Source organism: Flavobacterium sp. K5-23, from assembly GCF_023278045.1.
Lineage (GTDB): Bacteria > Bacteroidota > Bacteroidia > Flavobacteriales > Flavobacteriaceae > Flavobacterium.
Genome location: NZ_CP056783.1, coordinates 2,954,627 through 3,069,969 on the forward strand (window position 1 = coordinate 2,954,627; position 115,343 = coordinate 3,069,969).

At 32.7% G+C, this 115,343-nt stretch carries 89 protein-coding genes, 3 tRNA genes and 1 other RNA gene (1 of these 93 cut by a window edge); 46 read left to right on the forward strand and 47 right to left on the reverse strand.

Features of this window, described 5'->3' with window-relative positions; genetic code table 11:
- The 13 genes from FLAK523_RS12830 to FLAK523_RS12890 all read left to right on the forward strand — a co-directional run.
- A protein-coding gene (locus tag FLAK523_RS12830) for a hypothetical protein (protein ID WP_248904083.1) crosses the window boundary here: on the forward strand, nt 1–95 show its final stretch. Its footprint begins 1,453 nt before the window's first position; the window shows 95 of its 1,548 coding nt (coding positions 1,454–1,548); its start codon lies off the left edge, out of view; the stop codon is at nt 93–95.
- 22 nt (nt 96–117) lie between these two features.
- Entirely contained in the window at nt 118–456 is a 339-nt protein-coding gene (locus tag FLAK523_RS12835; RefSeq protein ID WP_248904085.1) for a hypothetical protein, read from the forward strand.
- 20 nt (nt 457–476) lie between these two features.
- A complete protein-coding gene (locus FLAK523_RS12840; protein WP_248904087.1) occupies nt 477–2,132 on the forward strand; it encodes a hypothetical protein in 1,656 nt (551 codons plus the stop codon).
- 5 nt (nt 2,133–2,137) lie between these two features.
- Complete coding sequence (locus FLAK523_RS12845) at nt 2,138–6,022, forward strand: hypothetical protein (protein ID WP_248904089.1); 3,885 nt, start codon at nt 2,138–2,140, stop codon at nt 6,020–6,022.
- 5 nt (nt 6,023–6,027) lie between these two features.
- Nucleotides 6,028–7,446: a hypothetical protein gene (locus FLAK523_RS12850; RefSeq protein ID WP_248904091.1), complete on the forward strand. Its 1,419-nt coding sequence runs from the start codon at nt 6,028–6,030 to the stop codon at nt 7,444–7,446.
- 10 nt (nt 7,447–7,456) lie between these two features.
- Complete coding sequence (locus FLAK523_RS12855; RefSeq protein WP_248904093.1) at nt 7,457–8,023, forward strand: TerD family protein; 567 nt, start codon at nt 7,457–7,459, stop codon at nt 8,021–8,023.
- A 17-nt stretch (nt 8,024–8,040) separates the two neighbouring features.
- Entirely contained in the window at nt 8,041–8,718 is a 678-nt protein-coding gene (locus FLAK523_RS12860; protein ID WP_248904095.1) for a TerD family protein, read from the forward strand.
- A 25-nt stretch (nt 8,719–8,743) separates the two neighbouring features.
- The gene (locus FLAK523_RS12865) at nt 8,744–9,544 is read left to right on the forward strand and encodes an OmpA family protein (RefSeq protein ID WP_248904097.1); all 801 of its coding nucleotides are present in this window, start codon (nt 8,744–8,746) and stop codon (nt 9,542–9,544) included.
- Nucleotides 9,545–9,778: 234 nt separating this feature from the next.
- Complete coding sequence (locus FLAK523_RS12870; RefSeq protein ID WP_248904107.1) at nt 9,779–10,777, forward strand: TerC/Alx family metal homeostasis membrane protein; 999 nt, start codon at nt 9,779–9,781, stop codon at nt 10,775–10,777.
- Between the two features lie 112 nt (nt 10,778–10,889).
- A complete protein-coding gene (locus FLAK523_RS12875) occupies nt 10,890–11,123 on the forward strand; it encodes a DUF6804 family protein (protein WP_368670303.1) in 234 nt (77 codons plus the stop codon).
- A 597-nt stretch (nt 11,124–11,720) separates the two neighbouring features.
- Nucleotides 11,721–12,314 (forward strand): CHAP domain-containing protein, encoded by a 594-nt coding sequence (locus tag FLAK523_RS12880; RefSeq protein WP_248904111.1) that lies wholly within the window; start codon nt 11,721–11,723, stop codon nt 12,312–12,314.
- A gap of 157 nt (nt 12,315–12,471) precedes the next feature.
- A complete protein-coding gene (locus tag FLAK523_RS12885; protein ID WP_248904113.1) occupies nt 12,472–13,050 on the forward strand; it encodes a hypothetical protein in 579 nt (192 codons plus the stop codon).
- Nucleotides 13,051–13,204: 154 nt separating this feature from the next.
- The gene (locus tag FLAK523_RS12890) at nt 13,205–13,498 is read left to right on the forward strand and encodes a hypothetical protein (protein WP_248904115.1); all 294 of its coding nucleotides are present in this window, start codon (nt 13,205–13,207) and stop codon (nt 13,496–13,498) included.
- Nucleotides 13,499–13,723: 225 nt separating this feature from the next.
- Here FLAK523_RS12890 and FLAK523_RS12895 read toward each other — a convergent pair whose 3' ends face one another.
- Entirely contained in the window at nt 13,724–14,017 is a 294-nt protein-coding gene (locus tag FLAK523_RS12895; RefSeq protein ID WP_248904117.1) for a co-chaperone YbbN, read from the reverse strand.
- Nucleotides 14,018–14,262: 245 nt separating this feature from the next.
- Between FLAK523_RS12895 and FLAK523_RS12900 the strand changes: the two genes are divergently transcribed.
- Complete coding sequence (locus FLAK523_RS12900) at nt 14,263–14,832, forward strand: pentapeptide repeat-containing protein (protein ID WP_248904119.1); 570 nt, start codon at nt 14,263–14,265, stop codon at nt 14,830–14,832.
- A 1-nt stretch (nt 14,833) separates the two neighbouring features.
- On the opposite strand, the gene FLAK523_RS12905 is transcribed toward FLAK523_RS12900, so the two are convergent.
- The 3 genes from FLAK523_RS12905 to glyA form a co-directional block, all read right to left on the reverse strand.
- On the reverse strand, nt 14,834–15,331 hold the full coding sequence (locus FLAK523_RS12905; protein ID WP_248904120.1) for a GNAT family N-acetyltransferase: 498 nt from the start codon (nt 15,329–15,331) through the stop codon (nt 14,834–14,836).
- 170 nt (nt 15,332–15,501) lie between these two features.
- Nucleotides 15,502–16,095: a tRNA-(ms[2]io[6]A)-hydroxylase gene (locus FLAK523_RS12910; RefSeq protein WP_248904122.1), complete on the reverse strand. Its 594-nt coding sequence runs from the start codon at nt 16,093–16,095 to the stop codon at nt 15,502–15,504.
- A 138-nt stretch (nt 16,096–16,233) separates the two neighbouring features.
- Nucleotides 16,234–17,508 (reverse strand): serine hydroxymethyltransferase, encoded by a 1,275-nt coding sequence (gene glyA, locus FLAK523_RS12915; RefSeq protein WP_248904124.1) that lies wholly within the window; start codon nt 17,506–17,508, stop codon nt 16,234–16,236.
- Nucleotides 17,509–17,615: 107 nt separating this feature from the next.
- On the opposite strand from glyA, the gene fahA reads away from it, so the two are divergent.
- Nucleotides 17,616–18,899: a fumarylacetoacetase gene (fahA, locus tag FLAK523_RS12920; RefSeq protein WP_248904126.1), complete on the forward strand. Its 1,284-nt coding sequence runs from the start codon at nt 17,616–17,618 to the stop codon at nt 18,897–18,899.
- Nucleotides 18,900–19,004: 105 nt separating this feature from the next.
- On the opposite strand, the gene fsa is transcribed toward fahA, so the two are convergent.
- From fsa to ffs, 4 genes are all read right to left on the reverse strand, one after another.
- Entirely contained in the window at nt 19,005–19,661 is a 657-nt protein-coding gene (fsa, locus tag FLAK523_RS12925; protein WP_248904128.1) for a fructose-6-phosphate aldolase, read from the reverse strand.
- 174 nt (nt 19,662–19,835) lie between these two features.
- The gene (locus FLAK523_RS12930; RefSeq protein ID WP_248904129.1) at nt 19,836–20,036 is read right to left on the reverse strand and encodes a hypothetical protein; all 201 of its coding nucleotides are present in this window, start codon (nt 20,034–20,036) and stop codon (nt 19,836–19,838) included.
- 2 nt (nt 20,037–20,038) lie between these two features.
- Nucleotides 20,039–20,842, reverse strand: coding sequence for an SDR family oxidoreductase (locus FLAK523_RS12935; protein WP_248904130.1), 804 nt, complete (start codon nt 20,840–20,842; stop codon nt 20,039–20,041).
- A 113-nt stretch (nt 20,843–20,955) separates the two neighbouring features.
- An RNA gene (gene ffs / locus FLAK523_RS12940) (signal recognition particle sRNA small type) lies at nt 20,956–21,053 on the reverse strand.
- An 87-nt stretch (nt 21,054–21,140) separates the two neighbouring features.
- Here ffs and FLAK523_RS12945 point away from each other — a divergent pair.
- Nucleotides 21,141–22,214 (forward strand): glutaminyl-peptide cyclotransferase, encoded by a 1,074-nt coding sequence (locus FLAK523_RS12945; RefSeq protein ID WP_248904131.1) that lies wholly within the window; start codon nt 21,141–21,143, stop codon nt 22,212–22,214.
- Nucleotides 22,215–22,224: 10 nt separating this feature from the next.
- Nucleotides 22,225–23,463, forward strand: a complete 1,239-nt coding sequence (gene hutI / locus FLAK523_RS12950) for an imidazolonepropionase (protein WP_248904132.1) — start codon at nt 22,225–22,227, stop codon at nt 23,461–23,463.
- Nucleotides 23,464–23,514: 51 nt separating this feature from the next.
- Here the strand turns inward: hutI and FLAK523_RS12955 are convergent, their stop codons facing one another.
- Nucleotides 23,515–24,399, reverse strand: a complete 885-nt coding sequence (locus FLAK523_RS12955) for a hypothetical protein (RefSeq protein WP_248904133.1) — start codon at nt 24,397–24,399, stop codon at nt 23,515–23,517.
- Between the two features lie 111 nt (nt 24,400–24,510).
- On the opposite strand from FLAK523_RS12955, the gene FLAK523_RS12960 reads away from it, so the two are divergent.
- The 3 genes from FLAK523_RS12960 (at nt 24,511) to FLAK523_RS12970 (ending at nt 27,575) form a co-directional block, all read left to right on the forward strand.
- Nucleotides 24,511–25,548 (forward strand): formimidoylglutamase, encoded by a 1,038-nt coding sequence (locus FLAK523_RS12960; RefSeq protein ID WP_248904134.1) that lies wholly within the window; start codon nt 24,511–24,513, stop codon nt 25,546–25,548.
- Between the two features lie 122 nt (nt 25,549–25,670).
- Nucleotides 25,671–26,930, forward strand: coding sequence for a DEAD/DEAH box helicase (locus FLAK523_RS12965; RefSeq protein ID WP_248904135.1), 1,260 nt, complete (start codon nt 25,671–25,673; stop codon nt 26,928–26,930).
- A 192-nt stretch (nt 26,931–27,122) separates the two neighbouring features.
- Nucleotides 27,123–27,575: an Hsp20/alpha crystallin family protein gene (locus FLAK523_RS12970; protein WP_248904136.1), complete on the forward strand. Its 453-nt coding sequence runs from the start codon at nt 27,123–27,125 to the stop codon at nt 27,573–27,575.
- 60 nt (nt 27,576–27,635) lie between these two features.
- On the opposite strand, the gene FLAK523_RS12975 is transcribed toward FLAK523_RS12970, so the two are convergent.
- The 4 genes from FLAK523_RS12975 to aroC all read right to left on the reverse strand — a co-directional run bounded on the left by FLAK523_RS12975 (nt 27,636) and on the right by aroC (nt 33,841).
- The gene (locus FLAK523_RS12975) at nt 27,636–29,843 is read right to left on the reverse strand and encodes a response regulator (RefSeq protein ID WP_248904139.1); all 2,208 of its coding nucleotides are present in this window, start codon (nt 29,841–29,843) and stop codon (nt 27,636–27,638) included.
- A 188-nt stretch (nt 29,844–30,031) separates the two neighbouring features.
- A complete protein-coding gene (locus tag FLAK523_RS12980; RefSeq protein WP_248904141.1) occupies nt 30,032–31,312 on the reverse strand; it encodes a dicarboxylate/amino acid:cation symporter in 1,281 nt (426 codons plus the stop codon).
- A gap of 154 nt (nt 31,313–31,466) precedes the next feature.
- Complete coding sequence (locus FLAK523_RS12985; protein ID WP_248904143.1) at nt 31,467–32,753, reverse strand: dicarboxylate/amino acid:cation symporter; 1,287 nt, start codon at nt 32,751–32,753, stop codon at nt 31,467–31,469.
- Between the two features lie 23 nt (nt 32,754–32,776).
- Complete coding sequence (gene aroC / locus FLAK523_RS12990) at nt 32,777–33,841, reverse strand: chorismate synthase (RefSeq protein WP_248904145.1); 1,065 nt, start codon at nt 33,839–33,841, stop codon at nt 32,777–32,779.
- Between the two features lie 546 nt (nt 33,842–34,387).
- Here aroC and FLAK523_RS12995 point away from each other — a divergent pair.
- Entirely contained in the window at nt 34,388–34,900 is a 513-nt protein-coding gene (locus FLAK523_RS12995; protein ID WP_248904147.1) for a hypothetical protein, read from the forward strand.
- Between the two features lie 48 nt (nt 34,901–34,948).
- Here FLAK523_RS12995 and FLAK523_RS13000 read toward each other — a convergent pair whose 3' ends face one another.
- The 12 genes from FLAK523_RS13000 to FLAK523_RS13055 all read right to left on the reverse strand — a co-directional run bounded on the left by FLAK523_RS13000 (nt 34,949) and on the right by FLAK523_RS13055 (nt 51,038).
- Nucleotides 34,949–35,377 carry a protease complex subunit PrcB family protein gene (locus FLAK523_RS13000; protein WP_248904150.1) on the reverse strand — a complete coding sequence of 143 codons (429 nt, stop codon included), beginning with the start codon at nt 35,375–35,377 and terminating at the stop codon, nt 34,949–34,951.
- A 38-nt stretch (nt 35,378–35,415) separates the two neighbouring features.
- Nucleotides 35,416–36,564 (reverse strand): N-acetyl-alpha-D-glucosaminyl L-malate synthase BshA, encoded by a 1,149-nt coding sequence (gene bshA, locus FLAK523_RS13005; RefSeq protein WP_248904152.1) that lies wholly within the window; start codon nt 36,562–36,564, stop codon nt 35,416–35,418.
- Nucleotides 36,565–36,639: 75 nt separating this feature from the next.
- Complete coding sequence (locus FLAK523_RS13010) at nt 36,640–38,637, reverse strand: heavy metal translocating P-type ATPase (RefSeq protein WP_248904154.1); 1,998 nt, start codon at nt 38,635–38,637, stop codon at nt 36,640–36,642.
- Nucleotides 38,638–38,722: 85 nt separating this feature from the next.
- The gene (locus FLAK523_RS13015; protein WP_248904156.1) at nt 38,723–39,967 is read right to left on the reverse strand and encodes an efflux RND transporter periplasmic adaptor subunit; all 1,245 of its coding nucleotides are present in this window, start codon (nt 39,965–39,967) and stop codon (nt 38,723–38,725) included.
- 11 nt (nt 39,968–39,978) lie between these two features.
- The gene (locus tag FLAK523_RS13020; RefSeq protein ID WP_248904158.1) at nt 39,979–44,325 is read right to left on the reverse strand and encodes a CusA/CzcA family heavy metal efflux RND transporter; all 4,347 of its coding nucleotides are present in this window, start codon (nt 44,323–44,325) and stop codon (nt 39,979–39,981) included.
- 110 nt (nt 44,326–44,435) lie between these two features.
- Nucleotides 44,436–44,753 carry a DUF6660 family protein gene (locus FLAK523_RS13025; protein ID WP_248904160.1) on the reverse strand — a complete coding sequence of 106 codons (318 nt, stop codon included), beginning with the start codon at nt 44,751–44,753 and terminating at the stop codon, nt 44,436–44,438.
- A 156-nt stretch (nt 44,754–44,909) separates the two neighbouring features.
- Entirely contained in the window at nt 44,910–45,392 is a 483-nt protein-coding gene (locus tag FLAK523_RS13030) for an ABC transporter ATPase (protein WP_248904162.1), read from the reverse strand.
- Nucleotides 45,393–45,470: 78 nt separating this feature from the next.
- Nucleotides 45,471–46,262: a (Fe-S)-binding protein gene (locus FLAK523_RS13035; RefSeq protein ID WP_248904164.1), complete on the reverse strand. Its 792-nt coding sequence runs from the start codon at nt 46,260–46,262 to the stop codon at nt 45,471–45,473.
- Nucleotides 46,263–46,340: 78 nt separating this feature from the next.
- Nucleotides 46,341–47,675 carry a (Fe-S)-binding protein gene (locus tag FLAK523_RS13040; RefSeq protein ID WP_248904166.1) on the reverse strand — a complete coding sequence of 445 codons (1,335 nt, stop codon included), beginning with the start codon at nt 47,673–47,675 and terminating at the stop codon, nt 46,341–46,343.
- A 12-nt stretch (nt 47,676–47,687) separates the two neighbouring features.
- Complete coding sequence (locus FLAK523_RS13045; RefSeq protein WP_248904168.1) at nt 47,688–48,647, reverse strand: MlaD family protein; 960 nt, start codon at nt 48,645–48,647, stop codon at nt 47,688–47,690.
- 51 nt (nt 48,648–48,698) lie between these two features.
- Nucleotides 48,699–49,862 carry an N-acetylmuramoyl-L-alanine amidase gene (locus FLAK523_RS13050; RefSeq protein WP_248904171.1) on the reverse strand — a complete coding sequence of 388 codons (1,164 nt, stop codon included), beginning with the start codon at nt 49,860–49,862 and terminating at the stop codon, nt 48,699–48,701.
- Nucleotides 49,863–49,916: 54 nt separating this feature from the next.
- Nucleotides 49,917–51,038 (reverse strand): N-acetylmuramoyl-L-alanine amidase, encoded by a 1,122-nt coding sequence (locus FLAK523_RS13055; protein ID WP_248904173.1) that lies wholly within the window; start codon nt 51,036–51,038, stop codon nt 49,917–49,919.
- A gap of 80 nt (nt 51,039–51,118) precedes the next feature.
- On the opposite strand from FLAK523_RS13055, the gene FLAK523_RS13060 reads away from it, so the two are divergent.
- The 3 genes from FLAK523_RS13060 to FLAK523_RS13070 all read left to right on the forward strand — a co-directional run bounded on the left by FLAK523_RS13060 (nt 51,119) and on the right by FLAK523_RS13070 (nt 55,202).
- Entirely contained in the window at nt 51,119–53,866 is a 2,748-nt protein-coding gene (locus FLAK523_RS13060) for a putative LPS assembly protein LptD (protein WP_248904175.1), read from the forward strand.
- Between the two features lie 47 nt (nt 53,867–53,913).
- Nucleotides 53,914–54,294 carry a RidA family protein gene (locus FLAK523_RS13065; protein WP_248904177.1) on the forward strand — a complete coding sequence of 127 codons (381 nt, stop codon included), beginning with the start codon at nt 53,914–53,916 and terminating at the stop codon, nt 54,292–54,294.
- Nucleotides 54,295–54,578: 284 nt separating this feature from the next.
- Nucleotides 54,579–55,202 carry a hypothetical protein gene (locus tag FLAK523_RS13070; protein WP_248904180.1) on the forward strand — a complete coding sequence of 208 codons (624 nt, stop codon included), beginning with the start codon at nt 54,579–54,581 and terminating at the stop codon, nt 55,200–55,202.
- Between the two features lie 77 nt (nt 55,203–55,279).
- On the opposite strand, the gene FLAK523_RS13075 is transcribed toward FLAK523_RS13070, so the two are convergent.
- The 4 genes from FLAK523_RS13075 to FLAK523_RS13090 all read right to left on the reverse strand — a co-directional run bounded on the left by FLAK523_RS13075 (nt 55,280) and on the right by FLAK523_RS13090 (nt 63,139).
- A complete protein-coding gene (locus FLAK523_RS13075) occupies nt 55,280–56,131 on the reverse strand; it encodes an N-acetylglucosamine kinase (protein WP_248904182.1) in 852 nt (283 codons plus the stop codon).
- 132 nt (nt 56,132–56,263) lie between these two features.
- Nucleotides 56,264–57,268, reverse strand: a complete 1,005-nt coding sequence (gap, locus tag FLAK523_RS13080; protein WP_248904184.1) for a type I glyceraldehyde-3-phosphate dehydrogenase — start codon at nt 57,266–57,268, stop codon at nt 56,264–56,266.
- A gap of 84 nt (nt 57,269–57,352) precedes the next feature.
- Entirely contained in the window at nt 57,353–58,339 is a 987-nt protein-coding gene (gene pfkA, locus FLAK523_RS13085) for a 6-phosphofructokinase (RefSeq protein ID WP_248904186.1), read from the reverse strand.
- Between the two features lie 363 nt (nt 58,340–58,702).
- The gene (locus tag FLAK523_RS13090) at nt 58,703–63,139 is read right to left on the reverse strand and encodes a translocation/assembly module TamB domain-containing protein (RefSeq protein WP_248904188.1); all 4,437 of its coding nucleotides are present in this window, start codon (nt 63,137–63,139) and stop codon (nt 58,703–58,705) included.
- Between the two features lie 205 nt (nt 63,140–63,344).
- On the opposite strand from FLAK523_RS13090, the gene tsaD reads away from it, so the two are divergent.
- The 13 genes from tsaD to FLAK523_RS13155 all read left to right on the forward strand — a co-directional run bounded on the left by tsaD (nt 63,345) and on the right by FLAK523_RS13155 (nt 79,004).
- Complete coding sequence (tsaD, locus tag FLAK523_RS13095; protein WP_248904190.1) at nt 63,345–64,367, forward strand: tRNA (adenosine(37)-N6)-threonylcarbamoyltransferase complex transferase subunit TsaD; 1,023 nt, start codon at nt 63,345–63,347, stop codon at nt 64,365–64,367.
- Between the two features lie 3 nt (nt 64,368–64,370).
- On the forward strand, nt 64,371–65,078 hold the full coding sequence (locus FLAK523_RS13100; RefSeq protein ID WP_248904198.1) for a 16S rRNA (uracil(1498)-N(3))-methyltransferase: 708 nt from the start codon (nt 64,371–64,373) through the stop codon (nt 65,076–65,078).
- A gap of 68 nt (nt 65,079–65,146) precedes the next feature.
- A complete protein-coding gene (locus FLAK523_RS13105; RefSeq protein ID WP_248904200.1) occupies nt 65,147–65,785 on the forward strand; it encodes a DUF4159 domain-containing protein in 639 nt (212 codons plus the stop codon).
- Nucleotides 65,786–66,500: 715 nt separating this feature from the next.
- Entirely contained in the window at nt 66,501–67,448 is a 948-nt protein-coding gene (locus FLAK523_RS13110; RefSeq protein ID WP_248904202.1) for a zinc metalloprotease, read from the forward strand.
- A 157-nt stretch (nt 67,449–67,605) separates the two neighbouring features.
- On the forward strand, nt 67,606–68,562 hold the full coding sequence (locus tag FLAK523_RS13115) for a zinc metalloprotease (RefSeq protein WP_248904204.1): 957 nt from the start codon (nt 67,606–67,608) through the stop codon (nt 68,560–68,562).
- A gap of 564 nt (nt 68,563–69,126) precedes the next feature.
- Entirely contained in the window at nt 69,127–70,074 is a 948-nt protein-coding gene (locus tag FLAK523_RS13120; RefSeq protein ID WP_248904206.1) for a zinc metalloprotease, read from the forward strand.
- Between the two features lie 732 nt (nt 70,075–70,806).
- Nucleotides 70,807–71,754 carry a zinc metalloprotease gene (locus tag FLAK523_RS13125; RefSeq protein ID WP_248904208.1) on the forward strand — a complete coding sequence of 316 codons (948 nt, stop codon included), beginning with the start codon at nt 70,807–70,809 and terminating at the stop codon, nt 71,752–71,754.
- 739 nt (nt 71,755–72,493) lie between these two features.
- Nucleotides 72,494–73,441 carry a zinc metalloprotease gene (locus tag FLAK523_RS13130; RefSeq protein ID WP_248904210.1) on the forward strand — a complete coding sequence of 316 codons (948 nt, stop codon included), beginning with the start codon at nt 72,494–72,496 and terminating at the stop codon, nt 73,439–73,441.
- Between the two features lie 741 nt (nt 73,442–74,182).
- Nucleotides 74,183–74,344 (forward strand): hypothetical protein, encoded by a 162-nt coding sequence (locus tag FLAK523_RS13135; RefSeq protein WP_248904212.1) that lies wholly within the window; start codon nt 74,183–74,185, stop codon nt 74,342–74,344.
- 787 nt (nt 74,345–75,131) lie between these two features.
- The gene (locus FLAK523_RS13140; protein ID WP_248904213.1) at nt 75,132–76,082 is read left to right on the forward strand and encodes a zinc metalloprotease; all 951 of its coding nucleotides are present in this window, start codon (nt 75,132–75,134) and stop codon (nt 76,080–76,082) included.
- A 77-nt stretch (nt 76,083–76,159) separates the two neighbouring features.
- On the forward strand, nt 76,160–77,251 hold the full coding sequence (locus tag FLAK523_RS13145) for an AI-2E family transporter (protein WP_248904215.1): 1,092 nt from the start codon (nt 76,160–76,162) through the stop codon (nt 77,249–77,251).
- A 2-nt stretch (nt 77,252–77,253) separates the two neighbouring features.
- Nucleotides 77,254–78,435, forward strand: a complete 1,182-nt coding sequence (locus tag FLAK523_RS13150) for a class I SAM-dependent methyltransferase (protein WP_248904217.1) — start codon at nt 77,254–77,256, stop codon at nt 78,433–78,435.
- Nucleotides 78,436–78,437: 2 nt separating this feature from the next.
- Nucleotides 78,438–79,004, forward strand: a complete 567-nt coding sequence (locus FLAK523_RS13155) for a hypothetical protein (protein WP_248904219.1) — start codon at nt 78,438–78,440, stop codon at nt 79,002–79,004.
- Nucleotide 79,005: 1 nt separating this feature from the next.
- Here the strand turns inward: FLAK523_RS13155 and FLAK523_RS13160 are convergent, their stop codons facing one another.
- The 5 genes from FLAK523_RS13160 to FLAK523_RS13180 form a co-directional block, all read right to left on the reverse strand.
- Nucleotides 79,006–79,668, reverse strand: coding sequence for a M15 family metallopeptidase (locus tag FLAK523_RS13160; protein WP_248904221.1), 663 nt, complete (start codon nt 79,666–79,668; stop codon nt 79,006–79,008).
- A gap of 97 nt (nt 79,669–79,765) precedes the next feature.
- A complete protein-coding gene (locus tag FLAK523_RS13165) occupies nt 79,766–84,763 on the reverse strand; it encodes a LamG-like jellyroll fold domain-containing protein (RefSeq protein WP_248904223.1) in 4,998 nt (1,665 codons plus the stop codon).
- Between the two features lie 389 nt (nt 84,764–85,152).
- Nucleotides 85,153–85,226 (reverse strand) — tRNA-Arg (locus tag FLAK523_RS13170).
- Nucleotides 85,227–85,249: 23 nt separating this feature from the next.
- Nucleotides 85,250–85,324: transfer RNA gene (locus tag FLAK523_RS13175), tRNA-Pro, on the reverse strand.
- Between the two features lie 92 nt (nt 85,325–85,416).
- A tRNA-Ser gene (locus FLAK523_RS13180) sits at nt 85,417–85,500 on the reverse strand.
- Between the two features lie 242 nt (nt 85,501–85,742).
- Between FLAK523_RS13180 and FLAK523_RS13185 the strand changes: the two genes are divergently transcribed.
- Nucleotides 85,743–86,921: an acetyl-CoA C-acyltransferase gene (locus FLAK523_RS13185; protein ID WP_248904225.1), complete on the forward strand. Its 1,179-nt coding sequence runs from the start codon at nt 85,743–85,745 to the stop codon at nt 86,919–86,921.
- 84 nt (nt 86,922–87,005) lie between these two features.
- Nucleotides 87,006–87,767: a C40 family peptidase gene (locus FLAK523_RS13190; RefSeq protein WP_248904227.1), complete on the forward strand. Its 762-nt coding sequence runs from the start codon at nt 87,006–87,008 to the stop codon at nt 87,765–87,767.
- Between the two features lie 59 nt (nt 87,768–87,826).
- On the opposite strand, the gene FLAK523_RS13195 is transcribed toward FLAK523_RS13190, so the two are convergent.
- Together FLAK523_RS13195 and gyrA are read right to left on the reverse strand one after the other, a co-directional pair.
- On the reverse strand, nt 87,827–89,095 hold the full coding sequence (locus FLAK523_RS13195; RefSeq protein ID WP_248904229.1) for a hypothetical protein: 1,269 nt from the start codon (nt 89,093–89,095) through the stop codon (nt 87,827–87,829).
- Between the two features lie 44 nt (nt 89,096–89,139).
- Nucleotides 89,140–91,764: a DNA gyrase subunit A gene (gyrA, locus tag FLAK523_RS13200; RefSeq protein WP_248904230.1), complete on the reverse strand. Its 2,625-nt coding sequence runs from the start codon at nt 91,762–91,764 to the stop codon at nt 89,140–89,142.
- A 256-nt stretch (nt 91,765–92,020) separates the two neighbouring features.
- Here gyrA and FLAK523_RS13205 point away from each other — a divergent pair, with 256 nt between their 5' ends.
- Both FLAK523_RS13205 and rimK read left to right on the forward strand, forming a co-directional pair.
- Nucleotides 92,021–94,567, forward strand: a complete 2,547-nt coding sequence (locus tag FLAK523_RS13205; RefSeq protein WP_248904232.1) for an ATP-dependent Clp protease ATP-binding subunit — start codon at nt 92,021–92,023, stop codon at nt 94,565–94,567.
- Nucleotides 94,568–94,699: 132 nt separating this feature from the next.
- Nucleotides 94,700–96,070 carry a 30S ribosomal protein S6--L-glutamate ligase gene (rimK, locus tag FLAK523_RS13210; RefSeq protein ID WP_248904235.1) on the forward strand — a complete coding sequence of 457 codons (1,371 nt, stop codon included), beginning with the start codon at nt 94,700–94,702 and terminating at the stop codon, nt 96,068–96,070.
- A 101-nt stretch (nt 96,071–96,171) separates the two neighbouring features.
- Here the strand turns inward: rimK and FLAK523_RS13215 are convergent, their stop codons facing one another.
- From FLAK523_RS13215 to hutH, 3 genes are read right to left on the reverse strand one after another with little or no spacing between them, the layout of a single operon-like run.
- The gene (locus FLAK523_RS13215; RefSeq protein WP_248904237.1) at nt 96,172–97,455 is read right to left on the reverse strand and encodes an inorganic phosphate transporter; all 1,284 of its coding nucleotides are present in this window, start codon (nt 97,453–97,455) and stop codon (nt 96,172–96,174) included.
- Nucleotides 97,456–97,485: 30 nt separating this feature from the next.
- Nucleotides 97,486–98,130, reverse strand: coding sequence for a DUF47 domain-containing protein (locus FLAK523_RS13220; RefSeq protein WP_248904239.1), 645 nt, complete (start codon nt 98,128–98,130; stop codon nt 97,486–97,488).
- A gap of 48 nt (nt 98,131–98,178) precedes the next feature.
- Nucleotides 98,179–99,693, reverse strand: a complete 1,515-nt coding sequence (gene hutH / locus FLAK523_RS13225) for a histidine ammonia-lyase (protein WP_248904241.1) — start codon at nt 99,691–99,693, stop codon at nt 98,179–98,181.
- A gap of 657 nt (nt 99,694–100,350) precedes the next feature.
- Here hutH and thrA point away from each other — a divergent pair.
- The 3 genes from thrA (at nt 100,351) to thrC (ending at nt 105,161) form a co-directional block, all read left to right on the forward strand.
- Nucleotides 100,351–102,798 carry a bifunctional aspartate kinase/homoserine dehydrogenase I gene (gene thrA / locus FLAK523_RS13230; protein ID WP_248904243.1) on the forward strand — a complete coding sequence of 816 codons (2,448 nt, stop codon included), beginning with the start codon at nt 100,351–100,353 and terminating at the stop codon, nt 102,796–102,798.
- Between the two features lie 116 nt (nt 102,799–102,914).
- The gene (locus FLAK523_RS13235; protein ID WP_248904244.1) at nt 102,915–103,838 is read left to right on the forward strand and encodes a homoserine kinase; all 924 of its coding nucleotides are present in this window, start codon (nt 102,915–102,917) and stop codon (nt 103,836–103,838) included.
- Nucleotides 103,839–103,871: 33 nt separating this feature from the next.
- Nucleotides 103,872–105,161 (forward strand): threonine synthase, encoded by a 1,290-nt coding sequence (gene thrC / locus FLAK523_RS13240; protein ID WP_248904245.1) that lies wholly within the window; start codon nt 103,872–103,874, stop codon nt 105,159–105,161.
- A 177-nt stretch (nt 105,162–105,338) separates the two neighbouring features.
- Here the strand turns inward: thrC and FLAK523_RS13245 are convergent, their stop codons facing one another.
- From FLAK523_RS13245 to FLAK523_RS13260, 4 genes are all read right to left on the reverse strand, one after another.
- On the reverse strand, nt 105,339–108,272 hold the full coding sequence (locus tag FLAK523_RS13245; protein ID WP_248904250.1) for a PAS domain-containing protein: 2,934 nt from the start codon (nt 108,270–108,272) through the stop codon (nt 105,339–105,341).
- Between the two features lie 21 nt (nt 108,273–108,293).
- Nucleotides 108,294–109,151 (reverse strand): transporter substrate-binding domain-containing protein, encoded by an 858-nt coding sequence (locus FLAK523_RS13250; protein ID WP_248904252.1) that lies wholly within the window; start codon nt 109,149–109,151, stop codon nt 108,294–108,296.
- A gap of 228 nt (nt 109,152–109,379) precedes the next feature.
- The gene (locus FLAK523_RS13255) at nt 109,380–109,556 is read right to left on the reverse strand and encodes a hypothetical protein (RefSeq protein ID WP_248904254.1); all 177 of its coding nucleotides are present in this window, start codon (nt 109,554–109,556) and stop codon (nt 109,380–109,382) included.
- A 539-nt stretch (nt 109,557–110,095) separates the two neighbouring features.
- On the reverse strand, nt 110,096–110,635 hold the full coding sequence (locus FLAK523_RS13260) for a YSC84-related protein (protein WP_248904263.1): 540 nt from the start codon (nt 110,633–110,635) through the stop codon (nt 110,096–110,098).
- Between the two features lie 438 nt (nt 110,636–111,073).
- Between FLAK523_RS13260 and FLAK523_RS13265 the strand changes: the two genes are divergently transcribed.
- Nucleotides 111,074–111,868 (forward strand): hypothetical protein, encoded by a 795-nt coding sequence (locus tag FLAK523_RS13265; RefSeq protein ID WP_248904265.1) that lies wholly within the window; start codon nt 111,074–111,076, stop codon nt 111,866–111,868.
- 78 nt (nt 111,869–111,946) lie between these two features.
- The gene (locus FLAK523_RS13270) at nt 111,947–112,456 is read left to right on the forward strand and encodes a GNAT family N-acetyltransferase (RefSeq protein WP_248904268.1); all 510 of its coding nucleotides are present in this window, start codon (nt 111,947–111,949) and stop codon (nt 112,454–112,456) included.
- Nucleotides 112,457–112,502: 46 nt separating this feature from the next.
- Here FLAK523_RS13270 and FLAK523_RS13275 read toward each other — a convergent pair whose 3' ends face one another.
- The 4 genes from FLAK523_RS13275 to FLAK523_RS13290 form a co-directional block, all read right to left on the reverse strand.
- On the reverse strand, nt 112,503–112,886 hold the full coding sequence (locus FLAK523_RS13275; RefSeq protein ID WP_248904270.1) for a DUF3037 domain-containing protein: 384 nt from the start codon (nt 112,884–112,886) through the stop codon (nt 112,503–112,505).
- Entirely contained in the window at nt 112,864–113,658 is a 795-nt protein-coding gene (locus tag FLAK523_RS13280) for a HipA family kinase (protein ID WP_248904272.1), read from the reverse strand. The genes FLAK523_RS13275 and FLAK523_RS13280 overlap by 23 nt, the downstream gene beginning before the upstream one ends.
- 71 nt (nt 113,659–113,729) lie before the next feature.
- Entirely contained in the window at nt 113,730–114,197 is a 468-nt protein-coding gene (locus FLAK523_RS13285) for a hypothetical protein (RefSeq protein WP_248904279.1), read from the reverse strand.
- A complete protein-coding gene (locus tag FLAK523_RS13290; protein ID WP_248904281.1) occupies nt 114,194–115,063 on the reverse strand; it encodes an NAD(P)H-hydrate dehydratase in 870 nt (289 codons plus the stop codon). The genes FLAK523_RS13285 and FLAK523_RS13290 overlap by 4 nt, the downstream gene beginning before the upstream one ends.
- Nucleotides 115,064–115,343 lie beyond the last annotated feature (280 nt).

The following is a 115,343-nucleotide window of genomic DNA, read 5'->3' on the forward strand; positions in this document are numbered from 1 at the left end:
TAGCTCTTTATGAATCCATAAAGAACACTCTTTTAGACGAGAAAGTTAAACCATCTAATAAAGTCATTTACTCTTATTATATAAAAACACTTTAATAATTACTAACTAAAAAATAATATGGAATCAACATCAGCTTACATTATCTCACTTATTACATCGCTTGTATTCTTACTCCTTGCAGCATTCATTGCTAATACCATCAAATTTGAAGGTGGTAGTAATCCAAAAGACCCACAACAAAGAAAAATGTGGTTTTGGATTCTTGCAATTCTGTGTCCGGTCGTAATATTTTTCCTTGGATATTTCGTTTTCAAACCAGAAGCAAATATTATGATTGTCAATAAATACATGACCGCATTAAGCATAGGCACCGGGATCGGTTTTGCAGTTTACGTTATAATGGGCTTTGTATTAAGTAAAATGTTCAAAAATGGTAAAGTAGGAAACTGGTTTTAATTTTTAAAATATAAATTATAATGGATAAATTATTTGTAATTGCAATTGGTGGGACAGGAATGCGTTGTTTGGAATCATTCACACATTTAAGTGCGATTGGAATGTTCGATAATCAAGAGATTGAAGTGCTGACTTTAGATACTGATCAGACAAATGGTAATAAGGGAAAAGTTGAAGAGCAAATTCAGTTGTACAATCGAATTAAAACTTCAGGAAACACAAATGGAGGAACTCCAAATGCTAACACTTTTTTTTCGGCTAAATTAAATTTGCATAGATTCTATACTAACTACTCAGCAGTCGGCAGAGAGAATTATAAAAACATCTCCAAAATTTCTACAGGTTCTCCCGAACAACAAAAATCAAATAAACTTATCTCAGATTTGTTTTTAGACAATAGCTCCGTTCAGGAATTCGGTTTGGCACATGGCTATCGTGCACAGACGCATTTGGGATCGATGCTGATGTATCACGGTATAGTTGAGGCTGCACGTAATCTTGCCAAAGGTGTTCAGGTGCAGTCACAAGAAAAAGAGCTTGATAATTTTATTTCTCAATTAGAAAAAGCAGGGCCAAACGCACGTGTTTTTATTTTCGGCTCTATATTTGGAGGTACTGGCGCATCTTCAATACCGGTGATTCCTAAGGCTTTACAGGATTTTGTATTCATACGTTCTGGTGGTACTGCAACAATTGATTTATCAAAAGCAAAATTCGGGTCAACTTTATTGACAGAGTATTTTAATTTCAAAAAACCGGATGAAAAACAAAAATCTACTAAAGCTGATAGTGTTATTGCAGATTCTTCTTTTTTCCCATTAAACAGCCAAGCGGCACTTCAATTCTATCAAAGTGACCCGACTGTTCAAAAAAGTTATAAAATTTTATATCATATTGGTTGGCCAATTGAAAGTAAAAAAGTTGATGACAGTCACTCTGGACAAACTATTACAGGTGGTGCAAATCAAAAAAACCTGTGTCATATTACCGAACTTTTATGCGCATGTGCTGCTTATGATTTCTTCACTCGTGAAACTGGATTTGATGGAGAAAAAGCAGAATATTTGTTCAAAGCCGTAGAATTCAACAATAACTCATTCAATTTTTCTTTCAATGATTTCGTTGGTAACCTAAATAATTCTGGCGAAAAATTTGCGAACCGTTTAGGCGCCTTCTTTTCTTTAGCTCATATATGTTTGGCTAAAAATGGTGCTGCAGATGGAGATATTGGTTTGATGGGCTTCATAAAACAATTTGAAAATCAAGAGATTACCGAGTATAGTTCAATTACTAACGATGACTGTAAAGACATAAATAACTATTTTAAAGACTTTGCATATAAATTTGAAAATGAAACCTTTCATCCAGGTTGGATGTACCAAATAAGAAAAACTGTAGCACCAGGGACATTTATGTTTGATAATAAGTCATTTCCTGATTCAAAACAGGAACTTAAAAAAATTGATGTTGGTGCTATATTTCTGGACAAAAAATACCATTGGTCAGATGACAGGTCGATTAAAAATATCTCTGGAGACAGATATGACAATTTTGTCAGCAAACTTATTAAATCAAGTTCTGAGGACAAACAAAAAGTAACTACTACCAAGGAGAAATTTCTAGCTCATATTTTTAATGCAATTAGTAATTCTCAAAACTTCAATTTAAATAATTAACCATTATGGCTGATAATAAGATAAAAGCACTTGCAATAAAAGTCAATAGCAAAACAGAACCTCAGGGAATTGAATTTGTATGGGACAAAATACCTCAAATAGAAGTTTTTACTAAAAACATTACTATTCCTGAAATTGCAATTGATAGAGAGGGAAATACGTCAGTAGATATTGGTTCTATTGTTTCAGGAATGCCTACTGTTTTTGCAAGGGCTAATTTATTCCGAAATGCTTTGGACAACATTTCTGATAAGGATGCCGAAGTTGCAGGATTAATGTTGTTTTATAAATCTTTAATAAGCGAATGGAAAGGCCTTATAAGTTGTATAGCATTAAACTATAAAGACCTCCAGATTGACAGGGTCCATCTTGCATACACAGATGGTAAAAAACTTATAGACACTGCTAATATCTACGAGCCAATTGGTGCATTTGGAAATGTTCTTTTTGAAAGAAAACCATTGTGGTGTGACCAATCATTATCAAATAACGCTGAAAAAATACCTTTTATTGATGTAATTTCTTTTAACGGACATGTTATCGGTGCTACGTCGCCTGATAGTTTTCTTTTTACCTCAAATTCATATAAAATTAAAGAAAGATTACCGTTCGTCAATGTCAATAACTCAAAATTCATTGATCCTTTACAATCAGAATTAAAACCGGATGAACTGTTTAAAATATATGGCTATGCAAAGCATATGCTTAATAACATTGAAAAGTTCAGGAAAAACTACGATAAATTAGAAGATTTTCTTAAACCCGATTATAGCAACATTACTGGCTGCCTACAAAATTGGTTAATGGACATGGTCAATTACCAGCAAGCAAAGGGTTATCCTAAGCTTGATAATCAAACACCTCCAGAAGTAGGTTCCCTTTTCAATTATCCTTTCAGCACATTATTTAATTATTCTACTGAATTATATGGCGCAGAAGGAATCATATCGGATGCAAGCTCAGAAGGAAGTATCGCATTTGATCCTAAAGATCTATTATTGCCAGATTCAACTGAAATTGCCCAAATTGATTTTGGAAAAGACGGAGTAGAAACAAAAAATTTCTTAAAAACCAAACCAATTCTTTTACTAGCAGCAGAAACAAAGGGACACCCCAATAATTACGCCTATTTTTCATTGCCATTAACTCCTTTAGCTTTAAATGTATTTGGTGCAAACTTGACTGCTTTCGTTGGCTTAGATGAAACTTCAAATGTAAAATCACGAATTTCGGCCATTTATAATCCCAATGATAAAGACGGCGAGAAACTTATCGTTATGTTAAAATTGTTTACCCGAGCTGGAAACGAAATAACAAAACAAGTAGTATATGATGTAACACGCGATTCCATTATTGGCCAAGATATTTTAATGTGGCCGAATTTTATCTCAAAACAATGGAATAGATATTTTCTATATTCTGAAATTCCGCACAATGACGCGAAATTTCAAACGACTCCTTTTATTGGTGACGTTAATGATGATTTCTTTAGAATTGTATTGGACGATAAAGGGACGCCAATATATTTAGCCAATAAAGGCAAAGCTTCTGTTATTCCAGAGAAATACGGTGATGTCCAATTGCATATAGCTTCCAATAATGCAGTTGCTGACAATGCATATAAATATGAGATATATGAAAGTAAGCAGCCATTTAAAGGGATAAAGTTTGCTCATGCAGGGATTGACTGTGGCTTTGGAATAATTCGGTATGACAGTACTGGTAATAACAACGCACTGCCGTTAAATATGCTGCAAAATCCAAAAATGGACTTAGCTGCTGCTTATTTGGGTGTCGACTTTGGAAGTACAAATTCTTCAATCGCTTACTACTCAGATAGAGATAAAAAAGTTTGCGATAGCTTAACCTTAAAAAACAGAAGAATTTCCTTATTGTCGAATGATGAAAAAAATAATGATGAAAGACCAGCTGTAGAAGATGAAATATTCTTTTTTCAAAATGACGAAATAATTACAAATTCAATTAAGTCCGTTTTAACTGTTCACGATCCTAGAAGAATGGTGAATGACAATAATATTTCAAACGACTCATTGGCTTCCCAAGCTATAAAAGGAGGTTTCCCTTGTTTTGAAAAAAACTTACCTATTGAAAATGCGGTTAATAACAGATACATTTTAAGTTATAACAGAGTTGGAAAAGCGGAAATAGTTTACAATATGAAATGGTCTACCCAGAGCATTGACAAGAGTTACAAAACTGCCTATTTAAGTTCTTTGTTATTGCACGTATATGCTCAGTTATTTATTGAAGGTCATCAACCTCAAACACTTAAATGGTCTTATCCCTCCTCGATGGGAAAGGGATTATTAACTGAGTACCAGGGAATTTGGGATTCTCTTAAGGAAGTTAATCCAATTGTAAGCAATGGGAAAGTTTTAAAAATATTTCCTCCTTCAGATTTAGCAGATCTTGGGGATACATCAGGAAGCTCTTGGGATACTACAGAAAATTCTCAAGCAGAATACCCTACGAATAAATCTGGTTGGGACACAACGGATAGTGAAAGTGGCTGGGGAAATCCTGATTCTGAATCTGCTAATTCTGGTTGGGGTGATGAAGTTATTGGTAAAAGCAGGAAACAATTACCTGAAATTATAATCGAGACTGCCCCCATACGCTTTGATTTTAAGGAATTAGCCGATGAAGAATCGCTAACAGAGGCTTGTGCTGTCGCAAATTACTTGGTGAGACCTAATGGTGGATATTCTTTAGGTCCTGGGGAATTAGTTCTCTGTTTTGACATTGGTGGAAGTACTACTGATATTACTGCATTATGTCAAATGGATGGCGGCAAGGCAATGATAAAACAAAATTCCATTCGTTTTGCTGCGCAACGTGTTTCTGAAGCAACTAGATTTTCACCAAATTTCAAATCGGTTTTATTAAAGATGTGTGAAAGAAAGAAGATAAAAATCGAAGGATTAAATACACCGAACAATAAATTTAATGAAAATACGGCACCCTATTTTTTCGAACAAGTTGTTGATAGGTTAGATGCTACTGATTTTGATGATTTTTACCGTTTAATTGCTGCTGAGTGTAAAGAAATGATGAGCGTTAATTTATATGTTACTGGACTGATTATGTACTATGCTGGGCAATTAACACACAAGCTAAGAACTGAAATTGTTAGATCAGAAGATGCACCAGCTGCAGTTAAGGCTTTGGCACCAAAAATAAAAATAGCGTTCGCAGGAAAAGGCGCAAGAATATTTGATTGGTTTAGTGCAGTTAATCCAACAGCAGCCAATGATTACTACACACAGATGTTTGTTCGTGGTATAGGCGGCCAAAAAATTGCAATGAAAACTATAACTCCAATATCTATTACACCTTTAAAAATAATTGATATTAATAGCCTCAAAGCGGAGAATAATGCGGACGTAAAATATGAAGTATCAAAAGGTCTAGCAATTCCTACCAACCAAACAAAATTACTTGTCCCTAGAAACAAAAATGCTATTGAGGTTTTAGGAGAAGATAACTTTTGCGTGGTTACGCCTAGTGGAGAATTTAAATACGTAGAATCATCCAACTCTGTAACACCTGAAATGATGGAGTTTTTAGGTGATTCATTTATTTGTTTGCCTCCGCAGGGAAAAAACCATTGTCCTAGGTTCATGGATTTTGCAGATTTATTCTATAAAGTTTCTTCTTCGATGTTTGAGTTAAAAATGTCACCATTAGATTTCAAGGCAGGTTTTGAGGATATGAATATCGAAAACTATATTAAGGGAGACCCCGAGTATATTGAAGCGCAAAAAAATAAAAATGATCAGAAAAAATTTGATTATGTGGCTCCAATTATCATTTTAGAAGGTATGAAATTTTTTGAAAAACATTTATTAAAAGGTATTCAAAAGCAGTAACTAGTATGAATTATTGTGTATTAGTAAAAATATCAAAACGTATGGTCTCATTCTGGTATCAATCAGAAGGAAGTGCTTACGAACCATTGGTAATTAACCGCTCAAATGAAGTGCCACTATATTTTTATGTAAATGGAAATGATTTTATTTTCGGGAATCCTGCCAGAGACCTTTTTTATTCAAACGATCCTAACGCTTTTGGTAATTACTTTGAAATTGTTAAAAACCCTAGTAAACATTTCACTATTTATGGACATCAAAAGTTAGCTAAACAATTACTTTATTTCGGTATAGAACAATATTTATCTCACTTTATTAATACTGTTTTATACAAAAGTGATTCAATTGAATCATATAGACCAAATTTTCCTCTTCGATTTCTTTTTGAAACAGATATAGAAGATAAAGAGAAATTGTTAATTGAAAACCTATTTTCAGAGGCAGGTTATGATAATGTTGAACGGATTAATTATAATGAATCTCTATTTGAAGTGTTATGCGATAAGGGTATAATTAGAGCGAACAACCCTGTTTTGTTGCTTAATGGAATTGATAATACGTTATACCTTGAATTATACAAAGACATTTCCGAATCTCCAACAGCATTTTCAAAACTAGAAGGTCAAGGAGCTGATCCTAGAGTAAAGATTTTGGCAGATATGATTATCGAATATATTATAACTCAAAACTCCTATTTGTCTATTAATAAAGAGATTGAGACGGCGGCACTTTTACCTTATTCTGCTAATTTATTAGAAAGTATAACTCCGATTATTAAAGGAGATGCAATACTTACAGATGGAAAAGCTTACTGGTTTAGGATAAACGAGAGAAATTTAAACGATCGACTATTATATTATACTAATGATGGTATTATTTATACCGCCATTGAGGATATATTTAAGTCCAACAGTATGGAAGTTGAAAACGCTACTATATTATTAGGAAGTGAAGAAATAAATAGCTCCTATTTTTCAAATAAACTATTGAAAAAATACCCAATTGTAAAAGGAGTTGAAACGGTTTGTGGCATTGATACTATGAAATTAGTGTTTTTTAAAATTGAAAAATCTGGTTATTTGGCAAAGCGAAAAGTTTCTGTAACACCACACTTTGTGATAACCGCCAAAACCGATAGCAATGGAGAAAGGAGGCCCCAGTTACCGATTTTCATAGTTAATAAAAACAAAAGTACCGGTGAGGTTGGAAATCAAGGAGAAAAAGTAAAAATACCGAATAATCCTTTGCCTCATAAAATTGAATATGAAAAATATAACATTAAAACACCTCCAAAATTACCTCCAAAAAAAGAAAACATTATTGCAACCGTAACAAAACCCAAATTACCTGAGGTGACGAAGAAAAACACAGTGAATAAAAATCCAGTACAAATTCCTCCATTACCACCAAAAAATAAAAATTAAATAAATAATTATGGCAATTACACTAGAAAAAAAGAAACCAATTTCATTGGTAAAAGAAAAACCAGGACTTCAAAAAATTGTAGCGGGTCTTGGCTGGGATGAAGCTACAATTAATGGTCATAAAGTTGACTGTGATGTTTCTGTATTTATGTTAGGGTCTAATGGGAAAATTCCTCAAGACGAGTTTTTTATTTTTTACAATAATCTAAATAGCCCTGATAGTGCTGTTAAACACCTTGGAGACAATAGAGATGGCGAAGGTGACGGCGATGATGAATCTGTAAATATAGATCTATCTCGTTTAGACAGTAGAATCGAGTTCTTGTATTTTGCTGTTACAATAAATGAATCTGAGGAAAGAGGGCATCATTTTGGTAATGTTGAAAATTCCTATATTAATATCAGAAATGGTATTGATAATTCTATTTTATGTCAATATGAATTAAAAGAAAATTTTAGCGGTCAAGACTCACTTATAATTGCATCCATTTCTAGAAATGGTGGTTCATGGAATGTTGAAGCACTAGGGCAAGCCTTTTCAGGAGGGTTAGGAACACTTATAGAACTATATCAATAATTAAACACAAAGAAATTATGTCAGAAACATTAAACGCAAATCGCTCAAGTTTTAATTTAAATAAGGGTGAAAGGTTCTCTTTATCAAAAGCTGCACCCGGCCTAACAGTTGTCAAAATAGGAATGGGTTGGGATCCAAATGAGGAACCTAACGGACCAGATTTTGACCTCGATGTTTCGGCTTTTGCCATCGATAGTCAATTCAAAATACCATCAGACAGTTATTTTGTTTTTTATGGACAGGTTCGAATGGGAAATAAAATAGAAGACAAAGACGAAAAAGGTCTTTATCGACCAATCACCCAAGATTCTTCAATAATGGGCGCTATAGATGATCCTGATGGATCAAGAAGTGATGGTGATGATGATGAAGATATGTTTATTGACCTTACTAAAGTAAGTAGCAAAGTTGAGCAAATTATCTTATGCGCAACCATTTGCAAATTTCCACATGACAATAAAAAAGACCGTAGAACACTAAACCAAAATTTTGGCCAAGTAAGCAATTGCTATATTCGAATTGTAAATGAAAGTGGTGGTGAAGAAATGTTGAGATATGAAATGAACGATAAGTTTACTGACGAAGATGCCGTAGAGTTTGGACGACTATATCGAGTAGATAATACATGGGAATTTGAAGCGATGGGAAGAGCTCATACTGGTAGCTTGCAAACATTAGTAGATATGTACACTTAATTTTAATATAAAAAAACAGATAATTATGGCATTTAATTTAAATAAAAGTGATGAATCTATTTCTAAAATAGATTCATCACAAAAGTCAAATTCAGCATCAAAATTTGATTTGTCAAAAAACGATGATCCAATACTTAAGAATGAAAAAGAATATAAAAACTCAAAAACTTGGCCGTTTGCTATATTAGGGGTGTTATTACTCGGTGGCGGTGCTTGGTATTCTTTCTCAAATACTAGCGATGATATCATAAAGGATGCATCCTCAACTTCGGTAGTTGAATCAAATGATAGTTCAAAATCATCAAATGGCCAGAGCGAGGCTTCAGAAGTAAATACAAACGATATAGTTCCAGAATCAATATCTGAAAATAGTAATTCATTAGAAGTAAGTGAAAGTCAAAACAAAACTGTAGCAAATAGTACATCTAGCTCCTCTAATAATGAATCTACTGTAAAACGAGCAAATACAACTTCTAATGTTTCTGAGACAAACTTGAATAATAAAGTATCTGCTTCATTTGGCAAGGCATCAACTTCATTTAGTAGTATTGATAACTCATTAGTTAAAGATATTGTTACATTTTTGGAGAAAAACCCAAATGCTACGATTGCTGTAAATGGCTATGCGAGTAGTGAGGGTATATTAGCCGCTAACCAGCAAATATCGCAATCAAGAGCAAATACTTTTAAAAGACATTTAATATCACAAGGTATTTCAAAAAATAGAATTACTGCTAATGGTTACGGAATTGATAATCCGATTGCCTCAAATGACACCGAAGCGGGTCGTGAAAAAAATAGAAGAGTTGAGATATCAATTCATTAACTGTTAATTTTAATAAACCCTAATTGTGTACAAGAAAAAGAGCAAAAAAACAGCCTTCAAAACAATCATTATAAACCTCGGAATTTTATTTAGTATAATACTTTTTGTAGTAAAGCTCAGTTTTGGAAGTGTTGGTTGGATGAGTGTTTTTACTCCAGTTTTAATAGCGTTTCTAATTATTTTGCTTTTATCATCATTAAAAAATATATTCAATAAAATTTAATCATTAACCAAATGAATCAAAATTCAATTTTCACAGAACATCCATTTATAATCGGCACTTTTGCGGTAGTAATCATAGTGATGCTTTTATTAGATTTAGGTGTTTTTAATAAAAAAAGTCATGTCATAGGTAATAAAGAGGCAATAAGCTGGTCTGTAATTTGGATAAGTTTATCTATGCTATTTAGCGGTTTAGTATACTACTTAGCAGGTCCAACAAAATTTTATGAATTTCAATCTGCTTACTGGATTGAAAAAGCACTATCCGTTGACAATCTTTTTGTTTTTATATTAGTATTTAAGTTTTTTGATGTTGCTAATCAAAATAAACACAAAGTTTTATTTTGGGGAATTATTGGAGCATTATTTCTAAGGGCTATTTTTATCTTTTCTGGAGCTTTTTTAATTGAACTTACTTATTTAAATAAACTTTTAAGTTTAGTTGGTATTCAAGGATTTGCATATGATGTCAACATTATTATGACTGTTTTTGGTTTGTTTTTAGTATATGCAGGAATTAAATCTTGGACGGCTGGTGATGATGATAATGATGAAGATTATAATGACACTAGAGGTGCCAAATTAATACGAAGATTTTTTAATGTAAGCGATAAGTATGTTGGCGATAAATTCTTTACCATTGAAAACGGAAAAAAAATGGCTACGCCATTATTAATAGTCTTAGCTGTAATTGAGTTCACTGATTTACTTTTTGCAGTAGATTCAATTCCTGCTATTTTTGCCATTTCTAACGATCCATTTATACTATATACATCTAATATTTTTGCCATCTTGGGCTTAAGAGCCTTATTTTTCTTATTAGATAATTTTATTCATTTATTTGGCAAATTACAATATGGATTAGCATTAATACTCTCGTTTATAGGTATTAAAATGGTTATATCTCCTTTTTATCATATTGACTCCGTTTACTCTTTGATAGTTATTGGAAGTGTTTTATTGATATCGGTATTGGCATCAATTATTTTTCCAGAACCGGTTGAAGCTTAAACAGTAAAAATCTAATAAAGGCCTCTAAATTAGAGGCCTTTTTAATTCAATTACTATGGAAAAACGAATCAAAATCATCTTATCCATTCTCCTCCTACTCTGTCTTTTAGATATGCCTTACGGCTTCTACCAATTCGTGCGTTTTACAGCAATGGTTGGATTTTGCTATTTGGGGTATTCAGCCAAGGAAAAAAATAGAAAAAATGAGATGTTTATCTATTTCGCACTAGCAATTTTATTTCAACCCTTTATAAAAATAGCTTTGGGTAGAACAATATGGAACATAGTAGATTTCGTGGTTGGAATTTCATTGTTGGTTTCAACACGAACTAGTAAAATTAAATAAATTTAGAATTCTCTCAATTAAAAAAACATTTATTCAAACAGCCTTAGTTATTTTATTTCTATATAGATACAACCGAGGATAAACGATAAAACTAATAATTATACATGGAATTAAAACTTACAGTATATCAAAAATTAATACTTATATTCATTTGTTTCTCAATTGCAATAGTAGGTTTCATAATTAAACTTCCATTTGTATTTAGACATTATGATAAAGAATTACACTTGCTTTTTTATTTTAGTGCAGCTTTATTTTTAAATATTTTATTTGTAAAGAGACATCTTATTATATTTTTTTCACTTTTGTTATTTGGGGTCGCAATTGAATTTGGTCAGGAGTATTCTAATAAATTTTTTAGAAAAAGAATACACGCTAACTTTGACAAAGAGGATGTTTATTCCAATTTAAAGGGATTAATTTTATTTTCTATTATTTGGTTCTTTATAATTTCTACAAAATACTTGATTAAAAAAAACAGGAAATAAAAAGTATTAAATGGTTCTTAAAGAATTCAGAATAGGTCTTTGTGAAATTTTGATAATAAAGTTTTTTCACAAATTATATTAATTAATTTACTCTTAATTTTAAAAACTTATGAAAGGATTAAAAGAAATATTTCTGGTAATCGGAATTTGTATTGTACTTTCTGTTTTGACAGTTTTCCTTAAAAAAGAAAAAAAGCATACTAGTAGTAAAATAGGGAACGTTATAGATAATTTAAATGGAGTAAAAGTATATTACAATGGACCATACAGTAATATATTAGGAAGAAATTGGACAAAAGACCATTATAATTTGGGATTAAAATACCAATGTGTAGAATTTGTTAAACGCTATTATTACGAAAATCTAAATCATAAAATGCCCGAAAGTTATGGAAATGCTAAAGATTTTTTTGATAAAAACATTAAAGATGGTGCTTTCAATAAAAAGAGAGCGTTAAATCAATATAGTAATTCAAGTAAATCAAAACCCAAAGTAAATGATCTATTAATCTTTTCAGGAACTGTTTTTAATAAATATGGTCACGTAGCAATTATTTCAAAAGTAAAAGAAGATGAAATTGAAATTATACAACAAAATGCAGGATTATCATCAAATTCAAGACTAACCTACTCCCTTATAAGGAAAACATCAAAATGGTCGATAGATAATCATCGTGTTTTAGGTTGGCTGCGTAAAGAATAAAAACAATTAAACACTAATTCTTTCAATAATGAGTCGGGAAATTTTATGCAACTATATCGAATCATATGAAGGTTTATTACACAAAGCCTATCTGTGTCCTATGGAATGAAAAACAATTCCTTCCCGGTTACTATATAACTTTTTAAAAGACAACACTATGAAATGGATAGCTCCTATGTTTTACAAAATCAAATATATTTTGATACGTTTTTATAGAATTTTAAATGTAAAAAAACGATCTGAATTTGTTTGGAAAGACCTTATTGAATACAACTTAGATAAAGGTTGGCGTTTTGGGCAATTTGAAACCGAAAAACGGATTGAAAACAAATTCAACGTTGACGGCTCTATTTTAATAAAATTTGACTATATCGTTACTTACAATGATTTAGAATACAGCTCAATAATTTTGGAAAGTTTTGAAGAAGACAAAACCAGTGATATAATGATTTTAGCATCCCATATCAATAGTTTATTAAATTTTGGAGTGGTTAAAGTAAGTGTAAAACACAACTATGTTGAATATACTTTTTCTAGAGATTTGGTCACCTATATGCTCTACCCACTAGAAATTGAAAATGACCACTTTGACCATTATAATTTTACCAAAGATTGCGTTTGGTCATTTAATAGATTAATGGAGACAGGAGAAGATCCTGTATTTGTTTTTTCAGAATTGTTACAACGAAAGGAAGAGAAAGAAAAAGCAGATAATTCAAGCAATTTAATTGAATAATCTCAATAAATAATTAAACTATTTTTAAAAAAAAAGTGAAATACTAAGTTAATAATAAATCTTGTTTATACAAATCATTAATCGTTTCAGAATTTATTTTATTCTGTTTATTAACATATTTATTTAAAATATTCAGTATCATATATATAAAATTATGACTAAAGAAAAAATACAAAATTCCTATTTTAAAAAAGAGAGGACTACGTTCGGTAAAATGTGTAAATATTTATGGATTGGCTTTAATATCTTATTTTTATTATGGGTAATCTTTATTGTTTTAATGGTTTTATATGGTTTTGTAAACGGAAGCTATATTTCTGATGGTGAAGTAGATCCTACACTCGGAATAGGTCTCATTATTAGTGTTTTGTTTTTTGTTTTTATTTTTGTGGTAGGAAATGTTATTCTTGGACTTATGACTTTGTTTACTAAACCTAAAAAGAGTTGAAAAATTCAGTGTTTAATCAAGTACTAAGTATTTCGATAATGTTCAGGACGAAAAAATAATTCGATTATTGCGTGTGTTAAGCAACCAAATTTCAAATTAAAAACACTTAAACCATCCTATACTGCCTCCAAATAGTTAAACACTATTTGGAGGTTTTTTATTTTATTTTTGAAGCTCTCTCCAATTCATCAAAATAAGCAATCCCATATTCTCTTGAAACCTACATTAATTCATTGCTCGACTAATCTCCTCAAAAGCGTGCTCTAAAGAAAAAACTCCTGCTTTCCTAACTACTTCTTTGCCATTTTGAAAAAGCAACAGTACAGGAGCCGAAAAAACCATCAATTCTCCCCTAAGCATAGGAAAGTCTTCCAGTTTAATTTTAAGGTAGGTTAAGTCGGGATGGAAATCTTGAATCCACGGCTTAATGCGTTGATCTAATGCAACACAAACCGAACAACGTTCCGTACTAATTAGCAATAAAATGGACGAATAAGTATCAATTTCTCCCTTGGTCATTTTTTTTTAAATAAAGTTAACTTTTTATCCAAGCTAAGCAAACAATCAATAATTTTTTTCACTCTAAAATATTCCTTTTATTTATAATTATAGAACTAATGATAAACAACAAATTTTGGTTTCATTTGGCATTCGAAAAAATTAAATAAAAACTACAATCAAAAGATAGCAACTGTAATCAAATTAAACAATAATTTAGCCGAAATACAAAACCTTGCTTTTCTACAATAACATCAGCTATCACAATGTCAGAATACAATCTTGACTTACAATATAACAATGTCACCTATGGTGAACAAGAAATTAATCATAAGGAGTTTGAGGCTTGTGTTTTTAATAATTGTGATTTCTCACAATGTAATTTTATAGCGGTCACTTTTATCGATTGTACCTTTAATAATTGTAATTTCGATACTTCTAAGATAAACCACGTTGCCCTTAGAACCGTATATTTCAATGGTTGCAAGATGAAAGACGTCAATTTTTCCATGTGCGACAAATTGATTTTTGAGATTCATTTTAAAGAGTGTAATTTAGATTTCTCCAAGTTTTACACCTTAAAGTTAAAAGGAACCACCTTTATGGATTGCAGTCTAGTGGCTGTTGATTTTATGAGTACCGACTTGACCGAGGCTATTTTTGATAATTGTGATTTATACCGCGCTGAATTTGAAAAAGCGATTGCCAATAAAGCCGATTTTAGAACCAGTTACAACTATACCATAGATCCACAAAAAACAAAACTCAAAAAAGCACAGTTTTCTATTAGCGGAATAAAAGGATTACTGTCTAAACACGATATTATTGTGGAATAAACTACAATGGTTTTTCCATCACATAATCTTCCATTAAATAACCGTGACCAATCGATATGTTTTCTTCAGATATGATTTCGAATCCTATTTTTTGGTAGAAAGTAAGTGCTTTATTGAATCGGTTAACGTTTAAAGAAAGTGCCGCAGAATGGTTTTCTACAGCAATTTTTTCTATGTATTCAATAAGCGTTTTTCCAACTCCCTTGCCTTGAGTTTGTGGCAAGATGTATATTTTGTGGATTCGGGTTCTGTTATTATCCTGATAATTGTGCTCATAAGCTGCAAAACCCAAAACAACATCGTTTTCCTTGGCCAACAAAAAATGATGTCCTTTAGTTTCTACATTATCTCTTAAAGCGTCTTCAGAATAAAAGGCATTCAACATGAAGTCTAATTGAACCTTAGACAGGATAGCGCCATACGTTTCTGGCCATGTTTTATAGGCAATTTCCTGAATGGTTTTGTAATCGTTTGCTGTTGCTTGGGTAATTGTTATCATTTTTGATTGGAGATTAAAAATAGAAAATAGAGTAAAGAGAATAGAAAATAGAGTAAAGAATAAAGAAGTTAGATTTTGAAATTATTGTTACTACTCTATTCGTTCAAAGATTGGAATTCGTATATAACTGATCCCAATAAAACTGAATACTGAACACTGACCACTACAACCTACCCGTGTATCGTTTCGCTTTTACCGTAATTGGCAATAATGGAAGCTTCAAAATCAATCCATTCTCTCCAACGTTTTTCCACGTCGATTCCAGTTCCGTATTTTCTAGCATAGGTAATGAATGTCGTATAGTGTCCTGCTTCACTTTCCATTAAGTCCCTATAAAAAACAGATAATTCCTCATCTTGTATGTTTTCTGAAAGCACTTTAAAACGCTCACAACTTCTGGCTTCAATCATTGCCGAAAACAGCAATCGCTCAACCAAACTAGACACTCTGCCTCCGTTACCGTTTTTCTTCATATACAAATACAATTCGTTTACATAATCGTCTTTGCGTTCGCGACCCAGCTTTAATCCTCGTTTGATAATAATGTTGTGCACCATATCAAAGTGTTCGATTTCTTCTTTGGCCAATGCCAACAAATCCTTAACAAGATCTTGATGTTCTGAATTATGGGTAATGATTGTAATGGCGTTAGTAGCCGCTTTTTGTTCGCACCAAGCGTGATCCGTCAAGATTTCCTCAATGTTTTTCTCAACTATATTCACCCATCTTGGGTCGGTTGGTAATTTTAATCTTAGTACAGACATTATTTTTAGTCTAAAAGTTAGAAAGTCAAAAGTCACAAAGCTAAAAGTCGAAAGTCAAAACTAAGACAGAATTTTAAATTCTATTCCAAGACTTTCGACTTTCGACTTTAAAAACTTTAAGACCTAAATTTATTTTATTTAAAAAACAAAGATTGCTCTTTCGCTCATCATTTCGTTCACTTCATTAGCTACTTCTTCGATGATATCTTCGTCAGTATGGTTCATTAAAACCCTGTCAATTAAAGCAACGATAGTTTCCATGTCTTCTTCAACTAATCCACGTGTTGTAATCGCTGGTGTTCCAATACGGATTCCAGAAGTTACAAATGGTGATTTATCATCAAAAGGAACCATGTTTTTATTTACAGTAATCTCCGCTTTAACCAAAGCATTTTCAGCTTCTTTACCAGAAATATTTTTGTTTCTTAAGTCAATCAACATCATATGATTGTCTGTTCCTCCAGAGATGATGTTATATCCTCTTTTTACAAAAGCTTCTGCCATAGCATTAGCATTTTTTTGTAATTGTAAGGCATAAGTAAAGAATTCGTCTTTCAATGCTTCACCAAAAGCTACTGCTTTTGCTGCGATGATATGCATTAAAGGTCCTCCTTGATTTCCAGGGAAAACGGACATGTCTAAAACATGAGACATCATTCTAATATCCCCTTTTGGCGTTTTCAATCCCCATGGGTTTTCAAAATCTTTACCCATCATGATCATTCCACCTCTTGGTCCTCTTAAAGTCTTGTGAGTTGTTGTTGTTACAACGTGACAATGAGGCATTGGGTCATTCATTAATCCTTTAGCAATTAAACCTGCAGGATGTGCAATATCAGCCATTAGGATTGCTCCTACGCTGTCAGCAATTACTCTAAAACGAGCAAAATCCATATCACGAGAATAAGCCGAAGCTCCTGCAATAATTAATTTTGGTTGCTCTTTAGTAGCAATTTCTTGAATTTTATCATAGTTTAACATTCCTGTTTCTTGGTCAACACCATAAAAAACTGGATTGTATAATTTTCCTGAAAAGTTTACTGGTGAACCGTGAGTCAAGTGACCACCATGAGAAAGATCAAAACCTAAAATTTTATCACCTGGCTGTAAACAAGCTGATAAAACCGCAGTATTAGCTTGTGAACCTGAATGTGGTTGCACGTTAGCATAAGCAGCTCCAAACAACTCCTTTGCTCTATCTATAGCAATTTGTTCTACAATATCCACTACTTCACAACCTCCGTAATATCTTTTTCCAGGATATCCTTCAGCATATTTATTAGTTAATACTGAACCGGCAGCTTCTAATACATCATCACTTACAAAGTTCTCTGAGGCAATAAGTTCCAATCCGTGTATTTGTCTTTCTTGTTCTTCTAGAATAAGGTCAAAAATTTGTTCGTCGCGTTGCATTTCTTTGATTTTAGTTAATTTGAAGCAAAAATACAAAAAAACGTTTGCCAAACAGTTAGATTATGATATATTTGAAGTATAATTTTCAACAAAAAAATTAACATCATATGTCAATAACAGCCAACGATACAAATAGAAAATCCTGGTTACAAGTACCAGAAAATAGTGATTTCCCAATTCAGAATATTCCTTTCGGTGTTTTTTTAACTAAAGAAGACGTTGTAACAGTAGGAACACGAATTGGTGATTCAGCAATAGATCTTGGGGCTTTACAGCAATTAAACTACTTTAAAGGTATCGAATTGACTGACGATATGTTCATGCAAGATACATTGAATGATTTTATCTCTGATGGTCAAAAAACATGGAGATTAGTGAGAAACCGTATTGCAGATTTATTTGATGCTAAAAATCCAGAATTAAGAGATAATGCAAAACATCGTGATATTATTATCTTTAATATGGCGGATGTAGAAATGCAGTTGCCAGTATTAATTGGTGATTACACTGATTTTTATTCGAGTAAAGAACACGCAACAAATGTAGGTACAATGTTCCGTGACCCTGACAATGCATTATTACCTAACTGGTTACACATTCCAGTAGGTTATCACGGAAGAAGTTCATCAATTGTTCCTTCAGGTATTCCTATTCACAGACCTATGGGTCAAACTTTACCAAACGGTGAAACACAACCTGTTTTCGGACCTTCGAAATTAGTTGATTTCGAACTGGAAACTGCTTTTATCACCACGGATGTAAATATCATGGGAGAAAGTATTCCTGTAGGTGAAACAGAACAATATATCTTTGGAATGGTTTTATTAAACGACTGGAGCGCAAGAGACATCCAAAAGTGGGAATATGTGCCACTAGGACCGTTTTTAGCTAAAAACTTTGCGTCTTCAATTTCTCCATGGATTGTTACTATGGATGCCTTACAGCCTTTTAAAACTAGCGGACCTGAGCAAGTACCAACACCTCTGCCTTACTTACAACAAACAGGTGACCACTCATTCGATATTAATCTAGAAGTGGCTATCCAACCTGAAAATGCTGAAGCAACAGTAATTTCAAATTCGAACTTTAAATACATGTATTGGACAATGAGCCAGCAACTAGCACATCATACCTCTAACGGTTGTCGAGTTAATTCAGGTGATATGATGGGTTCAGGAACTATTTCAGGTCCTACTCCTAACAGTTACGGTTCGATGTTAGAATTGACTTGGGGAGGAAAAAATCCAATCAAATTAAGTGACGGTACGGAGCGTAAATTCATCAACGATGGAGATACAGTAATTATGAAAGGACATTGTAAAAATGACGAAGTGCGTATTGGTTTTGGTGAAGTTTCCTCAAAATTATTACCACCATTCGTAAGGAAATAATTTTTCATACAATTATAGATACAAAAAAGTCCCGTTTCAATTGAAACGGGACTTTTTTTATTTCAAAAAAATGATCACTGAAAAACGGATCACCGAATACTCTTCTTATTTGTTTCCTTTTTCGAAATCAGCTACAAACTGAGCCAAACCGATATCAGTCAATGGGTGTTTCAACAAACCATAAATTGCCGAAAGTGGTCCTGTCATTACATCAGCACCTATTTTAGCACAGTTTACAATATGCATCGTGTGACGTACTGAAGCTGCAAGAATTTGAGTCTCATAACCGTAATTATCATAAATCAATCTGATTTCCTCAATTAGAGCCAAACCATCTGTAGAAACATCATCAAGACGACCAATAAATGGAGAAACATAAGTAGCTCCAGCCTTAGCCGCTAATAATGCCTGACCTGCCGAAAACACTAAAGTTACATTAGTCTTGATTCCTTTATCCGAAAAGTATTTCGCCGCCATAACTCCTTCTTTAGTCATAGGTAATTTCACCACAATTTGATCGTGTAAATCAGCTAATTCTTCCCCTTCTTTAACCATTCCGTCATAATCAAGTGCATTCACCTCGGCACTTACATCTCCGTCAACAAGATTGCAAATGTCAACATAATGCTTCATAATATTATTTTTTCCGGTGATTCCTTCCTTAGCCATCAATGATGGATTTGTAGTCACTCCGTCCAAAACTCCTAACGCCTGCGCCTCTTTAATCTGAGCTAAATTAGCTGTATCAATAAAAAATTTCATAGTATATCTAAATTAAATTTTGTGTTTGTATTTTTTTGAGCGTGACCTTCGTGAAAAACTCAGGTCGGGCAATACGCTACAAGTCCTCGTCCCTTAAAAAGCGGGACTGTGGGCTTTTCACTGCTACCCCTCACGCAAAATCAATAAAATCTGATGTTAAATTACAACTTAAATTTACTTAATTAAATTATTTTTATTCAATTCTTTCAATTCATTTCTAATTTCTTCGAGAACATTGAGCATATCCTCCTTATAAAGATCGTTATTATTTACTTTATTACTAATAGACTTCAATATTCCTCGAATGATTAACCAAAAAGCGATAATGCATAACCCCATTAACAAATGAGGTAGTAATTCTGTTATTTTTTCCATAATTATAATTTATAATGGTTCATCAACATTTTTTCGTACACTTTATCCGGAAGAATGCGTTTTAACACGATTGAAAACTTTTGCATAAAAGCACCTACTTTATAATGAATTTTTGGAGTAGGAGATTGGATAATACGATAAACCGCTTCAGCCATTTCATTTGGATTACTTCCGCTATCCACATGTTCATCCATTGTTTTCAATGTATCCCCATATACTTTTTCATAAGCCGAACCAGCAATTACAGGCGCGTGAAAACGTCCCGAAGCTATGTTTGTGGCAAAATCACCCGGAGCCACATTAGTAATGTGAATCCCAAAGGACTTCACTTCCATTCGCAATGCTTCCGTTATCAATTCTAAAGCTCCCTTAGAAGCCGAATAAACACTTCGATATGGCAATCCCATATAACCCGCAATAGAAGTAACATTGATTATTAAACCCGATTTTTGCTCCCGCATTTGCGGCAATACTGCTTTCATCACTTCTATTGGCCCGAAGAAGTTGGTTTCAAAATTATTTTTTATTTCCTGAGTCGGGATTTCTTCCAAGGGTCCTGTAATACCTACTCCTGCATTATTAATTACAATATCTAATCTACCTGAAATCGCAACTATTTTGGCGACAGCCGCCTGAATTGACACTGCATCCCGAACATCTAAAGCCACTAGAGGAAAAACAGAGTTCAATACCCGTTCTGGATTCCGACTTGTACCATAAACAACAAAACCTTTTTGATGTAAAAACTCCCCAATAGATTTTCCTATTCCTGAGGAACCTCCTGTAATTAAAACGACTTTATTCATGGTGTATGGCTATTTGATATATGAAAGGTCCAAAAATAAAAAAATCCTCCCGAAGGAAGACTACTTTTGTAAGAATTTAAAAAAAAAATCTGATGTGAGTTCAGATTTATAAAAAATGGCAAGCGACCTACATCGCACCGCTCAACCACGTACCCTTGCTATGTTCCCATCCTGGGGGAGTCTGCAGGAGCTGGTCGTGTAGGACTTGCCGGTGCAAATATACAATCTTTTTATATTTTTGCAAGCACTTTGCGCTCTTAAAATAAGATTGTATATTCGGGTATTCAAAATTATAGCCATGAAAAATTATAACTTACTATCTATCATTTTATTAGGAATTTCAATTTCTAATTGTGGTGATACAAAAAAAGGTGAAAATTCCATATTTACCTTTGATAACACTAAAATTAAAGAACTATATAAGCCTGAGGAAGCACTTTCTTTAGAAATTATGAACCCTAATTCTAAATCTATTGATAGCACTATCTATTATGTAAACGATATTAAAGTTGGAGTCACTAAAGGTCTCGATAAATTTTCATTCGAACTAAAAGATCAAAAATTAGGGTACCAAAACCTTAAAGCTCTTGTTTATTTTGATGGAGAAAACTCAGAAGCCACAACTAGAACCGAATTGGTTTCAAACGTGCAACCCAAATTATTGAAATACACCATTGTCAATACGTATCCTCACGATATTGAAGCTTACACCCAAGGTTTAGAGTTTTACAGAGACACTCTATATGAAGGAACAGGTAACGGAAGCGGGCCATCGGGAAAAAGAGGCGTTTCTAGCTTAAGAAAAATAGATTATAAAACCGGTAAAGTATTTAAAAAAACAGAACTATCCGAACAGTTTTTTGGAGAAGGAATTACTATTCTAAACAATAAAGTGTACCAACTTACTTGGCAAAACAATGAAGGATACGTTTATAATGCGGATACCTTTAAAAAAGAAAAAACATTGCCTTATTACCAAACAATGGAAGGCTGGGGATTAACTAATGACGGTACTAACTTATATATGACAGACAGTTCAGAATCCATACATATATTAGACCCACAAACATTCAAACCTGTTGGACTCATCAACGTTTACTCCTATGAAACAAAAATAAAAGGGGTAAATGAATTAGAATGGATTGACGGTAAAATTTATGGCAATGTATATCAAAAAGACGCTATTGCCATTATCAATCCTAAAAGTGGTGCAGTTGAAGGAATTATTAATCTTGCAGATTTAAAGGACAAGATTACTAAACTGGAGGACACTGATGTATTAAACGGAATCGCATACAACCCTAAGACTAAAACCATTTTTGTAACAGGGAAAAACTGGGACAAACTATTTGAAATAAAAATTTCAGAATAAATAAAATTCAATGACAACACTACTTATAAACATCAAGGAATTACTCCAAGTTAGAGACGCTTCTATATCTAAAGTTTCAGGAGCCGAAATGGCTGTTCTTCCTACAATCAAAAATGCCTATTTACTTTTAGAAAATGATTTGATTTCTGATTTTGGTACAATGGATAATTTACCAGAATACAAAGCAGATAAAGTTATAGATGCTGTTGGGAAAATAGTATTGCCTAGCTGGTGCGACAGTCATACCCATATCGTTTATGCGGGTAATAGGGAACAGGAATTTGTAGATAGAATAAACGGCCTTTCTTATGAAGAAATAGCTAACCGAGGTGGCGGTATACTAAATTCGGCTAAAAGACTAAATGAGTCTTCTGAGGAAGAAATATACAATCAATCCAAAGCCAGACTGGAAGAAGTTATGCGATTAGGAACTGGTGCCGTCGAAATAAAATCAGGTTACGGGCTTACATTTGAGGGGGAACTAAAAATGCTCCGCGTTATAAAACAACTTGCTAATAATTACCCAATAACCATTAAAGCAACTTTCCTGGGTGCTCACGCCTTCCCTTTAGAATATAAAGAAAACCGAAAAGTATATATCGATCTTTTAATTAATGAAATTCTTCCTGAAATTGCTAAAAACAAACTAGCTGATTATATTGATGCGTTTTGCGAAACGGGTTATTTTAGTGTTGCCGAAACAGAACAAATAATGGAAGCTGGAAAAAAATATGGTTTAATACCAAAAATCCATGTGAACCAATTCAATTCCATAGGTGGAGTTCAGGCAGGAATAAAATACAATGCACTGTCTGTAGATCACCTTGAAGTAATGAGACCAGAAGACATTGAGGCTTTAAAAAACACAGACACTATGCCAGTGGCGTTGCCATCTTGCTCCTACTTCTTAAGCATTCCTTATACACCGGCTAGAGAAATGATTGCAGCAGGACTTCCTTTAGCTTTGGCTACTGATTTCAATCCTGGTTCTACTCCATCAGGAAATATGAACTTCGTGGTTGCTACTGCCTGCATAAAAATGAAAATGACACCTGAAGAGGCCATCAATGCTGCAACAATAAACGGAGCCTATGCAATGGGAATTTCAAATACTCATGGAAGCATTACAAAAGGAAAGAAAGCTAATTTTATCATTACTAAACCTATTCCTTCCTATTATCAATTGCCTTATTCTTTTGGTAGTAATCTAATCGATTCTGTATTTATAGACGGTGAAATATTCATATAAAAAAAAAGAGGAGCTTCACGCTCCTCTTTTTTTTATACTTTTCTTAAAATACTATTTTAAAGTAAAACTAGTTTTAGAAACCAATTCGTTTTTGTCAAATACATTTACAAAATAAGTTCCTTTCTCAAAGTTCTTACCTGGTAAGTCTTCTGAAACTTGTACTGTTTTGTTTTCATATTTTACTTTAGAAACAAAACTATAAGTTAAAGTGTTATCACCGAAGTTCTCTGTTTTTTTATCACCTAAAACATTACTTTTACTATCAATTACTTGAATGTAATAGTTTTTATCTCCTGATTTAGCGATACTGTTTTCAGCAATTGTAAAACTAACTTTAAGCATATCTGCTCTACTGGCTTTGTCAGTTTCAATTTGTTTACCAGAGCTTCTCAATTTATAAGCCATAGTTTTCATATTCAAAACAGTTAATTTTGAACCTTTTTCTACAGTTTTTGACAACTCTTCATTTTGACCAACTAATGCCTCATTGTATTTTTTTGATTCTCCTAAAACAACTCTAGTACTATCACGTTGTGTAGTCAAAGTTGTATTTTGCATTTTCAATCCTTCGTTTTCTGCTAATAATACTTTCATATTATTTTGCATAGCAACATATTGTGTTCTGTATTTAGCTAATGAAGCTACATCCCCTTTAGATTTTTCTAAGTCCTTAATTAAATTAACAACTTTATCTCTCTCTTGAATTAACTCATCAGACATTGAAGTGTTTTCAGCAATTGCAGCATCATATGTAGCTTTTAATTCCTGTAAATCTTTCATTACCGATTCTTTTTCGGTCGATTTAGTAGTCAATTCAGTTTGAACTGTATCAACATCAGAAGTTAATTTAAACACGTATACCAAACTCCCTACTAATAAAACTGCCAAAACTGCAATAATTGCTTTTAGACTTGAACTACTTTGTTGGTTTTCCATTTTTTTAAAATTATTGTTTTTTATATTTAATTCCCAAATTTAATAATATAAATTCAAGTAATTGTCTAAGTTAACACTTTTATGTTAAATTTGAAAAAAAAAGCCGCTTTTATGGAGAAACTTATCCCTTTTACTAAGAATGACCTTGCAAAAATCACAAACCATAGAAGTGGGGAGATAAAGTTTGGAGAAAAAATGGTAACGATACCAAAGGATACAGATATAATTTCATTTTTAAAATCCTCTGATACAAAATATGTTCTATTTGGCATACCCGAAGATATAGGAGTACGAGCTAATTTTGGAAGGCCCGGCGCAGCGTCAGCATGGGAAAGTGCAATAAAAAACATCGCTAATATTCAGCACAATCGATTTTGTAAAGGTAGCCAACTCTTAGTGCTAGGACAACTGGATGTTGCTGAAGAAATGAAAGAAGTAGAACATTTAAATTTCAACAATAGTGATGATCGCTCAAAATTAAGTCAATTAGTAGCCAAGATTGACAAAGAAGTCTCTCATATCATTTTTAGTATAGTCGAAGCTGGTAAAACACCAATAATCATAGGTGGAGGCCACAATAATTCATACGGAAACATCAAAGGTGCAGCTTTAGCAAAAGGAAAACCAGTTAACGCAATAAATTTTGATGCCCATTCCGATTTTAGAATATTAGAAGGAAGACATAGCGGCAATGGCTTTTCGTATGCTTATCAAGAAGGTTTTTTGAAAAAATATTTCGTTTTTGGATTACATGAAAACTACACATCAAAAAGCGTTTTGGATATTATAAAAAAAACCGAAGATAGAGTTCGCTATAATACATACGATAGTATAAAAATTAGAAAAGAAAAAGATTTTCACCAGGAGATGATCAATGCATTTGAGTTTGTAAGTACTGATCCCTACGGAATTGAAATAGACCTAGATGCTCTTCCTAATATTGCAAGCAGCGCTATGACTTTAAGTGGTTTTTCAATTGAAGAAGTAAGACAATTTATTTCATTTTTTGGTAACAACAAGAATGCTGCTTATATACATATATGTGAAGGTGCTCCAGATTTAGATGAAGAAAAAAACAATCATTTAATAGGCAAACTGATAGGTTATCTGGTTACTGATTTCATAAAATCTAACTCAAACATCATATAAATTAACATATATATAGTCTGCTTCACATTCGATAAAAATCATATAAATAACAAACAAAAATATTAACACTATCTTTGCCAAACTATCTATGTACCTAATACAGGATATTTAATATTTAAAATATGTTATTCGAAGATTTATCACTTTCAAAAAGTATACAAAGAGCCGTATATGAAGTAGGCTATACCACACCCACTCCCATACAAGAACAATCTATTCCACTAGTATTAGCTGGAAAAGACTTGATTGGTTGTGCACAAACAGGAACAGGAAAAACCGCAGCCTTTGCTATACCTATCATACATCAATTGCACCGAATAGTAGGTTCTTCAAAAAAAGCAAAACAAATTCGTGCTTTAGTAGTTACACCCACTAGAGAATTAGCAGTTCAAATAGGTCAGAGTTTTGATACCTATGCAAAATACACTAACCTGACTCAACATACAATTTTTGGAGGTGTTTCTCAAAACCCTCAGGTTGATGCTTTAAAAAACGGGATTGACATTTTAATTGCAACTCCAGGAAGGTTACTCGATTTACACAAACAAGGTTTTGTGGATTTAGATCATTTACATACTTTAGTTCTTGATGAAGCAGATCAAATGCTTGATATGGGTTTTGTTAATGACGTGAAAAAAATAGTAAAACTTACTCCTAAAAACAGACAAACTCTATTTTTCTCAGCAACAATGCCAATTGCAATTAGGGAACTTGCAGAGATGTTTTTAACAAAGCCCGAAACAGTAACGGTTTCACCAGTTTCATCAACAGCAGAGAATGTAGAACAACGCGTTTATTTTGTCGAAAAAACAGAAAAACGTAACCTTTTATACAATTTAATCAAGAATGAAAACTTGTCAGATGTCTTGGTTTTTTCAAGAACCAAACACGGTGCTGATAATGTGGTAAAAGCATTGCGAAAAAACAATATTGCAGCTGAAGCCATTCATGGTGATAAATCTCAAAATGCAAGACAACGCGTTCTTGATGCATTTAAAAATAAAGAAGTTGGAGTACTTGTAGCAACTGACATAGCTGCTCGTGGAATTGACATTGACCAATTGCCATTTGTTATTAATTTTGACTTGCCTAACATTCCTGAAACATACGTACATCGAATAGGAAGAACTGGACGTGCCGGTAATGGAGGTGTTGCTATTTCTTTTTGCAGTAAAGACGAACATGGTTACTGGAAAGACATTCAAAAGCTAATTAAAGTTGATGTAAAAACCATATCTGACCATCCCTATCCATGGCATTCTGGAAACCCGGAAACTGCTCCCGGAGGATCAACCAAACCAAAGAATTCAAACAGAAGTGGAGGGGCTCATAAATCGAGAAAATCTGACGCTTCAAAACAAAATAAAAAACGCTGGTATTAAACTAGAGCTACATTCTTAAAAACAAATCACAAAACACTTTTTTCATTTTGAAAAAAGTGTTTTTTTTTTACAAAATACTAAATAACAGTTAATTATAAAATTTTTAATATAAAACGAATTCTGCTTTTTTTATATTTACGAAACAATTTTCATACGTATTACTTACTAATTATTAACTTAATATATAAGATTATGGATTCACTAGTAAAAAGAAGCGGTTTAGGCCCTGTTGCTAACACAATATTTGATGATTTAGTTTCAAGAGATTTGTTCGATTGGAGTGATAAAAATTTTTCATCCCTTGGAAGTAGTCTTCCATCCGTAAATTTAAAAGAAACGGATAAAAAAATAGAAGTTGAACTAGCGGCTCCGGGATTAAGAAAAGAAGATTTTAAAGTTGAGATTAACAATAATATGCTTTTCATTTCGTCAGAAAAAGAAGAAGAGAAAGAGGAAAAAAGAAAAAAAGACAATTATTACAGAAAAGAATTTAATTACCAATCTTTTTGCAGATCCTTTAGCCTACCTGACTATGTTGATGAAAATAAAATAAATGCAAACTACAAAGACGGGATACTTCACATTGAAATTGCAAAAAAAGAAGGAAGTCCAAAACCTGTATCAAAAACAATCCCTATTAAATAAAATTGCTTTTGAAACTAAAAAAATGCCTTTTAAGTTTTAAAAGGGCATTTTTTTGTATTATTAATTTGATAATATTTTATTTCTATTTTGTAGCATCAAAGTGTTCATAAGCTGAAATAATTTTACCGGTTCAAATGGTTTTACAATTATATCATTAATACCTGCAGACAAAGCCTCTTCAACTATTTCTTCTTTATCGAAAGCTGTTAAGGCAATAACTGGTATATTAATCCCTTTTTGACGTAATTTTTTAGTAGTTTCAAAACCATTCATTATTGGCATATTAATATCCATTAATATAATATCAAACTTTTCTTTCTCTACTATTTCTAATGCATCAATTCCTGAATTTACTATTGAGCAGGTGAAACTATGTTTTTCTATAATTTTTCTTGTTACAATTTGATTTATAAGATTGTCTTCAACTACTAAAACATTAACAACCTTACTAGCAGGCATTTCTACTTCTATTAGATTAAGTATCTTTAATGATTCAACAGTATCTAATTCGAAAGAAATTACAAATTTAAAAGTTGTTCCCTCCCCTATTTTACTTTCTAATGAAATAGTACTTCCAAATAAATCTAGCAATCTTTTTACAATTGACAAACCTAAACCTGTCCCTTGATAATCCATCTCTTTTCTATCAACTTGAACAAAATTATCAAATATTTTTTCCTGATCTTTTTCGGCAATACCAATACCATTATCTCTGATTTCGAACTCTATATAATATGAACTATTTACAATTTCGATTAACTTAACGCTTATATTTACTTCTCCATCTTTAGTGAATTTCAATGCGTTACTAATTAAATTAATCATTACTTGTGACAATCTTAATTTATCACCAATAATAAATTCAGGTATATTCGGGTCAATAATCACATTGATTGTATTATTATGATTTATCGCCATAAATGACAAGGAATTTTGGATTGAGTTAATCTCATCCGCCATATTAAATGACAAATGTTCCAGAACTATTCTATTATCCTCAATTTTATTAATTTGCAGTACATCATTAATGAGTGACAATAAATATTTAGCAGAAAATTTTAAAGAATTTAAATAAGGACTATTAACTAATTCTTTATGCTCATCTAGCAGCAAATTTGTAAGACCAACAATCCCGTATAATGGTGTGCGCAATTCATGAGTAATAGTAGAAACAAATTGAGTTTTTAAATGAGAAACTTCTTCAGCTTTTTCTTTAGCAATAATTAATTCTTCATTAGCAAGAGTAAGAATTGTATTCGTTTTCTTTTTAAAAATATAACTTTTATATAAAATATAAAGTATCAGCAATGTAATAAAAAGTAAAAAAATAAACAATAAAACTATAAATTTAGATTTCTTTAAACTTAAAAATTGTAATTGTTTTTCAGCTTTTATTTTACTGATTTTTCTTTTATACTCATCAATCTCTAAATTAGCCCCTACAGCGTAAGCGCGTTTTAGCTGTTCAGAGTCATTAAGTTCTTTCGTTATTTTATTATATTGATCTAAATTTTGATAAGCCTTTTCAAAATTCCTCTTCTTCAATAAATACTTTGAATATTCTTGATGTGAATAGGACAAATCAACTTTTTCATTAGTTTCCCTACCTATCTTAATGGCATTCATAAAAGAAGAATTTGCCTTCTCATTTTTACCAATATATCCATAATACATACCGTTAAGCATATTTAATATTACCAGCGCTTTACTTTCGTTATATTTATTTTGGTGTTTATTTATATAATCTAAATAAGGCTTCCCTTGTTCAAATTTTCCAATATCAAAATAAGCCCAAGTAATATTCAGCTTAGTAAAAACTATACGACTCGTATCTTTGTTTTTTTCAAAAAATTCTAACGATTTATTATAATACTTAATTCCCTTTTCATATTGCTTCTTCTCAAAAAAATAGATATTACCTAAATTATTAGAAATATAAGTTTTAACTGTATCGTTTTTTGATTTAGTTGCAAAATCCAATCCTTTCTCATAATAAACAATTGCTTTATCAAATTCTGAGAATTGCTCATAATTAGATCCAATTGTATTATAACATTTAGCAATTAGATAGTCATCCTTAATCGCTATTGCGTATTTTAATGCAAGTCTAGAAGAGGCAAATGATTTTTCATAATTAGACTTATGCAAATATATTGAGGCTTGATCTGCTAATTTTCTAATTTCTTTTTTTGTAGGTAAGTTGTTTTTAGTAACAGGAATGTCACTAAGAAGATTAAACGAAAGAAATAGAAATAAAAAGATTCTCACTTGATTCTAAATATAAGTTAATTGCCAAATATACACTTATAAAGTATATCAATCAATTAAGAATCAATTAAATTAAAAACAGCACCTAGGAATTTACTTACCATAATTTAAGAAGATTCCGTTTTATGTTAAATTACAGTTTTAAAGTTAAAACGCTAATATATTATACAATCATAAAATTTATGAAATTAAAATTCTTTTGGAGGGTTTAATTTCCCTACTGATTTAGCCACAATAGTGGCTATCGTAGCATCACTTGTGACGTTCACGACTGTTCTACACATATCTAAAGGTCTATCAATCGCAAAAATGAGCGCTAATCCAGCTTCTGGAATTCCTGCCTGACCAAGAACAATAACAAGCATCACCATTCCAGCACTAGGAACGGCAGCTGAACCTATCGAAGCTAATGTTGCGGTTACAACTATCATCAATTGCGTATTAAGATCTAAAGGATAAGGAAGCATTGCTTGTGCAATAAAAATGGCTGCAACCGCTTGATATAAACTTGTCCCATCCATGTTTACTGTTGCACCAAGTGGCAATACAAAACTGGAAACTTCTTCATCAACTCCAATATGCTCCGTCACACATTCCATTGTCACGGGAAGTGTAGCCGCACTTGAACTCGTAGAAAATGCAAGCAATTGCGCTGGAGCAATAGCTTTGAAAAATTTTATAGGATTTACTTTTGCAAAAATCATTAATAAAGTTGGATAAAAAATAAAAGCCATCATAAACAACCCCAGTAGCACAGTTAATCCATAAATACCAAGAGCTCCCAATGTTGAAAAATCAGGAATCTCCACCATCAACGATGCCATCAACGCGAATACACCAATGGGGGAAAAAAGCATAACGATATCAATAATTTTCATAATGACATCATTTAATCCTTTAAAAAAATCCACAACAGGTTTTGCTTTTTTTTCTTCGATTAAAATAAGCCCAATCCCAATAAGAATGACAAAAAGGATAACCTGTAGCATACTACCATTATCACTCAGCGCTTTGAAAAAATTATTTGGAACTATATCAATTAAAGGCTGAAGTGGTCCACTACTTTTGGCCTTTTCAGCCAATTCTATTTTTTTAGACGCATCTACAGAAAAATTCTCAAGCAAACTTTGTCTGGATTCTTGATTAATGTAACTTCCTGGTTTAATTAGATTTGCCAAGCCTAAACCAATGCTAACCGCTACTATGGTTGAACACAAATAAAACAGGACAGTTCTTCCACCTAGTTTAGAAAGTTTAGAAATATCTTTTAAATCTGCTAATCCAACTATTAAGGAAACCACTATTAATGGAACAGCAATCATTTTAAGCAGGTTTATGAAAATTGTTCCAAAAGGTTTTATCCAATCGACAACAATCCCTTTTTGCTCTAAATTTTTCATTAATAATCCAAAAAGCAATCCTAAAATCATTCCGATTAGAATTTTCCAATGTAAAGCAAGTTTTTTCATATCTGTTTTATTTTTTTAGTGGAATGTAGATTTCTCATATCAAAATCTAATATCCTTTAATATTCAGCTATTGATATTATTAAACTTTTAATTTAAGTTATAATAATCTAAAGTACCAAAAAAAAACTCCTCGTAAGTGAGGAGTTTATTATTTTTAGTCTAAAGAAGCTATTTCATGTTCTTTTCCTTCTTCCCATTGTCCAACTACCGATGTAGCTAATGCATTTCCTAATACATTAGTCGCTGATCTGAACATATCACAGAAATGGTCTATTGGCAAAATAAGAGCTATTCCTTCAATTGGAATATCAAACATACCACAAGTAGCCGCAACAACAACTAAACTAGCTCTAGGTACTCCTGCTATACCTTTACTGGTAAGCATCAACACTAATAACATTGTCATTTGAGTCCCTAGATCTAAATCAATTCCATAGGCTTGAGCAATAAAAATACTGGCAAAAGTCATATACATCATACTACCGTCAAGATTAAAAGAATAACCTAAAGGCAACATAAAAGAAACAATCTTGTCTTTTACTCCAAAACGTTCTAATTCTTCAGTCAATTTTGGAAAAACGGCTTCACTACTTGTAGTTCCAAAAGCAATAATCAATGGACTAACTATTCTTTTTAGCAATACGGTCATTCTACTTTTCAAGAACATATACCCTACTAAAATTAAAAGAACCCAAAGAGTTGAAATTCCAATTAAAAAAGAACCAAAAAACTTGAAATAAGTAAACGCCAGTTCCTGAAAGTCTCTTACTGCAAAAACCCCTGCAATAGCTCCAAATACACCTATAGGAGCAAACTTCATTACATAGTTTACCATTTTCAAAATGATATGTGAACTTTTATCTAAAGCTGTAATAACAGGCTTAACATAATCCCCAATTGAGGCAGCTGCTAATCCAAAGAAAATTGAAAAAACAACGATTTGTAAAATCTCATTAGTAGCCATTGCTTCAAATATACTTTTTGGAACAATATGCTCAATAAAATTTTCAAAAGAAATACTTTGTGTTTTTGCTGTAACTTCAGATGCCGTGCCCATATCAATATTTGATAAGTTAAGACCAACTCCTGGCTCTAGAAAATTAACGAAGAACATTCCTATTAACAAGGAAATTAAAGAGGCTGTGAAAAACCAACCTAAAGCTTTTCCTCCAATTCTACCAACAGCACTTACATCTCCTAATTTAGCAATACCAACAATAAGAGTGGTAAATACTAAAGGAGCAATAATCATTTGAACTAATCTAATAAAAACAGTAGCCAGTATTTTTACTTTACTACTAAAAGATTGAGCAATTTCTATTGAAACTGTATTATGAATAATAATCCCTAAAATCCCTCCTAATAGCATTGCTATAAGTATTTGAGTCGTCAGATTAGCGAAAATCGATTTTTTTTGAACTTCTTCTGTATGTGTATTCATTTTAAGGGTAATGGTTAATTTTATTATTTACTATAGGTTTTGTTTATAAGAAAAAAGTCAGCTAGAACAATTGCTGCCATAGCTTCTACAATAGGTACTGCGCGAGGTACCACGCAAGGATCGTGTCTCCCTTTGCCAATCATTTCAGTAATATTTCCTTTATTGTCAAGGGATTCTTGTTTTTGCATAATAGTAGCAACTGGTTTAAAAGCTACATTGAAATAAATATCCATTCCATTACTAATTCCGCCTTGAATTCCTCCGGAAAGATTCGTTTGTGTTGTACCGTCAGGATTGTATAAATCATTATGCTCGCTACCCTTCATTTTGGCACCACTAAAGCCACTTCCATATTCAAATCCCTTAACAGCATTAATGGAAAGCATCGCTTTTCCAAGCTCGGCATGAAGTTTGTCAAAAACAGGTTCTCCTAAACCAATAGGAACGTTTTGAATTACGCAACTCACTGTTCCTCCTACCGTATCTCCATTTTTTCGAATTTCACGAATATACTCTTCCATAATAATTGCCGATTCTTCATCAGGGCAACGTACTGGATTATTTTCGGTTTTGGAAAAATCCAATTCTTGATAGGACTTTTCAAGAAAAATAGGCCCTACAGAAGAAACGTATGCATTGATTTTTATGTCAGCAAGCATTTGTTTAGCAATAGCACCAGCTACAACTCTACTAGCCGTTTCACGTGCTGAACTGCGGCCACCTCCACGGTAATCACGTACTCCATACTTTTTCTCATATACATAATCAGCATGGCTAGGCCTGTAATTATCTTTTATATGAGAATAATCATCTGATTTCTGATTGGTATTTGGGATTATAAACCCGATAGGAGTTCCAGTTGTTTTACCCTCAAATATTCCAGACAAAAATTGAACATCATCCGGCTCCTTTCTTTGGGTAACAATTGCTGACTGCCCTGGTTTTCTTCTTGACATTTCAAACTGAATTGCCTCTAAATCTATTTCTATTCCTGAAGGACATCCATCTATAATCCCACCTAAAGCTTCTCCATGGGATTCCCCAAAAGTGGTGATTTTATATAGTGTCCCAAAGCTATTTCCCGCCATTGTATTTAGTTTGGAACAAATATATGTTTTATGAATTAATTAAAAAACTTAAAATTAGGTTTGTTTAACTAATTTATAACAAAATAGGATTGCATTTTATTAATATATTAATACGAATTGATACCTTTTTATTAAAGTTTAAATGATAAGTCAAAGCATAAATTTGAGAAATTTTAAATCTAAATCAATTGTAAAGTAAGAAAACAAAAACAGCTACTACACTTTATTTGAATTCTGGTGACCAGGGTAGAAAATTTAACCGTTTTAGAATATAATAAAAGGCCTTGGTAATTATTCAATAATAAAAACCCTAATACGAATGGGGAGAATAAGCTATTCGAAATGGAAGATCTAGTGCGCATTCAAATGAATAAATAGATAATTTCAAAAATAAATGAAACCAATACAATACCTAAACTACTGAAAACAAATACTGTAAGTAAAAATCTATAAAAAACAATATGTGAATTATGAAACAATTAACAATTATTCTACAATACTTTCGTTAACCTTTTATTGTAAATTTGCAATAACAAATATTTATTTATGAAAAAAATTATTTTATCTGCTATTATGTTAATTGGATTAGCATTTAGTACACAGGCACAAGACATATCTAAAAACGCATTAGGACTTCGTTTTGGAGACAATGGTGGGTTTGGAGGAGAACTTTCTTATCAAAGAGCTTTGTCTAGCAATAATCGTTTAGAATTAGACTTAGGTTGGAGAAACAGAAACGATTATAACAAAAATGGTTATGATGACAATGCTATTAAATTAACTGGTCTATACCAATGGGTATGGAACATCGATGGTGGTTTCAACTGGTACGCTGGTGTAGGTGGTGGTGTAGGTAGCTATGGTAGAGATTATTATGACGGAAGAGTCTATGATAATGGAATGTATGCATTTGCTGCTGGAGACATAGGTATTGAATACAATTTTCCTATTCCTTTGTTAATTTCATTAGATTTTAGACCAGAAATTGGTGGAAATAATGGGTACTACAAAAACAATTACGGTTCTGATATTGCATTAGCACTTAGATTCCAATTCTAGTATCAAACATATATTACAAAGAACGCCACTAGAAATAGTGGCGTTCTTTTATTTAATGATAATTTCTTTTTTTGAATTTAATTTAACCACACAATACGGATTGGTTAATGCCATTGTAACTCGAGAATCTGGTTTTGGATTAGTTTCTTTTACTGTAATGATCAGATTTTTATCTGTTTCTACAACACTCTCCACACCTATTGAATAGCCTCCAGTGTTTTTTTCTCCCATATTCAAAACAATAAAATTTGCATTATGAATATCTTCAGTATTAATTTTATTTTTTAATTCAGAATCTCCTTGCAACATCCTAATTTCATCCGGTTCAGTAAGTATTTCGAAAAAACGAGTACTGGCACCACCATATTCTTGTTGCGTCAAGACTTCATACAAATCCTTTTGTTCTGGCGCTTTTATTTTTGCAACTCCACAGGAAAATAAAAACATAACAAGTAATGATACAGCAGTTTTTTTCATTCGAATTTATATTTTGGTTTATCCCTGAAAATCGTCTTTTATAACAATGACTCTTCCGAGTATTTTTTTATTGCTTTTTTATATAAATCTACATAAAGAGGTAAAATATTTTTGATGTCAAATTTTTCAGCGACCGAGAGTGCATTCTTTTTGAATTCACAAAGAACAATCTCATCACTAAGTATTTTTATAGCGTTTTCAGCCATTTCATCTACATTCCCCACATCACTCAAATAGCCTGAAACACCATCAAAATTCACTTCAGGCAATCCTCCCGAATTACTCGAAATCACAGGGACTCCCCAAGCCATTGCCTCCAAAGCGGCAAGACCGAAACTTTCCGTTTCAGATGGAAGTAGAAATAAATCAGTGTAACTTAAAATCTTATCAATCTCATTACTGTTCCCAAAAAAGATTACTTTTTCTTGTATGCCCAACTCTTGGCACAAAATTTCAGCCTTTTCTTTTTCAGGTCCATCCCCTACCATCATTAACTTAGCCGGTATTTTTTGCTGAATCTTATAGAAGATTTTAATAATATCCGGAATTCTTTTTACTTTTCTAAAGTTACTGATATGTGTGATAATACGTTCCTCTCCTTTGGCCATTACTGAACGATGGCAAGGAATATTGGGGTCTTGGATATTTTTATTTAATTCAATGAAATTCGGAATTACATGAATGTCCTTTTTAATATTGAATAGCTTATACGTATCGTCTTTTAAACTTTGGGAAACCGAAGTCACTACATCTGATTTGTTGATACTAAAACTCACCGCAGGCTTATAAAAAGGATGATTCCCTACCAATGTAATATCCGTACCGTGAAGTGTGGTTACCATTGGAATACGAATACCTTCATCCTTTAGCATTTGTTTGGCCATATAGCCCGCATAGGCATGCGGAATGGCGTAATGAACGTGTAATATTTCTATTTTATAGAGTTTAACCATATCCACCAATTTGCTTGATAAAGCCAATTCATAGGGCTGATAATGAAACAAAGGATATTCAGGAACATTTACTTCGTGGTAATGCACATTGGGGTTCAGCAAAGCTAAACGCACTGGCTGACTATAAGTTATAAAATGTATTTCATGGCCCTGACGCGCTAGTTCAAGCCCTAATTCTGTAGCGACAACTCCACTACCTCCAAAGGTAGGATAACATACTATTGCAATTTTCATCTATTTGTTTTAACGAAACGAATTTAAGGAAAATGAATTTATTTATGGGAGGATTCCCTATTTATATTTAAAAAATCAAAATTTCATCTTCTGGATACGCACTGCATTTAAAATAGCTAAAAGTGCTACACCTACATCAGCAAAAACAGCTTCCCACATAGTTGCCAATCCTCCTGCACCAAGAATTAGTACAGCGGCTTTTACCCCAAAAGCCATTGTTATGTTTTGCCATACTATTTTCTTTGTTTGTTTACCAATGTTTATCGCGGTAAAAATCTTGGTTGGCTGGTCATTTTGAATAACAATATCGGCAGTTTCTATCGCGGCATCACTTCCTAAACCGCCCATTGCAATTCCGGCATCGGCAAGTGCGATTACTGGAGCGTCATTTACGCCATCACCCACAAAAGCAATTAAATTTTTCTTTTTGAGAGCAACTAATTTTCGAACCTTATCTTCAGGTAATAAATCTCCAAAAGCCTGGTCTATATTCAGCTCCTTCGCTACGGCAGTAACCACCGCTTGTTTATCGCCAGAAAGCAATATGGTTTGGATATTCAATTGATGTAAACTTTGTATTGCTTCTTTAGCATCTTCTTTTATTTCATCGGCAATCAAAAAGTAGCCCACGTATTTTTGATTGATAGCAACAATAATAATGGTAAATGGTGAAGCATCTATTTCGGCATCGTAACCGATGTTGAATTTTTTCATCAGTTTAACACTTCCAGCTAATATTTCGTTCCCGTCCACTTTTCCTTTAATGCCGAGACCTACAAATTCCTCAACATCAGTAACAGTAACCGTTTTCTCCGAACCATTTGCATATTCTACAATGGCAGTACCTACAGGATGAGTCGATTTGGTTTCAATTGCTGCAGTATATTTTACTAAATCCACTTCAGGAATCCCTACCGCAACCACTTTCTGTACTTTAAAAACACCTTTGGTCAATGTTCCTGTTTTGTCCATAACGACAATCTGAACAGCGGCCATTGTATCGAGAAAAGTAGCGCCTTTGAATAGAATTCCGTTTTTACTTGCCGCCCCAATTCCGCCAAAATAACCCAATGGAATCGAGATAACCAAGGCACAAGGACAGGAAATAACTAAGAAAATTAAGGCTCGGTACAACCAATCGTTAAAAATGTAGTTTTCGACAAATAGCATTGGGATTAAACAAATTCCAATTGCCAAAAACACCACAATCGGAGTATATATTTTTGCAAATTTTCGAATAAATAATTCCGTAGGGGCTTTTTTGGCGGTGGCATCCTGAACCATTTCTAAAATTTTAGAAAGCTTACTGTCATTATACACAGTTGTTATTCTCACAAGAGAAACGGTATTAATGTTTATCATCCCCGCCAATACAACAGCATCTTTCATTTTAGTATCCGGGGTACTTTCACCCGTAAGTGCTGCCGTATTAAACGTAGCCGAATCTGATAACAACACACCGTCCAGCCCAAGTTTTTCCCCTGATTTTAATTGGATAATATCACCAATTTTCGCATCAACAGCTTTTATCAATTTGGCATCATTATTAACCAAAATGGTAACTTCATCTGGGCGTTGATCCAGTAAATTTTTAATATTGGTTTTAGCCCTTTGTACAGCCAAACTCTGAAATATTTCACCAATGGCATAAAATACCATTACGGCAACGCCCTCAGGATATTCACCAATGGCAAATGCCCCTATTGTAGCGATGCTCATCAATAAAAACTCCGAAAACAAATCTCCCTTACGTGCGCTTTCAAATGCTTCTTTCAAAACCGGAAACCCTACTGGAATATAGGCAACTATATACCAAGTCGTTCTAATCCATTCTGTAAACCAATTTTGATTCCAAAAATTATCAAAAATCAATGCAACTCCTAATAAAATGAAACTTATTGCCGCAGGTAAAAAAAGTTGAAAAACACTTTGATCACCAGTATTGTGACTGTGCCCGTTATGGTTATTATGTTCACTTTTCAATTTTTCAGAATGAATTAAAACCTCATTTGGCTTTACTTCCTCTTCTATGGAACAGCAAGAACTATGTTTATTTTTATCTAAAAATTTCATATTCACCTTTATTTATTCTTCCAATAAATTTAAAAGAGTTTAATTATGATAACACCGTAAACTCTTTTAAAATTACATAAAAACATTAATGTTCGTGTTCTCCTCCACCTTTCATTGTGGATAATAAATAAAAAGCTCCTTTAGTGACAATTTCAGCTTTTTCAGGAATTATTGAAACAAATTTTACTTCAGTATAGCCCATATCAGTAGTTCCTGGGACAACTTCAATCACTTTGAAATGAATTTCGTGATGCCCTTCCTCCGTAGTAGAAGCGTCCTCCTTCTTTTCACTATGTTTGTCTGTTTCCTGATGTCCTTTTTCTTTGACAAAAACATAATACTTATCTCCATCTTTAACAATTGCGTCTTTTGGCAAAGCCGGAACTGTGGCATTATTGATATTAATATTAGCCGAAACATACATTCCTGAAATCAAATCTTTAGTATCTGACTGATTGATTTTTGCGTGTACAGCAACAGTTTTACTTTCGTTGGAAAACGACTTGTTAATACCAAAAATCTTTCCTTTAATGGTTTTGTTAGATTGATTTGTCAATACAAAATCGACTTCCTGACCTATTGCTATGGTTCCCAAATCTTTTTCATACACATTCAAATCTAAATGCATTTGGGTATTGTCAACCACCTCAAAAAGAGGAATCCCCGTTTCGGCATAAGCGCCTTTTGAAATGTTTATTTTCCCAACATATCCTGAAATTGGAGCAACAATTGGTACTAAAGAACTCCCTCCATTAGGGTTTACGTGTAAAGCTTGTAATTTAGTTTTGGCAGCCTGAGCTCTGGCTCTTTCAACAGCTAATTTCGATTTTACTTCCTGAAAAACTTTGCGTGGGTTCACATTTTCATCGCTTAAAGTTTTCTGACGGTTATATTCTAATTGCAAGTATTCAATATTGGCCATAGCCGACTTATAATCCTCCTGCATTTCCACAACATCCAGATTTTGAAGCGTAGCCAATACTTTCCCTTTATTAACAAAAGTACCTTCCAAAACAAAAATATCCTTTACAACACCGCTAATCAACGTAGAGATATTAGCCATATTTTGAGGAGGAACAGTAGTATATCCATTGGCTTTTATTACCGTATTTAGATTTCTTTCTTCTACAAATCCAGTTTCGATTCCTACTGTTTTATACTGATTCTCCGTTAAAGCTACTTCTGTTTTTGATTTTTCTTCATCGTGATCTTCTTCCTCTACTTTTTTATCTTGGCAAGATGCCAAAAGTAAAAAACAAGAAACAAGAAGCGGGAAATATACTTTTAATCGAATACTATTCGAGTTATTATTTACTATTATATTTTTCATTTTAAGAAATATTAGTTGTTTAAAATAGATGGGAATTGCAGTTGAATTGCACTTTGATTGAAATTATTTAAAGCCTCAGCATATTGTTTTTTGATATCAATGGCTTGATTTAAAAAACTGATATACGTCCAATAACTCATATCTCCATTTGCGTAGCTTTTTTGCGCTGTCACTATAATTTGTTCCGAATATTGCAATCCTTCTTTTTGATAATAATTCACTCCCTTTTGTTGTTTTTCGAATTCATTTTTCAGTTCCTCTATTTGTAATTTTAGGGACAATTTACTTTTTTCTAATGCTAATTGCGATTGCGAAATCCCAACTTCGGCAGCTTTGGCTTTCGCCGAATTAACTCCCCCAAACAACGGAATTTGCAATCCTGCAGTAAATCCTTGAAAATAAAACTGAGTATCGATACTTTGGGCAAAATAACCCAAACCTAATTTAGGCATTCGTAGTGCCTTATAAGTATCCGCTTCTTTTTGAGCAACCGAAACCTGTTGTTGGTAATAATCTGAAACTAAATTTACAGCGTTATTTGTTTCATTATGGCCAACATTCGAATATTGAAAATCAGTTGTTAAATCAGGTATTATTAACGCTTCCGTTTGTACAAAATACTGAAACTGTTTTTGATAAATAGCTAAATCTAATACTAATTGCTCTTTGATCATTTCAATTTCTTTCACTTTAGCTTTAGCACTAAGAACTTCAATATTCCCGCTTTCACCCGTTTTAAAACGTAACTCGGCATTTTTTAAAAACTGAGTATAAATGCCATCCAGTTCACTATTCAGTTTTTGTATCGAAATACCAAAAAGATATTGATAGTAAGCCATAGTAACCGCTTTTTCGACTTCATATTCAGACATTGCTTTGCGCTTTTCAGCAAGTTTCACCAATTCCTCCTGCAATTGCCTGTTGGTTTTAGTGATTCTACCAATTGGAAAATATTGCTGCACCGAAATATTGTGGTCATACTCCACACTATTAAACTGCCCGCCTTGGTATTGAATTTGCAATGGATCTGGTTGAAAAGCGGTTTCCTTGAGGATAGTTTGTTTTTCTATTTCTTTATTCGAAATTTTCAAACCAATGTTATTCAATTTAGCCAATGTGATTGCATTTTCCAAAGTAATGGTTTGGCTATTTTGAGCAAACGAGAAAGTACTAAACATTAATAAAAATAGCATTGCAATAGATTTTGAAACATTCTTTTTCATTTTAATTCCGTTTTCAAATAATAAATACAAAATGGGTAACACAATCAATGTCAACAAAGTGGCCGATAATAATCCACCAATGACAACTGTTGCTAATGGTTTTTGTACTTCGGCGCCACCACTTGTAGACAAAGCCATTGGTAAGAAACCTAATGAAGCCACTGCTGCAGTCATTAAAACGGGACGTAATCTTGTTCTTGTTCCAATTAAAACACGCTCAAGAGGGTCTAAAATCCCTTCTTTTTTGAGTTGGTTGAAATAAGTAATCAAAACTATTCCGTTAAGAACCGCGATTCCAAACAAAGCAATAAACCCAATTCCTGCCGATATGCTAAAAGGCATTCCGCGCAATGACAATGCAAATACACCTCCAATGGCTGATAACGGAATAGCAGTAAAAATCAAAAAGGCTTGTTTCACACTATTAAAAGTAAAATACAACAATACTAAAATTAAACTCAAAGCAATAGGTAAGGCAACCGAAAGTCGCTTGTTAGCTTCTACTAAATTTTCAAACTGACCTCCGTAAGTAATATAATAACCCGCTGGAAGTTTGAAATTAGTTTCCAGTTTCTTTTGGATTTCTTCTACCACACTTTTCACATCACGACCTCTCACGTTTAAACCAACAGTGATTCTTCGCTTACCATCTTCCCTAGTCACCTGAACAGGTCCTTGTTCGTAGCTTATAGATGCTACTTGAGAAAGTGGCACTTGTTGTCCGTTTGGTAATGGTATAAAAAGATTAGTAACGTCATTAATATCCGTTCGATTGTCTTTGTTCATTCGAACAGCTACATCAAAACGTTTACTTCCTTCATAGATTTTACCTGCTGTTTCTCCTGCAAATGAGGAACGTATAATCTTGTTTATGTCGGCTATATTCACTCCGTATAAAGCAATTTTATCATAATCGAATTTAATGGTAATCTGAGGCAAACCAGTAACTTTATCGGCTTTTAAATCACCAATCCCTTCAATTTTATTGATCTTGGAAATTAATTCATTTGCTTTATTATCCAAAACCGTTAAATCCTCACCAAAAATCTTTATGGCAATATCCGAACGGCTTCCAGTCATTAACTCATTAAAACGCATTTGAATAGGCTGAGAAATCTCAATGGTTGCTCCTGGAATTCGCTCCATTTCTTCTTTCATTAAATTAGCTAAATCCTCCCAATTATCTGCTGATGTCCATTCGCTTTTGTCTTTTAAAACAATAATCAAATCTCCACTTTCGATAGGCATTGGATCCGTTGGAATTTCTCCACTTCCTATTTTAGTCACAATCGTATTAATTTCCGGAAATTTTGCTTTTAGTAATTTTTCATATTCGGTTGTTGTTTTTACCATTTGCGAAAGCGAGCTTCCCGTCATAATGGAAGCATTTATGGCTAAATCCCCTTCTTCGATTGTTGGGATAAATTCGCCACCCATATTTTGAAATACAAATAAGGCAACTAAGAACAAACCTAATGCTACACCTAAAACAAGTTTTTTTAATTGCAATACTTTTACTAAAAACGGAGCATAGATACTTTCGAACCAAGCCATCATTCGATCACTAAAATTTTCTTTTTGCACTTTTTCTTTAGATAAAAACATAGCACTCATCATAGGAACGTAAGTCAATGACAATATAAAAGCACCAATAACTGCAAAACCAACAGTCATAGCCATAGGTCTAAACATTTTTCCTTCGGTACCTATTAACGCAAGGATGGGCAAATACACTATCAGGATAATAATTTCTCCAAAGGCAGCACTTGTTCTTATTTTAGAAGCGGAGTTATATACTTCCATATCCATTTCTTCCTGAGAATATGAATTAGATACAGCAACATTAGCTGATACATCGGCATTGATTTTCTTTCGATACAAATGATGCATCGTGGCTTCGACAATAATCACAGCGCCGTCGACTATAATTCCAAAATCAATCGCGCCAAGGCTCATTAAGTTTCCGCTTATGTCAAAATAATTCATCAGAATCACTGCAAAAAGCATCGCTAATGGAATAACCGAAGCAACTATAAGCCCTGCTCTTAAATTCCCTAAGAATAAAATCAGAACAAATATCACTATTAATGCTCCTTCCAAAAGGTTTTTAGAGACGGTTCCTATTACACTATCAACTAACTTCCCTCTATCAATAAAAGCTTCCGCCACAACTCCTTCAGGCAGGCTTTTATTGATTTGTATCATTCTTTCTTTAATTCTCTTTACTACAGCGCTTGAATTTTCACCCTTGAGCATAAGGGCTAAACCACCTACGATTTCGCCTTTACCATCTTTTGTAGTTGCTCCATAACGCATAGCTGTTCCTTCTTGAACTGTGGCAACATTCCGAATCAGAATTGGGATTCCGTTTCTATTTTTGACAACAATATTTTCTAAGTCTTTGATTCCTGTAGCCATTCCCACGCCACGAATAAAATAAGAATATTGTTCTTTTTCAATATAGGCTCCACCCGTATTTTGATTGTTGTTTTCTAAAGCGTCAAAAATTTCAGTAATGGTAACTCCAGTACTATTCAACTGATTTGGGTTAACGGAAATCTCATATTGTTTCAAACTTCCACCCCAAGTACTTACTTCAGCTAAACCTTTTATCCCTTGAAGTTGCGGAATAATAATCCAGTCTTGAATGGTACGTAATTCGGTTGCGTTGTATTTGTCTTCATACCCTTTTTTGGCATAAACATCGTATTGATATATTTCTCCTAAACCGGTAGTAATAGGAGCTAATTCAGGTGAACCGGCATATTTTGGAATGTTTTCTTCGGCTTGCTTTAAACGTTGAAAAACCTGTTCCCTAGCCCAGTAAATATCAACCTCGTCTTCAAATACTACAGTAACTACTGATAATCCAAAACGGGAAATACTACGAAGCTCGATTACCTTAGGTATCGTCTTTACGGATTGTTCAAGTGGAAAAGTAATAAGTTGCTCCACTTCTTGAGCTGCTAATGTAGGTGCTGTAGTTAATATTTGAACCTGATTATTAGTTACATCAGGTAGTGCATCAAGAGGTAAATTCTTGAGCGAATAGCTTCCCCAGGCAATTAGCACAAGGGTAAATAAAAGTATAATGAATTTATTCTTTATACTGAATTGTATAATTTTATCTAACATTTTTTTGAGTATAATAATGGCGTTTAGAGGCAAAACATTGCCTACATCAATTTTTGTGGAAAATCCACAACACTATTACCCGATTACTGAATAAATCCAGACGGGTTATATTATACTATTTGAGGGGGTTGCCAGATACTCCCGTAGAAATTGGAAGTACAAATCGATTTATAATAAAGCTCTTTAGTTTTAATAACTGTTGAAACTAAAGGGAGATCAAAAACAATTTCAGGAAGAAATGCTAAAGTTTGTGCGCCACAACAATTACAGGCACAAAAAGGGGGACATAAATCTTTTTCTTTATCGTGTGAATGTGACGATTCATTTGATGCCGTTTCTTGAGAAGTATGAGCTGTACTATACACTTCCATATCTGCACAAGGCAAACAGGAAACGACTATTAAGTAGAAGGACAATATAAAATTCATTATTCTCATTAATTACAAAAGTAACCCTTTAATTTCTTACACCATCGCTTGATTAACTTAATTTGGGTTAAATTATTAGAGTTTAATAATAAACAAAGCATAAAAAAAGGCATAAGAAAAAATCTTATGCCTTAAATATTTATCAATATAGTATTTCTAAAAAAAACGACTGTGCCAACTATCCATAGCTGGAACTTCCCATGATTCTAAATATTCTTGTACGTTATTAATTAAATTATTGAAAACGATAGTGTTTTCTGTTACCGCTTTGTCTTTTACCATTTTCTTGAAATCAATCAATGGCTTATGAGCGATATGTTCTCCTAATTTGAAAGTTACATTCATTTTATCCAAAAGATCAACATCGTATTTTTTTTCCAAACTTTGAATAAATTCTACAGAAGAATCAATTGAACACCCTGTTGCTGCCTGCACATCCTGATTTACGGCTATAATTATAAATCGGTTGTACTTTAGTTCATATGAAGATTCTAAACTTGTACCATGAGCAGCCCAACTTTCAAGAAAGGATTGCAAAGCAGTTTCGATTTCAGAAAATTCGGCATCCGAAAATTTTCTGTTGGATTGATATATCCATATTCTGGATTCTTCGGGTAAATTTTCAAATGGAACGTACATTTTTTATTTATTTTAAATTTATGAAGCTAGAAGTAGTATTAAAAAAATAATCTTTCTACTAACTAATTATTGTATTATTTATAAATCTTGTGCATTTGCTATCAGTTCGGCTATATCCATAACTTTCACATCAGCTTCTCTTTCTTTAACTTTAATTCCGTCAGTCAACATCGTGTTACAGAAAGGGCATCCTGCAGCAATAATGTCTGGCTTAACTTCTAATGCATCTTCTGTTCTCAACACATTTACCTCCATATCACCGGGTTCAGCATCTTTAAACATTTGAGCTCCTCCGGCTCCACAACAAAGACCATTTGCTTTAGAACGTTTCATTTCTATTAATTCAGCATCTAATTTTTCAATCAATTCTCTAGGCGCTTCATAAACGTTATTTGCTCTTCCCAAGTAACAAGGATCGTGAAAAGTAATCTTCTTACCTTTAAACTGACCGCCTTCAATAGTTAATCTACCATCATCTAACAATGATTTTAAAAACTCAGTATGGTGAACTACTTCGTATTGACCTCCTAATTCAGGATACTCATTTTTTAAAGTATTAAAACAATGCGGACAAGCAGTTACTATTTTCTTTGCTTCGTATGCATTTAATACTTCGATGTTCATCATCGCTTGCATTTGAAATAAAAACTCATTTCCAGCTCTTTTTGCTGGATCACCAGTACAACTTTCCTCTGCTCCTAAAACCGCAAAAGAAACATTAGAACGGTTTAAAATTTTCACGAAAGCTTTGGTTATTTTTTTTGCTCTATCATCAAAACTACCTGCGCAACCAACCCAGAATAAAACTTCTGGTTGTTTTCCTTGAGCTAGCATTTCTGCCATTGTTGGTACTATTAAATTTTCTGACATCTTATATTATTTATTCGGTTAATTGCTGATTTCATTTTAATCAACAGCTATATTTTTTTAAAACTAAATTTTTAAATCTTAATTCTCGTCTTTCCAGTTCAAACGATCTTGTTGACTGTATTGCCATGGCGCTCCATTATTTTCAATATTAGTCATCATCGCATTCAAAGGCATCGGTGCTGCACTTTGCTCCATAACTAAATAACGTCTCATATCCATAATGATAGAAAGCGGACTGATATTTACAGGACACTCTTCAACGCAAGCATTACAAGAAGTACAAGCCCATAATTCTTCTGGGGTAATGTAATCGTTTAATAAAGTTTTATTGTCTGGGATAAAAATTCCTTTATTAGCATCTATATTTTTACCTACTTCTTCTAATCTATCTCTTGTATCCATCATAATCTTACGAGGAGACAATTTTTTACCCGTTTGATTTGCTGGACAAGAAGAGGTACAACGACCACATTCAGTACATGTATAAGCATTCAATAATTGAACCCAATTTAAATCCTGAACATCACTTGCTCCAAATTTTGCTGGTGCTTCACCTTCCACTACTGGAGCTGCTGCAAATGGATCAGCATTAGGGTCCATCATCATTTTCACCTCTTTAGTAACAGCTTCCAAGTTGTCAAATTGCCCTTGTGGATTTAAGTCCGCAAAATAAGTGTTAGGAAAAGCTAATAATATATGTAAGTGTTTTGAGAAATATAAATAATTCATAAAAATCAAGATACCAACAATATGAATCCACCAAAACATTTCAGTAAGCAACATCACTAATTCATTAGACATTCCATTGAACAATGGTTCAATAAACTGACTTACAGGAAAAGAACCTGCTTTTATAAAATGAGAAAAACCACCTGGTACATTTTGTAAATGCAAATCAGTAGCATTCATTAATAAAAACAAAGTCATTAAAACAACCTCAAAATACAAGATGTAATTTGCGTCATTTTTAGGATATCCTTTCATTTCAGGATTCATAAAACGTTTCAATTTCAGTATATTTCTTCGAATCCAAAAAACAGAAACAGCTACAAGTACTAATAGTGCTAATATTTCAAATGAACCTATTAAGACATCGTATAAAGAACCTAAAACAGCAAATACGCGGTGGGTTCCAAATAAACCATCGATGATGATTTCCAACAATTCGATATTAATAATAATGAAACCTAAATAAACTACAATGTGAAGAGCACCTGCTATAGGTCTTTTAACCATTTTTGATTGCCCTAACGCAATCATAGCCATATTTTTCCATCGTGCAGCAGGATTATCCTTTCTGCCTACATCAATTCCGAGGTTAATATTTCTGGCTATTTTTTTTATATTAATATAAAAATAACCGAATCCAATTATTAATAAAATGGCAAATAACACATTGTCTAAATAGCTCATAGTTGCTAGTATTTATTTTTTTAAAATAGTATCGTTTTCTGTTGCAATATATGGTTTATTCTTCTTTCCAAAAAGAGAAACATTTATATATCTTGTTGGGTAAAGTCGGACGTCTTGTAACAACAATTCCAGCTCTTTTGAAGTTTTGGATAAGTTTGAATATAGTGCATCATCATTTAACATTTTCCCCATTGTTCCTTTTCCGGATTCTAAACCGCTCATAATACCATTGACTTTAGCCAAAGTAGTATTAAGATTTTTCACAGTTTTCCCTAAATCAGCTTTATTCAAAGAATCTGATATTTTTGAAAAATCCCCTGAAATTTTATTGAAATTAGTAACCACGCCATTTATTTGAGCTTTATTGTCGTCCAAAAGTGTATTGACGCTCAATGAAGCTTTATGAAATTGCTCCATCGTTTTACCCAACTCAGCTAAACTGATTTTTAAACTTTCCTGTCCTTTTTTATCAAATACATTGTTTATACCTAATAATAAGGTATCAGCACTTTGCATCAATTTTTCGATTTTTTCCTGAAGAGGAATCAGTTTTTCACTAACGGAAGCAGTAAGCCCTAATATCACATTTCCGCTTAATATATCTCCATCCATTGCAAGAGTTTTATCCTCAAAATTAGGATGAATGGCGATTTGTTTCCCTGCAATAAAACCTGGCTCATAGATTGAAGCTATACTGGATTTAGAAATAGGAAAATCAGTTTTAATTTGTAATTCAACTAATAGTTTACCTGTAGTTTCATTAATTTTTATTGAGTTTACTTTACCAATATTGAGTCCGTTTAAAGTAACTGGAGCAGAAGAAGTTAACCCCTCTACGTTTTCATACTCAACATAAAAAGTTTTATAGCTATTAAAAAGATCTCTTCCTTTTAAAAAACTGTAACCCCAAATAAATAATAGAATCGATGCGATGACTAATATAGCCGTTTTAATTTCTCTTGTAATTTTCAAAATATAAGTATTTTAGACAAATTTAATATAAAATAGTTGAACTTGTAATTATTATTTGATTGCTTGTTGAATACTGATTTTTTCACCATTCTTATAAGCTATCAAGTATGCTGAGCTATACCCTTTGGATTTCGCAACTTCTAAATTCTGTTTTGCTTCCTTATAGTCTGATGTTGAGCCGTATAGATACTTAAACAGACTTCCGTTATCAGTTATCACGGATACATCTTTCAATCCTTTAAAATTAGCAGGTATTAATTTAACACTTTTATTTGCGGCAGCAATTTGAACTTTAAAAACCACTTCAGAGGATTCTGTTTGATTTTCTTCATTCATATCCAACTGTCTTCCAGCAACTGTTTCTTTTTTCAAAACCTTAGAGCTGTCCTTTGTGTATTTATCTACCACCTTCTCCCTAGATTTTTCAGTGTTTTTATTAGAAACGCTTTCTCCTAAATAGTTTTTTTTATAACTAATGATAGCATTTGCAATTGCTTCAGCCATATTATTTTGTCCAGCATCTGAATTTAAGTAGGCTCCTTCTACCTTATTAGATAAAAATCCTAATTCTATCAATACACTTGGCATATAAGCAGCGTCTAAAACCCATAAAGGCGTTTGCTTTATACCTCTGGACTTTCTGTTAAGTTTGTGTGTGAAATTATTTTCGATTCTAGAAGCTAACTTAATGCTTCTATTTAAATATTCTTCCTGTAATATTTTTAAACCTATTAATGTTTCGGGTTTATTTGGATCAAAACCTTTATATGTTTTCTTATAATCTTTTTCTAATAATATTACCGAATTTTCATTTTTGGCAATTTCTAAATTGGTGTTGCTTCTTGTCAATCCCATTACAAAAGTTTCAGTACCGTAAGGAGAACCATTTTTAACAGAATTACAATGAATGGAAATAAATAAATCCGCGTGAATACTATTGGCCAATTTTGGTCTATCGGCTAATTCAATAAAAACATCTGATTTTCTTGTAAAAACAACCTTGATATCCTTATCCTTTTTTAAAAATTCTTCAACCTTTAAAGTTGTTTTTAGGGCAATTTGTTTTTCAACAAAACCGTGGTATGAGTTCCCAGGGTCTTTACCGCCATGCCCTGCATCTAAAATAATTACAAAGTTTTGTTTCGATTGAGATGAAACATTAAATGATAGAAAGAGAACGGTTATTAATAGTAAGGTATTAATTGAAATTTTCAAATTTTAGTTTTTTTTATAGAAAAAGAGAATTATTAAACTTTTAGAAATTGTTTTTTATTTAGTGGCTTGTTCAATACTGATTTTTTTTCCGTCTTTGAAAGCAATTAAAAAAGCAGAAATATATCCTTTATCTTTAGCTTCTTTTAATTGAATTTTAGCTACTTCATAATCCGATGTTTGTCCGTACATATATTTATATACATAATCATCATAATCCATCGATATACCATTCAGTCCTTTAAAGTTTTTAGGATCCAAATTCATTTTTCTACTACTCGCTGAGAGTTGAACTTTAAAAAGAATATCCGGGTTTATTTTTTTATCCCCATTAGTCGAATTGTTTTTTATAGAATTATCAGCACTTTTTTGAACTGGCAAAACATCATAAACTTCAATGTTTCCATTACCAAAATATTCAGTTTTATAACTAAATATAGCATTTGCAATAGCATTTGCAATATCATTCTGACCCGCTTCTGAATCTAATATATTCCCTTCGACAAGATTAGAAATAAAACCCGTTTCAATTAACACCCTTGGCATATAAGCCTTATGAAGAACCATAAAGGGAGCCTGTTTAACGCCCTCGCCTCTAATTCTTTTTCCTAATTTCCCAAATTCTTCTTCGACTTTACTCGCCAGTGAAATACTATTATCTAAATACTCTTCCTGCATCAAGGTCATCCCAATCATAGTCTCAGGAGAGTTAGGGTCAAATCCTTCGTATTTTTGTTTATAGTCCTTCTCTAAAGTAATAACGGAGTTTTCCTTTTTGGCCGCTTCTAAGTTGGATGCCATTTTACTCATACCCATCACATAGGTTTCCGTTCCGTCTGCAACTGTATTTCTGTTTGCATTACAGTGAATTGACACAAAAATATTTGCATTAAATCTGTTGGCGATATTTGCTCTTTCGACTAAATCGATAAAAACATCCGTTTTTCTAGTATATGACACGTCAAATTTCGGATTGTCTTCTAAAATCTTACCTACTTTAAGAACAATCGCAAGTGCAATGTTTTTTTCTACATGTCCATTATATACTGCCCCAAAATCATGAGCACCGTGTCCAGCATCTAAGGTAACTTTAAAGATATTGGATTGACTATAGGTGTTTAAAGAAGCAATAAAAAGACAAAAAGCAAGTACCACTTTAATCTTATTTAATACGTACATATATTTTAAAGTTAATTTAATTAAAAGGCTACTGTTATATTTTTCATTTGATTATTTTTGACAAAAAATAATCTGTAAGTTTGGCATGTCAAAAAACAAGCCATAATTTTACAAAAATAGCATTTATCCCTTTGCATACAAACTTATTTAATATCGTTTTACTATCATTTTTCCTGTCAATTGGTTGTGCTAATGTATATTCACAAGATATAAACAACAAAAAAATAGCGCTACCCGCTAAGGAACAAACAGATAACCCTAAATCTATAGTTAACAAAAACAAGGCCAAAACTGTTGAAAGTAAAGATACTACCTCCATCAAAAAAGACACGGTTAAACAACAAAAACTTTTCCTGGATGGTAAAGTAAAATACAAGGCTGATCAATATGCTAAAATTGACCAGAAGAAAAAACTCATTACTTTATACGATAAAGCGGAATTATACTATCAGGATGTAGAATTAAAGGCGGGATTAATCGTTATGGACTATGAGAAAAACGAAGTCTATGCTGGAAGAATAAAAGATTCTACTGGAAGACCATCTCAAAACCCTGTTTTTAAACAAGGACCAAATGTCATTGAACCAGATTCCATTCGATTTAATTTTAAAACAAAAAAAGCGTTAATCTGGAATTCTAGATCAGATCAAGGGGAGTTTAAAATAAAAGCTGCAATTACTAAAAAAGAAAACGATTCGGTTTATTTTTTAAAAGGTGCTCGATTCACTACATCTAAAAACATTGACAATCCTGAATATTACTTTCAAACCAACAAGGTAAAATTCATCCCAGGCAAAAAAGTAATTACCGGAGTAACCCATATGGTAATAGCAAATGTTCCAACTCCTATTGCCTTACCGTTTGCTTATTTCCCCATGACAAAAGAAACTAGCATCTCAGGAATTATATTACCCAGCTATAATGACTCTAACAGCAGAGGCTTTTCTCTACAAAACGGAGGATACTATTTTGCTTTAAACGATCACTATGACTTAACCGTTTTAGGTGATTATTATACAAATGGTAGTTACGGTATGCGATTTGAATCCTCTTATGCTAAAAGATACAATTATAGAGGGAATTTAAATTTTAGATTCGAAAATTTAATTACAAGTGAAAGAGGGTATCCTGATTATTTAAAACAAAGGATATATAACTTGCAATGGTCCCATTCCAAAGATTCTCAAGCATCACCAAATTCAAGCTTTTCTGCTTCTGTGAATCTTGGTAGCAGTAAATATTTTAAGCAATCTATTAATCAGACAAACATTGGTTCTAACCTTAATAACACTTTAAGCTCTTCCGTTTCCTACTCAAAAACTTTCAATACGGTACCACAGCTTAGAATGTCGCTTTCTGCCACACATTCTCAAAACACCCAAACTGAGGAGATTAATATGACCTTGCCAACATTGCAATTAAGCGTTGATCGTATCTATCCTTTTGCAGGAAAAGACTATATCAAAAAAGGTTTTTTCAAAAACATCAATTTACAGTATAATTTAAACGGAAGAAATAGCATTACCACTACTGATTCTTTATTCTTTAAACCCCAAATGTTTAGAGATGCTAAATTAGGTGTCCAACATAGTATTCCTTTGAGTACCAATTTTAAATTATTCAAATATTTCAGTGCTTCTTCTTCATTAAACTACGAAGAAGTATGGACTGCAAAAACAATAGAACGAAATTTTGATACGGATCAAAGCAAGGTAGTCGATAAAACTATTAATGGTTTTGATGCTTTTAGAACTTACTCTTTTTCATCTAGTGTAGGAACTACAATTTACGGAACATTTAATTTTGGAGATGATAAAAAAATACAATCCATAAGGCATGTTATGCGACCTTCCCTATCTTATGGTTATACTCCCAGTTTTGAAAAATATTATGACACTTATGCGAGTGATGCGAGTGGCACAATGCTAAAACAATACACCCGTTTTGAAGGTGGCATTTTTGGCGCTCCAGGATTGAACAATTCGAATAACATTGGGTTTGACCTTAGCAATACTTTTGAAGCAAAAGTAACAGACAAAGATGAGACCAAAACCGAGCCTAAAAAAGTAATGCTTCTTAACAACTTAAATCTTTCTACCAGTTATGATCTCAATGCTGACGGAATAAATACTCTTGCGTGGTCACCTGTAAGAGTCAGTGGAGGAACTCAGTTATTTGACAATAAAATGAATGTGAACTTTGGTGCTACTTTAGATCCTTATGCTATTGATAATTCCGGTAATCGAATTAATGTTTTTAATTTTGACAATGGCGGCAGTTTATTCAGAATGACTAGTTCTAATATGACTTTAAACTATTCTTTATCCAGTAAAGGATTTGATAAAAAAAACAAAGACAAAAACGAACAAAGTCAACGAAATGGTGGTCGTGAAGATGATTTATTTGGAACAAATACTGATATAAACGATAATCGAAAAAGCCAATTTGATGATGAAGAAACGGAAGGGGAAGATGTTGTTTCAGAGTTTTTTAAATCAAAACTACCTTGGGATATGACATTTGCTTATTCGCTAACTTATGGAAACGGCAACAGAGAAAATAAAATCATTGGTAATTCTATTATGATTTCAGCAAATGCCGACTTGACTCCTAAGTGGAAAGCAGGAATTTCAACCGGTTATGATTTTGTTCAAAACGGTGTGACTTTCACGCAACTTCGTTTTGAAAGAGATTTATTAAGCTGGAGAATGGATTTCAATTGGGCACCTTTTGGAAGTAATGCCAACTGGGGATTCTTTATCGGGATAAAATCTGGTGTGTTGAGCGATATTAAATGGGACAAGCGAAGCTCTAACGCAAATCGATAAATACCAATTATTGAAACTATATATTATTCGAATTAAAAACTAAAACTATGAAAAAGATAATTTTTACTGAGAAAGCACCATCACCAATAGGTCCATACAGCCAAGCTGTATTAAAAGGAGACACATTATACACTTCTGGTCAAATAGCAATTAATCCTGAAACTGGAGAACTCATTACAGGTTCTATTGAAACAGAAACTCATCAGGTTATGCAAAATATGAAAGCAGTTCTAGAAGCTGCAGGAATGACATTTGAAAACGTAGTCAAAACAAGTATTTTCATTATGGATATGAATGACTTTGCAAGTATAAACACAGCTTATGGTTCCTATTTTGACGAAACAACAGCTCCGGCACGTGAAACGGTTCAGGTTGCTTGTTTACCTAAAAATGTGAATGTAGAAATTTCTATGATTGCCATTATGTAGTGGTCAGTAGACAGTGTTTAGTGATCAGTTGCAAATAAAAAGTCAATGTTCCGTTTTTTAGTATTCAGTTTATGAAGCTACTGAACACTAAAAAACCGAACACTGAATACTACTTATTTTCCATATGGTACGCAATAAGTCTTTCAATGAAAACTCAAAGTGTATCTCTTTAATTGAAATTCATTTCATCTTATTAATTAGAAAGTTTTTTATTACAATTTTTCTTTATAATAACTATATAAAGCTATATATTTGACTTATAAAATAGACTATTAAATTATAAAATGAAATCTAAAACAATGAAATCTAAAACAATAAAAAAAATATTTTTTTTTATTGTGGTGCTTGGCTGCTCATTTAGTTATTCTCAAAATAGCTCCAGCAAAAAATGGTATTCAACTGCTGACGTTGAATTCATAAATCCTTTTAATGTAGAATATAGTTATGGGATTTACAGTTCCCAATATAATGCACGAATAGGAAAAACAGACGAAATAACAAACGCTAAACCTTCTTTTGGGGTTTCATACAGTTTTAACTACAATCTGTTTAAAAAACTTAGCGTAGGACTTTTAACGGGCTATCAAAGCCACGCCCGACCTGACTTTTCTATGATAAAAATAGGAGGCGTAATTAAATATTTTTTTCTTGACAACAACAACGTTTACACCTATATAAATCTTGCCAATGATTATTCTTTAAATAAAGAACAATTTAAAAACGGAAGTAATTTCAGGATAGGATTAGGTTTTCCCGTTTTAAAAAGGGATGGATTTAATCTAAACATAAACGCCTTCTGGGAACAAAATTTCTTAAGAATGGAAGGAGCAAAACCATTGTTTGATAATGAGACGCCTGACACAACAGTATTAAAATCTTATGGAATTAGTGTAGGAATAAAATTTTAACTGCTATACTAAACGCATAAAAGGTCCTGCCATAAGCAGGACCTTTTTATATAATAAGAAGTGTGAATATTCGAATTTTATTTATTTGCTACATGATAGGCTATTAATCCATCAATTGGCCTTCTTAACACATTCCCTAATTTCAATTCATATTTATCAAAAGTTTGCTGTAATTCATCCTTTAAATAAAAAGCAATAGATCCCACAAAATGAACGGGCACTTCTTTACAATTTTCAAATTGTCTGATGTAGTTTTTAACAAACGATTTCATTCCTTTAAAAATGATTTTTTTACAAAATTCCGTTTCTTTATGCTGAATTAAGAACTTTGCAAAAGTGGCCAAATACGCATTAGGATTTGGTTCTTTATACAATTTACTTTTAATAGCATCTGGATCTAAATCGTATTCCTTTTCAAATTGCTCTGCCAATTCTTTAGGCATTTTATTGAAATAGTATTTTCTAATTAATTCTTTTCCAAAAACATTTCCGCTACAATCATCCATAACGATATAGCCTAATGACTGTACTTTTTGATGCAATTCTTTCCCATCAAAATAACTACAGTTTGAACCCGTACCTAAAATAGAAACAATAGCTTTCTCCCCTTTTGGTGTAGTTGCATATACCGCAGCATAAGTATCTTCCTCAACAGCTATTATTGCATTTGGAAAATATTTTTGAAACAACTGAGAAAGCGAAATTTTCATTCTGTCAGTTCCACAACCTGCCCCATAAAAGAACAAATGGCTGACATTATTTTTATTTTGAAGGATATCAAAACGATCATTCAAGCGCTCGACAATTTCATCATTCTCAAGCACTTCAGGATTTAACCCTAACGTTTGTGTTGTAAACAATATTTTTCCATCATCATCTATCGAAATCCAATCGGCTTTGGTAGAACCGCTATCAACTATTAATCTCATTTCTTTTGGTTTTGGTGTTCTTTGGTTAAACAATTCAATCCAATATTGACTTGCTTAAAACCATTACAATATTAAATAAAAAAAATAAAAAATCCCGCTAAAAACAGTAACGGGATTCTGTATGTATATATATTATTTTAATCCAGAAATATGTACAGCCAAGTCAATTAACTTACTAGAATATCCATATTCATTATCATACCATGATACAATTTTGAAAAAAGTAGAGTTCAAACCGATTCCTGCATGCACATCTACAATAGAAGTTCTAGGGTCAGATATAAAATCTTGAGACACAACTAAATCTTCAGTGTATCCTAAAATTCCTTTCATTGTAGTTTCTGAAGCTGTTTTTAAAGCAGCCATTATTTCTTCATAAGTAGTCTCTTTGGCTAACTTCACAGTTAAATCTACAACAGAAACATCTGCAGTAGGTACTCTCATAGACATCCCCGTTAATTTCCCGTTCAATTCAGGTATAACTTTTCCAACTGCTTTAGCCGCACCTGTACTTGAAGGAATCATATTTACCAGTGCTGATCTACCTCCACGGAAATCTTTTCTTGAAGGACCGTCATTAGTCATTTGAGTCGAAGTCGTAGCATGAATAGTTGTCATCAATCCTTCAACAATTCCGAAATTATCATGAATCACTTTAGCTAAAGGAGCTAGACAATTTGTCGTACAAGAGGCATTCGAAACAACAACATCCGAAGCTAAAGCTTTATTATGATTTACTCCCATTACAAACATTGGTGCATCAGCAGAAGGTGCCGAAATAATTACTTTTTTAGCACCACCTGTAATGTGCGCATTTGCAGTTTCTATAGTAGTAAAGAAACCAGTACATTCAGCCACTACGTCTACTCCTACTTCGTCCCATTTTAAATTGGCTGGTTCTCTTTCGGCAGTAATTCTAATGTTTTTATCGTTTACAAACAGTTTCCCGTCGATAACTTCCACTTTTCCTGCAAAACGTCCGTGAACCGAATCGTATTTTAATAAATAAGCCAAATGATCTACATCTAATAAATCGTTGATAGCTACTACCTCTACATTATCTCTATTGAAAGATTCTCTAAATACAATTCTTCCTATTCTTCCAAATCCGTTTATTCCTAATTTTACTTTTGACATCTCAATCTGATTTTTGTTTATTTTTCCTTCTTTTTTAACTTACTTAAAGTCTAATTTCCTCACAATAAACTTCAAATTCTTATTCTATGTTGACATTATTTCCGAAACTCTTAATAGTTCCCTATCAATTTCGGTTTTTCCTTTTATGGCTTGCTCTAACGGAGTCAATGCAATTTTATCATTCTGGAGTCCAACCATATAATTTGATTTTCCTTCCAATAAAGATTCAACCGCTTTCACACCTAATCTACTGGCTAACACTCTATCAAAACAAGAAGGCGAACCTCCTCTTTGCATATGACCCAGCACCGAAACCCTTACATCGTATTCTGGTAAATTAGCTTCCACATAATCTTTTAATTCGAATACGTTTTTACCTATTTTATCCCCTTCGGCAATTACAACTATACTTGATGATTTACCCGAAGCTTTACTTTTTTGCAATGATTCCAACAATCTATCTAAACCTAAATTTTCTTCAGGAATAAGAATTTCTTCTGCTCCAGCACCAATACCCGCGTTTAAAGCTATGTGTCCGGCATCTCTACCCATTACTTCCACAAAAAACAATCGGTTATGTGAACTGGCGGTATCTCTAATTTTATCAATTACATCTACAACAGTATTCAAAGCAGTGTCATATCCTAATGTATGACTCGTTCCAAAAATATCATTATCAATGGTTCCTGGAATCCCCATAACTGGGAAATTATACTCCGTATTAAAAATCAAGCCTCCAGTAAAAGTACCATCTCCACCGATAACTACTAAAGCATCAATTCCTGCTTTTACAAGATGTTCGTGGGCTTTTTTTCTTCCTTCGGCAGTTTTAAACTCCATAGAACGAGCAGATTTTAAAACTGTCCCTCCTTTATTCACAATATTATTTACTGAACGGGCTCCCATTTCTTTGAAATCCCCTTCAATCATTCCTTGATATCCTCTATATATTCCTATACAATCTATATTATGATAAGCGCACGTTCTTACAACTGAACGTATAGCAGCATTCATTCCAGGAGAGTCTCCTCCTGAGGTTAAAACACCAATTTTTTTTATTGTTTTTTGCATTATTTGTGTATTAAAAAGTAAAAATAGCAAACATAAAGTAGTTATAATGCTATGTTATTAATAAATTGGCAAAGCGAAACAAATTCAAACGTTTTCGTTAATAAGTTTTTAATTTAGCCCGAAAAAACGTGAGTTTTTTAACTTTTAATAATTAAATCAAACGAAACCTGATGATATTGTATTAAATAGGAAGACATATAATTTGAAGTATCCTTCAAATTATTAACAAAAACAGACTGTCAAATAAATGCCTTTGACTATAACTGTTGAAAAGAAGTAATTTAAATTCGAATGAAAATAAATTTTACACTCCACAAAAGTGTTGCTATTAAAGTTTGATTTAATGTTTTTTTAAACTACTTATTAATATTCCTCAGGAATTAAAGCTTCCTGATTCGTTTTTGGAGCTTCTGTATTTGGTTTTTTGGGTTTGGAAAAATTGATGAAATCAGGTGACAAACGAGAATCTTCTATTTGATCTAATGAATTGTTGATTCTATTTAATTTATTCTTTTTTAAAATCTTATTTACCAATTCCTTGAATGTATCAAAATCAACTTCATACGTAACTCCAAATCCTTGAGTATACCCAATTCCTTGACCTATATAATTTATATCATTCTCCCTATTGAATAAACGCAAATTGAGGCTTCCATCGTCGTTTACCCTGTATTGAAAATCAAAATCCCCCACAACAGCTGATTCATTAATTCCTCCAAGTGGCACCCCTACTTTACCGTTAAAAGTAATTCTTTCATTAATTTTTGATGAAAAAGTAGCAACAAATCTACCGTCAGTTTCCCTTCCAATTCTCCTATCAGCTGAAATAAAGTTAATCCCGAATTGGAATTTATCTCCTTCTGATTTAATAATATCACCTATTAAACCAGTAGCTGTTTCAAATAAACTACCTGACAAATCCGATTGACTTACACCCTCTGGACTTAAAAAACCGCCCGATGATAATAAATACAACGCCTGAGTTTGTCTAACGTCTTTATCATTCAACTTATATTGAATTTCTGATTTCAAAACATTACTTACTGTAGGGAACTCAATATTAAAGTCGGGTTCAGGACTGGCTAAATCTCCACGAATTCCAATAACCACTTCAACTGGCACTTTCCTGTTGAATGAAGGGTTTTCCAATAAAACAGAAGGATTTGCAATAGTTTTATATACCGCCTGTAAGTTTAACACCGCTTTCATAGGGTCTCCAAGCCATTCAATAGAACCTCCTTTTTTTATTGAAAATTTCTTATCAATTAACCCGCCATATTTAAAATTATAAGACCCTTCAAACGCTTGGAAATTCCCCCACATATTGAACTTCCCTAAGGTGTTAATTTTAAACAATAAAACTCCAAAACCTTTACCTTTCATTCCGTGTCCTGTACTTCGGTCCAGGATTACTTCCACTTCGGCATCGTCTGTAATTTCAAGATCAAACTCCAATTCAAGTCCCTTATATTTTGAACTACTCTCAACTATTCCTTTTGAAATATTATATTTTTCTTTGGCAGTCAAAAAATGAATGAAATTATTATCACTTACACTTTCTGAGTCATTAATTGGGATTTTTATAGTCGTTCCTTTTTCAGATTTCGCATCCACTTTTATAAACAATCCATTCGTAGGCCCCTTAATTGTTGCGACACCATCAATAAATGCAGTTCCGTAATAAGCAGCATCCTCTTTGTCTTTAGTGTCTAAAGCAAGTAATCTTTTGGATTTTATAGCCAGATCCAGTTTCCAATCACCAAAATTATTATGTTCGATGACACCGTTCAGAGAGCCTTTTGTCTTGTATTTACCATCAGTAAGGGTATTGTTCCTTAATAAAAACTTATTTTCCACTAAATCAATAATGGACCTGTCACTTAATTCATAATCGACATTTAGATAAGGAATAGTCAATCCAGTATTATCAGCATACAGACGACCATTTATACTAGGTTTTTTAACATTTCCTCCTATAGTTGCATTACCACTTACAAAACCTCTAATATTAGAAAGTACATCTCCTCCTAACGAACTTAAAACCCCTAAATTAAATTTCTCAAATTTCAAACTCAAATCCAGAGCTGCTTCTTTATTTACTATTTTAAAATTACCCTTGGCATTAAAAGATTCAACATTTTCATTTTCGATATAAGAATTAATGGTGAATTTCTCAAAATTCTGGTCCCCCTCAATATCAAATTTAAAAACACCCAAATCAGTATTGTTTATATTCAATTGATCAATAACCAGAGAAGCTGTTGGTTTGTAAATAGCGTCATTTTGCTTAAAATTCACTTCACCGTTAATATTTCCTTTAAACACAAATTTATCGTCAGTAGGTGTGATTTTAAACAAATCCACATCTTTAAAACTCAATTTCAAGTCTTTATTGACATTGTCTTTTATTTTTCCGTTGAGTTTAATAGCCTGATTTTGATGAGATAAAATAATATCATCAAAATTGAAATTTTTAAATGACTTATCAAAAACGATCTGATTGTTTGGCGTGTCTTCTTCATTTAAAAACCATAAATAGTCCTTAAACTTCATTTCTGATTTACTGATACCTACCACATTGTCATTGTCCTTATTAATCGTATGGTACAAGTTTAAATTATAGTAATCTTCTCCCTTTGAACCCCCTTTAAATTCAGATCTAAAAAACAATGTATCTTTAATGGTTACATTGATCAAACTAAAATCACGCAATTTATAATACTTGCTTTTTATACTATCCAGTTCTATGTAAGCATTATAAAGCGGGTTTTTATTGTCGATTGCAATTCTTATGTTATCAAAAGTGTTTTTGGAAGCAACAATTTGAGGGGATTTAAAATTAAGTTTAAACTCCAGATTGTCTGAAATGATATTTCCTTTAACAACAGTATTCGAGCCTATTAATATTTCAGGATAAAAGACTTCTACAATTTTATTGTAAATATTAAAATTAAACTTCAAAAACTGACCTTTGTTTACTTTATTAGGTTTAAAATTAGCATAGAGACTTCCTAGTGAATTCTTCATCAAATCTCCTAACTGATTGAACTGAAACTTACCTACAATTTCTCCTTCTACAATATCAGGTGAGTTTACTTTAATGGTTCGAACACGATCCTGGTCAAAACTTGAATTAATATTAAAATCATTGAAATTATAAGTGTCTTTCCAGTTTTGGTAAGAAGTACTTGTAAAATATACATTTCCCTGCAGGTTATCAATCGTATTTCCGGAAAGTTGGACAATTACATCCCCTTTAAATCTAGAAATAGTGTCTTTTATAAAGTTTAATTTATGTAGATCAGCATTCTCAACATTAATATGGAAATCATAACTACTGTCTTTTTTACTTAAATCCAGTAATCCATCAAAAGTCATTTTTAAATTAGGATCATTAACAGCAATCTGACCTTTATAATGTGGCATTTTAAAAGTACCGTTTACCACTATATTATTATAACTATAGTCGTTATAATCTATTTTTGAAATATCTCCTTTTAAAGCCGTATTTAGATATTTCTCAGTAAATCCTTTACCATCAACATCAATATTCATACTTACTTTACCAAGATCTTTTCTATTCAAAAGAGTTCCTACATCAAAACTTTCTAGAACTACATTCCCAACATACGAAGCCTTATCAATAAAATCGATGCTTTTCATACTTAACACTGATTGAACATTTCCTAAATCAGAAGTTAAGGAGAAATCAGCATCGAGAGTTGATTTACTTACCTGAGAATTCCCTATAATAGTAACCATCCCCAATTTCTTTAACTCAACTGGCAATTTCTTACCTAATACATTTGGCAATATTTTAACCAGATTTTCATAACTGATAGACACTTTCTTAAAATCCCCGTCCATATAAAAATGCTGCTCTTTTTTTCCAAAAAGATTTTTGAAATTTATAGTCCCGTTTATTTGTGATTTTTTAGAATCTACCAATCTAATATTGGAAAATTTCAAATTATTTAAAGTACCGGTTATATGGGTTCTGATATCAAAATTTATATTTCTACCTATCTCTTTATAAAAATGCCTTAAATCATTTGAAGACAAAGTAGCCTTTTCCAATTTTACGTCAAATTTCACTTTGTCATTAAAATTCGAAAAATCTTCAATTTTATAATTTAAATAAACATCCCCTTTAAGCTTAGATTCTTTAGTAGCTAAATCAAGGTTCTCCAATTTTATATTCTTTTTTGTGTAACTAAATTTCGAACTTAAATTAGTAACGTAAATACCGCGATGATCTTTAAAAGACATCTTTTTTATGTTAGTATTTATATCAGGACCATATAACATAAAATCACTTAAAGTAACATTTAGTTTAGTGAAATCGACATCTTTAGGGACTTCCCTATTTTCATCAATTAAAATAAAATGCCCGTTAGTTATATATGCTTTTGAAGCTTTCAATAAAAAATGTTTTCCCGTTGAAGGTTTTCCAGAGTCAAAAGCTTTAATGAACTTATCTATATTAGTCTCGTCCTCGTTTTTGTAGGTTTTAATACTAAACAGCAAACCACTTAAACGAATATCTCTAAAAATTAAATCACCATCTAATATTTTCTTTGCGTCTAAAACATTGGTATTTATAATTTCTGAATATATCAAAGTGTCTTTATGATGATCCAGAATCAAAACTTTCTTGAATTTCACACCGCCAAAAACGGATACAGAAGCTTCATCAATAGATATATTGACTCCAAAATCTTTATTGATGCTTTTTGTAAAATATTGTGCAACTTTTGTTTGAACAAAAGGCAATGACAAAGCAATCCCTAATATTAACAAAAGGAGAATTAAACCAAGGATAAAACGAAAAAATATTTTAATGAATTTTTTGATACTTATTTTATTTTATTTTTTTTCTAAAATCTTATATTGCCTTAGGAAAGAGAGGAACCTTTAATAAAAATTCTTTAATTTTGGCAGCGCCGTAAAATTAAAGAAAATTAAAATCGGTTTGTCAAATATAAATCAAAATTTGTGCCTTTTTATGCAAAATCCAGAGGTTTTTATTCTTGCTATCGAAAGTTCCTGTGACGATACAGCTGCAGCCGTATTACAAAACGACAAAGTACTGTCGAATGTAGTCGCTAATCAGCTCATTCACACGCAATATGGCGGAGTTGTTCCCGAACTTGCTTCACGTGCTCATCAACAAAATATAGTGCCCGTTATTGATGCCGCATTACTTAAAGCAAAGATACAAAAAGAACAATTATCAGCAATCGCTTTTACACAAGGTCCCGGATTAATGGGATCCCTTCTTGTAGGTAGTTCTTTTGCCAAGTCTATGGCTTTAGCTTTAGAAATTCCTTTGATCGCTGTTAACCATATGCATGCTCATATTTTAGCTCATTTTATAGCGGAAGAAGGTTTTGAAAAACCTGACTTTCCCTTTTTAGCTTTAACCATAAGCGGCGGACACACTCAAATTGTTAAAGTGAATGATTTTTTCAATATGACAATCATTGGTGAAACCACAGATGATGCCGTTGGTGAAGCATTTGACAAAAGCGCGAAAATATTAGGTCTTCCTTATCCTGGTGGCCCATTAGTAGATAAATATGCCCAACTGGGAAATCCAAAAGCATTTAAATTTACCAAACCAAAAGTACCAGGTCTTGACTTTAGTTTTTCAGGATTAAAGACCGCTATTTTATATTTTATTCAAAAACAAAAATTAGAAAACCCTAATTTTATTGAAGAGAATCTAAATGATATTTGCGCTTCAATACAATATACAATTATCGAAATTTTAATGGATAAATTAAAATTAGCCGTTAAAGAAACAGGGATAAATCAAGTTGCCATAGGCGGAGGAGTTTCGGCAAATTCAGGAATAAGAAAAACCCTGAAAGAAGCAGAATCTAAATACGGCTGGAAAACATTTATCCCAAAATTTGAATACACCACGGATAATGCTGCAATGATTGGAATTGTAGGTTATCAAAAGTTTTTATCACAAAAATTCGAAACTGCAACAGTGGTTTCAAAAGCACGAATACAATTTTAAGCTATGCAATTATTTTATAATCCAGAAATAAACGAAACTACTGAAAACTTTTCTTTTGATAAAGAAGAAAGCAGACATATCATTAAAGTATTAAGAAAAAAAGATACCGACATATTATTTGTTACCAATGGTTTGGGCTATTTATTCGAAACTGAAATCACTTTGGCTTCTGATAATAAATGTACCGTACGAGTTCTTTCATTCGAAAAGAAAGCTCCCTCAACTTTTCATTTACACCTAGCTGTGGCGCCTACTAAAATGAATGACCGTTACGAATGGTTTTTGGAGAAAGCTACTGAACTTGGAGTACATGAAATCACACCTATTATATGTGACCATTCGGAACGAAAAGCAGTAAATATAGAAAGAATGGATAAAATCATTTTATCAGCTATGAAGCAGTCTAATGAACCCTATCTTCCAAAATTGAATGAAGCGGTTTCTCTAAAGGATTTCTTAAAAAGGAAAAATGATGGATTACAGCTAATTGCTCATTGTGAAGAAACGGACAAGAAAACATTAAAGTCTGTTTTAAAGCCAAATGAAAACATAACATTACTTATAGGGCCTGAAGGAGATTTTTCAGAAAAAGAAATTGCCTTAGCACTTGAAAACGACTATACTGCTGTATCTTTAGGAAACACAAGACTACGAACGGAAACTGCTGCAATAGTCGCTTGTCATAGCGTGGTTTTTGTAAATGAAGTTTAGATAATAAGCATAAAGATTAAAGTTAACAAGCTGTTCCAAATATAGAAAACGAGGTTAAAATTAGATTTATGAAAAAAATATATCACATATTCTTATTGTTCTCTATAGCTTCATTTTCTCAGGAAATAGCATTAGTAAAATATAGTGGCGGTGGTGATTGGTATGCTAATCCCACTGCCTTGACTAATCTGATTAAATTTTGCAATTCTAATATTAATACTACTATAAGCCCAAAGCCTGAAACTGTTGAGCCTGGCAGCCCTGATTTATTTTCCTATCCTTTCGTTCATATGACTGGACACGGTAATGTTGTTTTCAGTGATTCAGAAATTAACAACTTAAAAAAATACCTGAATTCTGGAGGTTTTCTACACATTGATGACAATTACGGAATGGATCAATATATCAGAAAAGAAATAAAGAAAATATTCCCTAATAATGATTTGGTAGAAATCCCTTCTAACCATTCCCTATTTCAAAAACCTTTTCCTTTCCCAAGTGGTTTGCCCAAAATTCACGAGCATGAAGGCAATCGACCACAAGCATTCGGAATCTTCTCAAACAATCGTCTTGTACTACTATATACTTTTGAAAGTGATTTAGGTGACGGATGGGAAAATCAGGAAGTACATAATGACCCAATAGCTGTTCGTGAAAAGGCTTTAAAAATGGGAGCCAACATCATACATTATATCTTCAATAATTAATTTGTTTTTTAATTTCATAGAAAAGCATTTAAAGAATTAGCAAAATCGTCTCCTCTTTTTTACTAATTCTAACTAATACATCATCAAACTTTGATTAATAGAAACATACACAGTTCAATTGTGTCATTATGTTAATTACTTACACTCAATACACCGGAAGTACTACATATTAATATATAAGAAATTCAATTTATTTATAGAATTGCACAATTATATTAGTTTATTATAGTCAACCTTAGATTAATAGGTGTCTAAAGTCTTTTGAGTTTATCCTAAATTCTTTTATAAAAAAAGTTGCTTTTCACTTTAAACTAAAAATATTTGGTCTGAATATTTCATAATTCAAAAAAAACTGCACAAAACAAATCGTGAAAAATTAAAATTCTAAATGAATATTTAAAGCCGTAAATTAATTTGAAAGATTTATCTTCCTAATTTTTATAAATAATAAAAAAATAGTAAATAGAGATGTTAAGAACATAAAGAAGTATATAATAGTATTTTTCTCTAAAAAAAATCTATATTTTATTGGGTTTATAATTTAATAATACCCTTAAAAAAAGTAGTTGTTTAACCCTTTTGAAAGCATAAAAAAAAGGAGGAATAAAAAAAATTACAAAATTTAAAAAAAATATTTTTTTATCTAAAACTTATGTTATAAAATTGCGGCATTATTAAACCAAACCAATATTTTTTAACAAAAACCTTTATTATTATGAAAAAAGTTATTTTATCTGCAATGGCAGTTATGCTCCTTTTCTCTTGTCAAAATGACCAAGCTGACTCTACTGATTTAGCAACAAGTGCAGTTGCACACCGTGGTTGTGCTTCAACTGAAGTACTTGCAGCTCAAATGGCTGCTGACCCAACATTAGCAATCAAAATGAACCAGATTGAAGCGTTTACTCAAAAAGCGATGTTGACTAACCGCTTAGTAAATGGTAAAGTACAAATTCCAGTTGTGGTGAATGTACTTTATAAAACTGCTGCTGAGAACATTTCTCTTGCTCAAATACAATCACAAATTGATGTTTTGAACGAAGATTTCAATGCTACTAATTCTGATTACAATAGCGTACCAGCTTTATTTTCTGGAGTTAAAGCTAATGTAGGCATTTCATTTGTACTACAAGCTGTTGTAAGAAAAGCTACAACCTTAACTTCTTACTCTACAAATAATGCAATGAAAACTGCATCTCAAGGAATTGCCCCTACAACTCCAACTACGGTATTAAATATGTGGTCTTGTAATTTAGGTGGTGGTATTCTTGGATACGCACAATTTCCTGGAGGTGCATCAGCTACTGATGGTGTTGTAATGGACAACAATGCATTTGGACGTACTGGAACTGTTTCGGCTCCTTACAACTTAGGAAGAACTGCAACTCACGAAGTAGGTCACTGGATGAACTTACGTCACATTTGGGGTGATGCTACATGTGGAAGTGATTTAGTTTCTGACACTCCTACTCACAATACTGCAAACTACGGAGTTCCAGCTTATCCTCACTATAGTACTTGTTCAGGTACGCCAGTTGAAATGACAATGAATTATATGGATTACACTGACGATAGAGGAATGTATATGTTTTCTACAGGTCAAAAATCTAAAATGGCTTCTTTATTTGTTTCTGGTGGTGCTAGAGCAAGTTTCGGAATCTAATAAAATATTTTGCCCCACAAAATATAAAACTCGCTACTGGTTAGCGGGTTTTTTTATAATTGAATCTGCCTTATTATATTATAGAGTCATTTAATAATTCAAAAATCAAATCTATATATACAATCAAAATCCTAATATTAATAACTAAAACCATTATATGAAAAAAATTATTTTAACCGCAACAGTATTTCTAATGCTTTTCTCTTGTCAGAATGACACTATTGATTCATCTGAAACAAAAATATCGTCTACTAATTTTGAAAATCGCATATGTGCTTCTCAGGAAGTTCTTGAAGCACAAATGAAAGCAGATCCCACATTAGCTTTAAGAATGAACCAGATTGAAGCTTTTACACAAAATGCAAAGGGGACTAGTCGCTTAGTGAATGGTAAAATTGAGATTCCAGTTGTGGTAAACGTATTATATAGAACCTCTGCTGAAAACATATCTGATGCTCAAATACAGTCGCAAATCGATATATTAAACAAAGATTTTACTGCAACTAATACTGATTTCAACAGTATCCCTTCATTGTTTGCTGGAGTTGCTGCTAATATTGACATTACTTTTGTATTAGAAAGCATCAACAGAAAATCTACTACAAAAACAACTTGGGGAACTACAGATACAATGAAAAAAACAAACCGTGGAGGTTTAGACCCTACTTCGCCAACTACAAAACTTAATTTATGGGTATGCACAATTGGTGGTGGTATCTTAGGTTATGCCCAGTTTCCAGGAGGATCATCTGCTACCGATGGAGTTGTGCTTGATTCAAAAAATGTTGGACTATCTGGATCAGCAAATTTTCCGTATGATATAGGAAGAATTGCAACTCATGAAATTGGACATTGGATGAACTTACGTCACATTTGGGGTGATGCTACTTGTGGAAGTGATTTAGTTTCTGACACTCCTACACACAATGCTGCAAATCAAGGTGTTCCTGCTTATCCTCATTACAGTACTTGTACAGGTACTCCAGTTGAAATGACAATGAACTATATGGACTATACTGAAAACAGAGCTATGTATATGTTCACTAATGGTCAAAAATCTAGAATGACTGCACTGTTTGTTTCAGGTGGAGCTAGAGCAAGTTTTGGAATCTAACAGAATATTTTGATTACATAGTATAAAACCCGTCAATAATTGGCGGGTTTTTTTTATAAAAATAATTCATTCCAATTTTGAAATGCAATATATCTAATATAAATCTATTAATAAAAAACAGATAAATATCAACTTGAATTAGTAATAATTCAATTCAAAAAAAACACAAAATTAACATTAAAAGATGACTGTTAATAAAAAGTTAAAAACAAAGATAAGAATACACTTCATAAATTAGTTTTGTTTAAAAAAAACACTCCGTTTTATTTAAATATTTAATAACCATAATCTTCCAATCCATAATTAAATACTAGGGGCTAAAAAAATTTAAAATAAAAACACAACCACCTGTTTTTTAGATAATTAAGCATACGAAATTTAAAAATAAATTTTCGTTTTTTTATATGCAGAAATGTTATAAAAATCTAACTTTTTTTTCCAAAAAAAAAAATATACAAGAATTAGATTTTCAGTAAAAAATATTTTTTTATTCAAAACTAATGTTATAAAATTGCGGCATTATTAAACCAAACCAATATTCTTTAACAAATAACCTCTATTATTATGAAAAAAGTTCTTTTATCCGCAATGGCAATTATGTTGCTTTTCTCTTGTCAAAATGACCAAGCAGATTCTACAGATTTAGCAACATCAGCAGTTGCTCATCGTGGTTGCGCTTCAACTGAAGTACTTGCCGCTCAAATGGCTGCTGACCCAACATTAGCAATTAGAATGAACCAAATAGAAGAATTTACTCAAAAATCTATGCTGACTAACCGTTTAGTAAATGGTAAGATTGAAATCCCTGTTGTGGTTAATGTATTATACAGAACTGCTGCTGAGAACATTTCTGATGCTCAAATACAATCTCAAATTGATGTATTAAACGAAGACTTCAATGCAACTAATTCTGATTACAATAGCGTACCTGCTTTGTTTTCTGGAGTTAAAGCTAATATTGGAATTACATTCGTATTACAGAATATTGTAAGAAAATCTACAAAAACAGTTTCTTTCTCTACAAACAATGCAATGAAAACAGCATCTAAAGGAATCGCACCTACATCTCCAACTACAGTATTGAATATGTGGTCTTGTAATATGGGTGGTGGTATCCTTGGATATGCTCAATTCCCTGGTGGAGCTGCTGCAACTGATGGTGTTGTTATGGATAACAATGCATTTGGACGTACTGGAACAGTTTCTGGTGTTTACAACTTAGGAAGAACCGCTACTCACGAAGTAGGTCACTGGATGAACTTACGTCACATTTGGGGTGATGCTACTTGTGGAAGTGATTTAGTTTCTGACACTCCTACTCACGATACTGCTAACTATGGTGTTCCTGCTTATCCTCACTACAGTACTTGTACAGGTACTCCAGTTGAAATGACTATGAACTATATGGATTACACTGATGACAGAGGTATGTTTATGTTTACTTCAGGTCAAAAATCAAGAATGGATGCTTTATTTGTTTCAGGTGGAGCTAGATCAGGTTTTGGAATCTAATATCTTCAAACTCTTAATAAAATTAAACTCGCTACTTGTTAGCGAGTTTTTTTTTATTAAAAATTCAATCTTTCAATTTTTCAAATAAAACCCAATTATCCTAAATACAAATAAATATATTCTAATAGGTATAAAAATTATGTCTTAGATTCAATTAACCACCCCCTAAAGGATTTATAGTTTTAGTCCAATAATTATAAAATATAAACCAATTATTATCTCTACTTATAGATAGTTTCCTCCACTTCCCAAATCTAATTTAAAATGTTTCTCCTCTGTTTCTTTAATAAATATATAGAGAATTAATAACTTGGATCAGTCGTGATTCAGAATAATAAAACAACAAAAATCAAGTTAACAAAATGTTAAATACAAAGATAAGAATACACTTCATAAATGTTTTTTTTTTCAAAACAAACTATCCGTTTTAATAAAGAAAACACCATACACATACTCCCTTTTAATTTCAATATAATACGCGATTTAAAAGTACCTAAAATTACACGCAATCAACTGTTTTTCAATAACTTAGCTCCTTTAGACGAATTTAAAATACCATCCTTTTATATGAAAAAAAATGCCGTGAAATTCTACCTTTTTTTTCGAAAATAAAAAAAATAATATAAGAATGATATTTTTATTAAAAAATATTTTTTTATTCAAAACTAATGTTATAAAATTGCAGCATTAATAAACCAAACCCATATTCTATAACAAATAACCTCTATTATTATGAAAAAAGTTCTTTTATCCGCAATGGCAATTATGTTGCTTTTCTCTTGTCAAAATGACCAAGCTGATTCTACTGATTTAGCAACATCTGCAGTTACACATCGTGGTTGTGCTTCAACTGAAGTACTTGCCGCTCAAATGGCTGCTGACCCAACATTAGCAATTAGAATGAACCAAATAGAAGAGTTTACTCAAAAATCTATGTTGACTAACCGTTTAGTAAATGGTAAGATTGAAATCCCTGTTGTGGTTAATGTATTATACAGAACTGCTGCTGAGAACATTTCTGATGCTCAAATACAATCTCAAATTGATGTATTGAACGAAGACTTCAATGCAACTAATTCTGATTACAATAGCGTACCTGCTTTGTTTTCTGGAGTTAAAGCTAATATTGGAATTACATTCGTATTACAGAATATTGTAAGAAAATCTACAAAAACAGTTTCTTTCTCTACAAACAATGCAATGAAAACAGCATCTAAAGGGATCGCACCTACATCTCCAACTACAGTATTGAATATGTGGTCTTGTAATATGGGTGGTGGTATCCTTGGATATGCTCAATTTCCTGGTGGAGCTGCTGCAACTGATGGTGTTGTTATGGATAACAATGCATTTGGACGTACTGGAACAGTTTCTGGTGTTTACAACTTAGGAAGAACCGCTACTCACGAGGTAGGTCACTGGATGAACTTACGTCACATTTGGGGTGATGCTACTTGTGGAAGTGATTTAGTTTCTGACACTCCTACTCACGATACTGCTAACTATGGTGTTCCTGCTTATCCTCACTACAGTACTTGTACAGGTACTCCAGTTGAAATGACAATGAACTATATGGATTACACTGATGACAGAGGTATGTTTATGTTTACTTCAGGTCAAAAATCAAGAATGGATGCTTTATTTGTTTCAGGTGGAGCTAGATCAGGATTTGGTATCTAATATCATTATACTCTTATAAATTTAAACTCGCTACTTGTTAGCGAGTTTTTTTTTGAATAAAAAATCAATCTTTCAATTTTTGAAATACAACCCAATTATCCTAAATAGATATATTCTAATAGATATAAAAATTTAAGTCGTTTAAATAACCTCAATTGACTTTATACATTTATTTGCATTATTATTAACGTTAAATTTTAAAATAATAATAATATATTTTTTTCTGCTTAAGAATCCTTTGCGCCCATCTCTTAATCAAACTTTAAAATATTTATTCTCTATTTTTTTTTAATAAAAAAATAGAATTATTGACTTGGATTTACAATGATTCACAATAAAGAAAAGGCAAAAACACCTTTAAAAAATTACTGTTAATAAAAAGTTAAATACAAACATAAGAATACACTTCATAAATTATTTTTAGTTAAAAAATACAGCGTATTATTAAAGCATTTGCCAATCATATTTAGACTATCTATTTCAAGAAACAAGCGAGTTTAAAAAATAAAAACTAACTACTTGAAATCAAGCTGGTTACAAATCAGTTTTGAACATAAACAACATCCTTTTTATTTGTAAAAAAAAGTTGTAAAAACCCAACTCCTTTTTTTCTAAAATAAAAATAAAAGCATAAGAATTAGATTTTCAATAAAATAAATTTTTTTATTCAAAACTAATGTTATAAAATTGCGTCATTATTAAACCAAACCAAAATTTTATAACAAAACCCTTTATTATTATGAAAAAAATTCTTTTATCCGCAATGGCAGTTATGTTCCTTTTCTCTTGCCAAAATGACCAAGCTGATTCTACTGATTTAGCAACATCTGCAGTTGCACATCGTGGTTGTGCTTCAACTGAAGTACTTGCTGCTCAAATGGCTGCTGACCCAACATTAGCAATTAGAATGAACCAAATCGAAGCGTTTACTCAAAAATCTATGTTGACTAACCGTTTGGTGAATGGTAAAATTGAAATCCCTGTTGTGGTTAATGTATTATACAGAACTGCTGCTGAGAACATTTCGGATGCTCAAATACAATCTCAAATTGATGTATTGAACGAAGATTTCAATGCAACTAACTCTGATTACAATAGCGTACCAGCTTTGTTTTCTGGTGTTAAAGCTAATATTGGAATCACTTTCGTATTACAGAATATTGTAAGAAAGTCAACAAAAACAACTTCATGGTCAACTAACGATGCTATGAAATCTTCAAGAAAAGGAATCGCTCCTACATCTCCAACTACAGTATTGAATATGTGGTCTTGTAATATGGGTGGTGGTATCCTTGGATATGCTCAATTTCCTGGTGGATCTGCTGCTACTGATGGTGTCGTTATGGACAACAATGCATTTGGACGTACTGGAACAGTTTCTGGTGTTTACAACTTAGGAAGAACTGCAACTCACGAAGTAGGTCACTGGATGAACTTACGTCACATTTGGGGTGATGCAACTTGTGGAAGTGATTTAGTTTCTGACACTCCTACTCACGATACTGCTAACTACGGTGTTCCTGCTTATCCTCACTACAGTACTTGTACAGGTACTCCAGTTGAAATGACTATGAACTATATGGATTACACTGATGACAGAGGTATGTTCATGTTTACTTCAGGTCAAAAATCAAGAATGGATGCTTTATTTGTTTCAGGTGGAGCTAGATCAGGATTTGGTATCTAATATCATTATACTCTTATAAATTTAAACTCGCTACTTGTTAGCGAGTTTTTTTTTGAATAAAAAATCATAAAAAAATGTTACCCACTTTATAATATTGGTAATAATCTAATTTTATGTTAAGTCAATAACCAACATCAAATTATAACCTCATATTTAAAGCAACAAATCTGAAAAACAGTATTTTACACCTATTAAACTTACCGCTATTTTTAAAAAAAATAACCGCAATAGCAATTATATTACTTTTTTTCTTGACAAAATGACGAGATTGAATCAATTACTACAGCTTCAAACTCAACAAAACTTCATAGTTGTGCAACACAAGAAGTACTAGCTGCTCAAATGAATACCGATCCAACTTTAGCAATTAGAATGAATTAGATTGAAGCCTTTATCCAAAAAACGATAACAACAATTCGTTTGGTTAGTGGCAAGATTTAAATCCCAGTAGTAGTAAATATTTTATACAGAACTGGCCCTAAAAGCATCTCTGATACTCAAATCCAATCACAAATTGACGTATTAAATGAGAGTTTTAACGCTGCTAACTAAGATTATTACGATGTCCTATCCTTATTTTCGGAAATTAAATCGAATATAGGCATCCCATTTGTACTGCTAAATGTGGTAAGAAAGTCAATAAAAAAAATTTATGGTCAACTAACAATGCTATGAAATCTTCAAGAAAAGGAATCGCTCTTACCTCACCTAGTACAGCATTGAATATTATGGTCTTGCAATATGGGTGGTAGTATTCAAGGGTATGCTCAATTTCCAGGCAGTGCTGCCGCGACTAATGGAATTGTAATTGACAACTATGCTTTTGGCCGGACGGGAACAGTTTCCGGTGTTTACGATTTAGAAAGAACAGCAACTCACGAAGTCGGTCAGTGGGTGAATTAACGTCATGTTTAGGGCGATTCAATCTACGGAAATGATTTAGTTTCTAACACTCCTACTCACAATACAGCTAACTACGGAGTTTCTACATATCCACACTACAGTACTTGCACAGGTACCCCAATTGAAATGACTATAAATTATATCGTTTACACTGATGACAGAGGGATGTATATGCTTACTACAGGTCAAAAAATCAAGAATGGATGCTTTATTTGTTTCAGGTGGAGCAAGATCTACTTTTGGAATTTAATCTTTTCGCTTACATAATACAAAAAGCAACACTTTATTAGAGCCCTGTATGATTCATTACTTCTTAATAATAAAGTATGAACTTAATCATAGAAAAATTTATAATGGGGAATAATCGAAATAAGCGTCATTATTTCTTAATATTTTTCTGTCATTTAAAAAAAATATTTATTTATTTTATTCCTAAAGGACATTAGTAACAAAACATCTTTAATTCAAAAAAAATCTTCCAATTCTCGTAACACAATTTTTCAATCATTTATAGTAAATATTTTCATAAATTAAAAACAATCAAATTAATGATTATCAATACCTTAAACAAAAACAACAAACACAACTCCCTCTTGTTTTTTTGACCAAAAACAACTGCTTTAATCGTCAAAAATTTAATTATCAATTTTAAACTAATTTCTATGAGATTTAATGCATTATTAGCAAATAATTTCGATTTTTTTTACTGATTATTTTTATTTTTGAATAAAATATTATAGAATTGCAGTATTACTAACCAAAACCAATTTTTTATAACAAAAGTATTATGAAAAAAATTATTTTATCCGCCGTAGCATTAATGATGCTATTTTCTTGTCAAAACGAACAGACAGAATCTACAGATTTATCAACAAGTGCAATTGCACACCGTGGATGTGCTTCACAAGAAGTACTGGAAGCGCAATTAGTAGCTGACCCAACATTGGCTATTAGAATGAACCAAATTGAAGCTTTCACACAAAAAGCGATGTTAACAGGTCGTTTAGTTAACGGTAAAGTTGAAATCCCAGTAGTAGTGAATGTATTGTACAAAACATCTGCAGAAAACATTTCAGATGCTCAAATTCAATCACAAATTGATGTCTTAAACGACGATTTTAATGGTGCTAACTCTGATTACAATAATGTTCCCGCATTATTCTCTGGAGATAAAGCAAATGTTGGAATCACTTTTGTTTTAGAAACAGTTAATAGAAAATCAACTAAAAAATCTTCTTGGGGAACCAGAGATACTATGAAAAATGGTAAAAGAGGTGGTATTGATGCAACTTCACCAGACACAAAATTGAATATGTGGGTTTGTACAATTGGAGGAGGAATCCTAGGTTACGCACAATTTCCTGGAGGAAAAAGTTCAACAGATGGTGTTGCAATTGACTCTAAATACTTTGGTTTATCAGGATCAGCAAATGCTCCTTACAATTTAGGAAGAACTGCTACTCACGAAGTAGGTCACTGGATGAACTTACGTCACATCTGGGGAGATTCAACTTGTGGAAGTGATTTAGTTTCTGACACTCCTACTCACAATACTGCAAACTATGGTGTTCCTGCATACCCTCATTATAGCACTTGTACTGGTACACCAGTAGAAATGACTATGAATTATATGGATTATACTGATGATCCAGGTATGTATATGTTTACAAATGGTCAAAAATCAAGAATGGATGCTTTATTTGTTTCAGGTGGAGCTAGATCAGGTTTCGGAATCTAATTAATTCCTAATTTAAGATAATAAAACCCGCTATTTACTAGCGGGTTTTTTTATCTTTATAACCAAAATAAAAATTAATGATTACATCAAAGGTTATATCTAAAGGGATTTTAAGAGCAATTGGAACAATTATATTAGTGTGCCTAGTACTCTTTTTTATATATAAAATTAAAATAGTCATCCTTTATTTATGTATCTCATTAATACCCTGCCTAATAGCTAATCCGTTATTACAATTTTTAAAAACAAAATTAAAATTCAAAAATACATTTGCAACCATAACTACGTTGTTTACCTTTATTTTATTATTAATTGGTTTTACCCTTCTTTTTGTTCCTCTTATCATTTCTCAGGCAGAAAATTTATCCCTTTTAGACACTAATGTCCTTAAAAATCAACTTGAGGTATTAGAGTCTAATTTAGAAGTCTATTTAAAATTATATAATATTGATTTAGTAGGAATCATTCAAAATTTTAATCTATCGTCCAACTTAGATTTTAATTTATTCACTAATTTCATCAATACTGTTTTGGATTTATTAGCCGGTTTTGGATTGGGATTAGTTTCTGTTTTTTTTATTACGTACTTCTTTTTAAAAGAACAAATTAATTTTAAAGAGAATATTAAAAAAATCCTTCCTGATAATAATGAAGAAAAAATCTTAAACTCTATCGAGAAAATAAATTATTTACTTACACGATATTTTATTGGATTATTAGTTCAGTTGTCAGTTGTTTTTATACTGTATTATATTGTTTTAGTGATCTTTGGAGGAGAAAATGCATTTATAATTGCTTTTTTGTGTGCCTTGTTAAATATTATACCCTATATAGGTCCTATTATTGGAACTGTTCTTGCAGGAATTCTCACAATGATTAGCACTATAGGAATGGATTTTAAAACTGAAATGCTACCATCTACAATATATGTAGTATTTGGTTTCTTAGTAGTTCAGGCAATTGACAATAATATTAGTCAACCAATCATTTTTTCAAAAAGCGTAAAATCACATCCTTTAGAAATATTTCTGATTATTTTGATAAGCGGAATTACTTTTGGTATTTTTGGAATGGTAATAGCCGTCCCTCTTTTTACTATTATTAAAGTTATTGCCAAAGAGTTTTTACCTAACAACAAAATTGTTTCTATTTTAACCAAAAAATTATAGCCTTGATTCATCCTATTTTAGATGCTGAAATTCAGGAATTTATTCAAAAAAATTTAGGAATAGCAATTTCAAAATTAGCATTACAAAAAAATCCTTTTCCAACAGTTGAATGGATTTCGATATTAAACCAAATTGAAGCAAAAGAAAAAGCAAAAGAAAAACTCCCTGTCTGGTTTAATAGTTCGAATATTATTTATCCTAGTAAAATTTCCATTGAGCAAACTTCATCCGAAAGGACAGCTTCTTACAAATCCACAATCGTTTCCGGGGATAGCTTAATTGATCTGACTGGAGGATTTGGGGTAGATGATTATTATTTCTCTAAAAAAATAAAAAGAGTTGCGCATTGCGAAATCAATGTTGAACTTTCAAATATTGTAGCGCATAATTTCGAACAACTTGGCGTAAAAAACATTACTTGCTATGCCGATGACAGCTTAACGACTTTAACTTCATTAAACACAAAATGGGACTGGATTTATATTGACCCGTCCAGACGTAATGATGCCAAAGGGAAGGTTTTTATGCTTAAAGATTGTTTACCTAATGTTCCCGACAATCTTGATTTTTATTTTAAACATTCAGATGCCATATTAATAAAAACAGCTCCGTTACTTGATTTAACTGCGGGTCTGTCTGAATTAAAACAGGTGAAAACAATTCATATTGTAGCACTGGAAAATGAAGTAAAAGAATTATTATGGGAATTACATAAAGACTTTAAAGGAGACACAACCATAAAAACCGTAAATATCTTAAAAGATAAAACAGAGACTTTTGATTTTATCTTAAATGGACAAACGGAAATTCCAAGTTATGGTTTGCCACAAAAGTTTTTGTACGAACCTAACAGTGCCATCATGAAATCAGGAGGTTTTGAAGAAGTAAGCAACTACTACAAGCTTAATAAGCTCCACAAACATTCCCACTTATACACTTCTTCTACTCTTATTCCCTTTCCAGGAAGAGTTTTTGAGATTGAAAATTCATTCCCATATAACAAAACGGAAATGAAAAACCAGTTGGAAAATAAAAAAGCAAACATAACCACACGTAATTTTCCCGATACTGTGGAAAGCATTCGAAAAAAATGGAAAATAAAAGAAGGCGGAAATGTATATTGTTTCTTTACAACTGATGAAAATAATAATAAAATAGTTTTAATTTGCACCAAAATAAAATAAATATGAAACACCTAATTATAACAGCACTTTTATTCATAACGACTAATTTAATAGCACAAAATAAATGTGAATACAGCACGAATGTAAGTGATTCCATTGGATCCTATAAATCCACAATTGAATATATGATTTCCGAGAAAAATTTTGGAGGGAATACCAGTTATATATTTTATTCGTTAGTTTCAACAGACGGAATGCCTACATTAAATGTGCAACTTATTCAAAAGAGTAAAGAATTCATGAAAGCAAATTGCTTTGATAAAAACTCTAAATTATTTTTACAGTTAAATAATGGTAAAATAATCACTCTGTTGCATATTGATCAGGAAAGTTGTGGAAGTCTTATAAGAGATGACAAAGGTTTTGACAACAGGTTTTTATCTGGAAGCTTTATGTTTATGAAAGATAGTTTTGAAGAATTAAAAAACTCTCCTGTTTCTATGATGAGAATTAAATACTTGACGGATACGGAAGATCATATTATTAAAAAAGAATTCCTATCAGAACTAAACAATCAAATATACAAACCTGAAAATTATTTTATCGATAACTTACATTGTATCGAATAAACTAATCACAATCCCATTTGGCATTAGAAACTTTGTCTTTTAATGCCGATTGTAGATTATAATGCCACCACTCAGAATCAAATGAATTGAAATCATACCTCTTCATTATATTTTTAAGTAATATTCTGTTCTTTTTAACCTCCTCAGTAAGGTTTAAATATCCATGACTGGCTTCTATACCAAAAAAGTCAAAAGGAGTCCCCATATCAAGCTCTTTACCCTCTCTATCGACTAAGGTAATATCAACCGCTCCTCCTCTATTATGAATTGACCCTTTACTTGGATTAGCAACATACTCAGGATTAGGAACTATATTCCACATTTTTTTTTGAATATCCAAAGGTCTGTAACAATCATATAATTTTATTTTATAGCCTTTATCCATAAAATTTTTATTGGCTTCAATCAATGCATTAACAGTTTTCAACCTCAAATAACATTCTGCGCAATCATACACCTTGGCATTTAAAAAATTATCTGTTGTAGCATATTTCATATCGTAAACAAAATCAGCACTATAATCTTTAAGATTTACAAATGTAGTATCGGAAACAACAGTATGATTTGTATTTTCAATTAATGACACTAATGGTACTTGTGCTTTACATGAAAAACAAACAATGAAAGAAACGAATACTAAAAAAGGCTTGAAGTGATTTCTCATAATACTATTTTTTATAAAATTAGGATAATAGAAAGGATTTAAAACAAAAAGTGACACTATTTCTAGTGTCACTTTTATAAAAATTTGAAAAGTGTAATTATTTCTTAATTACTTTTTTACTCACCACATTGGTATCAGTAACTATTTTGACAATATAAAGTCCTTTTTGAACATTGAAAGGAATTTTTATAGAATTAGTGTCTTTTGTGTTATCTACAGCAATAAGACGCTGCCCTAAAACATTATAAATTGAAACTTCTTTAATATTCTCTTTGGAATTATTAACGATATTCAATATGTTTTGTGAATCTAAATTATAGACCATAATCGATGTCTCAGGTAATCCATTACCATAAGCTGTACCTTGATTTTCTATTTTAAATGCTAATTCGAATCGTGAATTATAGTCCCCGGATTCTAAATTAAAATCAACAGCCTGTTTTGTTATATTATAAAAAACAGAAGCAGTTTTATCATGTATATATATGTTAACATTCGAAGGTAAAAATTCAACATCGTCAACCATAAATTGAACTGTACCTTTTGTATCCATTTTAACTCCCAAAGGATAGGTTTTTGATGCATCAAATGCTCCTACACCTTGTATAGAATATTCTAAATCATTTATTAAAAAATAAGCATCATTATCTTGAGTGTCTAATTGATAACCATCATAACCCGCATCAACTCCGTCAGTAGCTTCTTCATTCATAAAACCTATTAATAATTGTCTGTGCAATTTATTGGTAGCATTAAAACCTAGTCTAATTTTAGTATTATAATTATTATAAACTATATCATTACTATTGTCACTGAAATGGTCTTTATTCTTGTTTGCGGTGCTCTTATACATCGTATTAGATATTGAAACCGGAATATCGTCCACACCATCTTCTTTCACAAAAGAACGTTGATTATTATTGAAAATTATTGCATTAGAACCAGCACCAAATTCATATCCATTAACAAAAAAAGCTTGCCCTACAGGAATAAATTGATTAGGAATTTTGCTGCTATCCCCTTCTCCACTAATGCCAATTGGGGCTAATGGGGGTGTACCTCCTGTTAAAGTCAACTCGGCATATCCGCCAGTGTACCCAGCAAGATAATGAGTGTCATTAGCAGACGAATGTTCCCAGAAATAAAGCGTTCCATCTATGATATCAATTGTATTATTTCCGCCTTCGGCTATAGAAACATTATCTCTAATAAATTGAAAGGCATCTAAAGCTGATGGATAAGGATTTCCAACTAAAAATAAGTCGTCTGGCAGAACTGAATTACCATTAATTAGTCCATTATATGGTTTCCCAATAAAAGTGTAATTTTGAGTAATTGTATTACCTATATCAACTGCTCCAGCACCTTTTAGAGTAAATCCTTGAGCAGGATTAATTAGTGAGTTTTCATTAATAGGATCCCAATTAGCATAAGAAAAACCATTTTTAAATATATACAACCAATACCTAGCAAGACTTAATGGAGATTGACTCCCGTCATAGCCCGAAACCCAATTTATATTTTCAGGAACTCCTATTGTTGTACCATCTTTAAAAACTCCCGCAACTGTATAAACATTATTATTTGTAGTAGCGTTTATAGGTCCTACAGGGGAAGACCAGTAATTATAATTAAATCGATTAGAAGTTCCTTGCTGATCTCTTTTTATGAATCCAATACTTAAAGGATCTAAATCACTATTAAGCGTTTGTACTAACTGGGATCGACCTGTCAAATCAATTAACCCATCCAATCTTAAATAATTAGACACTTGAATTTTTGTATTATTATTTGCCGATAGCGTTTTATAGATCGTTGCATCAGTTCCCTCAATAAACAATCCTAAAACAGTTTTGTTCCCTACTGATGTTACATTATGATTAATTTTAACGATGTTACCATTTATAAGATAATTAAAAGTCACTGGTGATCCATTTACATCTTTGGTGTAAGTTACTAAAGAACTGGAGTTTGGAATAGTTTGTATATCCCCGTTTTTCCACATTCCTGAATTAGTACCATTCCATTCACCATTAGCAACAGTTTCATATGGCAACGGTGCAGTTTGAATTCCCGTAATGTTCTTGATTTTATTTAAATATTTAATCCTTAAAAAATTACGATCACCTGTTAATCCTTCTACAGTAGTGCCGTAAAAGGCATTAAAATCATAGTACGCCACTAATTCACTCCAAAGAGTCGCTTTAAACTCATTGCTAGGGCTGTTTTGTGGCAATATTTTACCCTTGGTATTACCATCACTATGTTTCTCAATTTCCTGATTCATCAAATAATTAATTTGATTAGAAGTTAAAGCCATATTCCAAATATGGATTTCGTCAATCTCTCCATAAAACGGAGTGTTTATGACACCTTTTTTCGCATATAGAGCTCCCACTGAATACCTAGAATAATTAGGTGATGGATTTGTAAGGTCAAAAGTAGATGAATCTAATATACCATCAATGTAAAGATCAGCACTACCTTCATAATACACCGCAACAACGTTGTGCCATAAACCGTCATTTATTACCGTTCTTGAAACAAATTTTGAAACGCCATCCCATAAAGCTTCAATTTTTTTGTCGCTATTTAATCGAAATTCTAAATTAACACCTTTAGCCATTATTGTTTTATTAGCAACTACAGCAACATTGTTTTTTAACCAACAACCAATAGTAAAAGAACCACTATTTAAATTTAAGGCATATTCACCAACTAAAAAATCGCCAGCAGCGTTAATATTTATAGCCTCTTTTGGAGTTGCTTTAAGAGCTTTCCCAAAAGTAAAATACTTTGTTCCGTCGAAATCATACCAAGTTTCATACGTTTGACTCCCTTCTTTATTTAAAATTGGATTTCCAAGTGCATCTATCTTAATTTTTAATGGAATTATATCAATGATATCAGCATCGTTAAAATTATCATTGTCACTTACAATTAAAGCATACTCTTCATTAACATCTTTTGTAAATGTACTAAAAGCAGTTACAGGGATACCAACAAATACATTTTCAACATCTACATCTACATCAGTTTTAGTTTCTACAATTTTCCATTTCTTGTTTATTCTAGTTGTCACCGTAGTTAGTCCCGTAGATATTATTATTGTATTAGAACCAGCTTCAATAAAAGTACCATTATCAGATCCCCAAACTAAAAAATCGCGATCTTTTTTAAATTCATTTATGTTGGCATTATTAGTTGTTGCAATAACTCCTAAACCAATGGTTACTGCATTAGGATCATTACTGCTTTTAGACTGTTTTTGATTTAAATCAGAACCTATATCCTTACCAATTCCTGCAATATTAAAATTATAGCCTGTATTAGCTCCGCTTTCCCAAATGATTTTTCCTCCAGAATCAATATAATTTGTACTGGTTCCGTTTAGCCCTAAAGTTATACCGTATTTTATGGCAAGATAAGTTTCAATCTTTGGGCGATTCTCAGGAAGTACACGAGAAGCATATGAAATTAACTCCGCCACTCTACCGTTAAGATTTCCATAGGTGGTACCGCTATTTATGTTTTTTCCAATATTATAAGGGGTCCCTTTAAAAATATTTGGCGTTATACTTGTATCAGTGTAGCCCAAATTAGAAAAGGGTTCACTTGAACTTGTCAAAGGCGTTACAATTTCATTTGCATTAAACAATAATTCGACACCTTCAGAAACAGTAGTTTTATTCCTAGTATTGATAATACCTGCTTTTGAATAATTCCCAGTTGCATCCCCTATACTAAAATAAGGGGTTGTTGTAGTGGTTTGCCATTGATTAAACCACAGTCTTTCACCCGTTAAACGATTTGAAAAATCTCCAAATCCAATTCCTGAATGTTCTCCAGAAATTATAGGATAAGATGGATTTGCAGCAGAAGTTCCTGAAATGATAGTCATTGGAGATGTTGAACCATCAATAGTTACATCAGGCTCCATAACAATAAACGTTTCATGTGTATAATACCCATTATCAATGTTATACATAAATTGATTAAGTGTTGTTCCATTATTTTGAAACTTTACCACAGGGTTATAATTTATGTTACCACTTGTTGCATCAATATATGTAGGTTGCTTTACAGCTTCAATTTGCGTAGCATCTTTACCTGTTGAACCCAAATCTCTCCAAAGACGCACGGAATTAGTTCCAGTAGTTAAATTTACTCCTCTTGTAGACTTGAGCCATAGTCTAAAATCCGGATTTCCCCCTCCAGGACCAGTTATTGTTGGATCATACACTTCACCACTTACTACAAAGGTATACGGGTCTTTGGTCAAGTCATTATTGGGAATTGAAATTAATGCCGACTTTAAACCAGGACCAAGAGATTGTGGATAAAACAAAACGACAAAATATGATGCTCCTCCTACAGGAATTATGTTAGAAGCAGCAGTACCAGGAGCAGAAGGATACGGCGTCGGATTTATATATATTGAAAAATCAGGAGATACTCCTCCAGAAGTTCCAGTTGCAGGGTCGTATATCAAACTTGTTATACCTTGAAGCACTAAGGGACATGTACCAGTATTTACAATTACATAATTTCTTGTAGCCGTCGCACCAGCAGTAACAGATCCAAATAACGTTCCTGTTGCTGATGTAGGAATGATTTGCCCATTTGGAAGGGGCTGTGTTGGGGTACCACCTAGAACAGAAATTAATGGTTTATTTGTAAAAGTAATATTAAATGTAAAAGAAGGGTAATTTTTAGCATTGGAATGCACAGTAACAATGGTAGTCTGTGCAGAACTATTACAAGTAAAATTATTTTTTCTTAATCTAAAAACACTGACTTCACCTTTCTTAATATTAAAATCCGAAGGTCGAGATGACACTACAAAGTTGGTGTTATTTAAGGTAACTTCAGGATTTGACAATACCAATGAAGGGTTTCCGTTACCATCAGGAACGTTAATAATCGAAAATTCGATTTCCGTAGAAGAACCAAAATTCACTGTTCCATTAAAGGGAATATTAAGAGCAGGGCTACCATATCTTACAAAGATTTGTTGATTCGATTGAGAAAAAGCAACAAAAGACAAAAAAAGACTGAAGGCAAGCAATAGATTATTTGAGTATTTTTTTTTCAATGTGGTATTTTTTTAATTTATAACTAACCTATTATTTGCGTTAAAACTACAATAAAATCCCATATTATATCGTTTAAAATCAATATTCAACGATAATCTACACATATGATATCATGTGTTAGAAATTTCTCATAAACAATAGTCTCTGTGGAAATACAAATCGTAAAAAATCCCTGATTAATTACAATTATCTTTTACTTACCCTTAGCGTAAAGATTATTGGACAATTTCTTTTTCGTCAGTTTGAGTAATTTTACACAAAAATTGTATGGAGATCAAGAGAAGTTTTATTATAAGTGTAATATAAATTACAGCGAAGGAATGGAGTGAAATTATTGGGGAAATAAATTTAAAAACCCCTATAAACAGAAAGTTTATAGGGGTTTTTGTGAAGGCAGAAGGATTCGAACCTTCGACCGCCTGCTTAGAAGGCAGGTGCTCTATCCAGCTGAGCTATGCCTCCATTGCTCATGTAAAAAAATTCTGTCGGGGTGGCAGGATTCGAACCTGCGGCCTCCTGCTCCCAAAGCAGGCGCGATAACCGAGCTACGCTACACCCCGTACAATTTCATTATTGTTTTTGTGTATATTACCTGAACTTGCAGGACACACTTTTAAGAATATGCTACTATTCTAATCGCAAATTTAATAAGCGGAGGGACAGGGACTCGAACCCTGGCACCGATTGCTCGATGACAGTTTAGCAAACTGCTCCATTACCACTCTGGCACCCCTCCTAGCTGTTAAGAAAGTTGTTCTCTTTTGCGGTGGCAAAGGTAGCACATCATTGCATTACTCACAACTATTTCAAGACTTTTTTTCAAAGTTTTTTAGCATTTTTTTTAAATCAATTCATAGTCAGACATATAGCGTTAAATAAAATTTATCATTTTTTTACTTCTATCATTATAGTTGATTGAAAATTTGAAATTGCTTAAAAATGACTAAATTTGCTAGATAAACCAACATTATATATATCATGATCAAAAAAGTTGTTATAGTTTCTGCCGTTAGAACACCTATCGGAAGTTTTATGGGAGGATTATCTACGGTAACAGCCCCAAAATTAGGAGCAGCAGCCATCAAAGGCGCTTTAGATAAAATAAATTTAGATCCTAATCTAGTTGATGAAGTTTTTATGGGTAATGTAGTTCAGGCCGGTGTAGGTCAAGCTCCTGCTCGTCAAGCTGCAGTATTTGCAGGGTTACCTGACTCAGTAATATGCACAACTGTAAATAAAGTGTGCGCATCAGGTATGAAAGCTGTAATGTTTGCAGCACAAGCTATTCAATCTGGTGATGCCGAAATTGTAGTTGCTGGTGGAATGGAAAATATGAGTTTGATTCCTCATTATATGCATTTAAGAAACGGAGTTAAATTTGGACCAGGTACTATGGTAGATGGTTTACAAAAAGACGGACTTACTGATGCATACGACAATAACGCTATGGGCGTTTGTGCAGACGCATGTGCTACTGATTACAATATTACAAGAGATGAGCAAGATAACTACGCTATTCAATCCTATGAGCGCTCTGCCAAAGCATGGGAAGCTGGTAAATTTAATAACGAAGTAGTTCCTGTTGCAGTTCCCCAAAGAAAAGGTGACCCAATAATGGTTACTAAAGATGAAGAATACACTAATGTCAAATTAGACAAAATTCCTGCATTAAATCCTGTTTTCACAAAAGACGGTACAGTTACTGCTGCAAACGCTTCAACTATTAATGACGGAGCCGCAGCTTTAATATTAATGAGCGAAGAAAAAGCCCTTTCATTAGGATTAAAACCTTTAGCTTACATTAAAGGATATGCTGACGCAGCTCAAGAGCCAAAAAAATTCACTACGACTCCTGCAAAAGCATTACCTAAAGCTTTAGACAAAGCCGGAATTTCTATAAGCGATGTTGATTATTTTGAATTTAACGAAGCCTTTGCTGTTGTAGGCCTTGCTAATGCAAAAATTTTAAACCTAGACAACAATAACCTAAATGTAAACGGTGGTGCTGTATCATTAGGACACCCACTAGGATGTTCTGGAGCAAGAATAATCGTTACCTTATTAAATGTTCTAGAACAAAATAATGGTAAAATTGGAGCAGCTGCTATCTGTAATGGTGGTGGTGGAGCTTCGGCAATTGTTATTGAAAGAATTTAATTAATTATTTTATACATAATGGGTTATAAGTTTTAATACTTTTAACCCATTATTTTTTTAACAACAACTCATAACTGCATCTAAATGTTCGGAATTTGTAATCTTGCTATAATCCCTCTAAGGTCTGAACCTAGCGATAGAAGCGAAATCGTTTCTCAAGTATTATTTGGAGAACATTTTGAAATTTTAGAAAAACAAAATCAGTGGTCTAAAATTAAAATGCAATTTGATAACTACGAAGGCTGGGTGGACTCTAAACAGTATCAGGTTATTTCAGAATCTAATTACTTTGAACTTTCTAATGATACAATTATTCTAAATGCGGATTTAATAGAGTACGTAAGCGCACCTTCAAACCTACTAATCCCAATTCCATTAGGGGCAAGCCTTTCTTTTTTAAAGAATAAGGAGATAAATACTACCCATTTAGAATTTGAAGGAACAAAAATTAGTGGAGTCAAAGACAAAAAAGAGTTAATAAACACCGCTTTTCTATACTTAAACTCACCCTATTTATGGGGAGGAAAAACACCGTTTGGAATCGATTGTTCGGGTTTTACCCAAATGGTATACAAACTAAACGGATTTAAACTTTTACGAGACGCATCTCAACAAGCAACCCAAGGAGAAGCTTTAAGTTTTATTGAAGAAAGCGAACCAGGAGATTTAGCCTTTTTTGACAATGATGAAGGCAATATTACACACGTAGGAATTATAATGGAAAACAATTACATTATACACGCCTCCGGTAAAGTTAGAATAGATAGATTAGATCATTTAGGGATATACAACCCCGAAATCAATAAGCACACACACAAACTCCGTGTAATAAAAAAAATTATATAATTAAAAAAGCCATTTAGATTTTCAACTAAATGGCTTTTTTATTATTTTCTAAACAAAGATTACATTTTAGCTTTCAATGCTTTATACTCTGCTGTCATTTCCAAAGCACTATAAACATTCAATAAAGTTTTAGTTACATCTTCATTCTTAGGATCTATTTCAACCGCTTTTTGAAGATAAGGAATTACACTTTTAAAAATGTTTTGACGTTTCACTTTCAATTCGTCATATCGCTTCATATCCTTAGCTGAAGTTCCTAATTTATTCATTTCTTCAATTATAGCACCTTCTCCATCTAGCTTCAAAGCAGCCATATTAATATAAGCGTTTGTATATTTAGGATTAATCTCTATCACTCTATTGTAATGTTTCTCAGCTTCAACACTATTTTTAGCATTCCCACTAATAACACCTAAATTAAAAATTAAATCCGCATCATTAGGATTTTTTTCTAAAACTTCAGCAATAAGTTTTTTATAAGTAACAAAGTCTTTTGTCTCTAAGTATAAATTTGCTTCAGTTAATATTAACGAAGTATCCTCAGGATTAGCAGTTCTAGCCTCTGAAATTGCTTTTTTCGCTTCTTCTGTCTTACCTTTTTGAACTAAAATCAAAGCTATATTTTTAAATATCTCACCTCTTTTTGAAGGAATAGCTTCAGTTCTTGGTTTTTCATGAGTTCCAAGTTTAACCATTTTATCTCTCTCTTGCAGCGTATTAAAAAGATCTTCTTCAGAAGTTAATTTATTGACTGCAAAATAGCTTGTTCCTTTTCCAGAATAGTTTAAATTTTTCAACTCATCATACAACTTAAGTGCCGCATCATATTCTTGAGCATTAACATAAGTAGACGCAGCATAATATAAATTTAGAGTGTCTTTTTTATCTAATAGATAAGCATCATGCAATTTTTTTGCACTTCCTGAAAATTTATCAACTTTAGAGTCAGCAATAGCTCCGTTAATCAATTTATATTTTATTGAAGTAATTGAAGTGGCAGCCTCAGTTGAGTATTTAGACTTTCCAGAAGCTTTTTCAGCCTCAATTAAATCTTGAAAAGCACTTGCCGCAAGAGATAAATTTTTATCTGTTTCAATGTTTTTATTTGCTAAATCTAAAAAAGCGTTCCCTTTTACAAAGAAAAATTGTGCTTTCTCAGAATCAGATGCGTTTGAAATAAGGGATTCAGCTCCTTGTAAAATAGTTATAGCTTCTTGAGCGTTTCCTTTTTTAAATGCCTTTTCTGCAGCTTTAATTTCATCTTTTTGCGCAAAAGTAGCTACTGACATCAATAATGCCGACGATAGTATTACATTTTTAATCTTCATGGTATTTACAATTATGTTTAAATTTATTTTAATTACTAATATTGTTAAGCTTCGTCATCAGAATCATCCTCATCAGAATCATCTTCAATTTCTTCTTCTTCAGAATCATCTTCATCATCATCGTCTTCTCCGCCTTCATCTTCTAAGACTTCTAAAACTGGCTTTACACGCTCAATTGTTTCAGATGCTATTACATTTCCATCTTCATCAACTTCTACTTCTTCCTCTGCGTCATCCTTCATAACTTTAGTAACCGCAGCAATAGAATCTTTCCCTTTTATATTGATAAGTTTAACACCTTGAGTAGCACGTCCCATAACTCTCAAGTCTTCTACAGCCATTCTAATTGTTAATCCTGACTTGTTAATGATCATTAAATCATCAGCATCTGTAACGGCATTTATAGAAATTAAACTACCTGTTTTTTCAGTAATATTTAAGGTTTTAACCCCTTTACCTCCACGGTTTGTAATTCTATATTCATCTAAGCTTGAGCGCTTTCCATAACCGTTTTCGGCAACGACAAGGATCTCACTATTCATATCATTAACAGTAACCATGCCAATTACTTCATCCGTATCATCTTTTAAAGTAATTCCGCGTACACCAGAAGCTGTTCTTCCCATAGGACGAGTCTTGGTTTCTTCAAATCGAACTAACTTACCAGATTTAACAGCTAATATAATTTGGCTTTCACCATTAGTCAATTTAGCTTCTAATAATTCATCGCCTTCCTTAATTGTAATTGCAGCAACTCCATTTACTCTAGGTTTAGAATACTTCTCTAAAGATGTTTTCTTAACCTGACCTTTTTTAGTCACCATAATCAAATTATGGCTATTGATATAATCCTTGTCTTTTAAATCCTGAGTACAAATAAAAGCTTTCACTTTATCATCACTTTCAATATTTACAAGATTTTGAATCGCCCTACCTTTAGCAGTTTTACTTCCTTCTGGTATTTCAAATACACGCATCCAGAAACATTTTCCTTTTTGGGTAAAGAACATCATATATTGATGATTTGTAGCGACAAACATGTGCTCTAAGAAATCTTGATCTCTTGTACCAGCACTTTTTTGACCTACTCCTCCTCTATTTTGAGTTTTATATTCCGTTAAGTTGGTACGTTTAATATAACCTGCATGAGAAATTGTAATTACCACATTCTCATCTGCAATTAAATCTTCGATACTTACATCTCCACCGGAATATTCTATTTTCGAGCGACGTTCGTCACCGTATTTATCACGAATTTCAACAAGCTCTTCTTTTATCAAAGCAATTCTTAGATTTACATCAGCTAATAAAGCTCTTAAATGCTCTATTAACTTCATAATTTCGTCATATTCACTTCTCAACTTATCTTGTTCAAGTCCAGTTAATTGACGTAAACGCATTTCTACAATAGCACGAGATTGAATGTCAGATAAATTAAATCTTTCAATTAATTTATCCCTTGCCTCTTCTGTACTTTTTGAAGCTTTGATTAAAGCAATTACTTCGTCAATATTATCTGAAGCAATTATCAAACCTTCTAATATATGAGCTCTTGCTTCCGCTTTTTTCAATTCAAATTGCGTTCTGCGAGTCACCACATCGTGTCTGTGTTCAATAAAATAGTGAATTAGATCTTTCAAATTTAACATTTGAGGACGACCTTTTACAATTGCAATATTATTTACACTAAAAGAAGATTGTAGCTGAGTATACTTATATAAGGTATTTAATACCACATTAGGCGTTGCATCGCGTTTCAAAATATAAACGATACGCATACCGTTTCTATCTGATTCATCACGTATGTTTGCAATACCTTCAATTTTTTTATCGTTAACCAAATCAGCAGTACGCTTAATCATATCAGCCTTATTGACTTGGTATGGAATTTCAGTTACGATGATACATTCTCTACCATCCACTTCTTCAAAACCAACTTTGGCACGCATTACAATTCTACCTCTACCGGTTTTAAATGCTTCACGAACTCCTTCGTACCCATATATTATTCCTCCAGTAGGGAAATCTGGAGCTTTGATATGAGTCATTAATTCATCAATCTCGATATCGTTATTGTCCATAAACGCTAACGTACCGTTGATTACCTCAGTTAAGTTGTGAGGTGGCATATTCGTTGCCATACCTACTGCAATTCCTGTTGCACCATTAATTAATAAGGTAGGAACACGAGTGGGCATAACCGTTGGCTCTTCTAGAGTATCATCAAAATTCAATTTAAAATCAACCGTTTCTTTATCTATATCAGCCAAAATTTCTTCAGAAATTTTACGCATTCTAGCCTCAGTATAACGCATCGCTGCTGGACTATCTCCATCAACCGATCCAAAGTTACCTTGACCATCAATCAATAAATAACGCATACTCCATTCTTGAGCCATACGAACCATGGCGTCATAAACAGAAGTATCTCCGTGTGGGTGATACTTACCTAAAACTTCTCCGACAATTCTTGCAGACTTTTTGTGAGCAGATCTTGAGTTAACCCCCAAATCATGCATTCCAAACAATACTCTTCGATGTACTGGTTTCAAGCCATCTCTAACATCTGGAAGTGCTCTTGATACAATTACCGACATCGAATAATCGATATAGGCTGTTTTCATTTCATCTTCTATGTTAATAGGAATTAACTTTTCTCCTTCAGACATAAGTTGTTATATTAAATAATTATATTAGTTTCAAAACATGCCAATATACGTATTTTTGAAATTTTTAAAAGCTTTTCTCTCTACTTATTTCAATGATTTATTAACAAATCAATATTCAGTTATATTAGACAATTTAAGTTGCTTTTTTCTTTTATAGTATTGTTTTTTTTTGTCTATTAGCTGACAGTAGTTCTTTAAGGAACGGTTTTTGTTTTTAAATTACTATTCACTAAATTTACATTAGCAAATATATATTATGGATGATAATTTTTCACCAAGAGTAAAAGATGTAATTACCTATAGCAAGGAAGAAGCTTTGCGACTGGGGCATGACTTCATTGGGACTGAACACCTGATGCTAGGTATTTTAAGAGATGGAAACGGTAAGGCAATACAAATACTGAACAATCTATCTGTAGATCTAGATCATTTACGTAGAAAGGTTGAAATTCTAAGCCCCGCCAATCACGGTGTTGAATTAAATACCGAAAAGAAAAACCTTCATCTTACACGCCAAGCAGAAAGAGCACTGAAAACCACTTTTCTAGAAGCAAAAGTTTTTCAAAGTACCTCAATTAGCACTGCACATTTATTATTGTGCATTTTAAGAAACGAGAACGATCCAACAACCAAGCTATTGAATAAACTTAAAATTGATTATGACGTAGCTAAAGAACAATATATAAATATGACTCCAAGCGAAGAAGAATTCTTAGAAAACTTACCAAGAGCATCAGACTCTTACAACGATGACCCAGGACAAGATGACAGTCTTAAAGAGGGTAATTTTAACAATCCGGCTAATAAATCAAATAAAAAATCTAAAACTCCTGTTTTGGATAATTTTGGTAGAGATTTAACTGAAATGGCCGAAGAAGGAAAATTAGATCCAGTTGTGGGACGAGAAAAAGAAATTGAACGTGTTTGTCAAATCTTAAGCCGTCGTAAAAAGAACAACCCGCTCCTTATAGGAGAACCAGGAGTTGGAAAATCAGCTATTGCCGAAGGTTTAGCTTTACGAATTGTACAAAAAAAGGTTTCTAGAATCTTATTTAACAAGCGTGTTGTGACTTTAGATTTAGCCAGTCTCGTTGCCGGAACTAAATATAGAGGACAGTTTGAAGAACGTATGAAAGCAGTAATGAATGAATTAGAAAAAAATGATGATATCATTCTTTTCATTGATGAAATTCATACAATCGTTGGTGCTGGTGGAGCTACTGGTTCTCTTGATGCTTCAAATATGTTTAAACCCGCTTTATCACGAGGTGAAATCCAATGTATTGGAGCCACTACTCTTGATGAATACAGACAATACATCGAAAAAGATGGAGCTTTAGAAAGACGTTTTCAAAAGATTATTGTTGAACCAACATCTGTTGACGAAACGATTACCATTTTGAATAACATCAAAAACAAATACGAAGATCATCACAATGTTACCTATACCGATGAAGCAATTGAAGCTTGTGTTAAATTAACTAACAGATATATGTCTGAGCGTTTTTTACCTGACAAGGCTATCGATGCTTTGGATGAAGCAGGTTCACGTGTACACATCACCAATATCGAAGTTCCAAAACAAATTTTGGATTTAGAGCGTCAACTGGAAGACATTCGTGAATTGAAAAACGTAGTTGTTAAAAAGCAAAAATATGAAGAAGCCGCAAAACTTCGCGATGATGAGAAACGTATCGAAAAAGATTTAGCAATTGCCCAGGAACAATGGGAAGAAGATGCTAAAAGCAATCGCATCCAAGTTACAGAAGATAACGTTGCCGATGTTGTTTCTATGATGACTGGAATTCCAGTAAATCGTATTGCACAAACGGAAAGCAATAAATTAGCTCATTTACCCCAACTAATAGAAAATAAGGTTATTGGTCAAAAAGAAGCCGTTTTAAAAATTGCCCGTTCTATTCAAAGAAATCGCGCGGGATTGAAAGACCCCAACCGTCCTATTGGTTCCTTTATTTTCTTAGGTCAAACAGGTGTTGGTAAAACACAATTGGCCAAAGTATTAGCCAAAGAATTATTCGATTCAGAAGATGCTTTAGTTCGTATTGATATGAGTGAATATATGGAAAAATTTGCCATTTCAAGATTAGTTGGAGCGCCTCCAGGATACGTAGGTTACGAAGAAGGTGGCCAATTGACTGAGAAAGTACGTAGAAAACCATATTGCGTTGTACTATTGGATGAAATTGAAAAAGCACATCCTGATGTTTTCAACATGTTGTTACAAGTTCTAGATGACGGTTATTTAACTGATAGTTTAGGCCGAAAAATTGATTTCAAAAATACTATAATCATTATGACATCAAATGTTGGTGCCAGACAATTAAAAGATTTTGGTCAAGGTGTCGGTTTTGGAACTGCAGCCAAAGTTGCGCAAGCTGATGATAATTCGAAAAGTATTATTGAAAACGCATTAAAGAAAACTTTTGCTCCCGAATTTTTAAATAGAATTGATGATGTTATTGTATTTAATGCATTAGAAAAAGAACATATTGATTTGATTATCGAAATCGAATTGGAAAAACTTATTTTGAGAGTTTCTGATCTTGGGTACAAATTAAACCTATCTGACAAAGCCAAAGCATATATTGCAGAAAAAGGTTTTGACAAACAATTTGGCGCAAGACCATTAAAAAGAGCGATTCAAAAGTATGTTGAGGATACTCTTGCAGAAGAAATAATCACTTCTAAAATTAACATAGGTGATGAAATTTTTATGGATATTGAAGATGGCGCAAGCGAATTGAACGTTAATATCAAAAAAGCTGACGAAACAGCAAGTTAATACAATACCCCATTTACATCAAGATAACCCGTTACGTATTCAATTCATAACGGGTTTATTCTTGAAAACAATTCACACTATAATAAAAATAATTATATTTCACTTTTACAAACCGCTTAATCAAATATAAACATGACACAAAACAAAGTTATTTTAGGCAGCGAAGAATGGTGTTCTTTTCCAGAATTAGGAATTCCTATCATTAAAGCCCGTGTCGATTCGGGAGCAAAAACTTCTGCTCTACATGCTATAAATATTGCCCCTTTCATAAAAAACGAAGCTAATTGGGTTAAATTTGACATCAACCCAATTCAGAATAATTTAAAAACGATTATCCATTGCGAAGCACCACTAATAGACAAACGAATTGTAAAAAGTTCCAGTGGTTTTCGAGAGCAACGCTATGTTATTCAAACTAGTTTAAAAATTGGTGATTCCAATTGGCCAATCGAAATGACATTGACTAATCGAGATTCAATGGGATTCAGAATGCTTCTAGGAAGAGAAGCTATGAGTGGTAGAGTTCTTGTTGATCCTGAACAAAAATACCTCTTAGACCAGCCTACACCAGATGCAATAAAAGAGTTATATCTAAACTCAGAAAAAGCAAGTTCTGGCTTACGTATTGGACTACTTGCCAGCAACCCTAATTTATACAGCAATAAAAGAATCATGGAAGCTGGAGAAATGCGCGGACATGAAATGCATTTTTTGAATATCAAAGAATGCTATATGAAATTGGATGCTGAAACACCCGAAATCCATTATAGAGGTGGGATAATTCTAAACCAATTTGACGCCATTATTCCAAGAATACGACCAAGCATCACTTTTTACGGATGTGCATTAACGAGACAGTTTGAAGCTTTAAAAGTTTTTTGCCTGAACTCAGCAAGTGCTATTACACAATCACGTGATAAATTATATTCTTTACAATTACTTTTAAATAGCGGTATAGGCATCCCCACAACTGGTTTTGCTAATTCCCCTTTGGACACAAATGATTTAATAAAAATGGTAGGTGGATCTCCATTAATAATAAAATTATTAGAAGGAACTCAAGGAAAAGGAGTTGTATTAGCCGAAACTAAAAAAGCGGCAGAAAGCGTTATAAATGCTTTCAAAAGCTTGAATGCTAATATTCTTGTTCAGGAATTCATTAAAGAAGCTAATGGAAAAGACATCCGTTGTTTTGTAATAGACGGTAAAGTGGTTGCGTCCATTCAACGAGAAGCCATGCCAGGTGAATTCAGAGCTAACATCCATCTTGGAGGAACTGCATCAGTTATTAAAGCGACAAGTGAAGAAAAACGAATTGCTATAAAAGCGGCTAAAGCCATGGACTTAAAAGTGGCCGGTGTCGACATTATCCGTTCTTCGAAAGGACCTCTACTCCTAGAAGTAAACTCATCTCCGGGTCTAGAAGGAATTGAAGGAGCAACAAACAAAGATATTGCTGGTGAAATGATCAAAGCAATTGAAAAGAATTTTAAGTTGAAATAAAGAGAATATTATCTTTTAAATCTTTACCGACAAAACATAAAAAAACCATCCAAATTTTACTTTTGGATGGTTTTTTTTATCATTATTAATGAATATATTTATTAGATAAACACACTCAATATATAGTACAATAACGCTGCTAATAATGCTGAGATTGGAATAGTTAACACCCAAGCCCATAAAAGACTAACTGTAACTCCCCAACGTACCGCTGACACCCGTTTAGTCATGCCAACACCAATGATTGATCCTGTAATTGTATGTGTTGTACTCACCGGTATTTTTAAATGCTCTGTAAAATACAAAGTTAAAGCTCCAGCAGTTTCAGCTGCAACTCCTTCAAATGAAGTAACTTTTGTAATTTTAGATCCCATAGTTTTTACAATTTTCCATCCACCACTAAGTGTACCTGCAGCAATAGCAGAATAACATGCTAAAGGAATCCAACCTGGCATTTTACCCGCTATGTCATCTTTTGGTAAGACAACATCAAGCCAAGCCGGTAAACTTTCTTGAGCAACACCTGTAGTATGGATGTATACTGCAACTGCCGCTGCAATAATACCCATTACTTTTTGAGAATCATTTCCACCGTGACCTAAACTAAATGCTGCTGATGATAGTAACTGCATTTTTTTCAACCATGCTGTAGCTTGATTTAAATTTAAACTACTAAAAATAAGACAAAAAGTACTTACAGATAAAACAATAAAAGCAACTAGAAACCATTTGATATTATGAGACTCAAAAACAACACTCCAAAAAGGAGAGTCGAAACGCGGTTTCTCAATAACATCATAATATTTCATTTGGCTTTCAACAAACCAAATTGTAAGTGCCATTAATGACATGGTAAACAGCTTTGGGTAAATACTTTTCTTAGAAGAATGAAGCAACCAAAGTGATATCAAATAAGAAATCAATGCTCCTACCAATGGTGCCAATACAATAAAGGCTATGATTATCAATACACCAGACGGCATACCACCATCTTTTCCTTCTTTATACCAAGAAACAACACCAAAACCCGCATGAGCAATTGCTGCTCCTGCAAAACCACCAATTAGAGTATGGGATGAACTAGAAGGAATTCCTAACCACCAAGTTAGAAGATTCCAACAAATTGCTGCAATTACACCTGCAAGAATAACCACCAGATTAATATCCATGGTATGCGCTGTCTTTGCAACAGTATCTGCTACTCCAAAACCAAAAACCCAATAAGCTAAAAAATTAAAAAAAGCTGCCCAAAGTACCGCCTGAAAAGGAGATAACACTTTTGTGGCAACGACTGTAGCAATAGCATTAGCGGCATCATGAAAACCATTGATGTAATCAAAGATTAATGCCAGTACTATTATAACTAAAAGTAAAGTAAATTCCATATATAAATTTTCAGAAGATAACTGATTTGATTAAGAATGTTTTACGGCAATAGACTCTAAAACATTGGCCACACTCTTACATTTATCAGTTGCCGTTTCTAAAACTGACAATACCTCTTTGTATTTAATAATGACTTTTGCATCAGTTTCATTTTCGAATATTTCGAACAATGCTTTATTACAAACATTATCAGATTTATTTTCTAATTTACTAATTCTTGCACAAGCGTCAGTAATATTTTTAATGTTCTTGAAATTTTTCAATTCTTTAACCGCAACATCAATATTTTGACAAGCTTCAAGATTGATTTCAGTCAATTTTCTGATAGATTTTGTAATCTTGTCAACATGATACAATTTCATTCTACTTGCTGCACCATGAAGATTATCCGCAACATTATCAATCGACGTAATTAAAGCATGAATATCTTCTCTGTCAAATGGAGTAATGAAATTTCTACTCAACTCAAGATTCGTTTGACGAGTAATGTCTTCTCCTTTTTGTTCTAAAACATCAATTTTTTGAAAAAGAACTTCTCTTTCTTTTAACGGAAGGTTTACAGCTTCATGTAAATTTGAAGCTAATTCAATTAAATTACTTGATGCCTCTTCAAAAAGAGGAAAAAACTTTTTGTCTTTTGGGACTAAAAACTGAAAAATACTATTTAATGACATCTTATTATTATTTTATGGGCAAAATTAATTCTTTATTTTATCTTAATGTTAAGCTATTGTTAACAAATCATCTTCGATCTGAAAACTATTTAAAAAAGACACTGTTTTCTCAATATCATAATGTAAAATTCTGTCTTCTGTAACAAACGGAACTTCTTCTCTGTAAGATTTAAGAAACATTTCAATAAAATCACTTGATTTTAGTGGGTTTCTATAAGCTATAGCCTGTGAAGCATTCATTAATTCGATTGCTAATATGCGTTCTAAATTATCCATAACACGCAATGCTTTTGTTGCACCATTAGCTCCCATGCTTACATGGTCTTCCTGTCCGTTACTTGAAACTATACTGTCAATACTTGAAGGAGTCGCTAATTGTTTGTTCTGACTCGCGATACTCGCCGCAGTGTATTGTGGAATCATAAACCCTGAATTTAAACCTGGATTATCAACAAGGAATGCAGGAAGGTTACGCAATCCCGATATCAATTGGTACGTTCTACGTTCTGATATACTCCCTAATTCGGCTAATGCAATCGCCATAAAATCCAATGCCAATGCCAATGGTTGCCCATGGAAATTTCCTCCTGAGATAATTTGGTCACTTTCGATAAAAATATTTGGATTATCTGTAACCGAATTAATTTCAGTTTTAAATACTTTATGGACATAATCAATCGCATCTTTTGATGCACCGTGAACTTGAGGAATACAACGGAAAGAGTAAGGATCCTGTACGTGAATTTTAGCCTGCTCAATGATTTCGCTTCCTTCAAGGAAACCTTTTACACGATTTGCAGTTACAATTTGACCTTTATGAGGGCGAATAAAATGAATCAATTCATTAAACGGCTCAATACGACCGTCAAATCCTTCTAATGAAATAGACCCGATTAAATCCGCTAAGTAAGAGAATTTGCTGGCTTTCATTAAAATATGAGCACCATAAGCACTCATAAATTGTGTTCCATTCAATAATGCCAAACCTTCTTTGGATTGCAAAACAATTGGTTCCCAATTAAAGTGTTTCATCACTACGCTAGAATGCACTTTTTTTCCTTCAAAAAACACTTCCCCTTCTCCTAACAAAGGCAAAGACAAATGAGCTAAGGGAGCTAAATCTCCAGAAGCCCCAAGTGAACCTTGTGTATATATTATAGGTAGGATGTCATTGTTATAGAAAGCAACCAAACGTTCAACTGTTTGCAATTGAATTCCAGAATGTCCGTAGCTTAAAGATTGAATCTTTAGCAACAACATTAATTTCACTATTTCGTTTGGCACTTCTTCACCCGTACCACAAGAATGTGATTTCACCAAGTTTTCTTGAAGTTGTGACAGGTTTTCATTTGAAATTTTCACGTTGCATAACGATCCAAAACCAGTATTTATACCATAAATAGGATCTGAATGTGAAGCCATTTTTTTATCTAAATATTCCCTGCATTTTTGAATATTTACCTTTGCTTCTTCTGATAATTCTATTTTTTTATGATGCGCAATAATTTCCTGTACTATTTCTAAAGAAAGTACTTCTGTACTTATATAATGTGTATTATCCATTTTCTATTGAATTTGAGGAGTCAAAATTCAATAAACCAATATTAAAAAACAACTTTTGTTGATAATAATTTAAATCTTGGCACATTAACAATTCTAAAATCACATTTAAATCAAGGTGGGGAATCTTCAATAATTCAATCAAATACTAGTTTAAATATGAAGTTCAGATTTAGATATTAAAATAAAATTAATTCACACACCCCATTAACTACCTGCAAACCAAACCCGAAATGAGTCGGATTTCAGTATTTAATTCGTTCTTTCAAACATCAAAGCTGTTTTTTCTAGTTTCGAAATCAATAATAAATATTGAATTTTCCTTTAAAATGGCTATTTAATGAGAAAACATTAATTACTGATTAAAATCACCCTTATTATTAAAATATTCGCAAAAAAGAAACAAAAGCTTTTGTTCCTTATAAATAATTGTATTTTTGGAAAACAATAATGCAAGACAACAGAACTACATATCATCCTTCGATAACAACTCAAATATGGGTTGCAATTTCTGTTACCTCTACATTTACAGCTACAACAACTACTACCCCTTAGGGGTATACATTTCACATATAATCCTATTTTATATTTTTCTTATTTTTAAGAAAGACAGAGGATGTATAACAAAAATTGAATTTTTTTTAAATCAAAATACATAATATGAAAGTATTAAAGTTTGGCGGAACTTCGGTTGCCAATGCACAAAACATAAAATTAGCCCTAGATATAATCCTTAACAAAGCGAAACAAGAACAATTAATTGTTGTAGTATCGGCTCTTAGTAAAGTTACAGATTTACTACAGTTAGCTTCAGAAAAAGCAGCTTCAAAGGATGAAATTTACAAGGAAATTGTTGCTGAAATCGAGAAGAAACATCTTGATACCATAAAAGAACTTATTCCTGTAAGTGAACAAAGCGGTTTATTAAGTCACGTAAAAAGAATCATCAATCATCTGGAGACTTTACTGGACGGTTGTTTCCTTTTAGGGGAATTATCTCTTAGAACATCCGATACAATTTTGAGTTTTGGAGAATTACTTTCCTCTTATATTATTGCCGAAGCGCTAAAACAAGATGTTATAAAATGTAGTTATAAAGACAGCGGCGAATTAATAAAAACCAATGCTAATTTTGGAAAAGCAGCTGTAAATTTCGAAATTACTAATAAGCTAATTTCTGATTTTTTTACTTTAAATAATAGTCAAGTTGTAGTTATGCCCGGTTTTATAGCTTCAACTCTGGATGGGAAAAATACTACTTTAGGTCGCGGAGGTTCAGATTACACTGCGGCAATTATGGCGGGAGCATTGAATGCAACCGATTTAGAAATTTGGACTGATGTAAACGGAATGTATACGGCCAACCCAAAAATCGTAAAACAAGCACAGCCTATTGCTTCCATTTCGTATCAAGAAGCCATGGAGTTATCGCATTTTGGTGCCAAAGTTTTATTTCCACCAACTATTCAACCCGTTCTAAGAAAAAACATTCCAATTCTAATTAAAAATACTTTTGATCCAGAAGCCGAAGGAACTTGTATTTCGAATAATGCTGTTGCAAATGGAAACCCTGTAAAAGGAATCAGTCATATAGACAACATCACATTAATTACGCTTGAAGGACCTGGAATGATAGGCGTTTCAGGATCTTCAAAAAGGCTTTTTGAGGTACTCTCACAAGAAGATATCAATGTTGTTTTTATTACTCAAGCATCATCAGAGCATTCTATCTGTATCGGGATTTTAAACACTGATGCTCAAGTTGCTGAAAACGCAATCAATAAAGCTTTCGAAACAGAGATTTCACAAAACAAAATCGACCTATGTATTGTCGAGAAAAACTTATGTATCATTGCTTTAGTTGGTGAAAATATGAAAAACCACCAAGGGCTAAGTGGTAAAATGTTTAGCACATTGGGTAAAAACAATGTTAATATTCGTGCGATTGCTCAGGGAGCTTCTGAAAGAAACATATCAGCAGTAATCAATGAAAGAGATGTGAAAAAAGCATTGAACACACTTCACGAACGCTTTTTTGAAGACAATACAAAACAATTGAATTTGTTTGTAATGGGCGTTGGAAATGTAGGTGAAAAATTCATCGACCAAATAAATCAACAAAATAAATTCCTGAAAGACAATTTAAAAATAAACCTGAGAGTTATTGCCTTGGCTAATTCCAGAAAAATGCTTTTTGATGAAGATGGAATTAATTTAGAATCATGGCAACCTCTTTTGGACAAGGGAGAAGAAGCCAACAAAGACCTTTTTATTTACAATGTAAAACAACTCAATTTACGCAACAGTATTTTTGTGGATATAACGGCAAACGAAAGTGTTTCACAAACCTACGAACACTTTTTAAGAGAAAGCGTTGCTGTAGTGACTTGCAATAAAATTGCCTGTTCTTCAGCTTATGACAATTATAAAAACCTAAAAAATCTATCACGAAGATACAATGCTCCTTTCTTGTTTGAAACGAATGTTGGGGCGGGATTACCTATCATTGACACCGTTAAAAACTTAGTAGTATCAGGTGATAAAGTCAATAAAATACAAGCAGTTTTATCAGGAAGCTTGAACTTTATATTCAATAATTTCGATAAAAACAATTCTTTTTATGATGTAGTGAAAGAAGCTGGTGTACAAGGTTTTACTGAGCCAGATCCGAAAATTGATTTGAGCGGTATTGACGTTGCCAGAAAGATATTAATTTTGATTCGCGAAAGCGGTTATAAAATGGAAATTGAAGAAATTGAAAATAAATCTTTTCTTCCTGTTGAATGCATGGAAACAACAAACAATGAAGATTTCTTTAAATCACTCATCGATTATGCTGGCCATTTCGAAGCTATTTTGGCTGAGGCAAATGAAAAAGAAAGCCGATTAAAATTTGTAGCCCAGTTTGAAAATGGTAAAGCAAGCGTTGGTTTACAATTCATCCCAAAAGACCATCCATTTTATAACTTAGAAGGAAAAGACAATATCGTATTGTTTTATACCGATCGTTATGTAGACCAGCCTTTATTGATAAAAGGTGCTGGTGCTGGTGCTGCGGTCACGGCTTCGGGAATTTTTGCTGATGTGATTAGAATTGGAAATGTGTAATTTTAAGATACAGAGTAACTAAGGAACAAAGTAGCAAAGTTTAGTCGTTTATCTATAAACACAAGGCTTTGAAAACTTTGCAACTTTGAACCTTGCACCTTTGAAACTAATAAGAAATGAACGAAATAAAAATATTTTGCCCTGGAACAATAGCCAATCTTTCTTGTGGATTTGATGTCCTTGGATTGTGTTTAGACACAGTGGGTGATGAAATGATTATTCGGAAATCCGATCAAAAAGGAATTCGCATCACTAAAATTGTGGGTGCCAACTTACCTCTAGAAACCGAAAAAAATGTGGCTGGAGTTGCAGCTTTGGCAATGCTAGATGCTTTACAATCTGATGCGGGTTTTGAAATCGAAATCTACAAAAACATCAAAGCCGGAAGCGGAATTGGCAGTAGCGCTGCCAGTTCAGCGGGAGCCGTTTTTGGAATCAATGAATTACTGGGAAGACCTTTCGAAATTAAAGATTTGGTTCCTTTTGCCATGCAAGGAGAAAAACTAGCCTGCGGTAACGCCCATGCTGATAATGTTGCTCCTGCCCTATTGGGTGGCTTTACATTAGTGAGAAGTTACAGTCCACTGGATATTATTAAAATAGAAAGTCCTTCAGAATTATACGCTACTGTTGTTCATCCACAGATTGAACTAAAAACATCGGATGCGCGCTCTGTATTAAAGCAAACGGTTTCCCTGAAAAGTGCCATTATGCAATGGGGAAATGTAGGCGGATTGATTGCCGGTTTGTATACCAAGGATTATGATTTGATAGGACGGTCGTTGCATGACGAAATTGTGGAACCTTTGCGAAGCGTATTGATTCCGGGATTTAATTTAATCAAACAAACCGCTTTAGAAAATGGAGCCTTGGGTTCTGGAATATCGGGCTCTGGCCCTTCTATTTTTGCTTTAAGTAAAGGGGAAGCTACCGCAAATAAAATCGCCAAAGCCATGAGTGCCGTTTATGACGAAATGAAATTACCCTACGAGATTCATGTTTCAAAAGTGAATCCTGATGGTGTTAGAATAATTAGATAATGAGATTGCTTCGTGCCTCGCAATGACAAAAAAATGAAATACTACAGTTTAAACCATAACGCCCCAAAAGTTTCTTTTCAAGAAGCCGTAATACAAGGATTAGCAAGCGATAAAGGATTATATTTTCCTGAAACGATTACGCCGTTACCACAAGCCTTTTTTGATTCTATTGAAAGTTTAAGCAATGAAGAAATTGCTTTTCAAGCTATAAAACAATATGTAGGAGACGAAATTCCAGAGAATATCTTAAAAGAAATCATTGCCGAAACGCTTTGTTTTGATTTTCCGGTTGTCGAAGTCGAAAAAGGAATTTATTCCCTTGAATTATTTTATGGACCTACAATGGCTTTCAAGGATGTAGGTGCACGGTTTATGTCCCGTTGTTTGGGGTATTTTAACAAAGATAAAAAAGACAGTAAAAACACGGTTCTAGTAGCAACCTCTGGAGATACCGGTGGCGCCGTTGCCAGCGGATTCCTGAGTGTAAACGGTGTGGAAGTAATTATCCTTTATCCATCAGGGAAAGTGAGTGATATTCAAGAAAGACAGTTGACGACTTTGGGGCAAAATATTAGAGCCCTTGAAGTTGATGGCGTTTTTGATGATTGCCAGGATATGGTCAAAAAAGCTTTTTTGGACGAAAGTTTGAAACACCACAATCTAACCTCCGCTAATTCTATAAATATTGCACGCTGGTTGCCACAGATGTTTTATTTTTTCTTTGCATATAAAGCCTTAAAAAAACAAAACAAACCGTTAGTTTTCTCTTGTCCAAGTGGAAATTTCGGGAATATTTGCGCGGGAATTATCGCCAAAAAAATGGGCTTGCCTGTGGAACATTTTGTTGCTTCTACCAATGTGAATGATACTGTCCCTCGATTCTTGGAAAACGGCGTTTACGATCCAAAACCCTCCAAAGCAACGATTTCTAATGCAATGGATGTAGGGAATCCAAGTAATTTTATTCGAATACAGGAAATGTACCAGAATGATTTGGCGCAATTCAAAAAGGATTTCTCGTCCTTTACGTTTACTGATGCAGAGACTTTAGAAGCTATGAAAACAATCTACAATAAGGGCGGTTATATCGCTGAACCACACGGAGCTGTTGGCTATTTAGGATTGAAAAAAGAATTGCAAAATCACCCTAATGCACTTGGGATTTTCTTGGAAACCGCTCATCCAATCAAGTTTTTGGACACTGTTGAACCAACATTAAACGTAAAACTATCTATTCCTGCGCAAATTGAAAGCGTGTTAGGAAAAGAGAAAGTAAGTACAAAAATTAAAACATATGAGGAGTTTAAAGCATTTTTAGGGTAAATCTTAAATACTCATTAAATTATACAAACCGACTGAAGAGTGATTTTTAGTCGGTTTTTTTATGGAATAACTTTTCTGATTCTATTTTAGGGTTGGGTTAGTATATTGTAAGTAAAATCAATATGTTTTGATAGAACAAATAAAACGATTTCATAAAATGAAACAAACTCTCCTTTTCTAAACTTGATACTGGGTGAAATATTTATTCAGCAAAATGACCAATTCGGTTTTGTCTATAGGTTTTGTAATATAATCATTAGATCCAGATACAATCGCTTTTTCTCTATCTCCCGTAAGTCCAAAAGCCGACTGGGTTATGATAATTACATCCTTATTAAATTCCCTAATCAGTTTAGTTGCTTCGTAACCATTCATCTCAGGCATTTGAACATCCATTAGAATTAAATCAACATCTGGGTTTTCTTTGAATTTTTCAACTGCTTGACGCCCCGTTTTAGCTTCGATTATTTCTTTTCCAAATTCATTTACTGATTTTAAAATTAACTTTCTTGAAATAGCATCATCGTCTGCAATTAGTATTTTTAATTTTGTGTTTAATTGAAGTGTATTTTGTATTTCAGGTTTTAGAATTCTATATGTTTGTGGCATATATTCTTTATTTTCCGTGTTAAACGGTAAAGTAAAAAAGAAGGTACTTCCAATTCCTTCTTGGCTTTCAAGCCAAATTTCACCCCCCAATAAATTCACAAAAGCTTTTGCTATGGCTAACCCTAATCCCGCACCTTGCCGTGCTTGAATGTTTGCAATATCTACTTGAATAAACCGATCAAAAACTGCAGCTTGTCGCTCTATTGGGATACCAATTCCAGTATCTTTTATATAGAATTCCACTCCTTCCTCTTTAATTGTATATCCAAAATCAATTTTACCTTTATCAGTATATTTTATTGCGTTTTTAACTAAGTTTGTTAGAACAGCATAGAGTTTTTCAGGATCTGTCACCATATAAAGAGCTGGGAACAGCTTACTATTGTACGACAATTGAATTGATTTTTCTCCGGCTTCCAGTTTTAATAGATCATATACGAAATCTACACTTTCATTAATATTGATTTCACGTAGACTAACTTCCATCATTCCGGATTCAATTTTGGAAATATCTATAATTTCAGAAATAAGGTTGAGCATACGCGCACCACTTATTTGAATTAGTTTAATATATTCCTGCTGTTCTTCCTTATCTAGTCCTGGCTCACTCAACAAGGAAGAAAATCCTAGAATACCATTCATAGGAGTTCTAATTTCGTGACTCATATTAGCAAGAAAAGCTGATTTTAAACGGTCGCTTTCCTCCGCTTTTTCTTTCGCTTTTACTAATTCTAATTCTGTTTTTTTGCGATTGGTTATATCCGTAAAAAAGATGGAAATTCCATTTTCTGTTGGAAAAATACTTTTTTCTAACCATTTATCCATAGGTGAGTAATACTGTTCCATTTGAATGGAAACCTTTTCGTTCATTACTTTTTCATAATTCAGGTGAGATTGTTGTCCCAATCCTTCAGGAAATTCCTCCCATATATTTTTACCGATTAATTCTTCTGGATTTCTCTCAAAAATTTCTCCAGCTTTAGAATTTATATAAGTATAATGCCATTTATTATCAAGTGAAACAAAAGCGTCACTCATACTTTCTAATATGTTTTTTAAAAAGTTTCTTTCTTCATTTTGCACTTTTTCAGCAATTTTATTTTTATGGATGTCTCTAATAGAACCAATCATTCGAACTGGTTTTCCATTTTCATCAAATATTGCTTTTCCAATAGCGTTTTGCCATCTGTATTTATTAGATTGGTGCAAATGTCTATATTCTACATTATAATCTTTATCAAATTCTAAATGATCCTTTATCGCTTGTATTACGAAACCTTTATCTTCAGGGTGAATTCTAATTTCCCAATCTTTATATGCCAGTTGAAGCTCTTTGTGGTCGCCTTTAAATCCTAAAATTTCATAAAATCTTTTAGAAAAAATAATCTCATTTGTTTCTAAATTCCATTCCCATATACCGTCTTTTGTCGCATCGATGGCAATTCTATATTTCTTTTCACTTTCTTCAATTTGTTTTTTTGAAGATAGTAAATCGATTTCCATTTTCTTTTGTTCCGTAATATCGATTTCTATTCCATCCCAACAAACAATTCCTTCAATACTACGAGCATGGGAAACATAATAAGACCATCTTATGCTTCCATCTGGATTTATGACTCTTGCCTCTTTTTTAAAAACACTTTTATTTTCCAATGCCTCTTTTTCAACACGAATGAGGTCTTCGATATCATCAGGATGTATTTTACCATAAATTAAAGTTGGATTTTCCATTGCCTCTTCAGGAGTACAACCATATAACTGGATCACTGCATTACTGACATAATTAAATTTTCTAATATTATGATCAGGCATGGCTACTTGATAAATCATACCATTTACTAAATTGTCCGAAAGTGATTTTAGTTGTCCTTGATTATCGCTTAGTTCTTTATTTGATTTATTTATCTTTAAAATTAAATTAAAAAATATTATGCAAATTAAGGTTAACAAAAAGGCAGTTATGAATAATGCAGTAAGAAAGTCAGAATTTAATATTGATGATAATTTATTAAGTTTTAATGTTATCAGAGAGTCAATTTGATCCACTTGTTTCTCTAAACTATAAAATTGTATACGTAAGTTTGTTTCTTGTTTTGGATTACTGATTCCTGAATAATTATAATCTTTTAAGTTTTCTTTAAAAATTGTAATGTTTTTAATAAAAGAAAATAATATTTTTTTTTCAGCTATAGAAATGGTATTAAGTTCAGATAGATTGTCAAGCGTTAAGCTTTTATTAAATACTTTAATTGCTTGATTTACATAAGCAATCCCTACCTCTTGTTTAAAGGGCGAATTTGAATTTTCGGCAAGTGCTATATGTAAAAAACCTTTTGTAAGGTCAATTCTTGCCTGTCGAATGTTTTGTAATATTACAATCTCTTGCTTTATCTCTTGCTTTTGTTTGAAGTAAACCCAAGTAATACTTGAACATAGCAATATTGAAGATACAACAACTATAAATAGCCAAGATTTTAAGCTTAAATTTTTTATATAATTCATTTACAATATTAAATTAATTAGCTAATGTTTTAATATTTTTCTTGTGCTTGTAGTCCCTGGTAATTCGTCCTTAGAGAAACCAAATATTGTCAATAATTCGATATGTTTAGGACTGCCTATAAATTCCTTCAATTCTTTGTTCCAGGCTTTTTGCAACTGAACATCTTTTTTTTGAAATTCAACTGCTCCGTAGCCTAATTGTCCATTATATTTCACACTTGGTTGAGTAAACGGTTCCGCAACTTGCAACAAATCCATTTTTCCATGAGTGAACATCCAGCGAAGTGCTGGGAGTGTTAATGCTAAACCATCAGCTAAATAAGTTTCGACCGCAATTTTTCCGGATTCTATATCTGGCACTAACACAAGTTGATTCCCTTTGAATCCTATTTCTCTTAAAAGTGATTCTTCTATTGAACCCTCTAAAACAGCCATTTTAAAATCCTTAATCCCTAAAGTTTGTTCATAAGATGAAATTTTTTCAGGGTTTCCTTTGACAACAATCAGTACTTGTTTAACATAAAATGTAGGTTCAGAAAAATTAATCCTCTTTGATCTTTCTTTAGTAATAAACATTCCAGTTGCAATTATGTCAATTTTATTAGATTCTAATTCATTGATCAACAACCCAAATTCAACAAGTCTCCACTCAATATTTTTAATCCCTAACCTATTTGCAATTTCTTTTGCCACCATTGTTGAGAGACCAGTGACTTCACCATTGGGCTTAACAAAAGCGTAAGGAGCTTCAATCGAATACCCTATTCTTATAGTATCCTTTTCCTGAATATCAGTTAATGAATTGTCTTTATAAAGAAAAATAACAACTGTAGTTATTACAATTATAACCACTATAAAAAATATAATTATTTTCTTCATTTTTAAATATTTGATTTAAAATTTAAAAATACAATTTATATTGTTAAATAATAACTTAACATCCTGATTTTAAATATATTTATTTTGTAACACAGTCCCGGTTTGATATTATTTTTGTGCTATTTTCACTTCATTTAGAAATTAATATAAGAGATAAAATCTTTTAGATTTGTATCTATAAGAATATTATTGTTTAATTCGAATGCGAATAGTGTTTTTTTATTATTTCTAATGCGGGTTTATTTTGTGGCGTGTAGTCAATGCTTTTTTCTTTTTTATAATAATCATCAGTAAACCATTTCCAAGCAAAACCACCTTGATACCAGGATTTATTTTTAAATGTATCGAATAAGGCTTCATAAGAATTCGCTTGTGCTTCATTGTTTTCAATAGTGTTGGCTTCACTCCAAGGTTCGTTTATTATAGTTTTTAATGACTGCGAATACTTTAGAGTAGCATTAATAACAAAATGAAATTTTTACCTTTTAAACTACAACACACCCCCTAACCCCTATAACTCCGGCTTATATTCGTTTTGGAGTCGTTGAATCTTCGATTTCAAGAGGGGAATTCGCCCCCGTTAACATTTAACCTTTAGTTGTTTTTTAAGTAAATAAGTCGAAACATTTTAAACCCGATCGGATATACTTAACTTTTCTAGGTTTATTTGTCAATTTCGACGAAGGAGAAATCACATTAGTTACTCTCTTTATGTGATTTCTCCCGATGGTCGAAATGACAAATAAATCCTTAACCTTAATGACATTGTGCTCGCGTAAGGGATTGCGGCGGCATCCTTTATTTTTTTCTTTATAAAAATAAAGATAGAGCCAAAAGCCCGACCCCAAAGCTGCAGATACGTATATCTAAAAACGAATTCTCTGCTTTGGGGTTACGCCCAATTACTATTTATTGTACGTTGGTTTTAAACAGTGAAACAGTTTCTACAAATCATTGAATTTAAATTTCTGCCCCCCAATAGACGCTTCATACATAAGTCCGCCTTTTTGCATAGTGAAAACCATAACGCCATCAGTATATTTCACATTTGCTGAAGCACCTTCAGTCACCGCTACTGCTGATGCTTGCGCTGCAAACTCGAATCGGCTGTCTTTAAATCTTTCCAATTCCTTTTTAGACTCAAAAAATATCACCTCACGATAGGCTTGGCCACCTGCCTGAAACCCAATACTTATTTGTGACAGCTTAGCCATTCCTACAACTTTGTTGTGTTCATAAACTGTCCCATTACCCGCAGCACCTCCAATACCGAATCCGCCTTTTCCTACATTAGGAAAAATGACGTAACCTGATGCTTTTTCAAAAAGTACTTTCATTAGAGGATCACTTTTTATGAATTCCGCCTTTGCTGAATGACTATCAGCTATAATTTTATTCTTTTTAGCTTTCGATTGTCCGAAAATAGGTGTTATTATAAGTACACACGTCATAACCATTATCCAAATAACATTACAATTTTTCATAATTTCTATATATTAAAATGATGTAGAATTCCTTTACTCAAAGATAAAACATTATTCATTACAAATGATTTATAAAACTGATATTCAACTGTTTACATAACTATTTTTTAACTTATTCATAACCTAATTATACTGATGAAAAATGATTTGAAAAGCTTGTTTTATTTAGCTTATAAATCAAAATAGCGTAGTGGCTATTTCATTAAACAAATATTTAAGAACTAAAAGGATTTAAGTTTCCTCTTGTAGTTTTTTTTATTACATTTAGATCTTAGAATAAATTATTAAAATTAAGAATGCAATACTGGTTCTTACCTGAGCTCAAACTGATAACATATCAAATTCTTAAATAACAAAGGGATAACTGCTTCACAAAAAATACTTGTTAAAAAAACAAGTGTATGACAGTGTTAACCCAATTAATTCAAGACAACTAATATGAATAAAGAAACAGTAAAAGCTTCGTCGTCAGATCTTCGAAGTTCAACTTCAAAACAAGAAAATAAAGAAATTATTTCAGATACTCCTGTTCAAAACGATACTATAAAATCCCATTCTCTACTATTGAAAGCCGATTTACAGCCTGATCCTGAAGCACGTTTGGATTCTATAGCTATGAAGCACAAACCAATTGTGGACTCTAGTATTCCGTTCAGGGATTTAACCAATACAGCCACAAAAAAAGAAAGCATCAAGCAGCTTATTGCTAAACTGGACGTTATTAAAAGTACCCGATACCAAAGAACTGTTGAAGACACTTATTGTAATGTGTACTCTTACGATTATTGCCATTTCAGTAAAGTTTATCTTCCCACTGTTTGGTGGACTGATGCTTCATTAAAAAAAATAATGGAAGGACAAGAAGTAGAAGCCGTTTTTGAGGATACTGTAGAACGCATTTATTCCAGTGCTATTCACGATTGGTTTATAAAATGGGGAGCTGATTTTGGCTGGGAAAGAATACTTGATGTTGATACTTTACAAAATAAAGTAAACGCTAATGGTGGTGTAGGGATAATTTGTGCCAAAAGAAGAAAGAAAGGACTATCCGGGCATATCGTCCCTGTGGTGCCTGAAACTGAGAAAAATAAAGCATATAGAGAGAACGGTGTTGTGATATACCCTTTGCAATCACAAGCAGGGAAATTGAATTACAACTACTTTGCTAAAGCTAGAAAAGAGTGGTGGAAAAATGAACTATACTCTTCCCATGTGTTTTATTACCACGATTAAAAAGAATTTAACTGGCTCAATCTAATAATAAAAATCCGTCTCGATTTCTTAGTCTTTAAAATATAAATAGAAAATTTTATGATTACTAAAGCAACCATTGCTGACGTTATTTCTTTAAATAAATTAATCAATTCAGCCTACCGTGGGGAATATTCCAAAAAAGGTTGGACAACGGAAGCGAACATTCTGGAAGGACTCAGAACCACCGAAAAGGAGCTAATTGAAACTATCGAGGATTCAAAAAATACTATTCTTAAATATACAGAAAACAACCAAATTATAGGTTGTGTTCTATTAATTGAAAAAGAGGATAAATTATATTTAGGAATGCTTACCGTTTCGCCTGAATTGCAAAATAGCGGCATTGGAAAAAAACTATTACTACAAGCAGAAAAGTTTGCCACAACAGTAGGACTCTCTAGAATTGTGATGACGGTAATATCCGTTAGAGAAGAATTGATCGCATGGTACAAACGCCATGGTTATGTAGATACGGGAGCAAGAGAAGCTTTCCCCACAAGCGATGTTCACATTTCAATCTCAGAGAAGCCATTGGAATTTGTGGTATTGGAGAAAAAAACACTTTAACTTTTGGCGATAAAACAGTATTTATCGCCCCGATAAGAAACATGCTTTATAGAACCAAATCTTCAAACAATCGTTGTGTAGTTTTTTCCAAATCATCACACATTCCTGGATGCGGTCTTGAAGTTTGAATTACAGAGCTTCGTAAGGCGGTGAGCCATCGAAAGCGCGACGGAATATCCATTATGGCAATGGGTCCGCCATCTTTGGTTCCGTGTGCCACTTTTTCGAAAGCCAATAAATTCATTTGGATTTGTTCCACATCCGCTTCAACCGATAAGGACAGCACTTTTTCAACATTTAAAATATGAAGTACTTTTATAAATTTGGCTTTTTTGCAAAAAACAACTATCCCTACATTGAGGAATTCTTCGCGTTCTACCCTAGGCACAACCCGAATTACGGCATACTCATATAAGTTTTTCTCTTGCATTTTGTGCTTCCTTTATAAAAATTTCTGAATGATTCAATCGGGTTAACAGGAATTGTAAATATACATTTCTCAATTCCTCGGTCGTTGCTTCTACCTCTTCCCATTGCAACCATTCATCAGGAATAAGTGCTACAATTTCTAGAAGTAATTCAGGTGTTAAGAGTTCTTTAAATAAAACATCAGTCTCTTTTAACAATGCCGCTTGTGGCAATAATACGTGGTCTTTTATCAATGCAAAAGGGCTTTGAGCGTGCTTTTCCCAGTTGCTCCAAGAATGGTGAAAATAAAGACAAGCACCATGGTCAATTAACCACAATTCTTTTTTCCAAAGCAACATATTGGTGTTTCTAAACGTACGATCGACATTAGTAATAAAAGCATCCAACCACACAATTTGCGATGCTAATGCTGGTTCAACTGTTTTTACAACCGGATCAAAATTGATTGCTCCAGATAAAAAATGCAGTGCCAGATTCATTCCTTGACTTCCTTGCAATAAATCCTGAATTTCCTCATCGGCTTCTGTTCGTCCAAAAGCTTCATCTAGATTTGCATAGACTAACTCGGGCATTTTCAGACCTAAAGCACGGGCAATTTCTCCACCAATCAATTCGGCGATTAAGGCTTTGACACCGTGTCCGGCACCTTTGAATTTGAGTACGTATTTGAAGTCATCATCGGCTTCCGCCAAAGCAGGCAAAGACCCGCCTTCCCGCAAAGGGGTGATGTACCGTGTGACATTTACGGTTCGGAGATTGAGGTTGGTTTTCATAATCGAAATTTACTGAGATACAAACTTACAAATAAGTTAAGTCTATTTTACTGGGAGTGTTAAAAATCCTACTACTTACTAGTATAGGTTTTTCCTTTACTTTTTTTTATGGAGAGAAGTTGCTTGCAATAATAAACATATTCATCTCTTATTTCTATTTTCATTTTTAATGTCACTTTTCTATTATTATCCACTAAATCATGAGAAACGTACGGTTTTAGAAGTTTATAATCTGACTCATCAAAATACACTATTCTAACTGAATCATTAAACTTTACCCTTACCCATGGAGATTTAATTACTTTATATTTTTTTAAATTATCAAAATATTTCAAAAAATATAAATCATTATTACTTGGATTATTTATTTGACGCGTACTATCCAAAATCTTTTCCCATTTATCAATACTGCTTTGATCAAGATTATAATAATTAAATATTTCGATGGATTTAAATGCTAAATCTCCCTCCATAATTCTATCTTTTGGAGAACAGGAAATAAAAACAAATAGAACAATTAGTAGCTTCCATTTTTTCATATTAATTCTATTTTTGATTGTATATTTTCTAAACTCAAAAAAGCTCTTCCTAAATACTTTATACTATCCGAAGCAATAAAAGAATGATATCCCGTTACAGGCAAAGCGATATCAGCCGTTAATCCGTGAAGATAAACGCCAAGTATTGCAGCATCAAGAGGCTTATACGATTGCGCAAGTAAACTCGTAATGATACCCGTAAGGACATCACCGCTTCCGGCTGTTGCCAAAGCTGCATTTCCCGTGGTGTTTTCATAAATTGAATCACCTTCTACAATATGAGTTGGCGCTCCTTTCATCACTACAATCAAATTGTATTGTTTGGAAAAGGCAATCGCTTTTTGGAATTTATCTTCTTCCGAAGTCCATTTCCCTATTAATCGTTCCAGTTCTTTTGGGTGTGGTGTTAGAATAGTTTTGGGAGCCAATAGAGCCAACCATTCTTTGTTATTGGACAATATATTCAAGGCATCAGCATCCATAACTAGGGGAACTGTATTTGTTTGAAGGAATTTATGTAATGCTTTTTGGGTTGCGATTTCCTGCCCTATTCCAGGGCCAATTCCGATGGCTTGTGGCACAATATCGAAAGTTATTTTGGAAAAGAATTTCGCTTTTTCATCTGTCAAAACCATTACTTCCGGAACGGCGATTTGCAAAATTTCATAGCCGCATTTGGGTATAAATGCAGTTACTAACCCGCAACCGGTTTTAAGAGCCGCTTTGGAGGATAAACATACGGCACCTATTTTACCATAGCTTCCTCCTATCATTAATGCATGGCCTTGAACCCCTTTATGGGTATATTTATCTATGGGTTTATACCTTTTTAGGATTTCGTTTTTGTTAATATAAATAGGATTCATAGTAGGAATTATTTGTTTAAAATTACAAATTTAAAGTGAAAAGGGTATATAAATTTAAAACGAAATCCCCCAGCCCAGATAGCAATGAAAATCCTTTTCTTTTTTTCCCTTTAAAATAGGAAAAGATTACTTCACCAAGTTAATAATTTGTTTGGTGTTCAGTGAATTTCGTTTGTATGCATAACTGGAAATCGAAGATTCAACGAAGCTAAATAGCTCCTGAAAAATTTTAAAATACAGAATCACGAAAACGATTGAATCTGTTTGTATTTGACTTTGT

Bases quoted from the DNA above. Each gene is read 5' to 3' on its own strand.
- FLAK523_RS12895 (WP_248904117.1), bottom strand. From the start codon at position 14,017: ATGACCAAGGGAGAAATTGATACTTATTCGTCCATTTTATTGCTAATT.
- FLAK523_RS12880 (WP_248904111.1), top strand. From the start codon at position 11,721: ATGAAAGGATTAAAAGAAATATTTCTGGTAATCGGAATTTGTATTGTA.
- FLAK523_RS13125 (WP_248904208.1), top strand. From the start codon at position 70,807: ATGAAAAAAGTTCTTTTATCCGCAATGGCAATTATGTTGCTTTTCTCT.
- FLAK523_RS13275 (WP_248904270.1), bottom strand. From the start codon at position 112,886: ATGCAAGAGAAAAACTTATATGAGTATGCCGTAATTCGGGTTGTGCCT.
- FLAK523_RS13245 (WP_248904250.1), bottom strand. From the start codon at position 108,272: ATGAATTATATAAAAAATTTAAGCTTAAAATCTTGGCTATTTATAGTT.
- FLAK523_RS13140 (WP_248904213.1), top strand. From the start codon at position 75,132: ATGAAAAAAATTATTTTATCCGCCGTAGCATTAATGATGCTATTTTCT.
- FLAK523_RS13155 (WP_248904219.1), top strand. From the start codon at position 78,438: ATGAAACACCTAATTATAACAGCACTTTTATTCATAACGACTAATTTA.
- FLAK523_RS13190 (WP_248904227.1), top strand. From the start codon at position 87,006: ATGTTCGGAATTTGTAATCTTGCTATAATCCCTCTAAGGTCTGAACCT.
- FLAK523_RS13290 (WP_248904281.1), bottom strand. From the start codon at position 115,063: ATGAATCCTATTTATATTAACAAAAACGAAATCCTAAAAAGGTATAAA.
- FLAK523_RS12885 (WP_248904113.1), top strand. From the start codon at position 12,472: ATGAAATGGATAGCTCCTATGTTTTACAAAATCAAATATATTTTGATA.
- FLAK523_RS13195 (WP_248904229.1), bottom strand. From the start codon at position 89,095: ATGAAGATTAAAAATGTAATACTATCGTCGGCATTATTGATGTCAGTA.
- FLAK523_RS13215 (WP_248904237.1), bottom strand. From the start codon at position 97,455: ATGGAATTTACTTTACTTTTAGTTATAATAGTACTGGCATTAATCTTT.
- FLAK523_RS13065 (WP_248904177.1), top strand. From the start codon at position 53,914: ATGAAAAAGATAATTTTTACTGAGAAAGCACCATCACCAATAGGTCCA.
- FLAK523_RS13075 (WP_248904182.1), bottom strand. From the start codon at position 56,131: ATGAGATTAATAGTTGATAGCGGTTCTACCAAAGCCGATTGGATTTCG.
- gap (WP_248904184.1), bottom strand. From the start codon at position 57,268: ATGTCAAAAGTAAAATTAGGAATAAACGGATTTGGAAGAATAGGAAGA.
- FLAK523_RS13100 (WP_248904198.1), top strand. From the start codon at position 64,371: ATGCAATTATTTTATAATCCAGAAATAAACGAAACTACTGAAAACTTT.
- FLAK523_RS13160 (WP_248904221.1), bottom strand. From the start codon at position 79,668: ATGAGAAATCACTTCAAGCCTTTTTTAGTATTCGTTTCTTTCATTGTT.
- pfkA (WP_248904186.1), bottom strand. From the start codon at position 58,339: ATGCAAAAAACAATAAAAAAAATTGGTGTTTTAACCTCAGGAGGAGAC.
- FLAK523_RS13025 (WP_248904160.1), bottom strand. From the start codon at position 44,753: ATGAATTTTATATTGTCCTTCTACTTAATAGTCGTTTCCTGTTTGCCT.
- FLAK523_RS13040 (WP_248904166.1), bottom strand. From the start codon at position 47,675: ATGAGCTATTTAGACAATGTGTTATTTGCCATTTTATTAATAATTGGA.
- FLAK523_RS13145 (WP_248904215.1), top strand. From the start codon at position 76,160: ATGATTACATCAAAGGTTATATCTAAAGGGATTTTAAGAGCAATTGGA.
- FLAK523_RS12860 (WP_248904095.1), top strand. From the start codon at position 8,041: ATGTCAGAAACATTAAACGCAAATCGCTCAAGTTTTAATTTAAATAAG.
- FLAK523_RS13250 (WP_248904252.1), bottom strand. From the start codon at position 109,151: ATGAAGAAAATAATTATATTTTTTATAGTGGTTATAATTGTAATAACT.
- FLAK523_RS13120 (WP_248904206.1), top strand. From the start codon at position 69,127: ATGAAAAAAGTTCTTTTATCCGCAATGGCAATTATGTTGCTTTTCTCT.
- hutI (WP_248904132.1), top strand. From the start codon at position 22,225: ATGACAACACTACTTATAAACATCAAGGAATTACTCCAAGTTAGAGAC.
- FLAK523_RS13205 (WP_248904232.1), top strand. From the start codon at position 92,021: ATGGATGATAATTTTTCACCAAGAGTAAAAGATGTAATTACCTATAGC.
- FLAK523_RS12890 (WP_248904115.1), top strand. From the start codon at position 13,205: ATGACTAAAGAAAAAATACAAAATTCCTATTTTAAAAAAGAGAGGACT.
- FLAK523_RS13110 (WP_248904202.1), top strand. From the start codon at position 66,501: ATGAAAAAAGTTATTTTATCTGCAATGGCAGTTATGCTCCTTTTCTCT.
- tsaD (WP_248904190.1), top strand. From the start codon at position 63,345: ATGCAAAATCCAGAGGTTTTTATTCTTGCTATCGAAAGTTCCTGTGAC.
- FLAK523_RS13270 (WP_248904268.1), top strand. From the start codon at position 111,947: ATGATTACTAAAGCAACCATTGCTGACGTTATTTCTTTAAATAAATTA.
- FLAK523_RS12965 (WP_248904135.1), top strand. From the start codon at position 25,671: ATGTTATTCGAAGATTTATCACTTTCAAAAAGTATACAAAGAGCCGTA.
- FLAK523_RS12930 (WP_248904129.1), bottom strand. From the start codon at position 20,036: ATGGAAAAAATAACAGAATTACTACCTCATTTGTTAATGGGGTTATGC.
- hutH (WP_248904241.1), bottom strand. From the start codon at position 99,693: ATGGATAATACACATTATATAAGTACAGAAGTACTTTCTTTAGAAATA.
- FLAK523_RS13020 (WP_248904158.1), bottom strand. From the start codon at position 44,325: ATGTTAGATAAAATTATACAATTCAGTATAAAGAATAAATTCATTATA.
- FLAK523_RS13035 (WP_248904164.1), bottom strand. From the start codon at position 46,262: ATGTCAGAAAATTTAATAGTACCAACAATGGCAGAAATGCTAGCTCAA.
- FLAK523_RS13265 (WP_248904265.1), top strand. From the start codon at position 111,074: ATGAATAAAGAAACAGTAAAAGCTTCGTCGTCAGATCTTCGAAGTTCA.
- FLAK523_RS12955 (WP_248904133.1), bottom strand. From the start codon at position 24,399: ATGGAAAACCAACAAAGTAGTTCAAGTCTAAAAGCAATTATTGCAGTT.
- glyA (WP_248904124.1), bottom strand. From the start codon at position 17,508: ATGCAACGCGACGAACAAATTTTTGACCTTATTCTAGAAGAACAAGAA.
- FLAK523_RS12905 (WP_248904120.1), bottom strand. From the start codon at position 15,331: ATGATAACAATTACCCAAGCAACAGCAAACGATTACAAAACCATTCAG.
- FLAK523_RS13285 (WP_248904279.1), bottom strand. From the start codon at position 114,197: ATGAAAAAATGGAAGCTACTAATTGTTCTATTTGTTTTTATTTCCTGT.
- FLAK523_RS13135 (WP_248904212.1), top strand. From the start codon at position 74,183: ATGGGTGGTAGTATTCAAGGGTATGCTCAATTTCCAGGCAGTGCTGCC.
- thrC (WP_248904245.1), top strand. From the start codon at position 103,872: ATGAAATACTACAGTTTAAACCATAACGCCCCAAAAGTTTCTTTTCAA.
- FLAK523_RS12945 (WP_248904131.1), top strand. From the start codon at position 21,141: ATGAAAAATTATAACTTACTATCTATCATTTTATTAGGAATTTCAATT.
- FLAK523_RS12845 (WP_248904089.1), top strand. From the start codon at position 2,138: ATGGCTGATAATAAGATAAAAGCACTTGCAATAAAAGTCAATAGCAAA.
- FLAK523_RS12835 (WP_248904085.1), top strand. From the start codon at position 118: ATGGAATCAACATCAGCTTACATTATCTCACTTATTACATCGCTTGTA.
- FLAK523_RS13055 (WP_248904173.1), bottom strand. From the start codon at position 51,038: ATGTACGTATTAAATAAGATTAAAGTGGTACTTGCTTTTTGTCTTTTT.
- FLAK523_RS13235 (WP_248904244.1), top strand. From the start codon at position 102,915: ATGAACGAAATAAAAATATTTTGCCCTGGAACAATAGCCAATCTTTCT.
- gyrA (WP_248904230.1), bottom strand. From the start codon at position 91,764: ATGTCTGAAGGAGAAAAGTTAATTCCTATTAACATAGAAGATGAAATG.
- aroC (WP_248904145.1), bottom strand. From the start codon at position 33,841: ATGGCGGGAAATAGCTTTGGGACACTATATAAAATCACCACTTTTGGG.
- FLAK523_RS13010 (WP_248904154.1), bottom strand. From the start codon at position 38,637: ATGAAATTTTTAGATAAAAATAAACATAGTTCTTGCTGTTCCATAGAA.
- FLAK523_RS12875 (WP_368670303.1), top strand. From the start codon at position 10,890: ATGCCTTACGGCTTCTACCAATTCGTGCGTTTTACAGCAATGGTTGGA.
- fahA (WP_248904126.1), top strand. From the start codon at position 17,616: ATGTCAATAACAGCCAACGATACAAATAGAAAATCCTGGTTACAAGTA.
- thrA (WP_248904243.1), top strand. From the start codon at position 100,351: ATGAAAGTATTAAAGTTTGGCGGAACTTCGGTTGCCAATGCACAAAAC.
- FLAK523_RS13030 (WP_248904162.1), bottom strand. From the start codon at position 45,392: ATGTACGTTCCATTTGAAAATTTACCCGAAGAATCCAGAATATGGATA.
- FLAK523_RS13115 (WP_248904204.1), top strand. From the start codon at position 67,606: ATGAAAAAAATTATTTTAACCGCAACAGTATTTCTAATGCTTTTCTCT.
- rimK (WP_248904235.1), top strand. From the start codon at position 94,700: ATGACACAAAACAAAGTTATTTTAGGCAGCGAAGAATGGTGTTCTTTT.
- bshA (WP_248904152.1), bottom strand. From the start codon at position 36,564: ATGAAAATTGCAATAGTATGTTATCCTACCTTTGGAGGTAGTGGAGTT.
- fsa (WP_248904128.1), bottom strand. From the start codon at position 19,661: ATGAAATTTTTTATTGATACAGCTAATTTAGCTCAGATTAAAGAGGCG.
- FLAK523_RS12840 (WP_248904087.1), top strand. From the start codon at position 477: ATGGATAAATTATTTGTAATTGCAATTGGTGGGACAGGAATGCGTTGT.
- FLAK523_RS12910 (WP_248904122.1), bottom strand. From the start codon at position 16,095: ATGTCTGTACTAAGATTAAAATTACCAACCGACCCAAGATGGGTGAAT.
- FLAK523_RS12960 (WP_248904134.1), top strand. From the start codon at position 24,511: ATGGAGAAACTTATCCCTTTTACTAAGAATGACCTTGCAAAAATCACA.
- FLAK523_RS12995 (WP_248904147.1), top strand. From the start codon at position 34,388: ATGAAAAAAATTATTTTATCTGCTATTATGTTAATTGGATTAGCATTT.
- FLAK523_RS12970 (WP_248904136.1), top strand. From the start codon at position 27,123: ATGGATTCACTAGTAAAAAGAAGCGGTTTAGGCCCTGTTGCTAACACA.
- FLAK523_RS13000 (WP_248904150.1), bottom strand. From the start codon at position 35,377: ATGAAAAAAACTGCTGTATCATTACTTGTTATGTTTTTATTTTCCTGT.
- FLAK523_RS12855 (WP_248904093.1), top strand. From the start codon at position 7,457: ATGGCAATTACACTAGAAAAAAAGAAACCAATTTCATTGGTAAAAGAA.
- FLAK523_RS13260 (WP_248904263.1), bottom strand. From the start codon at position 110,635: ATGAAAAATTGTAATGTTATTTGGATAATGGTTATGACGTGTGTACTT.
- FLAK523_RS12980 (WP_248904141.1), bottom strand. From the start codon at position 31,312: ATGAAAAAACTTGCTTTACATTGGAAAATTCTAATCGGAATGATTTTA.
- FLAK523_RS12865 (WP_248904097.1), top strand. From the start codon at position 8,744: ATGGCATTTAATTTAAATAAAAGTGATGAATCTATTTCTAAAATAGAT.
- FLAK523_RS13220 (WP_248904239.1), bottom strand. From the start codon at position 98,130: ATGTCATTAAATAGTATTTTTCAGTTTTTAGTCCCAAAAGACAAAAAG.
- FLAK523_RS13280 (WP_248904272.1), bottom strand. From the start codon at position 113,658: ATGAAAACCAACCTCAATCTCCGAACCGTAAATGTCACACGGTACATC.
- FLAK523_RS13015 (WP_248904156.1), bottom strand. From the start codon at position 39,967: ATGAAAAATATAATAGTAAATAATAACTCGAATAGTATTCGATTAAAA.
- FLAK523_RS12900 (WP_248904119.1), top strand. From the start codon at position 14,263: ATGTCAGAATACAATCTTGACTTACAATATAACAATGTCACCTATGGT.
- FLAK523_RS12870 (WP_248904107.1), top strand. From the start codon at position 9,779: ATGAATCAAAATTCAATTTTCACAGAACATCCATTTATAATCGGCACT.
- FLAK523_RS13070 (WP_248904180.1), top strand. From the start codon at position 54,579: ATGAAATCTAAAACAATGAAATCTAAAACAATAAAAAAAATATTTTTT.
- FLAK523_RS13130 (WP_248904210.1), top strand. From the start codon at position 72,494: ATGAAAAAAATTCTTTTATCCGCAATGGCAGTTATGTTCCTTTTCTCT.
- FLAK523_RS12985 (WP_248904143.1), bottom strand. From the start codon at position 32,753: ATGAATACACATACAGAAGAAGTTCAAAAAAAATCGATTTTCGCTAAT.
- FLAK523_RS13185 (WP_248904225.1), top strand. From the start codon at position 85,743: ATGATCAAAAAAGTTGTTATAGTTTCTGCCGTTAGAACACCTATCGGA.
- FLAK523_RS13105 (WP_248904200.1), top strand. From the start codon at position 65,147: ATGAAAAAAATATATCACATATTCTTATTGTTCTCTATAGCTTCATTT.
- FLAK523_RS12935 (WP_248904130.1), bottom strand. From the start codon at position 20,842: ATGAATAAAGTCGTTTTAATTACAGGAGGTTCCTCAGGAATAGGAAAA.
- FLAK523_RS12850 (WP_248904091.1), top strand. From the start codon at position 6,028: ATGAATTATTGTGTATTAGTAAAAATATCAAAACGTATGGTCTCATTC.